Source organism: Frateuria flava (assembly GCF_017837635.1).
In the GTDB taxonomy this organism is placed as follows: Bacteria; Pseudomonadota; Gammaproteobacteria; order Xanthomonadales; family Rhodanobacteraceae; genus Frateuria_A; species Frateuria_A flava.
In genome coordinates this window covers 1-107,976 of the sequence record NZ_JAGJRS010000007.1, presented here as the reverse complement: position 1 = coordinate 107,976, position 107,976 = coordinate 1, and the positions used below count along the sequence as shown (strand labels likewise).

121 protein-coding genes, 1 tRNA gene and 1 pseudogene (1 of these 123 only partly in view) are annotated in these 107,976 nt (G+C 68.4%); 77 read left to right on the top strand and 46 right to left on the bottom strand.

Translation table 11 applies throughout. From position 1 onward, the window contains the following. From J7I44_RS03270 to J7I44_RS03240, 7 genes are all read left to right on the top strand, one after another. Positions 1-328: the final stretch of an adenosylcobalamin-dependent ribonucleoside-diphosphate reductase gene (locus J7I44_RS03270; RefSeq protein ID WP_209615689.1), read on the top strand. The gene continues 1,820 nt to the left of window position 1, outside the view; the window shows 328 of its 2,148 coding nt (coding positions 1,821-2,148); its start codon lies beyond the left edge, outside the window; its stop codon occupies positions 326-328. Positions 329-375: 47 nt separating this feature from the next. Further along, positions 376-963 carry a histone H1-like repetitive region-containing protein gene (locus J7I44_RS03265; protein WP_209615685.1) on the top strand — a complete coding sequence of 196 codons (588 nt, stop codon included), beginning with the start codon at positions 376-378 and terminating at the stop codon, positions 961-963. A gap of 256 nt (positions 964-1,219) precedes the next feature. After that, positions 1,220-1,954, top strand: a complete 735-nt coding sequence (locus J7I44_RS03260) for a TSCPD domain-containing protein (protein ID WP_209615680.1) — start codon at positions 1,220-1,222, stop codon at positions 1,952-1,954. Positions 1,955-2,014: 60 nt separating this feature from the next. Further along, on the top strand, positions 2,015-2,695 hold the full coding sequence (locus J7I44_RS03255; RefSeq protein ID WP_209615678.1) for a TIR domain-containing protein: 681 nt from the start codon (positions 2,015-2,017) through the stop codon (positions 2,693-2,695). 22 nt (positions 2,696-2,717) lie between these two features. After that, positions 2,718-3,407, top strand: a complete 690-nt coding sequence (locus J7I44_RS03250) for an FRG domain-containing protein (RefSeq protein ID WP_209615673.1) — start codon at positions 2,718-2,720, stop codon at positions 3,405-3,407. 58 nt (positions 3,408-3,465) lie between these two features. Continuing rightward, the gene (locus J7I44_RS03245; RefSeq protein WP_209615670.1) at positions 3,466-4,077 is read left to right on the top strand and encodes a hypothetical protein; all 612 of its coding nucleotides are present in this window, start codon (positions 3,466-3,468) and stop codon (positions 4,075-4,077) included. A 132-nt stretch (positions 4,078-4,209) separates the two neighbouring features. Beyond that, positions 4,210-4,614 (top strand): hypothetical protein, encoded by a 405-nt coding sequence (locus J7I44_RS03240; protein ID WP_209615667.1) that lies wholly within the window; start codon positions 4,210-4,212, stop codon positions 4,612-4,614. Between the two features lie 466 nt (positions 4,615-5,080). On the opposite strand, the gene J7I44_RS03235 is transcribed toward J7I44_RS03240, so the two are convergent. Then, entirely contained in the window at positions 5,081-5,590 is a 510-nt protein-coding gene (locus J7I44_RS03235; protein ID WP_209615664.1) for a GNAT family N-acetyltransferase, read from the bottom strand. Between the two features lie 41 nt (positions 5,591-5,631). Further along, positions 5,632-5,952, bottom strand: coding sequence for a lysozyme inhibitor LprI family protein (locus tag J7I44_RS03230; RefSeq protein WP_209615660.1), 321 nt, complete (start codon positions 5,950-5,952; stop codon positions 5,632-5,634). A gap of 418 nt (positions 5,953-6,370) precedes the next feature. Between J7I44_RS03230 and J7I44_RS03225 the strand changes: the two genes are divergently transcribed. Both J7I44_RS03225 and J7I44_RS03220 read left to right on the top strand, forming a co-directional pair. Beyond that, positions 6,371-6,676: a hypothetical protein gene (locus J7I44_RS03225; RefSeq protein WP_209615656.1), complete on the top strand. Its 306-nt coding sequence runs from the start codon at positions 6,371-6,373 to the stop codon at positions 6,674-6,676. Between the two features lie 135 nt (positions 6,677-6,811). Beyond that, entirely contained in the window at positions 6,812-7,432 is a 621-nt protein-coding gene (locus tag J7I44_RS03220) for a DUF1294 domain-containing protein (protein WP_209615653.1), read from the top strand. Positions 7,433-7,644: 212 nt separating this feature from the next. Here the strand turns inward: J7I44_RS03220 and J7I44_RS03215 are convergent, their stop codons facing one another. Next, the gene (locus J7I44_RS03215) at positions 7,645-8,148 is read right to left on the bottom strand and encodes a DUF6692 family protein (RefSeq protein ID WP_209615650.1); all 504 of its coding nucleotides are present in this window, start codon (positions 8,146-8,148) and stop codon (positions 7,645-7,647) included. Further along, positions 8,145-8,627 carry a DUF305 domain-containing protein gene (locus tag J7I44_RS03210; RefSeq protein ID WP_209615647.1) on the bottom strand — a complete coding sequence of 161 codons (483 nt, stop codon included), beginning with the start codon at positions 8,625-8,627 and terminating at the stop codon, positions 8,145-8,147. Before J7I44_RS03210 ends, J7I44_RS03215 begins: the two co-directional genes overlap by 4 nt. Positions 8,628-9,043: 416 nt before the next feature. On the opposite strand from J7I44_RS03210, the gene J7I44_RS03205 reads away from it, so the two are divergent. Further along, on the top strand, positions 9,044-9,940 hold the full coding sequence (locus J7I44_RS03205; RefSeq protein ID WP_209615645.1) for a 1-acylglycerol-3-phosphate O-acyltransferase, YihG family: 897 nt from the start codon (positions 9,044-9,046) through the stop codon (positions 9,938-9,940). Between the two features lie 164 nt (positions 9,941-10,104). Here J7I44_RS03205 and J7I44_RS03200 read toward each other — a convergent pair whose 3' ends face one another. Continuing rightward, positions 10,105-10,353 (bottom strand): hypothetical protein, encoded by a 249-nt coding sequence (locus J7I44_RS03200; RefSeq protein WP_209615643.1) that lies wholly within the window; start codon positions 10,351-10,353, stop codon positions 10,105-10,107. Between the two features lie 555 nt (positions 10,354-10,908). Here J7I44_RS03200 and J7I44_RS03195 point away from each other — a divergent pair. The 3 genes from J7I44_RS03195 to J7I44_RS03185 all read left to right on the top strand — a co-directional run bounded on the left by J7I44_RS03195 (position 10,909) and on the right by J7I44_RS03185 (position 13,399). Beyond that, positions 10,909-11,451, top strand: coding sequence for a DinB family protein (locus tag J7I44_RS03195; protein ID WP_209615641.1), 543 nt, complete (start codon positions 10,909-10,911; stop codon positions 11,449-11,451). Positions 11,452-11,613: 162 nt separating this feature from the next. Beyond that, a complete protein-coding gene (locus J7I44_RS03190) occupies positions 11,614-12,843 on the top strand; it encodes an MFS transporter (protein ID WP_209615639.1) in 1,230 nt (409 codons plus the stop codon). 139 nt (positions 12,844-12,982) lie between these two features. Beyond that, positions 12,983-13,399 carry a DUF3465 domain-containing protein gene (locus J7I44_RS03185; RefSeq protein ID WP_209615637.1) on the top strand — a complete coding sequence of 139 codons (417 nt, stop codon included), beginning with the start codon at positions 12,983-12,985 and terminating at the stop codon, positions 13,397-13,399. Positions 13,400-13,469: 70 nt separating this feature from the next. On the opposite strand, the gene J7I44_RS03180 is transcribed toward J7I44_RS03185, so the two are convergent. Together J7I44_RS03180 and J7I44_RS03175 are read right to left on the bottom strand one after the other, a co-directional pair. Continuing rightward, positions 13,470-14,366: a hypothetical protein gene (locus tag J7I44_RS03180; RefSeq protein WP_209615635.1), complete on the bottom strand. Its 897-nt coding sequence runs from the start codon at positions 14,364-14,366 to the stop codon at positions 13,470-13,472. A 99-nt stretch (positions 14,367-14,465) separates the two neighbouring features. Beyond that, positions 14,466-15,080 (bottom strand): SEC-C metal-binding domain-containing protein, encoded by a 615-nt coding sequence (locus tag J7I44_RS03175; protein WP_209615632.1) that lies wholly within the window; start codon positions 15,078-15,080, stop codon positions 14,466-14,468. Positions 15,081-15,694: 614 nt separating this feature from the next. On the opposite strand from J7I44_RS03175, the gene J7I44_RS03170 reads away from it, so the two are divergent. Next, positions 15,695-16,288 carry an OmpH/Skp family outer membrane protein gene (locus tag J7I44_RS03170; protein ID WP_209615629.1) on the top strand — a complete coding sequence of 198 codons (594 nt, stop codon included), beginning with the start codon at positions 15,695-15,697 and terminating at the stop codon, positions 16,286-16,288. A 312-nt stretch (positions 16,289-16,600) separates the two neighbouring features. Here the strand turns inward: J7I44_RS03170 and J7I44_RS03165 are convergent. Beyond that, positions 16,601-16,756 (bottom strand): annotated as a pseudogene (locus J7I44_RS03165) (HupB); the annotation flags it as partial. 188 nt (positions 16,757-16,944) lie between these two features. Here J7I44_RS03165 and J7I44_RS03160 point away from each other — a divergent pair. Continuing rightward, complete coding sequence (locus tag J7I44_RS03160) at positions 16,945-17,874, top strand: M14 family metallopeptidase (RefSeq protein WP_209615624.1); 930 nt, start codon at positions 16,945-16,947, stop codon at positions 17,872-17,874. 18 nt (positions 17,875-17,892) lie between these two features. Next, positions 17,893-18,297, top strand: coding sequence for a DUF3052 domain-containing protein (locus tag J7I44_RS03155; RefSeq protein WP_209615621.1), 405 nt, complete (start codon positions 17,893-17,895; stop codon positions 18,295-18,297). A gap of 24 nt (positions 18,298-18,321) precedes the next feature. Here the strand turns inward: J7I44_RS03155 and bla are convergent, their stop codons facing one another. Further along, positions 18,322-19,188 (bottom strand): class A beta-lactamase, encoded by an 867-nt coding sequence (gene bla, locus J7I44_RS03150; RefSeq protein ID WP_209615618.1) that lies wholly within the window; start codon positions 19,186-19,188, stop codon positions 18,322-18,324. Between the two features lie 186 nt (positions 19,189-19,374). Between bla and J7I44_RS03145 the strand changes: the two genes are divergently transcribed. Next, positions 19,375-19,854: a hypothetical protein gene (locus J7I44_RS03145; RefSeq protein ID WP_209615614.1), complete on the top strand. Its 480-nt coding sequence runs from the start codon at positions 19,375-19,377 to the stop codon at positions 19,852-19,854. Between the two features lie 50 nt (positions 19,855-19,904). On the opposite strand, the gene J7I44_RS03140 is transcribed toward J7I44_RS03145, so the two are convergent. After that, the gene (locus tag J7I44_RS03140; RefSeq protein WP_209615611.1) at positions 19,905-20,093 is read right to left on the bottom strand and encodes a hypothetical protein; all 189 of its coding nucleotides are present in this window, start codon (positions 20,091-20,093) and stop codon (positions 19,905-19,907) included. A 172-nt stretch (positions 20,094-20,265) separates the two neighbouring features. On the opposite strand from J7I44_RS03140, the gene J7I44_RS03135 reads away from it, so the two are divergent. From J7I44_RS03135 to J7I44_RS03115, 5 genes are all read left to right on the top strand, one after another. Continuing rightward, positions 20,266-20,733, top strand: a complete 468-nt coding sequence (locus J7I44_RS03135) for a DUF1203 domain-containing protein (RefSeq protein ID WP_209615609.1) — start codon at positions 20,266-20,268, stop codon at positions 20,731-20,733. Between the two features lie 153 nt (positions 20,734-20,886). After that, positions 20,887-21,156 carry a hypothetical protein gene (locus J7I44_RS03130; protein WP_209615606.1) on the top strand — a complete coding sequence of 90 codons (270 nt, stop codon included), beginning with the start codon at positions 20,887-20,889 and terminating at the stop codon, positions 21,154-21,156. 77 nt (positions 21,157-21,233) lie between these two features. Further along, positions 21,234-21,443 (top strand): hypothetical protein, encoded by a 210-nt coding sequence (locus tag J7I44_RS03125; RefSeq protein WP_209615603.1) that lies wholly within the window; start codon positions 21,234-21,236, stop codon positions 21,441-21,443. Between the two features lie 20 nt (positions 21,444-21,463). Further along, entirely contained in the window at positions 21,464-21,937 is a 474-nt protein-coding gene (locus J7I44_RS03120; protein ID WP_209615600.1) for a hypothetical protein, read from the top strand. Next, positions 21,934-22,134, top strand: coding sequence for a hypothetical protein (locus tag J7I44_RS03115; protein ID WP_209615597.1), 201 nt, complete (start codon positions 21,934-21,936; stop codon positions 22,132-22,134). Before J7I44_RS03120 ends, J7I44_RS03115 begins: the two co-directional genes overlap by 4 nt. Before the next feature lie 268 nt (positions 22,135-22,402). On the opposite strand, the gene J7I44_RS03110 is transcribed toward J7I44_RS03115, so the two are convergent. Beyond that, on the bottom strand, positions 22,403-22,576 hold the full coding sequence (locus J7I44_RS03110) for a small, acid-soluble spore protein, alpha/beta type (RefSeq protein WP_209615595.1): 174 nt from the start codon (positions 22,574-22,576) through the stop codon (positions 22,403-22,405). 147 nt (positions 22,577-22,723) lie between these two features. Then, the gene (locus J7I44_RS03105; RefSeq protein ID WP_209615557.1) at positions 22,724-25,051 is read right to left on the bottom strand and encodes a hybrid sensor histidine kinase/response regulator; all 2,328 of its coding nucleotides are present in this window, start codon (positions 25,049-25,051) and stop codon (positions 22,724-22,726) included. 254 nt (positions 25,052-25,305) lie between these two features. On the opposite strand from J7I44_RS03105, the gene J7I44_RS03100 reads away from it, so the two are divergent. Continuing rightward, a complete protein-coding gene (locus J7I44_RS03100) occupies positions 25,306-25,527 on the top strand; it encodes a hypothetical protein (RefSeq protein WP_209615553.1) in 222 nt (73 codons plus the stop codon). Positions 25,528-25,557: 30 nt separating this feature from the next. Here J7I44_RS03100 and J7I44_RS03095 read toward each other — a convergent pair whose 3' ends face one another. Beyond that, on the bottom strand, positions 25,558-25,767 hold the full coding sequence (locus J7I44_RS03095) for a hypothetical protein (RefSeq protein WP_209615550.1): 210 nt from the start codon (positions 25,765-25,767) through the stop codon (positions 25,558-25,560). Positions 25,768-25,965: 198 nt separating this feature from the next. Here J7I44_RS03095 and J7I44_RS03090 point away from each other — a divergent pair, with 198 nt between their 5' ends. Next, entirely contained in the window at positions 25,966-26,508 is a 543-nt protein-coding gene (locus J7I44_RS03090) for a hypothetical protein (protein WP_209615547.1), read from the top strand. Between the two features lie 273 nt (positions 26,509-26,781). Next, the gene (locus tag J7I44_RS03085; RefSeq protein WP_209615544.1) at positions 26,782-27,396 is read left to right on the top strand and encodes an OmpA family protein; all 615 of its coding nucleotides are present in this window, start codon (positions 26,782-26,784) and stop codon (positions 27,394-27,396) included. A gap of 79 nt (positions 27,397-27,475) precedes the next feature. Here J7I44_RS03085 and mfd read toward each other — a convergent pair whose 3' ends face one another. Further along, a complete protein-coding gene (gene mfd / locus J7I44_RS03080; protein WP_245187882.1) occupies positions 27,476-30,946 on the bottom strand; it encodes a transcription-repair coupling factor in 3,471 nt (1,156 codons plus the stop codon). Positions 30,947-31,240: 294 nt separating this feature from the next. Between mfd and J7I44_RS03075 the strand changes: the two genes are divergently transcribed. The 7 genes from J7I44_RS03075 (at position 31,241) to J7I44_RS03045 (ending at position 34,486) form a co-directional block, all read left to right on the top strand. After that, the gene (locus J7I44_RS03075; protein ID WP_209615540.1) at positions 31,241-31,432 is read left to right on the top strand and encodes a KGG domain-containing protein; all 192 of its coding nucleotides are present in this window, start codon (positions 31,241-31,243) and stop codon (positions 31,430-31,432) included. A 116-nt stretch (positions 31,433-31,548) separates the two neighbouring features. Beyond that, positions 31,549-32,100: a DUF3558 family protein gene (locus tag J7I44_RS03070; protein WP_209615538.1), complete on the top strand. Its 552-nt coding sequence runs from the start codon at positions 31,549-31,551 to the stop codon at positions 32,098-32,100. A gap of 60 nt (positions 32,101-32,160) precedes the next feature. Further along, positions 32,161-32,535, top strand: a complete 375-nt coding sequence (locus J7I44_RS03065; protein WP_209615536.1) for a YciI family protein — start codon at positions 32,161-32,163, stop codon at positions 32,533-32,535. 319 nt (positions 32,536-32,854) lie between these two features. Continuing rightward, positions 32,855-33,010: a DUF3309 family protein gene (locus tag J7I44_RS03060; RefSeq protein WP_209615534.1), complete on the top strand. Its 156-nt coding sequence runs from the start codon at positions 32,855-32,857 to the stop codon at positions 33,008-33,010. A gap of 64 nt (positions 33,011-33,074) precedes the next feature. Further along, complete coding sequence (locus tag J7I44_RS03055) at positions 33,075-33,806, top strand: HAD family hydrolase (RefSeq protein ID WP_209615532.1); 732 nt, start codon at positions 33,075-33,077, stop codon at positions 33,804-33,806. Positions 33,807-33,816: 10 nt separating this feature from the next. Next, positions 33,817-34,269, top strand: a complete 453-nt coding sequence (locus J7I44_RS03050) for a putative toxin-antitoxin system toxin component, PIN family (protein WP_209615529.1) — start codon at positions 33,817-33,819, stop codon at positions 34,267-34,269. A 28-nt stretch (positions 34,270-34,297) separates the two neighbouring features. Beyond that, on the top strand, positions 34,298-34,486 hold the full coding sequence (locus J7I44_RS03045) for a CPXCG motif-containing cysteine-rich protein (RefSeq protein ID WP_209615525.1): 189 nt from the start codon (positions 34,298-34,300) through the stop codon (positions 34,484-34,486). A 508-nt stretch (positions 34,487-34,994) separates the two neighbouring features. Here the strand turns inward: J7I44_RS03045 and pncA are convergent. Then, positions 34,995-35,636, bottom strand: a complete 642-nt coding sequence (pncA, locus tag J7I44_RS03040) for a bifunctional nicotinamidase/pyrazinamidase (RefSeq protein WP_209615522.1) — start codon at positions 35,634-35,636, stop codon at positions 34,995-34,997. A gap of 113 nt (positions 35,637-35,749) precedes the next feature. Between pncA and J7I44_RS03035 the strand changes: the two genes are divergently transcribed. Beyond that, entirely contained in the window at positions 35,750-36,118 is a 369-nt protein-coding gene (locus J7I44_RS03035) for a hypothetical protein (RefSeq protein ID WP_209615520.1), read from the top strand. 71 nt (positions 36,119-36,189) lie between these two features. On the opposite strand, the gene J7I44_RS03030 is transcribed toward J7I44_RS03035, so the two are convergent. The 3 genes from J7I44_RS03030 to J7I44_RS03020 all read right to left on the bottom strand — a co-directional run bounded on the left by J7I44_RS03030 (position 36,190) and on the right by J7I44_RS03020 (position 38,938). After that, entirely contained in the window at positions 36,190-37,593 is a 1,404-nt protein-coding gene (locus tag J7I44_RS03030; protein WP_209615517.1) for an FAD/NAD(P)-binding protein, read from the bottom strand. Between the two features lie 23 nt (positions 37,594-37,616). Then, positions 37,617-38,189, bottom strand: a complete 573-nt coding sequence (locus J7I44_RS03025) for a cupin domain-containing protein (RefSeq protein ID WP_209615514.1) — start codon at positions 38,187-38,189, stop codon at positions 37,617-37,619. Positions 38,190-38,278: 89 nt separating this feature from the next. Next, positions 38,279-38,938 carry an energy transducer TonB gene (locus J7I44_RS03020; RefSeq protein WP_209615511.1) on the bottom strand — a complete coding sequence of 220 codons (660 nt, stop codon included), beginning with the start codon at positions 38,936-38,938 and terminating at the stop codon, positions 38,279-38,281. A 191-nt stretch (positions 38,939-39,129) separates the two neighbouring features. Between J7I44_RS03020 and J7I44_RS03015 the strand changes: the two genes are divergently transcribed. Next, positions 39,130-39,564: a hypothetical protein gene (locus J7I44_RS03015; RefSeq protein WP_245187896.1), complete on the top strand. Its 435-nt coding sequence runs from the start codon at positions 39,130-39,132 to the stop codon at positions 39,562-39,564. A gap of 92 nt (positions 39,565-39,656) precedes the next feature. Next, on the top strand, positions 39,657-40,322 hold the full coding sequence (trhA, locus tag J7I44_RS03010) for a PAQR family membrane homeostasis protein TrhA (RefSeq protein WP_209615506.1): 666 nt from the start codon (positions 39,657-39,659) through the stop codon (positions 40,320-40,322). Between the two features lie 421 nt (positions 40,323-40,743). Here the strand turns inward: trhA and J7I44_RS03005 are convergent, their stop codons facing one another. From J7I44_RS03005 to J7I44_RS02980, 6 genes are all read right to left on the bottom strand, one after another. Beyond that, the gene (locus tag J7I44_RS03005) at positions 40,744-42,519 is read right to left on the bottom strand and encodes a DUF885 domain-containing protein (RefSeq protein ID WP_209615504.1); all 1,776 of its coding nucleotides are present in this window, start codon (positions 42,517-42,519) and stop codon (positions 40,744-40,746) included. 69 nt (positions 42,520-42,588) lie between these two features. Further along, the gene (locus J7I44_RS03000) at positions 42,589-43,068 is read right to left on the bottom strand and encodes a DUF456 domain-containing protein (protein WP_209615501.1); all 480 of its coding nucleotides are present in this window, start codon (positions 43,066-43,068) and stop codon (positions 42,589-42,591) included. Positions 43,069-43,133: 65 nt separating this feature from the next. Beyond that, positions 43,134-43,907, bottom strand: a complete 774-nt coding sequence (locus J7I44_RS02995) for an alpha/beta hydrolase family protein (RefSeq protein ID WP_209615498.1) — start codon at positions 43,905-43,907, stop codon at positions 43,134-43,136. Next, positions 43,894-45,036 (bottom strand): DUF3182 family protein, encoded by a 1,143-nt coding sequence (locus tag J7I44_RS02990; protein WP_209615495.1) that lies wholly within the window; start codon positions 45,034-45,036, stop codon positions 43,894-43,896. Before J7I44_RS02990 ends, J7I44_RS02995 begins: the two co-directional genes overlap by 14 nt. A 150-nt stretch (positions 45,037-45,186) precedes the next feature. Further along, positions 45,187-45,564: a DUF3182 family protein gene (locus J7I44_RS02985; RefSeq protein ID WP_209615492.1), complete on the bottom strand. Its 378-nt coding sequence runs from the start codon at positions 45,562-45,564 to the stop codon at positions 45,187-45,189. A gap of 208 nt (positions 45,565-45,772) precedes the next feature. Next, positions 45,773-46,549 (bottom strand): ferredoxin--NADP reductase, encoded by a 777-nt coding sequence (locus J7I44_RS02980; protein ID WP_209615489.1) that lies wholly within the window; start codon positions 46,547-46,549, stop codon positions 45,773-45,775. Positions 46,550-46,708: 159 nt separating this feature from the next. Here J7I44_RS02980 and J7I44_RS02975 point away from each other — a divergent pair, with 159 nt between their 5' ends. The 5 genes from J7I44_RS02975 to J7I44_RS02955 all read left to right on the top strand — a co-directional run bounded on the left by J7I44_RS02975 (position 46,709) and on the right by J7I44_RS02955 (position 50,870). Next, positions 46,709-47,341 (top strand): TMEM175 family protein, encoded by a 633-nt coding sequence (locus tag J7I44_RS02975; RefSeq protein ID WP_209615486.1) that lies wholly within the window; start codon positions 46,709-46,711, stop codon positions 47,339-47,341. Between the two features lie 17 nt (positions 47,342-47,358). Continuing rightward, complete coding sequence (gene dusA / locus J7I44_RS02970; protein WP_209615482.1) at positions 47,359-48,342, top strand: tRNA dihydrouridine(20/20a) synthase DusA; 984 nt, start codon at positions 47,359-47,361, stop codon at positions 48,340-48,342. Positions 48,343-48,416: 74 nt separating this feature from the next. Next, positions 48,417-48,722 carry a PepSY domain-containing protein gene (locus J7I44_RS02965; protein ID WP_209615477.1) on the top strand — a complete coding sequence of 102 codons (306 nt, stop codon included), beginning with the start codon at positions 48,417-48,419 and terminating at the stop codon, positions 48,720-48,722. Beyond that, positions 48,722-49,414, top strand: a complete 693-nt coding sequence (locus J7I44_RS02960; RefSeq protein WP_209615474.1) for a response regulator transcription factor — start codon at positions 48,722-48,724, stop codon at positions 49,412-49,414. The genes J7I44_RS02965 and J7I44_RS02960 overlap by 1 nt, the downstream gene beginning before the upstream one ends. A gap of 79 nt (positions 49,415-49,493) precedes the next feature. Beyond that, complete coding sequence (locus J7I44_RS02955) at positions 49,494-50,870, top strand: ATP-binding protein (RefSeq protein ID WP_209615471.1); 1,377 nt, start codon at positions 49,494-49,496, stop codon at positions 50,868-50,870. 186 nt (positions 50,871-51,056) lie between these two features. Here J7I44_RS02955 and J7I44_RS02950 read toward each other — a convergent pair whose 3' ends face one another. Further along, positions 51,057-51,368, bottom strand: a complete 312-nt coding sequence (locus J7I44_RS02950; protein WP_209615467.1) for a hypothetical protein — start codon at positions 51,366-51,368, stop codon at positions 51,057-51,059. 184 nt (positions 51,369-51,552) lie between these two features. Between J7I44_RS02950 and J7I44_RS02945 the strand changes: the two genes are divergently transcribed. From J7I44_RS02945 to J7I44_RS02910, 8 genes are all read left to right on the top strand, one after another. After that, a complete protein-coding gene (locus J7I44_RS02945; RefSeq protein WP_209615464.1) occupies positions 51,553-52,524 on the top strand; it encodes a biotin--[acetyl-CoA-carboxylase] ligase in 972 nt (323 codons plus the stop codon). Further along, a complete protein-coding gene (locus J7I44_RS02940; RefSeq protein ID WP_209615461.1) occupies positions 52,521-53,276 on the top strand; it encodes a type III pantothenate kinase in 756 nt (251 codons plus the stop codon). The genes J7I44_RS02945 and J7I44_RS02940 overlap by 4 nt, the downstream gene beginning before the upstream one ends. Positions 53,277-53,302: 26 nt before the next feature. Then, positions 53,303-53,974, top strand: a complete 672-nt coding sequence (locus J7I44_RS02935; RefSeq protein ID WP_209615458.1) for an SPOR domain-containing protein — start codon at positions 53,303-53,305, stop codon at positions 53,972-53,974. 74 nt (positions 53,975-54,048) lie between these two features. Then, positions 54,049-54,124: transfer RNA gene (locus J7I44_RS02930), tRNA-Thr, on the top strand. 46 nt (positions 54,125-54,170) lie between these two features. Beyond that, entirely contained in the window at positions 54,171-55,085 is a 915-nt protein-coding gene (gene rocF / locus J7I44_RS02925) for an arginase (RefSeq protein WP_209615455.1), read from the top strand. Positions 55,086-55,205: 120 nt separating this feature from the next. Then, positions 55,206-56,564, top strand: a complete 1,359-nt coding sequence (locus J7I44_RS02920) for a tryptophan--tRNA ligase (protein WP_209615452.1) — start codon at positions 55,206-55,208, stop codon at positions 56,562-56,564. Between the two features lie 10 nt (positions 56,565-56,574). Further along, positions 56,575-56,904, top strand: coding sequence for a hypothetical protein (locus J7I44_RS02915; RefSeq protein WP_209615449.1), 330 nt, complete (start codon positions 56,575-56,577; stop codon positions 56,902-56,904). A gap of 7 nt (positions 56,905-56,911) precedes the next feature. Continuing rightward, the gene (locus J7I44_RS02910) at positions 56,912-57,556 is read left to right on the top strand and encodes a DUF6348 family protein (RefSeq protein WP_209615447.1); all 645 of its coding nucleotides are present in this window, start codon (positions 56,912-56,914) and stop codon (positions 57,554-57,556) included. A gap of 102 nt (positions 57,557-57,658) precedes the next feature. Here J7I44_RS02910 and J7I44_RS02905 read toward each other — a convergent pair whose 3' ends face one another. The 4 genes from J7I44_RS02905 to pdhA form a co-directional block, all read right to left on the bottom strand. Further along, on the bottom strand, positions 57,659-58,042 hold the full coding sequence (locus J7I44_RS02905; RefSeq protein ID WP_209615444.1) for a VOC family protein: 384 nt from the start codon (positions 58,040-58,042) through the stop codon (positions 57,659-57,661). A 166-nt stretch (positions 58,043-58,208) separates the two neighbouring features. Then, positions 58,209-59,597: a dihydrolipoamide acetyltransferase family protein gene (locus tag J7I44_RS02900; RefSeq protein WP_209615441.1), complete on the bottom strand. Its 1,389-nt coding sequence runs from the start codon at positions 59,595-59,597 to the stop codon at positions 58,209-58,211. 114 nt (positions 59,598-59,711) lie between these two features. Further along, positions 59,712-60,692, bottom strand: coding sequence for an alpha-ketoacid dehydrogenase subunit beta (locus J7I44_RS02895; RefSeq protein WP_209615438.1), 981 nt, complete (start codon positions 60,690-60,692; stop codon positions 59,712-59,714). Positions 60,693-60,695: 3 nt separating this feature from the next. Continuing rightward, entirely contained in the window at positions 60,696-61,781 is a 1,086-nt protein-coding gene (pdhA, locus tag J7I44_RS02890) for a pyruvate dehydrogenase (acetyl-transferring) E1 component subunit alpha (protein ID WP_209615435.1), read from the bottom strand. Between the two features lie 395 nt (positions 61,782-62,176). Here pdhA and J7I44_RS02885 point away from each other — a divergent pair, with 395 nt between their 5' ends. Together J7I44_RS02885 and J7I44_RS02880 are read left to right on the top strand one after the other, a co-directional pair. After that, on the top strand, positions 62,177-63,019 hold the full coding sequence (locus J7I44_RS02885) for a tryptophan 2,3-dioxygenase (RefSeq protein WP_209615432.1): 843 nt from the start codon (positions 62,177-62,179) through the stop codon (positions 63,017-63,019). Positions 63,020-63,179: 160 nt separating this feature from the next. Then, positions 63,180-64,688, top strand: coding sequence for a peptide MFS transporter (locus J7I44_RS02880; RefSeq protein ID WP_209615428.1), 1,509 nt, complete (start codon positions 63,180-63,182; stop codon positions 64,686-64,688). Between the two features lie 125 nt (positions 64,689-64,813). On the opposite strand, the gene J7I44_RS02875 is transcribed toward J7I44_RS02880, so the two are convergent. Then, the gene (locus tag J7I44_RS02875) at positions 64,814-65,287 is read right to left on the bottom strand and encodes a MarR family winged helix-turn-helix transcriptional regulator (protein WP_209615425.1); all 474 of its coding nucleotides are present in this window, start codon (positions 65,285-65,287) and stop codon (positions 64,814-64,816) included. A 136-nt stretch (positions 65,288-65,423) separates the two neighbouring features. Between J7I44_RS02875 and hppD the strand changes: the two genes are divergently transcribed. From hppD to J7I44_RS02835, 8 genes are all read left to right on the top strand, one after another. Further along, complete coding sequence (hppD, locus tag J7I44_RS02870; protein WP_209615422.1) at positions 65,424-66,518, top strand: 4-hydroxyphenylpyruvate dioxygenase; 1,095 nt, start codon at positions 65,424-65,426, stop codon at positions 66,516-66,518. Positions 66,519-66,915: 397 nt separating this feature from the next. Beyond that, positions 66,916-67,311: a GIY-YIG nuclease family protein gene (locus J7I44_RS02865; protein ID WP_209615419.1), complete on the top strand. Its 396-nt coding sequence runs from the start codon at positions 66,916-66,918 to the stop codon at positions 67,309-67,311. Continuing rightward, positions 67,308-68,597: a homogentisate 1,2-dioxygenase gene (hmgA, locus tag J7I44_RS02860; protein WP_209615417.1), complete on the top strand. Its 1,290-nt coding sequence runs from the start codon at positions 67,308-67,310 to the stop codon at positions 68,595-68,597. Before J7I44_RS02865 ends, hmgA begins: the two co-directional genes overlap by 4 nt. Beyond that, complete coding sequence (locus J7I44_RS02855; RefSeq protein WP_209615413.1) at positions 68,597-69,184, top strand: hypothetical protein; 588 nt, start codon at positions 68,597-68,599, stop codon at positions 69,182-69,184. The genes hmgA and J7I44_RS02855 overlap by 1 nt, the downstream gene beginning before the upstream one ends. An 18-nt stretch (positions 69,185-69,202) precedes the next feature. Beyond that, the gene (locus J7I44_RS02850; protein ID WP_209615410.1) at positions 69,203-70,189 is read left to right on the top strand and encodes a fumarylacetoacetate hydrolase family protein; all 987 of its coding nucleotides are present in this window, start codon (positions 69,203-69,205) and stop codon (positions 70,187-70,189) included. Between the two features lie 74 nt (positions 70,190-70,263). Further along, the gene (locus tag J7I44_RS02845) at positions 70,264-70,506 is read left to right on the top strand and encodes a hypothetical protein (RefSeq protein WP_209615407.1); all 243 of its coding nucleotides are present in this window, start codon (positions 70,264-70,266) and stop codon (positions 70,504-70,506) included. A gap of 280 nt (positions 70,507-70,786) precedes the next feature. Then, positions 70,787-72,187: an oxygen-independent coproporphyrinogen III oxidase gene (gene hemN / locus J7I44_RS02840; RefSeq protein ID WP_209615405.1), complete on the top strand. Its 1,401-nt coding sequence runs from the start codon at positions 70,787-70,789 to the stop codon at positions 72,185-72,187. 20 nt (positions 72,188-72,207) lie between these two features. Further along, positions 72,208-72,969 (top strand): helix-turn-helix domain-containing protein, encoded by a 762-nt coding sequence (locus J7I44_RS02835; protein WP_209615402.1) that lies wholly within the window; start codon positions 72,208-72,210, stop codon positions 72,967-72,969. 278 nt (positions 72,970-73,247) lie between these two features. On the opposite strand, the gene J7I44_RS02830 is transcribed toward J7I44_RS02835, so the two are convergent. Beyond that, positions 73,248-74,639, bottom strand: coding sequence for an MBL fold metallo-hydrolase (locus J7I44_RS02830; protein WP_209615399.1), 1,392 nt, complete (start codon positions 74,637-74,639; stop codon positions 73,248-73,250). Between the two features lie 192 nt (positions 74,640-74,831). On the opposite strand from J7I44_RS02830, the gene J7I44_RS02825 reads away from it, so the two are divergent. From J7I44_RS02825 to J7I44_RS02810, 4 genes are read left to right on the top strand one after another with little or no spacing between them, the layout of a single operon-like run. Further along, positions 74,832-75,104 (top strand): PepSY domain-containing protein, encoded by a 273-nt coding sequence (locus tag J7I44_RS02825; RefSeq protein WP_209615396.1) that lies wholly within the window; start codon positions 74,832-74,834, stop codon positions 75,102-75,104. A gap of 16 nt (positions 75,105-75,120) precedes the next feature. Next, positions 75,121-75,687, top strand: coding sequence for a cytochrome b/b6 domain-containing protein (locus J7I44_RS02820; RefSeq protein ID WP_209615393.1), 567 nt, complete (start codon positions 75,121-75,123; stop codon positions 75,685-75,687). Positions 75,688-75,693: 6 nt separating this feature from the next. Next, positions 75,694-76,365: a winged helix-turn-helix domain-containing protein gene (locus tag J7I44_RS02815; protein WP_209615390.1), complete on the top strand. Its 672-nt coding sequence runs from the start codon at positions 75,694-75,696 to the stop codon at positions 76,363-76,365. Beyond that, positions 76,365-77,717 (top strand): ATP-binding protein, encoded by a 1,353-nt coding sequence (locus J7I44_RS02810; RefSeq protein ID WP_209615387.1) that lies wholly within the window; start codon positions 76,365-76,367, stop codon positions 77,715-77,717. Before J7I44_RS02815 ends, J7I44_RS02810 begins: the two co-directional genes overlap by 1 nt. A 102-nt stretch (positions 77,718-77,819) precedes the next feature. Here the strand turns inward: J7I44_RS02810 and J7I44_RS02805 are convergent, their stop codons facing one another. Genes J7I44_RS02805 through J7I44_RS02795 form a run of 3 tightly spaced genes read right to left on the bottom strand, consistent with a single transcriptional unit; the run spans position 77,820 to position 81,557 of the window. Beyond that, on the bottom strand, positions 77,820-80,336 hold the full coding sequence (locus tag J7I44_RS02805; RefSeq protein WP_209615383.1) for a cation-translocating P-type ATPase: 2,517 nt from the start codon (positions 80,334-80,336) through the stop codon (positions 77,820-77,822). Between the two features lie 4 nt (positions 80,337-80,340). Next, positions 80,341-80,778: a universal stress protein gene (locus tag J7I44_RS02800; RefSeq protein ID WP_209615379.1), complete on the bottom strand. Its 438-nt coding sequence runs from the start codon at positions 80,776-80,778 to the stop codon at positions 80,341-80,343. Positions 80,779-80,795: 17 nt separating this feature from the next. After that, positions 80,796-81,557 (bottom strand): glucose 1-dehydrogenase, encoded by a 762-nt coding sequence (locus tag J7I44_RS02795; protein ID WP_209615376.1) that lies wholly within the window; start codon positions 81,555-81,557, stop codon positions 80,796-80,798. A 169-nt stretch (positions 81,558-81,726) separates the two neighbouring features. Between J7I44_RS02795 and J7I44_RS02790 the strand changes: the two genes are divergently transcribed. The 7 genes from J7I44_RS02790 (at position 81,727) to tpx (ending at position 87,856) form a co-directional block, all read left to right on the top strand. After that, positions 81,727-82,977, top strand: coding sequence for an NnrS family protein (locus J7I44_RS02790; protein WP_245187889.1), 1,251 nt, complete (start codon positions 81,727-81,729; stop codon positions 82,975-82,977). 135 nt (positions 82,978-83,112) lie between these two features. After that, positions 83,113-84,633, top strand: coding sequence for a copper-containing nitrite reductase (nirK, locus tag J7I44_RS02785; protein WP_209615371.1), 1,521 nt, complete (start codon positions 83,113-83,115; stop codon positions 84,631-84,633). A gap of 3 nt (positions 84,634-84,636) precedes the next feature. Next, positions 84,637-85,416 carry a formylglycine-generating enzyme family protein gene (locus tag J7I44_RS02780; RefSeq protein WP_209615368.1) on the top strand — a complete coding sequence of 260 codons (780 nt, stop codon included), beginning with the start codon at positions 84,637-84,639 and terminating at the stop codon, positions 85,414-85,416. Positions 85,417-85,420: 4 nt separating this feature from the next. After that, entirely contained in the window at positions 85,421-85,978 is a 558-nt protein-coding gene (locus tag J7I44_RS02775; RefSeq protein WP_209615363.1) for an SCO family protein, read from the top strand. Positions 85,979-86,147: 169 nt separating this feature from the next. Beyond that, positions 86,148-86,540: an endonuclease domain-containing protein gene (locus J7I44_RS02770; RefSeq protein WP_209615361.1), complete on the top strand. Its 393-nt coding sequence runs from the start codon at positions 86,148-86,150 to the stop codon at positions 86,538-86,540. Between the two features lie 353 nt (positions 86,541-86,893). Further along, on the top strand, positions 86,894-87,331 hold the full coding sequence (locus tag J7I44_RS02765) for a CopD family copper resistance protein (RefSeq protein WP_209615358.1): 438 nt from the start codon (positions 86,894-86,896) through the stop codon (positions 87,329-87,331). A gap of 24 nt (positions 87,332-87,355) precedes the next feature. Continuing rightward, on the top strand, positions 87,356-87,856 hold the full coding sequence (gene tpx, locus J7I44_RS02760) for a thiol peroxidase (protein ID WP_209615356.1): 501 nt from the start codon (positions 87,356-87,358) through the stop codon (positions 87,854-87,856). 214 nt (positions 87,857-88,070) lie between these two features. Here the strand turns inward: tpx and J7I44_RS02755 are convergent, their stop codons facing one another. The 9 genes from J7I44_RS02755 to ccoN are packed head-to-tail and all read right to left on the bottom strand — an operon-like array spanning position 88,071 to position 94,952. Next, positions 88,071-88,475: a group III truncated hemoglobin gene (locus tag J7I44_RS02755; RefSeq protein WP_209615353.1), complete on the bottom strand. Its 405-nt coding sequence runs from the start codon at positions 88,473-88,475 to the stop codon at positions 88,071-88,073. A gap of 54 nt (positions 88,476-88,529) precedes the next feature. Next, positions 88,530-88,982 carry an azurin gene (azu, locus tag J7I44_RS02750; RefSeq protein WP_209615351.1) on the bottom strand — a complete coding sequence of 151 codons (453 nt, stop codon included), beginning with the start codon at positions 88,980-88,982 and terminating at the stop codon, positions 88,530-88,532. Further along, entirely contained in the window at positions 88,979-89,191 is a 213-nt protein-coding gene (gene ccoS, locus J7I44_RS02745) for a cbb3-type cytochrome oxidase assembly protein CcoS (protein ID WP_209615348.1), read from the bottom strand. The genes azu and ccoS overlap by 4 nt, the downstream gene beginning before the upstream one ends. Then, on the bottom strand, positions 89,188-91,419 hold the full coding sequence (locus J7I44_RS02740; protein ID WP_209615345.1) for a heavy metal translocating P-type ATPase: 2,232 nt from the start codon (positions 91,417-91,419) through the stop codon (positions 89,188-89,190). The genes ccoS and J7I44_RS02740 overlap by 4 nt, the downstream gene beginning before the upstream one ends. Further along, positions 91,416-91,712, bottom strand: coding sequence for a hypothetical protein (locus J7I44_RS02735; RefSeq protein ID WP_209615329.1), 297 nt, complete (start codon positions 91,710-91,712; stop codon positions 91,416-91,418). Before J7I44_RS02735 ends, J7I44_RS02740 begins: the two co-directional genes overlap by 4 nt. Then, positions 91,687-92,604 carry a cytochrome-c oxidase, cbb3-type subunit III gene (gene ccoP, locus J7I44_RS02730; protein ID WP_209615324.1) on the bottom strand — a complete coding sequence of 306 codons (918 nt, stop codon included), beginning with the start codon at positions 92,602-92,604 and terminating at the stop codon, positions 91,687-91,689. The genes J7I44_RS02735 and ccoP overlap by 26 nt, the downstream gene beginning before the upstream one ends. Continuing rightward, complete coding sequence (locus J7I44_RS02725) at positions 92,601-92,822, bottom strand: cbb3-type cytochrome oxidase subunit 3 (RefSeq protein WP_209615321.1); 222 nt, start codon at positions 92,820-92,822, stop codon at positions 92,601-92,603. Before J7I44_RS02725 ends, ccoP begins: the two co-directional genes overlap by 4 nt. Continuing rightward, the gene (gene ccoO, locus J7I44_RS02720; protein WP_209615318.1) at positions 92,819-93,472 is read right to left on the bottom strand and encodes a cytochrome-c oxidase, cbb3-type subunit II; all 654 of its coding nucleotides are present in this window, start codon (positions 93,470-93,472) and stop codon (positions 92,819-92,821) included. Before ccoO ends, J7I44_RS02725 begins: the two co-directional genes overlap by 4 nt. Before the next feature lie 13 nt (positions 93,473-93,485). Next, the gene (gene ccoN, locus J7I44_RS02715) at positions 93,486-94,952 is read right to left on the bottom strand and encodes a cytochrome-c oxidase, cbb3-type subunit I (RefSeq protein ID WP_209615315.1); all 1,467 of its coding nucleotides are present in this window, start codon (positions 94,950-94,952) and stop codon (positions 93,486-93,488) included. On the opposite strand from ccoN, the gene J7I44_RS02710 reads away from it, so the two are divergent. After that, on the top strand, positions 94,951-95,259 hold the full coding sequence (locus tag J7I44_RS02710) for a hypothetical protein (RefSeq protein WP_209615311.1): 309 nt from the start codon (positions 94,951-94,953) through the stop codon (positions 95,257-95,259). The two genes, ccoN and J7I44_RS02710, sit on opposite strands and share 2 nt — an antisense overlap. After that, on the top strand, positions 95,256-95,579 hold the full coding sequence (gene fdxA / locus J7I44_RS02705) for a ferredoxin FdxA (protein ID WP_209615308.1): 324 nt from the start codon (positions 95,256-95,258) through the stop codon (positions 95,577-95,579). The genes J7I44_RS02710 and fdxA overlap by 4 nt, the downstream gene beginning before the upstream one ends. A 448-nt stretch (positions 95,580-96,027) precedes the next feature. Here the strand turns inward: fdxA and J7I44_RS02700 are convergent, their stop codons facing one another. Together J7I44_RS02700 and gap are read right to left on the bottom strand one after the other, a co-directional pair. Then, the gene (locus tag J7I44_RS02700; protein WP_209615305.1) at positions 96,028-97,956 is read right to left on the bottom strand and encodes an FTR1 family protein; all 1,929 of its coding nucleotides are present in this window, start codon (positions 97,954-97,956) and stop codon (positions 96,028-96,030) included. A 195-nt stretch (positions 97,957-98,151) separates the two neighbouring features. After that, the gene (gene gap / locus J7I44_RS02695; protein ID WP_209615302.1) at positions 98,152-99,150 is read right to left on the bottom strand and encodes a type I glyceraldehyde-3-phosphate dehydrogenase; all 999 of its coding nucleotides are present in this window, start codon (positions 99,148-99,150) and stop codon (positions 98,152-98,154) included. A 230-nt stretch (positions 99,151-99,380) separates the two neighbouring features. Here gap and J7I44_RS02690 point away from each other — a divergent pair, with 230 nt between their 5' ends. The 5 genes from J7I44_RS02690 (at position 99,381) to J7I44_RS02670 (ending at position 104,378) form a co-directional block, all read left to right on the top strand. Next, positions 99,381-100,244, top strand: coding sequence for an MBL fold metallo-hydrolase (locus J7I44_RS02690; protein ID WP_209615299.1), 864 nt, complete (start codon positions 99,381-99,383; stop codon positions 100,242-100,244). Positions 100,245-100,292: 48 nt separating this feature from the next. Beyond that, positions 100,293-101,090 carry a S1/P1 nuclease gene (locus J7I44_RS02685; protein ID WP_209615297.1) on the top strand — a complete coding sequence of 266 codons (798 nt, stop codon included), beginning with the start codon at positions 100,293-100,295 and terminating at the stop codon, positions 101,088-101,090. A 137-nt stretch (positions 101,091-101,227) separates the two neighbouring features. Beyond that, positions 101,228-102,700: a pyruvate kinase gene (gene pyk / locus J7I44_RS02680; RefSeq protein WP_209615293.1), complete on the top strand. Its 1,473-nt coding sequence runs from the start codon at positions 101,228-101,230 to the stop codon at positions 102,698-102,700. 114 nt (positions 102,701-102,814) lie between these two features. Next, positions 102,815-103,246, top strand: coding sequence for an energy transducer TonB (locus J7I44_RS02675; protein WP_209615290.1), 432 nt, complete (start codon positions 102,815-102,817; stop codon positions 103,244-103,246). 127 nt (positions 103,247-103,373) lie between these two features. Further along, positions 103,374-104,378, top strand: coding sequence for a class I fructose-bisphosphate aldolase (locus J7I44_RS02670; RefSeq protein WP_209615287.1), 1,005 nt, complete (start codon positions 103,374-103,376; stop codon positions 104,376-104,378). A 367-nt stretch (positions 104,379-104,745) separates the two neighbouring features. Here the strand turns inward: J7I44_RS02670 and J7I44_RS02665 are convergent, their stop codons facing one another. Next, entirely contained in the window at positions 104,746-105,339 is a 594-nt protein-coding gene (locus tag J7I44_RS02665; RefSeq protein ID WP_209615284.1) for a porin family protein, read from the bottom strand. 413 nt (positions 105,340-105,752) lie between these two features. On the opposite strand from J7I44_RS02665, the gene tkt reads away from it, so the two are divergent. Next, positions 105,753-107,762, top strand: coding sequence for a transketolase (gene tkt / locus J7I44_RS02660; protein ID WP_209615281.1), 2,010 nt, complete (start codon positions 105,753-105,755; stop codon positions 107,760-107,762). Positions 107,763-107,976: the final 214 nt, after the last annotated feature.

Sequence of the window (107,976 nt, the reverse complement as noted above, 5' to 3'; positions counted from 1 at the left end):
GGCCGCCTCGCAGAAGTGGATCGACTCGTCCATTTCCAAGACCGCCAACGTCCCCACCGACTACCCCTACGAAGACTTCAAGGACATCTACTTCTACGCCTACAAGCAGGGCCTGAAGGGATGCACCACCTTCCGCTTCAACCCCGCCGCGTTCCAGGGCGTCCTGGTCAAGGAAGCCGACCTGGAGAGCACCCTCTACCGCTTCGAATTGGAAGACGGTAGCGTTATCGAACTGAAGGGCAACGAGCAGGTGGAATACGACGGCGAAATGCACACCGCCGCCAACCTGTTCGATGCCCTGAAGGAAGGCTATTACGGCAAGTTCTAGCCAACGCAGGTCTCACACAAAAACCTAAGTCGGAGGGGAAGACCACCATGTCCATCGATACCGAAAACGAAGCGCAGAACAGTTCCATGCCGTCCACGGGCGACACGCCGGCCGCTGCGCCGATGGGCGCTCCGGCTCCGCAGACGCCGGCTCCGGCGAAGAAGGCGCCGGCGAAGAAGTCCCCGGCCAAGAAGGCGGCTCCGAAGAAGGCTGCCGTCAAGAAGGCTGCGCCGAAGAAGGCCGCTGCTGCCAAGAAGGCGGCTCCGAAGAAGGCTGCCGCCAAGAAGGCTGCGCCGAAGAAGGCCGCTGCCAAGAAGGCGGCGCCGAAGAAGGCCGCTGCCAAGAAGGCGGCTCCGAAGAAGGCTGCCGCCAAGAAGGCGGCTCCGAAGAAGGCCGCCGCCAAGAAGGCAGCACCGAAGAAGGCTTCTGCCAAGAAGGCCGCGCCGAAGAAGGCCGCTGCCAAGAAGTCGCCGGCCAAGAAGGTCAGCAGCAAGAAGACGGCCGTGAAGAAGGCCGCTCCCAGGAAGGCGGCAGGGAAGAAAACCGCCAGCAAGAAGACTGTCGCCAAGGCGCCGGTCAAGCGGTCCACTGCCAGCAAGAAGGCGGCGCCGAAGAAGGCTGCCCGCCGCAAGTAAGCCGTACCGCCTCCGGCCCGGGTTTGCCCGGGCCGGAGTCTTCCGCACCACCCGCGCGCCGCGCGCATCGCCCTCCCGCCAGGGACCGCGAACCGAAAGCCACCACCGCGCGTGCTGCCTTCCCGCACAAGCGGAAATCCATTTGCTCCTGCCCTCGACGGGCCGCCCCAGATGGATTCCCCCTTCTGCGAGCTTCAACGCTTCGTCCAACCACCGGCCGCCCGTCGACGGCCCGCCAGAGAAAGAGAAAACACCCATGACGATCAAGATCGAAAAGAAGATCAAGGGCTACCAGGTCGTCAAGCCCGAAGACAAGGCCGCCCCGGTCGCCGCCGCGCCCGAGAAGAAGGCCGCGGAGCCGCGCCAGGCCGAAATCATCCAGATGCACGAGAGCGTCGAGCGCCCCGAATCGCTCGTCGGCTCCACCTTCAAGATCAAGTCGCCGCTGTTCGAGCACGCGCTGTACGTCACCATCAACGACATCGTGCTCAACCAAGGCACCCCGCACGAACAGCGCCGCCCCTTCGAGATCTTCATCAACTCGAAGAACATGGACCACTTCCAGTGGATCGTGGCGCTCACCCGCATCCTCTCCGCCGTGTTCCGCAAGGGCGGCGACGTGACGTTTATCGTCGAGGAGTTGAAGGCGGTGTTCGATCCGCGTGGTGGGTACTTCAAGGCGGGTGGCGTTTATATGCCGAGCATCGTGGCCGAGATCGGCGCGGTGATCGAGCAGCATATGAAGAACATCGGGCTCATCCATGATCCGGAGATGGATGAGGCGCAGAAGAAGCTGGTGGCCGAGAAGCGGGCGGCGTATGAGGCGGCTTCGGCGGGGAAGAAGGCGGCTGAGGTGGCGTCAAACACTGAGAGCAATGCCAGTGGGTTTCCGCCGGGGGCGACGTTGTGCGCGAAGTGCAATACGCAGGCGCTGGTGCTGATGGATGGGTGTCAGACTTGTTTGAATTGTGGGTATTCGAAGTGCGGGTGAGGGCTTAGCTGGTCTGAAAAAGACGGCGTAAAGCCGTCTTTTTTTTCAAGGATGTTATCTATGGATCTTAAGCAGGTATGTGAGTTATTGCAGCGAAATGGTTTTTTGTTGGACGAAGTCAAGGGAATCGGCTACGGGCAACAGGCCAGGTTCACCAACGGCACGACAGTCAACGTTTACGACTCTGGGAAAATCGTAGTCGGGGGTAAGGACCAAGAAGGCGCCAAGCGTCTTCTCGGTCTCTCTGTTCAGCCTCAAACGGCACCCGTGTCCATCGTCCGGGGGAACAACAAGGTATTTGTTGTCTATGGCCACGACGAACAAGCCAGAACTCAACTAGAGGCAATGCTCCGTAGGTGGGGCATGGAGCCACTAATCTTGGATCAACTCCCTTCCGAGGGGCAGACGATTATCGAAAAGCTGGAGTCCTACACAGCGGACGTCCAGTTTGCCGTGGTGCTTGCGACACCTGACGACCGTGGGCATCGTGCCGAGCATGCAGACGAATCCGCCTATCGAGCAAGGCAGAACGTGGTTTTGGAATTGGGTATGCTGCTATCCAAGTTGGGAAGGAGGCGGGTGGCGATTCTCCTAAAGCAGCAGGAGAATATGGAACGACCCTCAGACATCCAGGGTCTTATTTACATACCATTTAGAGACGACTTGGCAAAAGAGGCTGGCTTGTTGCTCGCGAAGGAAATGGCTGCTCAGGGATATAACCTTGACGTCGCACGCATTTGAACTGGAGATGTAGAGGTTATAAATGACGGAGCGCGGGTCAGTTATCAACACATTTGCCGAGTTGCACAGTTGGCTGAGTCCGTTCCGCGAAGACAAGCGTTGGCTGTTCCGGGGGCAGGCTGACATCGCATGGCCAGTTATACCGAAGGCCGGCCGACCCTCGTATGCGCATACCGACGATAGCTTTGTTTTCAAGGCTTGGAAGCGCCAGGCTGTCGAGTTTATGGTTCGGGTGCCAGTTAACGATTGGGAGTGGCTGTCCGTCGCGCAACATCACGGTTTGGCGACTAGGTTGCTGGATTGGACAACTAATCCCTTGTATGCAGCTTTTTTCGCTGTCCGCGAACTTCATGAAAAGGACTGCAAGCTACTGGCTGTTCGCTTCTCCCGAATTCACGACGCGACCAAGGGCTCGCCGTTCCTCTTGAAGGAGGTGGGGATGTTCTTCCCGAACCGGCTGGCGCCCCGGATCACCAGGCAAGGCGGCGTCTTTTCCATCCACCCCAAGCTTTCTGTTGAGCTTAATGGGAAATGCGATGCTGTGGCTGAGATAGAGGTTGCGACTATTCCAGCGGCGAAAAAGGCAAGTCTCCAGGCGGAGCTGTCCTTCTATGGCGCTAACGCGCTAGCGTTGTTTCCAGACTTGGATGGGCTAAGCCAGTTCACAAATTGGACGGTCGAGAGCAAAGAGTATTGGCGGCAGCGTGTATGAAAGCCCTGCCAATAACGGGTCGGCGCCCCTTGTTGGAATATATCAACATGAGGTTTAAATGACGCTTGCCGAGGAGCTCGCTTCGTTGGATAACTGGCTAACGCGACTGCCGTCGGTCGGCATGAAGGCCCTTGGTGGTGCGGGCTCCTCGATGTACGTGCTTGACTGGGTAATGATCGGCGCGGTCAAGCGGTCGCTCAACTTGGCCAGTGGCCTCACCTCGATGATCAGTGCGAAGAACATGGTGTGTGCTCGCGCACTGCTTCGCATGCAGCTCGATACCGTGACGCGTCTTCTCGGCTACACCTACGTTGACGATGCTGAGCTCGTCGCGAGGGCCGTCATGGGTGGCAAGCAGCTTCGTGAGTTCAAAAGCGTCGACGGAAGGAAGTTAACAGATGCGTACTTGGTAGACCGCATGTCTAGCTCTTTCCCGTGGGTACGGACGGTCTACGACTACACATCCGGGTATGTTCACTTCTCCGAGCGACAGTTCTTCGACGCTATTCACTCGCTCGGCGGCGAAGATAGGACGATGAACCTGCAGGTGAGCCACGTCGATAACAAATTCCCGGAGTCAAGTTGGGCCGAGATCGCCGCCTGCTTTAATCATCTTCTAGAAATCACAGAGGAAGTTCTGGTTCGCTACTCCGCAACTAAGGGACAGTAACGTAGGAAAAACACGGGTCAGAGTGGACTTCCTTCCACCAAAAACAGGGTTAGAGTGCACTTTTTTTGAAAGTGGACTCTGACTCGCGATTTGGTATGTATATATTTGTGAGATCGATAACAGGGGCGTAGCATGAGCGCTATTAAATCAGAAGGGAATTCGGCTTCGGCGGGCACGGCTAGCGTAATAACGCGCGCACAGGGTGCGACCATCATCATTTTGCTCTTGGTTGCTCTCCTAGGCTCATTGCTACCGGTTATCCATCCGATCGGACGCTGGGAGTATCAGACTTTAGAATTTCCCGGCACAGGCATAAGCCGGACCGGTAGTTTGGCGCTCAGCGCTAGCACAATCCAGGTCGATTCCTCGAAGCTCAAGGTTATGGGTGAACAAGGCTGGGAGCTCGTGGACAGCTATTTAGAGGTCGAAACTGCCTTTCCCAATTTTGGCAAGGAGGAATATGTGACCGGTCTTCGAGAGAACATTCGGCCGCAAAAAGTAGTTCTTCTGTTTAAGCGACGGGTTGGCCTGTTTTAGGGCCAGGGAGCAAAACCCGGGTCAGAGTGCACTTTCTTCGTAAGGTCGACTCTGACACCTGTTTCTCGGATTTGTCGGAGCTCGATCTAAGACAGCAGGCTGAAAGCCTTGCAGCCTTTATAAAGAGGGCGAACGCAGCGCGAAGTTGACGGCAAAAAAGCAAAACCGTGGTTTGCTGTGAGGAGGCGTCGTCGATGATCGATTGGGTCAACCCCGCTGCAACTCTTATTGCGTCGTTTGGCGGAGCTTGGGTTGCCTTCAAGCTTCAGTCTTGGGAAAAGGAAAAGGGTAACGGGGTCAGGTTCACTTATTTAGCGCTTGGAAGTGAACCTGACCCCGTTGTTGCCCGGTTGCAGCGCTGCCTTCTCGAGGTCATCGAAATCCATCGGTTGCCGCCTGATGTTCGGGTTCACCCGCGTGCGGAAACAGGCGAAGCGTGCCGCAGCACGTCGGGTACGACAAAGGGTTAGCCCGCACTGGCTGGCCCCTGCAAGAGAGCCATTTGCACGCCCTCGTGGAACACGCCGTCGAACCGCAGCGCACAGCGGGTGCGGGCCTCGTGCTCAAACCCCAGCTTTTCGTACAAGCGAATGGCAGCGAGGTTGTCGGCGCGAGCCTCCAGGGTGATGCGATAGATCCCTTTGTGCAGGGCATGCGCGATGGTTGCTCGCAACAAGCGCTCGCCGGCGCCTTGGCCGCGGAAATCGGCGCGTACGCCCATGCCGAGGCTTCCGACGTGGCGCAGCGCATAGGCCCAGTGGGCAAAGATGTCGCACCAGCCGACGACCTGCCCGCGGACGATTGCGACGTACTGCGCGGCGTCGTTGTCTACGGAACTCTGGACAAACCCCTGTACCTGCGCGAGCGGAGGCGCCTCGACCTGGGCAAGGAAACGGCGCTCGCGCGCAACAGAATCAAGGCATTCGCGAAAGCCTTCAGCGTCCTCGATCCGAATCTGGCGAACCGTGATATCCATGGTATGGGTCGTGCGGGTCCCGGGCCCGGCTGCGAGATGGTTCAGTCGAAAAGATGTTGTAGAACCTGGCGGCGATGATTTGCATGGTCTGTCATGCATTTCATGGTTGCCGGAATACGGATCGAGCCATCAACGTTCAAGAAAAACGCTACGTCACAGTCGGTTTTCCGGAAGTCATCCCATTTTTGCTGCGCAGATATCAGTTGCTTCTTTGCTTCAGCTGCTCCCCTGTCGCCGTCTGAGGCCATCTTGTCCAACTGCGTCAATGAGGCCGCGTAGGCTGAGTCCAGGGCGGAATCTGCGCGGTTCAATTCCTGTGACGCGCACTCTTCGATCTCTGTGTCCGTGTCCGCCGTATCCATGCAGTTATCGCCAAAACCCGGGTCAGAGTGCACTTTCTTCGGAAAACCCGGGTCAGAGGGCAAAACAGGGGTCCGCAAAACAGGGATCAGAGTGGACTTTCAAAGCCGGCGCTGACCCCTGTTTTCGTGTCCTCACGGACGCACGTGGATGACCGTCTTCCCGCCGGAAACACGGGTCAGAGTGCACTTTCTTGTAAAGTCGACTCTGACCCCTTGTTTGCAGCGACATGAGTTTTCAGAGGGAATTAAAGCAACGTGATTCCCTCCGTCCCATTTGCTGTCGGTCAGGGGTGAGCCAGACTTATCCTTCGCTCGCGTAGGGGACGGGACCAGACACGGCATGAGTCGAAGCAGAGGCGATATTGGGCGCTTGGCTACCACCATGGGCTTGGGTTTGCTATTGAACGGATGTGGCCTAATGGCGCACCGACCGTGGATTCAGCTCGCGAAGGAAGCGACGGGCGACGGGCGCACCCCGGACACTGCGGTACGCTTCAGCCCTGCGCCGCGTGATCTCATCATGTATGTCCGGTCTGAACAGGCCTGGTTGGAGCTGCACGGCTACACCCGCATCGACGGGCATCAAGCAAAGAGCGCGTTGGCGCCGACGCGGCGAGGATTCTTCTTTCTCCATACTTGGGCCGTGCGCGGACCCACTGGGCAGGTGCGCACCATCTACTTCGACCAGACACCCATGGTTGGTTCGCCGATGGATGTGAACTAGAGGGGTAGAGGCCGTTGGCCCCCTCGGCTAACTTGGCCAGGTTCACTTATAGACAAGCGGCATTGCTCGATAACGACGCACGCTTCATTCGAGGCCGCTGTCGCCCATGGGCAAGCTGGGGAACAGGGGAGCAGGATGCGTTATCAGGGTCGTATTACGCGCTGGCACCATGGCCGCGGTTTCGGTTACATCGTGCCCAACGGTGGTGGCGACGAGCTGTTCGTGCATGCCAAGGCGCTGCGTGGATGGCGAGGCCAGCCTGCGGGCGGCGAGATCGTCACCTACGGCCACGCCCGTGATGGACGTGGACGGCCTTGCGCTGAAGAGGTGCGGCGCGTGGACATGCGGCCCGCGCGGGCGACTACCGCTCCGCCGTTGGCAGCCGGGCCCGGTGGGTGGTGGTTGCCCACGGGATTCCTGGCTGCGCTCGCAGGGGCATCTGTGTTCGGGCGGCTGCCCATGGTCGTCCCGGTGGTGTGCGCGGGGATGAGTGCGCTGACGTTCCTGGTCTACGCGCTGGACAAGTCCGCGGCAAGGCAGGGGCGGTGGCGCATCCGCGAGCAGTCGCTGCACCTGCTCGCGCTGGCCGGCGGATGGCCGGGGGCCTGGGTCGCACAAGGGCTGCTGCGGCACAAGACGCGCAAGGCGTCGTTCCGCGGGCCTTTCTGGTTCACGGTGGTCGCCAATATCGCGTTCGTGCTGTGGCTGGCTTCGTCGCGCGGCCGGATGTTCCTGCATGCACTGGTTGAAGGCTGAGGAAGGGGATTCCCGTGGTGCTGCTACGGGTGGCCATGACTCACCGAACCGGATTCACCCTTGGGCGAGGGGCGACTTCGTGATCGCGATCAAATGCTTTTGGTGGGCTGCTGGTCGGATGTGAGCAAGCGGGTGCTGGACAGTAAAGCTGGCGCGATGGGTTCTGATGCCATGGCGCAGCCTGGTTCCTTTCTCCGCGGCGCCACGCGTTGTCAGCCACCTCGCCGGCACTCGGCGAACCCCTTGAACCCCAGCTCCTGGGGTACATGCGGCAGGCGGATGATCAGGTCCGCCTCGTGCTGGCCGTGGCTTGCATTGCCCTCGTCGAGCGGTCGCAGGACGACCTGGAGCCCGCTCTGGGCAAACGTGTCGTTCCCGGTGCGGGGCAGGGGAATGAGGGTTTCGTTGAGCTTGAGGACGCCATTGGCCTGCGCGCCGCCGTAGACGAAGCTGGGCCAGGCTGCCGGGGTGAGGCGAAATACGCAGCGGTCCCGCGTGCCACCGAGGCGGTCCAGGTCCGCCTGGCTCATGGTTTGCGGTTGCACGTCGTCCATGGCCACCCCGGCGAGTGCCTCGGCCGCGGGCCGGAGGGGTGCTGCCGGACGGGGTGGGTCGAGGGCCGCTTCGGTGTCGTTGCCGACGGAAGGGTTGCCATGATGGCAGCCGGCGAGCGCGAGGCAGGCGGCGACACGGGTGAGCATGCGAAGGCAGGTCATGGCGTGGCCTCCGCTTTCCCTGGCGGCCGGATGCCGTGCTGGTCGATGTCGTCGATCAGGTATTTCATCTGGGCGATTTCGCGCCGCTGCGCCTCGATGATCCCCTTGGCCAATTTGCGGGTGCGCGGATCGCGGATGTGGGCGTGTTCGCTGGTCATGATCGCGATGCTGTGGTGCGGGATCATCGCCTTCATGTAGCTCACGTCGTTCACCGTTGCCTGGCTGCGCACCAGCCAAAGCGCGGCCGCGAACACCAGCACCGAGACGCCCAGGATCACCACGTTCAGTCCGACGTTGCGGTACATCGACCACATGAAACCGATCATGACCAGCGCCATGACCGCCCCCATCACCAGCGCCATCCACAGGCGCGTCTGGCTGAAAAACACGTGGTCGAGCGAATAGGTGTTGAGATACATAAGCACGAACATCAGCACGGTCGACGTGCCGATCATGGCCAGGAACCGGCCATAGCCCATCGTGGCCATTCTTGAGGGCTCGCCTTCGGGGGCGTGCTTTTGCGCAGGCGATTCGCTTCGTGGATGCATGGAGTCTCCTCTGCTCGCCTTCCGCGGTGTGCTCGGGGCGCCGGTCCAGCGGGATCGATGAGCGAACCGTTGTAGGTCGGCCCGGGTCTCTCGGGCGTGAAAGGAAACCAGGGCGTGTGCCCATGGATCACCGGGGCTGGTCGAGTAAGCCTCTTCCGGACATCCAGAGAGCAGAGCGAGGTCGGCGCCGCGTGCTTCGGCACGATCGAAAGGCTCGGCCAGCAACTCCACTTGGTACCCGGCCGCTTCGTGTGCGGGTTGCTCGTCGCCCTGCAAGCATCCGACGTGGGTCAAGCGAACCTCGCGGCGCACGCGTTACGCTACAGCGCCCCACGATGGTTCCCTTCATGTTCGCCTCGCTACCGGCGCTGCTGCGCGTCCCGCTTGCCATCCTGTTGCTCGTCGCCAACACGGTGGCGCATGTGGTGGTGCTGTTCGGACTCACCCTGCTCAAGCTCGTGCTGCCCTGGCGTGGCGCGCGCGTGGCGCTGTCGCGCGCGTTGGTGGTGATCGCGGAGAGCTGGATCGGGGTCAACAGCGTGCTGTTCGATCTTTTCACGCGCATCCGCTGGCGGATCGAGGGGCTGGAAGGCCTGCGGCCGGACGGCAATTACCTGGTGCTTTGCAACCACCAGAGCTGGGTGGACATCCCGGTGTTGCAGAAGATCTTCAACCGCCGCATCCCGTTCCTGCGCTTTTTCCTCAAGAGCCAGCTGATCTGGGTGCCGCTGCTGGGGCCGGCGTGGTGGGCGCTGGATTTTCCCTTCATGAAACGCCATTCGCGCGAGCAACTGGCCAGGCACCCCGAGCTCGCCGGCAAGGACCGCCAGACCACCCGCCGCGCCTGCGAGAAATTCCGCCACATGCCGGTGTCGGTGATGAATTTTGTCGAGGGCACGCGCTTCACCCGCGCCAAGCACGCATCGCAGGCCTCGCCCTACCGCCATCTGCTGCGCCCCCGCGCCGGCGGCGTTGCGTTTGTGCTCGACGCGATGGGCGAGGGCCTGCACGCCATCCTGGATGTCACCGTCATTTACGCCGGCGGCGCTGGGTCGATGATGGACCTGATCGCCGGCCGCCTTCGCGACATCCGCGTACGGGTGCGCCAGCGTCCCATCGAACCGGACCTGCGCGGCGACTACGAGAACGATGCGGCCTTCCGCGAGCGCTTCCAGGCGTGGATCAACACGTTATGGGTGCAGAAGGATGCGGACGTGGAGCGCTTGCTGGAAGGCGGCAGTTGACGGTTATTGAGCGTAGGTGCGTATGACCCACGCAAGGGCAACCGACATGGCGGCAAGCAGCAGCGCGAATAGCCGTTTGCCCGGTTCGATACGCTGTCATGGTGGGGCCTGTCAGATCCGGGATCTCGTCGATGGCCTGCCCGACACCCCCATGCAGGGTTTCCTCAACTACCCATCGGGCGCATCGGCACCGGTCCGCGGGGTTGCTCCTGGATTGGCTGCGGATGGGTGCGGCCGAGCGTGATGTTCTTGCTGGCGCGGACGTCGCGATTGGAAAAGGTCCATATCTCGCCCGTGGCGGTGATGAATACCGTCCAGTAGAGATCCGATTCCGGACCATAATCGATGAGGATGTGGGCAAGGCCCTCGCCCTTGGGCGTATCGAGCGGCAAGGGCGGATTGAGCTGGAGCATGGCAAGTCCGCGGTGGTGACGATGCGCCTAGCCTGCTTCCCTGTGCAGTGAAGGGGGCGCAAAGGATCGTTCCGGGACTGCGGCTGGGCGATGCTCGGCCCGCACCTAATCACCGGCCGACCGTGGGCGTGATGGGCGTTCCTTCCTGCCGCATGCCCGACCGCGCGATGCGTGCCCATGCACGGTGCGCGCGACCAAAAGGGCCAGCAGCGGAACGGCGATGACGGCGATTCACGTCACCAACGTCGCCACGAGGATGACGATGACCCGTTTGCGTTGCGATGGCATCGAACCGTGGCGCGGCCGCGGAGGGTCGGTTGCTGGGCATGTAGCGATCCCGTCGTGGTGAAGGCAGCGCGCAACACGGTTCGAGAGTGCAGCGGGCGCTGCCCGCCGTTCAACCGAGGCCGGCTTTCCGGCGGTACGCGGCGATTCCGCCGTGTCCCAGCCGCGCCGGTGCCGGCACCCTGGAGCGGGTCGCCTGGTGTCAGCCGGCGCCGCCGGGTAAGGTCGATCCCTTTGCCCCGGGCGCCAGGCTGGGAACAGGTTTCTTGCATGTCACTTGCACGCGATTTCCAACTGATGGCCCGCTACAACCAGTGGATGAACGAGCGGCTGTACACGGCCGCGGCGTCGCTGGACGAGGCGGCGTTGCGCGCCGACCGCGGTGCTTTCTTCGGTTCGATCCTTGCCACGCTCGACCACATCCTGGCCGCGGACGCGCACTGGTTGAGCCGCTTTGCCGCGAGCTTCCCCGAGCTCGCGTCACTTCAGCCGCTCCGGCACGCACCCTTGCCGGCGCTGGTCCGTGGCATCACGTTTCCGGACTTTGCGCGACTGCGCGGCGACCGCGAGACGATGGACGGCCTGCTTGTGTCGTTCACCCAGGAAGCCACCGAGGCCACATATGCCCGGCCGATGCGTTACGTGAACAGCGCGGGCGAGTCCTTCACGCGGGAGGCGGGGCTGGTGCTGCGCCACGTCTTCAATCACCAGACGCACCACCGCGGTCAGGTCACCACGCTCTTCAGCCAGTGCGGCGTGGCCATCGGCGTCACCGACCTGTCGGCGTTGATCCCGGAGTGGTCGGCGGCCTGAGTCGGGCCGGTGAAGGAACGTGGCTGTCCATGCCCGTTGCGGCATGGTTCGCTGGGGCAGCCATCCGGTGGCCGCCGCTGACCCGGCTTGCCACGGGGTCCATCACGGAGTCCGGCCGGCCGGGGCAGTAGGATGCCTGCTCGATCCCCTTGCCGTGCACCCATGCTGACCAGCCTTCGCTCCTCGACGCCGCTGCTGTTGAGTACCGTGTTCCTGCTGATGGGCGTCGGGTTGCTCCATTCGCACATCGCGCTGGAGGGACGCACGCTCGGCTTTTCGGTGGCGATGATCGGCATCCTGACGTCGGCCTACTACGCCGGGTTCCTGGTCGGTACCTATACGGTCCCGCGGCTCACCCACCGCATCGGCCACATCCGCACGTTCGCGTTCTGCACGGCGCTGGTGACGCTGGTGGTGCTGGTGCAGGCGCTCGATCCGGCCTACCACGTGTGGCTCGTGCTGCGCGTGTTGCAGGGGCTGTTGCTGGTGGGCCTGTACGCGATCATCGAGAGCTGGTTGAACGCCTCGGCCGAGCCGGCGCATCGCAGCTCGGTCTTCGCGGTCTACATGATGGTGAACCTGGGCGCGAGCGCCGCGGCGCAGCAGCTGCTGCGCATCCAGGGCGACGGGTTCGTGCTGTTCTGCGTGGTGGCCATCCTGTTCTGTGCCGCCAGCCTGCCGGTGGTGACCAGCCGCCAGACGCAACCGCACATTCGTTCGGTGCCCCGGGTGCGGATCGTGCACCTGTTCCGGCTGGCGCCCACCGCGCTGGTCAGTGCGCTCCTGTCGGGCCTGGCGCTGGGCGCATTCTGGGGTTTGTTGCCGGTGTACGCCGCGGCCCGCGGCCTGGATCCCGGTGGCATCGGCACCTACGTGAGCGTAGGCATCGCCGGTGGCGTGGTGCTGCAATGGCCGCTGGGCCGGTTTTCCGATCGCATCGACCGGCGCCTGGCGCTCTCGCTGATCAGTGCGGTGGCCGGGCTGGCGGCGCTGACCAACCTGTTGCTGTCCAACCCCGGCGGCGCGGCGGCGATGGTCGTGATCTTCACTTTCGGCGGCATGAGCCTGACCTTGTATCCGATCGCCGTGGCGCACCTGGTCGACTACGTCCACCGTGACGAGTTGCTGACGGCGTCGAGCACGGTGTTGCTGGTCAACGGCATCGGCTCGGCGCTCGGGCCATTGCTGGCCGGCACGCTGATGAGCCTGCTCGGGCCGAAGCTGCTGTTCGTCTGGTTCGCGATCCTGGATGGAACGCTGGCCGCTTATGCGTTCTATCGCTTCGTCCACCGCAAGCGCGAAGTGACCCCGGACGACAACTTCGTGCCGATGGTGAACACCGGCGCCAGTTCACTGGACCTGCATGCGGACGAGGGTCGTGCCGAGCATTGAGGTGGCGCACCGCTGAAGTCCTAGGGCATGGCCTGCTTGAGCCCGAGCGACGCGGTACGGTCATCCGTCCTGGCGCAGGCCGGCGAGCGCACGCCCTCCCGGTAGGGCCGGTTTCAATCAACAGCGGGGAGCAGCGTCGATGAAGAAATGGCTGGGCGTGCTGGCGCTAGTGGCGGTCGCGATCGCCGGCTACGAGCGTTTCGACAGTCGGATGCCGAGCCGCGATATGCCGGTGTCCGAGGCGCGGCTGGATGCGGCGGCCGACGACACGCAGGTGCGTGGAAGCGGCATCGTCACGCGCATCCTTCCCGACGACGCGCAGGGCAGCCGGCATCAGCGCTTCATCCTGCGGCTGCCTTCGGGCCAGACGTTGCTTGTGGCGCACAACATCGATCTGGCGCCCCGGGTGACCGGGCTGGAGGTGGGCGACACGGTCGAGTATTACGGTGAATACCAGTCCAACCCCAAAGGCGGCGTGGTGCATTGGACGCATCGCGATCCGGCTGGCCGCCACGCCGCGGGGTGGCTCAAGCACGATGGCGAGACGTTCCAGTAGCGCTTTGTGCGGAGGGTTCAAAAAAAGGCGGCCAGTGGCCGCCTTCTTTCTGATTGCAGCGACCGGTGCGTCAGATCGCGGCCGTCGCCATGGCCGGCGGCGTGGCGTGGCCGCACACGTCGCGCCACAGGTGGTACATCACGCCGAACATCACCGCGTAGATCGCCAGCGCCAGCGCGATGTAGAGCGGTATCGCCAGCACGAACACCAGCCACATCCCGACAAGCTTCGCGAGCAGGGTCACCACCAGCACCAGCAGCACGATGGCGATGGTCGCCACGAGCCACACCAGCAACAGGCTCAGGGCGAACACCAGCAGCGGCAGCGCGTTCTTCAGCGCTCCCACCACGCCGTCGCCGATGGCGGCGAACACGCCGCGGTTGCCCAGCGATACCTGGCCCAGGCTGATCGCGTAGAAGCCCGTCATGAACAGCCAGAGCGCGCTGAGCAGCGCGAAGGCGGTCATGAAGCCGGCCGGCAGGCCCGGTGGCGGCACGTGGTTGGCCTGGGCGGCCACCGCCTGCATGTACCAGCCCGCAAGCCCGCCGCCGGCGGCCATCAGCACCACGGCCACCAGCGCGACGAAGATCACCGTCAGCAGCAGCGCATAGCCGATCAGTCGCCATGCCTGGCCCTGCGTGTACGGCTTGAAGATGTCGCGCGCGCGGGCACGCTGTCCGCGCTCGGCGGCATCGATCACCTGCAGGTAACCGGCATAGAGCGGTACCACCAGCAGGGCCATCAGCATCGAGACCAACATCAGGCCGCCGAACAGGGCCGGGCTGGGTTGCGCGCCGGGCTGCATGGCATGCATCTGGAACGGCAGCGTGACCAGCGAAGGCAGCAAACAGGCCACCAGCAACAGGGCGGCACCTCCCAGCATCGGTCGCGGGTGGCGTCGCGCCACGTCGATGCCGCGCGCCAGCCAGCCGAAGCCGGCCGCCGGCCCATTGGAACGAGTCGTCATGGTGATCCCCCTGAAGTCGGCGCCCCCGCGCCGTCCGCGCGAGCATAGTGGTCGCGCGGTCCGGTAAAAAGACCGGCCCTGGTCGTGGGCGAGGCGGCGTCAGGCCAGGGCCAGTTCCAGTTCGTGTCCGTGGCATTGCCGGTAGCGCAGCCCGCTGCCGCACGGGCACGGATCGTGTTCGCGCAGCTGCGCGTCGATCGCATGCCCGAGAAACTGCTGGACCCGCCGCAGCGGCGCGATCTGTTCGGCGGGAATGTGCGCCTGTGCGGCGGGTGGTCCGTTGCGCGTCATCACCTGCACGATCGCCCTGGACACACGGATGAAGTGCTGCACGAGCTGGTCCTCGTGCAGGGCAATGCGCACGTTGTCGACGACCTCGCCGCGGTAGGCGCGGCGTTCGTCGGGCACGAAGAGGATGGTGCCTTCGCCATGCGGCTTGGGGGTGATTTCCACCATCTCGCCCGCGGGCGACAGCCAGACGGCATGGAACTCCGCCTCGACCAGCACGCCCGGCCACTCCCACAGTTGCCAGCCGCACAACCGGCGGCCGCCATCGCGCGCGGCCTTGGCGCAGACATTGGAGAAGCAGCCGTTGACCGTAGCGCCGGGTTCGGGCTGCACCCGCAGGTAGCGGGCGTGCCCGCCGGGTGTGACGGTGTCGATCAACCGTCGTACCGGGGCGTCGATCCGCACGGGTGTCGTGGTCGTGTACATCGCAACCTCGCTGAGGTGGTCGCCCCGCGCGGCCCGTTGGCCGCAAATCGCCGCGCGCGTAGGCGACGGCATGGGGCAGGGTGTATGGCGTCGCGGGCGTCCGCGGATTTCCCTGGGGAGCCAGGCACGGCATCGATGCCGGCGACTCACCGCTGCAGGCTTTCGATGGCGGCCTGCCCATCGTCAGGGCTCTCATCGGCGAGCGAGGTTGCCACGGTGTTTGCGAAGAGCACATCCAAGCACGATGGCACCCGGCAATGCGGGCGACGGGCAGCGAGCCGCCCCGTGCTGCGGTCGCTGGCTGCGCGCCGCCTCCATGCAAAGGCATCGGTGTTTTCGGTGCGTGCCCCGTGTCGACCCGGCGCTGCACCGGCGTAGCGGAACGCCGAGGCAAAAGGGAATGCGATGGGCGCAGGCAGCGCATGTGTGGAAGCGGTGCGACCTGCCCGCCGAACGATGTGCGGCCCGGATGCCGCACCGATGGCACCGCGGGGGTGGCAACGCCCGGCGTTCCGGGCCGTTCGACGATTCGGGGTCGCCCGTGAGCGCTATGCTAGGGAACCGCCGTGTCCCTTGCGGGTCAACGGACCATGTACCCAACACTGGACCTCTCCATGAACCTCGCTCGTTCGTTCCTTGCCGCCTCGCTGGTCGCCGCCGCCGGCTTCTCCGTCCTTCCCGTGTCTTCCGTCCAGGCTGCCGACCTCGGCGGCAACCCCGTGCCGGGGGTGTGCATGCTTTCGCGCGAGGCGGTGTTCGCCCAGTCCAAGGTGGGCCAGGCGGCGAGCCAGCGGCTGGGCCAGTTGGCCGAACAGGCGCGTACCCAGCTGGAGAACCAGCGCAAGCCGCTCGATACCGACCTGAAGGCGTTCCAGCAGAAGGCGCCCTCGCTGAGCGAGGCTGATCGCAAGCAGCAGGGCGAAGCGCTGCAACAGCGCATGCAGACGTTCCGGGGCCAGGCGGGCGAACTCGACCAGCGCATCCAGCTCACCCGCGCCAAGGCCATGCAGCGTATCGGCCAGGAGGCCGAGCCGATCGTCGCCAGCGTCTACAAGAGCCACAAATGCGGGTTGCTGCTGGACCGCGATTCGGTGCTGGGCGGCAACACCACCAACGACCTGACCCCGGGCGTCGTGCAGGGCCTGGACGGCAAGATCACCACGATCAGCTTCAACCTGGAACCGCTGCCCGCCAACGCAGGCAAGTAAGGTTCGCCGGGGCGGCGTTTCGCGCCGCCTCGCGATCGCGCCGCTTCCGTTGCGCGGAAGCGGCGCGACGCGCGAGCCGGGAAACAGGGACGATGACGTCCGGATGGACGCTCGCAGGGGCGCGATTCCAGCGCGTGCTGGCCGCCCTCATGTTCATTTTCGGTAGCGGTAAGTGCGGGTTCTCGGCAGGCGGGTACCCGCGGCGCCGAACCTCGCGCTTACCTGCTGCGTTCCAGATGCTTTTCGTCGCCAGGCCCCGACGCCGTGAAGCGCCCTGGCAGCGCAGCCCGCGACGCTCGGGATCAGCGGTCAGGACTTCTTGCCGCCGCCATCCTGCTTGTTCACCGTGGCCCAGGCGATGCGCTCGGCGGTGTCCTGCGATTTGCCCTCCTTCTTCTCGCTTTCCTCGATGTGCTGGGCCTGACGCTTCTGCTTGTCGGTGTAGGAAGACTTGTCGCCCTGGGACATGGCGCGGCTCCGGTGGTGGGTCTGCATCCGACGCTAGCGGCTGGGCGGTTAACGGAAGGTCGCCAGCCGACCATGGGCGTGTCAAGGCAAGGTGCATTGCCACGCTGTGCAGGCACCCGGCGGCTGCCGGGCGTCTTCGCGCCCGGTGCTAGAGTGTTTGGCTTCCCGACGCCAGAGCGAGCGAGACGATGACGAACCCGGCCTCTTACCCGATCGGCACCCCCGGCAGTCCCTGGGGCCCGGCGGAAGTGGCGGCATGGCTGTCGCACCAGAGCCGCCAGCGCAGCTACGAGACCGACGTGCTGGCGGCGGTCGATCGCCTGCGTTCCCGGCTGGATGTCGAGCAGTACGGTCGCGTGGACTATGCGCCCGACAGCTATCCGCTATTTGCGATCCGGACGCGCCACTGGCGTGAGGAGCTTCCCTGCGTGCTGGTGACCGGCGGCGTGCACGGCTATGAAACCAGCGGCGTGCATGGCGCGCTGCGCTTTGCCGATCGGCATGCGGCTGACTACGAAGGCAAGGCGAATTTGCTCATCGTGCCGTGCGTGAGCCCGTGGGCCTACGAGCGCATCCATCGCTGGAACGCACACGCGATCGATCCGAACCGCTCGTTCCGTCCGGACAGCCCCGCGCAGGAATCGGCGGCCCTCATGCGCCTGGTCGAACCCTTGCGCGACCGCGTGAGGGTGCACATCGACCTGCACGAAACCACCGATTCGGACGAATCCGAGTTCCGCCCGGCGCTGGCCGCACGCGACGGTGTGGTGTTCGAGCCCGGTGAGATTCCCGATGGCTTCTACCTGGTGGGCGACACCGAAAACCCGCAGCCGGCGTTCCAGCAGGCGGTGATCGCAGCAGTGGCCGCGGTCACCCACATCGCGCCAGCCGACGCCAACGGCGAAATCATTGGCTCGGCGGTGGTGGCGCCGGGCGTCATCAACTACCCGCTGAAGAAGCTTGGTCTGTGCGCCGGCATCACCGACGCCACCTACACCACCACGACCGAGGTCTACCCGGACAGCCCGCGCGCGACGGCCGAGCAATGCAACGAGGCCCAGGTGGCCGCGGTGCGCGCGGCCATCGATTTCGCGCTGGCGCACGAAGGCCGCGGCTGACCCGGACCGATGCCGCCGGTGTTCGCCAAGCTGAACCTCAAGGACCAAGACCCGATCCTGGTAATCGACGCGCCCGCCAGCTTCGAACCGACGCTGCAGGCGCTCGAGGGCATGACCGTGCTGCGCGATCCGGCCGGGGCAGCAAGCGTGGCGTTCGCGCTGGCCTTCGTGACCACGCAGCGCGGGCTCGATGCGATCTCGGCATTGCTCGCCGACAAAACCGAGGGCGATGCGGTGCTGTGGTTCGCCTATCCGAAGGGCAGCTCGCGGCGCTACCGCTGCGAGTTCAACCGCGACAGCGGGTGGGACGTGATTCGGGCCAGGGGCTTCGACAGCGTGCGCCAGGTCGCCATCGACGAGGATTGGTCGGCGCTGCGTTTCCGCCCCACCGGACACATCGGGCGCGCGCCACCCCGCCGTTGAGCGCCGCGCAGGCGCGCCGTGCGGCTAGAGCACGCTGGCGATGCGGCCGACCTCGGCCAGCACGGCGTTGCGTTGCGCCGCGTCGATGTCGGGCGCGGCGTAGTACGCCGTAATCAGCAAGGGTGCGCGCCCGGGTGGGAAGACGATGGCGACGTCGTTGCTCTCGCCTTGCGCACCGCTGCCGGTCTTGTCGCCCGCGCTCCAGCCATCAGGCAGGCCGGCGCGCAGCCTGTCGTTGCCGGTCAGGCAGCCGCGCATCCAGCCCAGCAGACGCGTCCGCGATGGTTCCGACAGGCCCGCGCCGAGCAGCAGCCGCCGCAGGGTGGCGAGCATGGCGGCGGGCGTGGTGGTGTCCCGCAGGTCGCCGGGATGGGTGAGGTTGAGATCCGGCTCGGTGCGGTCCAGCCGGGTCACGCTGTCGCCCAGACCACGCACGAACGCGGTCACCGCCTGCGGGCCACCGAGCGCAGCAAGCAGCAGATTGGCAGCGGTGTTGTCGCTGACGGTGATCGCCGCCTCGCACAGCGCATCCACGCGCATCCCCGGCGGACCGGCGTGCAGGCGCGTGACCGGTGCATAGTCGAGCAGCGCGTCGCGACCGAAGGTGATGCGCCGTTCCGGTTGCTCCTCGCCGCGGTCGATCCGCGCCAGAACGGCTGCCGCCGCCAGCACCTTGAACGTGCTGCACATCAGGAACCGCTCGTCGCCGCGGTGTGCCACGCGACGGCCGTTGCCGGTATCGAGGATGCTGACACCCAGCCGCCCGCCGTGGCGCTGTTCCAGTGCGGCGAGGCGCGCGGCGGGGGACTCGGCGTGCGGCCTGGCGTGGGCCAGCGCCGCGGGAAGGAGGGCGCCCATCAGGCTGCCCTTGAGGAAGTCTCGACGCTTCATGGTGGTTACCTGCGGGAAAAGAGTTCCGATGCTGCGTGTGCGGTGTGCTCGTTCGCGGCCGGGCTGCGGGCATTTGGCGGGCGGCAGCGCCCGCGGGCGCCACGTACGGGTATAGGATGCGCAACGAAATTCAGGGAACTCCGACCGCCGGTCGCACCTGGCCGGCCCAACCTGGGGAGGTGGGTCATGAAGCCTGTGGTTTTGCTCATCGCATGGATCTTGGCGGCCCCGGCCGCGTTTGCACAACAGCAGTCGCAGCAGCCGGCGCAGCAAGCCCGGCCCGTGCAGAGCTTCGAGGATTTGCGCGCGCGGGAGGCGCAGAGCCGGATCAAGTCGATGACCCGGGCCCAGCAGCAGGGCTATCTGGACGCCATGGCCGACCTGGACAAGCTGCGCGGCAAGCTCGCCGAGGCATGGCAAGGCATGGGCATGTCGCCCGAGGGGGCCAGGCTGGTCGCCGACGCCTACGACCCCGACCTCGCCGCGCGCTCGCATCACACGACACTGCGCGGCAAGAGCGATCAGGAAATCGCCCAGCTGATGCAGGATGCGTTGAGGCAAAAGAAATACCTCAAGGCCAACCAGCTGCTGATCGACTACCAGCGACAGAAGCTCGCGCTCAATGAGGTGTCGACCCCGCAGACGCTAGGCAATTCAGGCCTGTGATGGGACGCCGGAGGCGCTCGGCGGTGGTCCGCTCCGGGCCACGCGTGCGCTCAGCGACGCACGTAGTCTTCCGCTGACCGCTCGCCTTTCTGGCGCTGGTTGTCTTCGCCGGTGTCGTTGGTGGCCTCGCCGCTAGCGGTGGTATCGGCCGGGCGCTTGGGAATCTCCTCGCCCGGGTCGCCGCCGGTACGGCGGTTGCGTTCGGCGTCGTCGCCCTTGCCGGGATGGGACGTGTTCATGCGCTGCTCCGATCGATGGCTTGCGGCCATTGTGGATACGCGCGCGGAAGTGCGGCGTGAGGGTGCCGTTCGACCATCGCCATCAGGCGGATGCGAAGGCTGCGCAAGAACCGGAGGGCGCGGTGGCCGGAGCAGGTCCAGTCTTGCCCCATGCCATCCACCGGAGTTCACCATGGCCTTTCGCATCCGCGGGCTTTCGCCCGAACCTTTCCGCCACCTGTTCGGCCTGGACGATGCGGCGCTGGCGGCCGCCGGCGCGCGTCGCTATGTCGTCGACCACGCACCGGGTTTTCCCGATCGCATCGAGGTGCGCGACCTCGATCCCGGCGAAACGGCGCTGTTGCTGAACTACATGCACCAGCCGGCGGATACGCCGTTCCGCGCCAGCCATGCCATCTTCGTGCGCGAGGGCGCGACCACCGCCTGCGATGTCGTCGATCGCGTTCCGCAGGTCCTGCGCATCCGGCCGATTTCGCTGCGTGCGTTCGACGCCGACGGAATGATGGCGGACGCCGAACTGGCGCAGGGTACCGACCTTGAAGCGGCGATCGGCCGCCTGTTCGCCCGGCCTGGCGTGGCTTACCTGCAGGCCCACTACGCCACGCGCGGTTGCTACGCGGCGCGCATCGACCGCGCCTGACGGCCTGTCCGCCGCCGCACGAACCGGGCGGTCCGGCGCAGAACCCTGTCCTGAGCCGGCCGTCACATTTCACCGCCTTGTCTGCCTGATTTTCATGCCGGCGTGATGTCGCGCGAGCCCACCATGGCCCTGCCGAGGCACAGGAGCAGGTCCATGGCGTACCTCGTCGGAGACATCGTGGTGGTGGGTTCGTGGATCGTGCCCGCCGAAGGTCGGGGCTTCGTGGGCCAGTTCGCGCTGCTGCGGGCGCAGCCGGGGTTGCCGCTCATCCGCACCGACACCGTTTGCGGCGAGGCGCCGTTCGCCGACCTGTTCGAAGCCGCCGAAGCGGGCTGCCAGGCCGGCATCGCAGCGGCCAAGCGCAAGCAGGGGGATGTCGCGCTGATACCGATCCCGTATCCGCCAGGTCCCTTGCCGGTCTAGCGCCACGGTCGCGCCTGCTTGCGTTGGCCGCAGCCGCCCGCAAGATGAAACTACCCACCCATCGAGGAGCCCCCTCCATGCAGCATACCCACCATGAGCGCACCTTCGAGGACAGCGGCAAGCATTTCGTGGCGATCCTCAACGAGCAGGCCGACGGGCTGCTGAGCGTCACCGTGCGCCTGCCGGACGGCACCTTGCGCGTGGTGCCCGGCGAACACTTCCGCGACGAAGACCAGGCGATGGCGGCGGCCAGTTCGTTCGCGCACGAACTGGTGGGCTCCTGCTGAGCGCGCATGCCCGCCCCGAGATGCGTCCGGCCGGATGGCTGGGGGTGGTGCTCGGCGCACTGTGGACCTCGCCCAACACGCTGCTCGGCCTGATCGCCGGCGGCATCGGGCTGATGCTCGGTGCCCGCGCACAGTGGCGCCCGCGTGAGCTGGCGCTGGTATTCGCGCGGATGCGCTGGTTCTTCCCGGGGGCGTTGACCCTCGGCAACGTCATCCTGCACACCGGCGACAGCCTGGACGTGGCCTGCCCGACCTACGCGCACCGCGCCGGGCATGCGGTCGAGCCGCCGGTGTCGCTGGCCGGTCACGAGCGTGCGCACGTCTACCAGTACATGGTGCTCGGTCCGCTGTTCCTGCCGGCCTACCTGCTGTGCGGGGGCGTCAGCGCGCACAATCGGTTCGAACGCGCGGCCGACCGCTATGCGCGCCGTGGCAAGGGCTGGTGGCCGTTTGCGCACCGCCGGAACGAAGCGACCGGAAGAGGCCGACGATGACCGACAAGCTCGATTTGCAGGATCTGGCCCACCTCGCCCGCGTAGCCGAGGGCCAGGGCGCCAGGGTGCCGGAGGCGGCGGTGGCGCGACTGATGCTGGCAGGGGTGGTGCGCCGCCCGGAGCACGTCTGCGATGGTGGTCCGTCACTGGAGCTGACGCCGGCGGGACTGGCGCTGGTGCGTTCGAGCGACCAGTGACCGGTGTGCGCATTGCTCTCTTCGCCGGGGAGCGGCTGTTGAGGCGCTGCGGCGGGTGCCCTTGCATGGCGCTCGGGTGACGGCGGCGAAGGTGCGTCGCCAAGGTGTTCGAACGTTGCAGCGGGTGCGCCACCAGGCGCGCACCTCCACGTTCTGCTCGCTCTCCCCGCCGGGGAGCGGGAGCAAATCGCCTCGGGCCGATCTTCTTCGCTATGCAAGGAAAGCCTGGCGCAAGCCAGGCTTTTCCTGTCTGCCGAACGGCGCCGGTCTAACGATCGTTGCCGCTGCGGCCGCCTTCGGAATCCTTGCCTTCCTCGACCAGTTCGCGCACGCGCTGGCCGCCTTTCTGGCCGGCTTCGCGGACGGTCATGTCACCGTTGTCGTCGCTGGCCGAACGGCCGGACTGCTGGTTGCTGCGCTCGTTGTCTCGCTGGTTTGCCATGGTGCCTCCGTGGGAGTACGCGTGATACCCGACCGGATGGCCAGGCTCCCCAGACGATGCAAGGGCGGCGCCAACGCCGCAGCCCGCGGACGGCCAAGACAATGCCGCCGGCCGCCTGAAAAAAACGCGCCTCGCCGGGAGATTTTTTCAGGACGGCTCGCCACCGAGCATGTCGCGGATGCGCGAGGCCAGCGCATCCATGGCGAACGGTTTGGTCATCACCTGCATGCCTGGCTGGAGCGGGCCGAGGGCGGCGTTTTCCGCATAGCCGGTAATGAACAATACGCGCAGTGACGGGCGCGAGGTCCGCGCGGTGTCGGCCAGCTGCCGGCCGCCGATGCCACCGGGCAGGCCGATGTCGGTCACCAGCAGGTCCACGCGCACCTGCGACTGCAGCACCCGCAATGCGGAGGCACCGTCGGCCGCTTCGATCGCGGTGTAGCCGAGCTCGCGCAGCACCTCGCCCACCAGCATGCGCACGGTCGGCTCATCGTCGACCACCAGCACGGCCTCGTTGGCGCCGGCCGGGAGTGCGTTCGCCACGTCGGTGGCGGCGGCATCGGCCTGCGGCTCGCCCTTGTGGCGGGGCAGGTAGATCGTCACGGTGGTGCCCTGTCCGGGCGTGGACTCGATGCGCACCTGCCCGCCGCTCTGGCGCGCGAAGCCGTACACCATCGACAGTCCCAGCCCGGTGCCCTGGCCCTGCGGTTTGGTGGTGTAAAACGGATCGAACGCGCGCGCGATCACTTCCGGCGGCATGCCCGTGCCGCTGTCGCACACGCGCAGCGCCACGTACGCGCCCGGCACCATGTCCAGCCCCTTGGCGGCCGCCGCGTCGAGCCGCGTGTTGGCGGTGCCGATCACCAGCCGCCCGCCGCCGTGCATGGCGTCGCGGGCGTTGATGCACAGGTTGAGCAGCGCGTTCTCCAGCTGGTTGGAATCGCATAGCGTGGTCCACAGCCCGTCGGCGGGATCGACCTCCAGTCGGATGTGCGGGCCGATCGTGCGCCGGAGCAGCTCGACCATGCCGTGCACCAGCGCGTTGAGGTTGGTCGGCCGCGGATCGAGCGTCTGCCGGCGGGAGAACGCGAGCAGGCGGTGGGTCAGTGCCGAGGCGCGATCGGCCGCACCACGCGCGGCGGCGATGTAGCGGTCCAGGTCGTTGTAGCGTCCCTGCGCCGTGCGCCGCTGCAGCAGGTCGAGGCTGCCGACGATGCCGGTCAGCAGGTTGTTGAAGTCGTGCGCGAGGCCGCCGGTGAGCTGGCCGACCGCCTCCATCTTCTGCGCCTGGCGCAGCGCCTCTTCGACCTGCACGCGGTCGACCGCTTCGGCGTGCAGCGCCTCCACCGCCTGGCGCAGCTCGGCGGTGCGCGCATCGACCTGGGCCTCGAGCGTCTCGTTGAGGTGGCGCAACGCCGCCTCGCTCTGGCGCAGCTGTTCCTCGGCCATCCAGCGTTCGGTGATGTCCTGCCCGATCTTCAGGTAGCCACGCAGCGCGCCATCGGGTCCACGCAGCGCCATCATGTGGCCCTCGATGAACACGCGAGAGCCATCCTGGCGCAGATGCCAGCGCACGTCCGGCGCCACGCCGTGCTCGCGAGCGATGGCCATTTCGCTGGCGGGTTGTCCCGACGCCTGGTCCTCCGGCGTGAAGATCATGGTCGCGGGCCGGCCGAGCACTTCTTCCTCGCGCCAGCCGAACACGGCAGCGGCGCCCGGCAGCCAGCGCGTAACGCGGCCTTCGGGGTCGGTCGCCATGATGGCGTAGTCGCGGGCGCTCTCGACGATGAGGCGCAGTTGTTCCTCGCTGTCGCGCAGGGCTTCCTCGACGTTGCGCCGCGTGGTGACATCCAGCACGACACCCAGTGTGACGTCGCCCACCTTGCGGGCGGCAAACAGGCCCCACCAGCGCGAGCCGTCCTTGCGCAGGTATTGCTTCTCGTAGGGCGTGCTTTCCCCGGTGGCCTGGAGCTGTTCGATCGCGCGCAGCGTGACCGGATGGAACTCCTCCGGCGTCAGTTGCCGCCAGCTCAGGCCCCGCGCCTCCTCGCGGCTGTAGCCGCTCATCGCCACGAAGCCGTCGTTGACCTCGGCCATGGTGAAGTCCGGGCCCCAGATCATCACGCCGAGGGTGTTCATCGCGAACAGGCCGTGGAACCGTTCCTGGCTGCGGCCCAGGGCGGCCTGGCTGGCGGCCAGCGCCTCGTTGCTGCGGCGCAGGTCGGCGTTCAGCGCCTGGGCATCGGCCAGCCTTGCACGCCCCTGTTCCATCGCTGCGGCGTGGTCGTGGGCCGCAACGACCGCCTCGTCGTGCGCCTGCCGGGTAGCCTGGCGGGCGACATCCACCTCGGTCAGGGCTTTGTCGACGTCCACGCCGGCGCGTTCGAGCGCCTTGCGCAGGCGCGCGTTCTCCTGCGCAAGTTCACGCTCCCGCGCAGAGCGGTCGTGGTCGTCGGCGGTATCGTGGGTGGACATGGCCCGGGCGACGGTCCCATGCGTGTCAGGCGTCGCTCGCGCGGACACGGGATATGCGCAAGCGACCCCAGCGTCTGACGCCCGGGGGCAAAGGGACGTGTAGGTTGCGTGGGCGCCGCCGCCCGGCGTCAGGACAATGCAGGCGGCGACGACCAATCGCGCGCGGCAGCTTCACCCGGGTGACCGTAGGCTGGCCGTGCCAGGCGAGCTCTGGCGCATGCGCCGGCACCCGATGCCGGCAGGGAGCCGATCCGTTGCATGTCGATCACATCATTCAGGCCGATGCAAAAACCGAGCGGGTTCGCTATGACGGTTTCCGCGCCTTCCTGCTCGGCCGCGACCCGACCCGCCGGTTGGCCGACGCGTTCGCCCGGCAGATCGTGGCAAGGGGCGAGCACGCGCGTTACGGGTACGCACCGGAGGCGGACGAAAAGGTGATCGCGCAGGATTTCTATTACTGGGTGTTGGGACCTTAGAAGCCGCCGCAGCGTGTCCGGTCGGGCCGATCAGCGATGACCGCGGGCCAGCTCGGCGGCGCGGCGCTGCTCGGCGCGGCGGCGGTCCTGCGCCGCCAGCAGCTGCTGGCGGCGGGTGGGCGGCACCACGGGTGCCTGCTCGGGGATCAGGCCCAGCTGGCGGCCCAGGCGCAGCGCGAGTTGGCGCCACCGGGTGGTGGGCCACACGGAGTGGTGGGGGAGCTGGGCATGGGTAGTCATATGCGCGTTCCTGAACCGTCGAGCCGGGCCGTGGCGGCGGTGATCGCTGCCCCGGATGCTGAATGTGCACCGAACCTTGTTAGATACCTGTAATGCGCAAGCTACGACGGTGGCGACGAGCCCGCTGGTGCCCTTCGACGCTGCCCTGACAGCCGTCGCGCGAGACTTTCTCACATGCAAAGCCGAGGGAAAGATGCCATGGGCAACCAACACGACGAGCGCGGCCGCGAGGCGATCGGAGGTCCGATGGCCCCCGACGCCGAGGGCAAGACCGCCGGATCCAACACGCAGAGCCAGGGTGGGATCAGCCACAAGGTGGCGCAGGCCGCGCGCGAGGAGTTCGACACCGCCGCCGGCCTGCCCGGTGGACTGCCGCGCGTGGATCCTCCCGGCCTGTCGCTGGACCAGGGCGGCCCGGCGCACAAGGGCAGCGTCGAGCAGGGTTTCAGCGGCGACGACGGCGGGCACGTCGCCAGTGACAGCACCGGCGTTCCGGCCTCGCGCAACCCGGGTGCCGCCGCCGACCTGGGTGCGCAACAGGACCAGCGCGTGCACGGCATGCCGCGCGACCCAGCCGATCGCACCACTGGCGCGGACTCGCCCAACCGCGGCGGCACCGCCGGCTCGCCCGGTGGGCCGGCGCGCATGGCGTCGGCGCACATGCCGGGGCAGGAGTCCGACGAGGGTGTCATCCAGGGCGGCCAGAGCGGCAACGACGCGCAGCGCGACCAGCAGATCTGACCTGCGGCGGGGCGCGCGTGCCCGGAGCCGGGTGCCGGGCTGAGGCCGCCAGGCAGCGCCCCTGGCAGCCGCGCTTTACCACAATCTCCACATTCCTAAACCGACGGATGTCCCCCCGCGTGCCCTCGCGCACGTTTGGGCGTCCGAGTCAGGAAACATCAAGGTAGCGGGCAACCGGGGGTGCTACGGTCCGAAGCTCTGGGCCGACACGGTTGGTGGTTGTCCGAAGGGCAGGCACCCGCCAAGGGCTCGCTCATGAAGGAGAAGGCGCACATGGTCAATTCGACATTCCGGTGGGCCGCGGGGTCGCTGATGGTTACGGCGATCGCGCTTGGCGGTTGCACCAACTACGTGAAGAAGGCCGATTACGACGCCGCGATTGCCGAACTGCGCGCCAACGACCAGAAGCAGCAACAGCAGCTCGACTCGCTGACCCAGGAGATGCAGCAGCGCTTCGCCAAGTACGACGCGCAGATCTCGCAGATGGCCGGCCGCGTGCGTCTGGACACCGCCGCGCACTTCGCCTTCAACGATGCGACCCTGCGCGACGAAGACAAGCCACTGCTGGACGATTTCGCCAAGGTCGTCGGCCAGCACTATCCGGACGCCGTGATCACCGTGGAAGGCTTCGCCGACCCGGCCGGCTCGGCCAGCTACAACCGTCGCCTCGGCGAGCGCCGTGCCAAGGCGGTGCGCGACTACCTGGTGCAGAGCGGCCTGTCCGCCGACCACCTGCGTGCGGTCAGCTACGGCGAGGCGAGCGATCGCCAGGTCGAGCGCGGCCAGACCCGTGAGGCGGGCGCCTCCAATCGCCGCGTGACGCTGGTGGTGGATTTCGCCGGGCAATCGAGCGGTGATTCGTCGATGTCCCCGGGCACGACTGGCTGATCCGGCCTGACCCGGTCTCCACGCGGGGACCGGGTCCCGCCCACCTTTTGCGCGTCCTTGCGGTGGGCCGAAACCCACCCTACGAGAGGTCCGCTTCCGGTCGACGCGCGCCCAGGCGCACCAGCAGCTCCTCCGCCGCGCGCATGACGTCCTCCGGATCGCCAAGATCCAGCGTCACGACGAGCCGGTCCTCGCCCTCGCGCGCATAGACCTCTGGCTGGCTCTCGACCAGGCGGTCGAGCGCCGCGGCATCGAGCGCGCTATCGCGGCCAACCACCAGCGCGCCGCCACCGTGGTCCATATCCATCCGTGCGATGCCCAGCGAATGGGCCATCAGGCGCAGCCGCGCCAGCGCGAACAAGCGCGCGGTAGGCTCGGGCAACAGGCCGAAACGGTCGACGAGTTCCACCTCCAGCGCGTGCAGCGCCTCCTCGTCCCCAGCACCGGCGATGCGCTTGTACGGTGCCAGGCGCGTGGGGACATCGGACACGTAGTCTTCCGCGATCAGCGCCGGGAGATGCAGTTCGATGGCGGTGTCGCCGCGGGTGAGGTCGACCTGAGGTTCCCCGCCCTCCTTCAGCGCGCGCACGGTGCGCTCGAGCAGCCGCGCGTAGACACCGAAGCCGACGGCCTGGATCTGTCCCGATTGCTCCTCGCCCAACAGCTCGCCGGCGCCGCGGATCTCCAGGTCGTGCGCGGCCAGCGCAAAGCCCGCGCCCAGCTCCTCCTCGGCCGCGAACGCGTCCAGCCGCCGACGCGCCTCGTCGGTCATCGCCTCCGGATCGCCGATCACCAGATAGGCATAGGCCCGCCGCGTGGAGCGACCCACGCGGCCGCGCAATTGCTGCAGCTGCGACAGGCCGAAATGCTCCGCGCGATCGATCACGATGGTGTTGGCGCCGGGGATGTCGATGCCGGTCTCGATGATCGTGGTGCACACCAGCACGTTGTAGCGGTGCCGCTGGAAGGCGCCCATCACCTGTTCGAGTTCGCCCGCCTTCATCTGCCCGTGTGCCACCGCCAGGCGGGCCTCGGGCACCAGCGTGCGCAGTTCGGCCGCCACGCGCTCGATGCTCTCCACTGCGTTGTGCAGGAAGTAGGCCTGCCCGCCGCGCGCCAGCTCGCGCCGAAGGGCCTCGCGGATCACCGCCGGATCCCGCGGCGTGACCGTGGTGCGCACCGCGATGCGCTCGGTCGGTGGGGTGGCGATCAGCGACAGATCGCGCAGGCCGCCCAGCGCCATGCTCAGCGTGCGCGGGATCGGCGTGGCGGTCATGGTCAGTACATCGACCTCGCTGCGCAGCTGCTTGAGGCGTTCCTTCTGGCGCACGCCGAAGCGTTGCTCCTCGTCGATGATCACCAGCCCCAGGTCGCGGAAGCGGACGTCCGGCTGCAACAGCTTGTGGGTGCCGATGAGGATGTCCAGGCGGCCCTCGGCCAGGCGCTCGAGCGTGGCATCGAGCTTCCTGCCGGAGCGGAAGCGCGAGATCGCCTCCACCGTCACCGGCCAGCCCTCCAGGCGCTCGACGAAACTGCGGCAGTGCTGCTGCGCGAGCAGGGTGGTCGGCACCAGCACGGCAACCTGCTTGCCGGCGCTGGCCACCGCGAACGCTGCGCGCAGCGCGACCTCGGTCTTGCCGAAGCCGACGTCGCCGCAGATCACCCGGTCCATCGGGCGCGGCCCGGCCAGGTCGGCGAGCACGGCGTCGATGGCGGCGCGTTGGTCGGGGGTTTCGTCGTACGGGAAATCGGCGGCGAAGTCGGCCAGCTGGCGGCGGTCGATCGCCAGCGGCGGGCGGCTGCGCGCCTGCCGCGCGGCTTGCAGCGCGAGCAGCTCGGCGGCGGCGTCGCGCACGTCCTGGGCCGCCTTGTCGCGCGCGCGCTCCCACGCGCCGCTGCCCAGTGCATGCAACGGCGCGCGGTCGGGCGAGGTGCCGGCGTAGCGACTGACCTGGCCGAGCTGGGTCACCGGGACGTACAGCTTGTCGCCGCCGGCGTACTCGATCGCCAGGAACTCGCCGCTGCTGCCGCCCGGTTCCATCACCTGCAGGCCGCGATAGCGCCCGACGCCGCTTTCCACGTGCACCACCGGCTCGCCGTCGCGCAGTCCGGCCAGTTCGCCGCGCGGCGCGAGCCGTCCAGCTTCGCCCCGGGCCCGGCGCGGGCGGCGTGCCCGCAGTCCGTAGAGCTCGCGCTCGGTCAGCACGGCGAGCGACGGCTGCGCGAGGGTGAACCCGTGCTCCAGTGGCGCGACCGTGATGGCGGGCGGCCGCTCCCTGCGCAGGGCGAGGAAGGCGGGCCAGGTGGCGACCTTCCGCGGCGCATGGCCGACGGCGGTGAGTGATTCGGCCAGTGCATCGCGACGCCCGGGCGAATCGGCGGCAATCAGTACGGACCCTTCGTATGCGTCGAGGAAGCCCGCCAGCGTGTCTTTCCCGCTGCGGGTACGCGCCACGCTGAGCTGCGGCGCCGGCGCCGTCGGGTTGTCGGCTGCATCGACATCGACATCGACATCGACATCGACATCGACATCGACGTGGACGCGCGGCAGCCTCGCCAGCCGCGCCTGAAGTTGCTCCGGGTCCAGGTACAGCGCCTGGGGCGGCAACAGCGGACGTATCCGCGCGTCGGCGCGGCGAGCGTGCCGCGCACTGGCCTCGTCCCACAGCGCGCGGGCCGACGCCAGGGTGTCCGGCAGCAGCACGAACAACGGCTGGCCGGGCAGGTAGTCGAACAGCGTGGCGGTTTGCTCGAAGAACAGCGGCAGCCAGGATTCCACACCGGCCGGTGCCGTGCCTTCGCGCATGTCGCGGTAGAGCGGGCACGCCTGCGGATCACCGTCGATGTGACCGCGCAGGTGGGCCCGGAAGCGCCGTACCGCCTCGCCATCGAGCGGGAACTCGCGTGCGGGCAGCAACGCCAGGTGCGCCACGGTCTGTTGCGATCGTTGGGTGTCGGGGTCGAGCGCCTGGATGGACGCGATCGAACCCCCCGCGAAGCGGACGCGGAACGGTTGCGCGGCGCCGGTGGGATGGACATCCAGCACGTGGCCGCGCAGCGCGACGTCGCCCGGATCGCTCACCTGCGGCACGCGCCGGTAGCCGACCGCCTGCAACCGGCGAGACGCTTCGGCCGGGCTCAGCGCGTCGCCGCTGTCCAGCGACACGCCGGTCGCCAGGTAGGACGGTGGGGCGATGCGCTGCGCCAGCGCGGTCACCGGTACCACCAGCAGGCCACGCTCGAGCGTCGGCAGTTGCCCCAGCGTGGCGATGCGTTGGGACACGATGCGCGGATGCGGGTTGAACTCGTCGTAGGGCAGTGTCTCCCAGTCCGGGAAATGCAGCACCGGCAGCGTGCCGGCGAAAAACGTCAGTTCCTCCTCCAGCGACCAGGCGCGTTGGGGATCGTCGGCGATCAGCACGACCAGGCCCTCGTGTGCCTGTGCGGCGAGCACGGTCCACAGCGCCAGTGCGCTTCCTTGCGGCAATGGCCAGCGACACGGGGCACGAGCGGATCGCGGAAGCGGTGGCGTCGGGATCGTCCGGGGCATGGCTCGTCTACTCACTCGTTCGGCACCCCCTTGCGGGAGCCCGCTTGCGGGCGATGCTCTCGCTCGTTGTGCATCGACGGTCGAAAAGCATCGCCCGCAAGGAGCGCGTGTGGGCTGGGGGACAGGAAAGGGGACGCACTGCTTATGCGGTGGCCGCCGCGCAACCAACGTGAACGCAAGGCTGTGGAGGAGCCCGTTGATTCGCAGCTAAGGGGTTCTTTATGGGCCGCTCGCTAGTGTGGACAGCGTTCGCCAGCTGGGCGGACTTTCCTTCCAAACGACAGGAGAAACGCCATGAGTGACGACAAGCGCGGTTTCGCATCGATGGACGAAGACAAGCAGCGTGCGATTGCCAGCAAGGGCGGCAAGGCCGGTGGTGGCGATCACGCCACGCACGAAGAACATGTGCGCGCCGGCAAGCAGAGCAGCGGCGGCACGCACGAGCAGCACGTCAAGGCCGGCCAGCAGAGCCACAAGAACGACTGATCCCGCTTCGGTCCATTGCCATTGCGAAGGGCGGCCCTCGGGTCGCCCTTCGCTTGTCCGGCAGGCATCCGTCTATGATCGCCCGGCCGCGACGTGCGGCTTGGGGAGAAGCACCGATGAAGCGTTTGCAGATGGTTCTGCTGGGTGGCCTGCTGCTGGCCGGTTGCTCGTCGCACGACCAGTCCACCGATACCACCGCCAGCACGTCGACGCCGTCCGCACCGGCGATGGCCGACCAGCCGCTGGACCTGTGCCAGCTGATGCCCGTGGCCGACGTGGCCGCCATCCTGCAGGCCAACGGTGCCGACACCGTGACCGAGCAGAAGGCGGGCGCGGGCGGCATGTGTTCCTACCTGCACCAGCCGGAGCCGGGTGACTACCGCGCCAAGCTGTTGATCGACTTCACCCGCATGGCCTCGCCCGAGCAGGCCGCCCAGGCGCTGGCCGCCCGCCGCGAGGACTTCACCGGCCGCGGCATCGGCGTTACGCCGGTGCCAGGGCTGGGCGACGAGGCCTTCCTTGCCGAAGCCGAAGGGGCCGCCGGTCTCAAGCTGCGTGTGGGCGCCTACCAGGGCCAGATCAACCTGCGCGTGGGCGAGCGCGATCCGGCCTCGCTGCGCCCGGCCGTGCTGGCACTGGGCAAGCAGGTGGTGGCACGCCTGCACTGAGGCTGCACCGGGTGACGGGGCCGGCCATAATCGGCCGTCCCCACTCGCCGGAAGCCGCCCATGAAATTCCTGATGATGGTGTACGTCGACGACGCCCTGCTGCAGGCCCTGCCCGAAGGCGAGTTCGACACGCTCATGCGCGGTTGCCTTACGCATGCCGACGAACTGCGCGCGGAGGGCTGCGTGCTCGACTCGCAACAGCTCGAGCCGCCCGCGACCGCCCGCTCGTTCCGTGTGCGCCAGCAGCGCACCACCGTGTTCGACGGGCCGTTCGCGGAAACCAAGGAATACCTGGCCGGCTTCAACCTGATCGAGGCGGACGATCTCGATCATGCGATGCGTATCGCGCGGGCTTTCCCGTGGGCGCGCATCGGTGCGATCGAAGTGCGTCCGGTGCGCGACATGGACGTGGTGCGCCGGCGCGTGGGCGCCTGAAACGCCGGTCAAAAAAAAGCCGCGTCCTGCACTTGGGACGCGGCCATGAAAAAACCGAGCCACTGCCAGGCAGATCGGATACCCGCGGCGGAGGACCGCAAGGCCCGGCAACGATAGGCGGTGGCTGTCTCAGGAATTCGGACGCCCCCAGCGCCGGGCCGTCATTCGCCATTGGCGCCCGTTTCACTGTTCGTCGACCTTCGCCGCCAGGGTGTGGCCGGCTGTTCAGCGTCTGCACGTTTCCCGCTCCGCCGGCTCACACACCCTGAACGGGTGTGGCGCGCACGATGCAAGCACTCTCAACGGCAAGGAGTAATACATGCTGATTACCATCCTGGTCATCCTGGTGATCCTCGCGCTGCTCGGCCTGCCGACCTGGGGCTACTCGCGCTCGTGGGGCTACGGCCCCAGCGGAGGCCTGGGCCTGATCATCGTGATCGTGATCGTGCTTTGGCTGCTGGGCGTCTTCCACTGACGTCCTGAGGCCACGTGTGCGCCGTGCGTGGGAGAATGGGCAGTTCCCACCACGGCCCGCACCCATGCTCGAACTGATCGGATTCGACGGCGACGACACCCTCTGGCACAGCGAGGGCTACTACCAGGCCGCCGGCGCCGAGTTCCAGCGGATCCTCGCCCGCTATATCGACGTTGCCGACAGCCAGGTCCAGGCGGGCATGCTGGCGACCGAACGGCGCAACCTCGCACTGTTCGGCTACGGCGCCAAGGGCATGACGCTGTCAATGGTCGAAACCGCCATCGCCATGACCGACGCGCGCATCGAGGCGCGCGACATCCACCGCATCGTGCAGCTGGGCAAGACGGTGCTCGAACACCCGGTGGAGTTGCTGCCCGGCATCCGCCAGGCGGTCGAGGCGGTGGCCGCGCGGCACGCGATCGTGCTGATCACCAAGGGCGACCTGTTCCACCAGGAGAAGAAGGTTGCCGAGTCGGGCCTGTCGGACCTGTTCCGCCGCATCGAGATCGTGTCGGAAAAGAACGAGCGCACTTACCGCCGCGTGCTGGGCGAGTTCGACCTTTCGCCGGCGCAGTTCGCGATGGTCGGCAACTCGCTGCGTTCGGACATCGAGCCGGTGCTGGCGCTGGGTGGCTGGGGCGTGCACATGCCCTACCACGTGACCTGGGCGCACGAGCTGGAGACGGGCTTGAGCGGCGAGGAGGAGCGCATGGTCAGCGTGGACGGGCCTGCCGGCATCCCGGCAGCAGTCGCCCGCCTGGGCGAACATGCCGCCGCGCCGCTCGCGGCCCCCTGAGGACAGCGCCATGCCGCCGCGCGTGGTGCTGGACACCAACGTCTGCCTGGACCTGTTCGTATTCGATGACCCGCGCTGCGAGCTGTTGGCCGCCGCCCTCGCCAGCGACGCCGTCGAGGCGGTCACCGCCGCGGACTGTCGCGACGAATGGCTGGCCGTGCTGGGCTATCCGCAACTGGCGCTGGATGCAGCCGGGCGCGAGCGCGCCGTGCTGGCGTTCGACCGACGGGTGCGCGCGCTGCCGACCGTCCCGTGCGATGTCCGGCTGCCGCGTTGCGCCGACCGCGATGACCAGAAATTCCTGACCCTGGCCGCTGCTGCCGGCGCTCGCTGGCTGCTAAGCCGCGACAGTGCCTTGCTCGAGCTCGGGCGCCGCACGCTGCGCGATGCCGGCTTTGCGATCCTCACGCCGGAACAATGGTCACTGCAGCACGCTTGCCCCGCGCGCCGCGTCCGCTTGTAGAAGCGCGGCCATCGGCTCAGAGGTGCCCATGCTGACCCCCGCTGACGTGTCCTGCCCCTACTGCGGCGAGCGGATCGAGCTGCTGCTCGATGGCTCGGCGGGCGAACAGGCCTACATCGAGGACTGCCCGGTGTGCTGCCGGCCCATCGGTGTGCACGTCAACGTGGACCCGGAGGGTGAGCCGCGGGCGACGGTGTCGGGCGAGAACGAGGCTTGAGCGTCAAGCGAAGCACGCGCGTCAGCGCTCTCTTGCTTGCCGGACCGGATTAACGTCGCGTCTCAGGGGGAGGAAGCCTCGCTTCCATCGACGCCATTCCCGCGGTCGGATCGACGCCTGGAAAATCGAGGGCTCCGGGTGCGTGCGCTGCAGCTGGGTCGCTTGCTCTCGGAGGAGCTGCCGCCGCTTTACCGCGGGCGCTCGGTAGCTGAGGCAAGGGAGGCACCCGGCGGGTCTGCCGGTGCCGGCACGACCGCCGCACCTGGCTCCCTCTCCCCTCCGGGGAGAGGGTTGGGGTGAGGGGCCGGGGCTCGCGGGGATGCTTCCCGCATGGGGCTCTGGTTCTGGCTCTTGCACGGCTCTGCGCGACCTGGCTCGCCTGCCGCGGGTTTCCGAGCACCACAGGCGCTCGGAAGCTCTCGCACTCAGCCAACAAAGTCACGAAGAGACAACGCAAGAACGACAAGCAAAGCCCACGCCGCAGAGGGCAGCTTGCGGCAAGCGCGACTTACTCCAACTGCTCCTGCGGGGGACTGGGCAAGCCAAGTGTCGCGCGGGTGGCGTCGTCGCTCGCGGGCGTCACCGGTCGCGTCAGCTCCCACAGCATGTGTGCGCGGAAGCCCAGCGCCAGCGCATCCTGTACCGTCCACAGCACGCATACGTCGCGCGCCAGCCCACACACGTGCACCTCGGCCACACCGCGCTCGCGCAGCCAGCCGGCCAGGCCGGTCGGTGGGCGGGTGCCGCCGGGTCCGTGGTTTTCGCGGAACGCGCTGTAGGAGTCGACCGCCGGGTCGGTGCCCTTGCGCACGATCAGGTCCAGCGATGTCCAGTCGATCGACGGGTGCAGCGCCGCGCCTGGCGTTCCGGCCACGCAATGCACCGGCCACAGGGTCTGTGGTTGGCCGTGCAGGGTGATCTGCGCGAACGGCGTCCGATCTGCATGGTTGGCGGCGAAGGAGACGTGCTCGCGCGGATGCCAGTCCTGCGTGGCGACCACGTGGCGATAGCGGCGCGCGCGCAGCAGGGCGTCGATGCCGGGCACGATGGCGTCGCCTTCGTGGCAGGCCAGCGGCCCGCCCGGCATGAAGTCCGGCTGCACGTCGACGACGATCAGGGCGGTATCGGACGGATGGTTCGCGTGGCTCATCAGGAAAGTGTAGTGGGTCACTGTCGGCGCGCACGCTGGAAAGAGGATGCGTGGCCACGGGCAGCGGCAGGAGCGCACCCGGCATAATGCGCGTCCACCAATGGCGGACGACGATGCATTACGACCAATCCTGGATGGGCTACGGCTGGATCGGCGGGCTGCAGGCGGGCCTGATCGCGGCAGTGGTCGGTGCGTTGCTGTTCCTGCTGTTCCGCTGGCGTACGCGCGAGGCCTGGAGCCATGGCGCGCAGATGGGATGGGCCTACGTGCTGGGTGTCGCGCTGGCCGGCAGCGGCGATCTGGCCGACCTTTTCTACTTCAACTACGCGCGCCTGCAATCGGTGCAGTTGCTGCGCGCAAAGCTGGCCGAAGTGCACGACCCCGATGGCCTGGGCACGCGCGTGCTGTGCGAGTTGGCCGGCGTGGCGGTCGGCATCGCGCTCGCCTGGATGGCCAGCCAGTGGACCACGCGACGCAAGTGAGCAGGGCGGGCCTCAGCTCACCGCCCTGGGTGGTGGGTGGCATGGTGGGCTGAAGCCCATCCTGTGCCGCTTCAACCGGCCTGCGAAGCAAGCCGCCGCCGTGCAGGCGCGGCGGCCGGTTCCAGCATCTGCGAGGCCAGCACGCGCGCCTGCAGCTGGATCTCCGGCATCGCGATCGATTCCCAGCGCGCGCCGCGCATGAGGCTGCCGATGCCGAACAACCGTGGCCACGGCGTGCCGTCGTGACACAGGCGGCCGTCCGGCGTGGCCTGGCAGCCCAGGCCCAGCGGGTCGGGCGTGACGTGGCCGTTGGTGACCATCTGGCGCATCAGCGGATGGAGCGTGTTGCGCACGTCGGTGTCCAGCCCGATGGTCTGGATCGCCAGGTCGGCGAGCAGCGACGAACGAACGCCGGCGTGCCATGCCTCAAGCTCGACGTGCCCGCCCCGTGACCGCGCGGCGGTGACGCGGCCGCGGACCCGCCTGAGCCGGCCTTCGCGTTCGAGCGCCAGCACCTGCCGTTCGACCTGTGGCGGCATGCGGTGGCGCGCGCGTTCCCACGCCCAGCGGGCGTGTCGAAGGAAGCGCGCGCGTTCGGCCAGCGGCAGCGCCTCCCACAGTTGATGGGTGGACGGGCGCAGGCTGTCGATGACCACGCGCCAGTCGTCGCCGGCGGCGATCGCCTCACGCAACAGGTGCAGCCAGCGGCGGATCTCGGGGGCGTCGTGCATGGCCTCGACCAGCGCGCCACCGTCATCGTCCGGCACGGTCGATACCGGCAGGTGCGCCGCCGGCAGACGGCCGTGGCGGGAGACCGCGGTGAAGTGCGTATCGGGCCAGCGATCGGCCAGATCCAGCAACACATCGATGGCGGTCAGGCCGAGGCCGACCAGCGCGACCTCGCGCGGCGCCGTGTGTGGGCCGCTCGAGGCCAGAAACGACCAGGGGTCGACAACGTAGCGACCTTCAGCCAGCAGCGCCGTTTCCACGCCATCGAGCGGCCGCACCGGCAATGCGCCGATGGCCAGCACCGCCGCATCGACGCGACTGGCGCGCTCGCCCTGGACCACGGTCACGCCGTCGATCTCGGGAACCAGCGCATCGGCCGCGAACGGCACCACGCGCACGTCGACGCCACGGCTGCGCGACTGGGCCAGGGCGTTGGCCGCTTGATCTTCCAGGTAGTCGCCGTACCACCGCCGCGGCAGGAAATCGGTGCCCGCGACCTGCGTATCGGCGCGCTGGGCGAAGTCCAGGAAGCCACGCGGGCGGCGCGAAAACATGCCCATGGTGGCGGCGCGCACGTTGAGCAGATGGCGCGGCGAGGTCGTTCCGTAGGCGATGCCGCGACCGGGCTGCGCCGCGCCGCCGGTGTACCAGTCCAGGTGCAGCGGAGCACTGGCGCGATCCACCAGTTCGGTGAGAAGGGCGACGGCGGCGGCACCGCCGCCAACGATGGCGACCCGTCGGAACATGGCGGCTCTCCGGTGGCCGGCGCTCAGCCCGGCAGCGGTCCGGCGATGGCCGGTCGCGAGGGGGGCATCCGCTGCCGGGTGGAAGGGGGCGGGGCATAGGCCAGGCCGGCGCCGGGGGCGCCCCCGAAAAGATGCAGGCTGAGCGCAGCTTCGCGCCCGGAAAGATTGCGGCAACGATGCAGGCGCGACTGGTCGGCGTCGAACCACAGTGCGTCGCCGGGCCCGAGCCAGTGGCGCCCGTGCGCCAGCGGTTCGCCGCCGTCGCTCTGGCGCCGCCAGGCTTCGACTTCCAGCGCGCCGTGCAGCGGAATCTCCAGGCCCCAGCGCGCGCCATGGTCGTGCAGCGAGGAAACGTGGTTGGCCGGCCAGGCGATCAACAGCAATTGCAGTGGCGCACTACCGGTTCGCAGCGGGCGGATGCGCGGGCCGCCGGGGCCCGTCCGCACGCGGCTGGCCAGGGTGGTGAAAGCTTCCGTATGAAGACGGACCACGCTGCCCAGTTCGCGGGCGAGGGCGGCCAGGTCGGGGTGCTCCCCTCGGCAGTGCGCCAGCGCGATGTGGCGCAGCGCCTTCAAGGTTTGCCTGTGGTTTGCCATGGCAGGACCGTACGAAGAACGGCGCCCAGTGGAGCATGGGCGCCGTTAAGCAGTCGTAACCCTTCAGTGCGCGATGCTGGGCGGCTTTTCTACAGTTTGCGCAGCTCGAAACTCACCGGCACGCGCGCCCAGGCGCGCACCGCGTGGCCCTCCACGCTGGCCGGCTGGAAACGCCAGCCCGCCAGCACTTGCGCGCGGGCGCTGCGGTCGAGCAAGGGGTAGCCGCTGCTCCGCTCGACGATCACATCCACCGGCTTGCCCGCTTCATCCACCAGCACCCGCAGCAGCACGGTGCCGTGCATGTGCTGGCGGATCGCCTGGGCAGGAAAGACCAGCGGCGCGCTGCGGTAGGCCAGGCTGGCTTCGACAGGCTCGCCCGGTACGGCAAATGGCGTCGAGCCCACCGCAGGTGGCGCGATGGTGGGCACGTGGATCGGCGGTGCTGCGACCGAACCTTCGTCGCTGATGTGCAGCGTGGTGGCGATCGGCGGCGCCACGTGCACGGGCGTGTGCCGCGTGACCGGCACAATGGCCGGCAGCGGCGGTGTCTCTACCGGCTTGGGTTTGGGCGGGATGAAACGCGCGCTCAACGATGGTGCCTCCAGGCGCGGCAGGGCCAGTGGCGGCAACGGCCGGGTGGCGGCGATGAATACGGTGAGGTTGATGGCCATCGCCGCGCTCAACGCGGTGATGCGGACCAGATCGGGCTGGGCGTGCGTGCGGGATGAAGCCAGGACTGCGGACGACATGGGCGATCCTCCTGTGCTCGTGGCGCAGGCACGCTGCCTGGGGTCGAGGGACTGGGGCAGAGGGAATCGTGCCGACGCGATACCAGCCTAGGCCTGCTTCTCGCCCCTGCGCAAGCATTCCCGCCGCCGCGCGCTTTGCCGCACAATCGACCGGCGCGGCCGCGGGGGCCGAAAGGGAGGCAATCATGACGATGTGGAAGCAACTGGGCGCACTGGCGCTACTGGTGGCCGGATTGACGCTCATGCCGGGTCCTGCCCATGCGGGTGAGATCTCCTGCAAGATGACCTTCTCGCTGTCGGGTTGGTCGGTGTTCTACAAGACCGCCAAGGGGACCGGCACCGTCCGCTGCAGTAATGGGCAGACCATGCAGGTGAAGCTTCGTACCAAGGGCGGCGGGCTGACCTTCGGCAAGACGCATATCGAGGACGGCATCGGCAAGTTCACCGGGGTATACGACATCCACGAGGTGCTGGGTCATTACGCCAATGCCGAGGCGCACGCCGGCGCCGGTGAGTCGGCCGGTGCGCAGGCGCTCACCAAGGGCAACGTCGGCCTGGCGCTCAGCGGCAAGGGCGAGGGCTGGAACCTGGGCGTGTCGTTCGGTGCGTTCATCATCGAGCAGTAAAAAAAAGGCTTGGACGTCCAGACGTCCGTCGCAAGACAGTACGCGCGGGTATGGTAAGGTCGCCGTCCGGCCTTTCCGTCCAGGAGCCTGCCATGCCCGCGCCTTCCGCCGTCAGCCCGCCGCGCTACCGTTTCGGTGACGAACTGGCCAGCACGCTGATCCACGGCGTCGGCATCCTGCTCAGCATCGGCGGACTGGCGACCCTGGTGGCGTTCGCCGCGCTGCGCGGCGATGCGCGGGCGGTGGTGGCATGCGCGGTGTTTGGTACCACGCTGATCCTGCTCTATACCGCCTCGACCCTTTACCACGCGATCCCCGGAGAGTTGCCGCGGCGGGTACTGCGTACGCTCGACCACATCGCGATCTTCCTGCTGATCGCCGGTACCTATACGCCATTCACGCTGATCGTGTTGCCAGGGGCGTGGGCCTGGGGATTGTTCGGCTCGATCTGGGCGCTGGCGCTGGTCGGCAGTGCGTTGGAGCTTGGGCTGTTGCGACGCATCCAGACGCGTTGGCTGGCGGTGTCGATTTATGTGGCGATGGGTTGGGTTGCGCTGGTGGCGTTCGAGCCGTTGCGCACGCATCTGGCGCCGGGTGGGCTGGTGTTGCTGATCGCCGGCGGGGCGACCTACACGCTGGGCGTGCCGTTTTATCTGTGCAAGCGGTTGCCGTTCCATCACGCGGTGTGGCACGGGTTCGTGCTGGCCGGCAGCGTGCTGCATTACCTGGCGGTTTTGTTGTACGTCATTCCCGACTGAGCGCTCCGCTTTTCCTGCTCCCTCTCTCTCCTCCAGGAGAAAGAGCGGCGCAACTTCGCACGCTCCAGCCTCAATCCCAGGTGTGGCAGGCGATCGGAAGCCCGCGGCGGGCGCGCCAGGTTGCGCGGAGGCCACGCAAGGACGACAGAAACGAATCGCCCAGGCCGGGACATTCCCGCGAGCCCCGGCCCCTCACCCGACCCTCTCCGCGGAGGGGAGAGGGAGCGGAGCAACTTCGCACGTGGGGACATTCCCGCGAGCCAGCCTTCACCCGACCCGCCCCCCGGCAACCCGAAGGTGACCCTCGATTACAACGCGCCCCTGCGGACCGTTGGGTCAAGCAGTGCGATCCTTGCGCCCGAGTTGCAGGCGACCCTCCCATTCCACCCCGCGGTGCCAGGGAGGGCGCTCTGTCGCGCCGTCAGTGCTTCTGCTTCTGTTGCGGAACGAACTGGGTCTTGACCGCTTCGGCCAGTTGCGCCGGTGGCAGCAGGCCCTGGCCGATCACGAAGTCGTTGAAGGCCTTGCGGTCGAATTTGTCGCCGAGCGCCAGCTCGGTCTCCAGTCGCAGCTGCTGCAGGCGCAGGTAGCCGTAGAAATACGCCGTGGCCTGGCCGGGGCTGTTGAAGGTGTAGCGATCCAGTTCCTGGCGGGCCATGGCCTCGGAGAGGCCGACGTCGTGGGTGAGCACGTCGTGTGCGCGCTCGCGGGTGATCAGCCCCAGGTTGAGCATGGGATCGAGGTAGGCGCGGGCGGCGCGCATCAGGCGGGCCTGCAGGGCGGCGAACTGGCCGGCCGGCGGCTCGTAGGGGAGCATCTCGGACTCGGCATATAGCGCCCAGCCTTCCACGTTGACGCTGTTGAAGGCGAACAGGCTGCGCGCCAGCGAGACGCCGCGCTCGACCATCGCGGCGAACTGCAGTTCGTGGCCGGGGCGGCCTTCGTGCGCGGTCAGCGTCCAGGCGGCCGCCTTGAAGGTGAAGTCGTCGTAGGCCTGGCTGTTGTCCTTGCCGTTGCCGGGGTTGCCCATGGTCAGCACGAAGGTGCCGCGCTCGCCGTGGTTGTTCAGGAACGGCGGCGGGTCCATGTGCGGTGCCGGCACCTGCGCGGCTTCGGCCTCGGAGGCCAGGCGCATCTGCATCTGCCGCTTGGGCAGCGTGACGATGGCCTGGTCGCGGATGGTGTCTTCGATGTGGCCGAGCACCTGGTGGTACCAGGGCTCGACCTGGTCGCGGGTGAGCTGCTGCTTCTTCAGCGCCTTGAGCACGTCGCGGTAGTCGGTCGCGTCGATGCCTTCGGCCTTGGCGACCACCGGCGCCAACGCCTGCATCATGCCGCGCAGCTCCATGAACTCGAGCTCGGCCTGCTTCATTAGTTGCTCGGGCGGGATATCGATGCCGACCTGCTTGAGGCTGTACGCGTACAGCGGTTCGGGCAGGCGGAAGTCGGTGCGTGCGCGCGGCAGCACGGTGCTGCGCACCCAGGCGTCGTACTCCTTCAGTTGCTTGTCGAGCGCGTCCAGTGCGGCCTTGCCCTCGGGCGTGTCGAGCTTGTACTTGGCGAACAGCTGGCGGATACCTTCGACGTAGCGCGGGGTGTTGGCGAGCTTCTGCTCGATCTCGCCCTTGTACGGTCCCAGCAGCGATGTCTCGCTAAGTCGCGCCGTGGTCAGCGCCTTGGCCTGCTCGGTGATCGGCGTGCAGCCGGGGGCCTTGCCGACGTAGCACTGAAGACGCGCGAGCGCGGCCGGGTGGCGCGTGGCGTCGACGTCGTCCTTCAGCAGCGCGAACTCGCCGCTGAAGATCAATGAGCCGATGTCGTTGTAGGGCAGCAGGTATTTGTGGTTGAGGTCGATGCCTTCGATCTGCTGGGCGGTGGCCTCGATCATGATGTCGAGGTCCTCGCGCACGTTCGGATCTTTCTCCACCGCGAGCAGTTTTTCGAGTTTGCCCTTGGCCTCCACCAGCGCCGCCCGTGAGCGTTCGTCGACACCGGGCCTGAGGTCCGCAACTTTGGTGTCGTAGCCGGGTACGCCGACCTGGGTGGCGAATTCGGGGCTGAAGCGGGCGATCGTGTCCAGCAATACCTTGGCGTCGGCGTTGCTGCGCTGGACCCAGGTGTCGGGTGCGGCCTGCGCGTGGAGCGATCCGGCGGTGGCCAGCGTGGCGGCGAGGGCGAGGGCGAGGCTCTTGCGCATGGGGCGCTCCTTCTTGGGTGATGGCGCAGCGTACGCGGGCGTGGTTGAGGCGTGCCTGTGCCTTAAGGTCTAGAGCAGCATGGCCAGGCCGAACAGGCCGACCATCAGGAACGAAATCACCAGTTTGACCAGCGTGCCGGCGAGCAACCCTATCCAGGTGCCCGCGCCGACGTGGGCCGAGCGCAACACGCTGGTGCCGGCCGAAAGCTCGCCCACCAGCGCGCCGACGAACGGGCCGAAGATCAACCCGGGAATGCCCAGGAACATGCCCACCACGGTGCCGATGGTGGCGCCCCATAGCGCACGCGCACTGGCGCCGACCCGCCTGGCCCCCATCGCGCCGGCGACGAAGTCCACCAGCACGCCGAGCGCGCCGAGCGCGCCGATCACCAGCAACCAGGCCAGGCCCAGGTGGCGGTAGCCATCGACCGCGGCGACCAGCCAGATGCCGCCGAAGATCATCGGGATGCCCGGCAGGATCGGCAGCACGGTGCCGGCGAGGCCACCGAGGATCAGCAATGCGGCGAGCAGGTAGAGCGCGATTTCCATCAGGCGGGTTCCAGAGGGGGCGGACCCAATGTGCAGGCGTTCATCCGTGTGGACAAGCGCCGGCCCTATGCAGGGCGAGGCGGGGCCTGGCCGGGAGCGCCGCCGGCGCGGGCGCCGAACACCATTTCGGTGGTCCAGCCAAGCAGCATCGAGGTATAGGCGCGCTGGCAATCGGGACTGGAGAGCGCATGGTCGGCCTCGTCGATGATCCGGTAGGTCACCGAATGGCTGCGCCGGAATGCGTTGCGGTAGCTGACGATGGCTGGATGGGGGACCAGATGGTCGTGGCCCGATTCGACGATGAGCACGTCACCGCGGAAATCGCTGCAGGCGCGCAGCGCGCGGTTGTCGTCCGGTTCGAGCACGCGGCTGCGGTAAGCGTCCAGTTGTGCGCGTGGCAGCGAGCGCTTGGGTTTGTCCCAGTCGTCGTCCGCGTAAAGCGCCGGCACCCGCAGGGCGAGCCACTTGACCGGGCGCAGCGAGGTGAGGATCGAGGCGAGATAGCCTCCGTAGCTGGCGCCGACGACCAGGATCGCATCGGGATCGACGTGCGGCTGCAAGCGCAGGTGGTCGTAGGCGGCGACGACGTCGGCGAGGTTCTGCTCGCGGGTGACGGTCTGGCGCAGGGCCTCGGTACGCACGTGGCCGCGCATGTCGAAGGTCAGGCAGATGCAGCCCAGTGCGGCGATCTGCTGGGCGCGGCCCAGGTCGCGTGCGCGGCAGCCGCCCCAGCCATGCACGAACAGCACGCCGGGGATGGTCGAGCCGGGGGCGAGCACGGTGCCGGCGATGCGCGTGCCGTCGACGGCGATGTCGGTGTCTTCGCTACGTGTCGTCATCGTCCTCCACCACGGTGAACTTCAGCAGCGGACCGACCGCGGGGTCGGTGCCGTGGAACAGCACGGTGGCGCCGGGCGGCGGTTCGGTATCGCTCCCGTAGCGTTCCTCGGTGCGCACGCCGAGCCAGCGGCGGCCCGGTTCGTCGCGCAAGCGCAACAGCGCGGCGGCCTCCGCGCCGCTGGCGCCGCCGATACGCCAGGACGACTCCAGTACGCCGGCGTGCGCGTGGCCGCGGTGGTCCTTGCCTTGCACCACGTCGTAGTTGCGGCGCGAGGCGAACATGCGCGGGAAGCACTGCCGCGCGGCCTCGTCGTAGAGCTGTGCCTGCGCGGCCGCCTCGCGGACCGGCGGCGGCAGCGGTTCGCGCAGCAACGCGTCGAAGCCACCGCGATGCACGCGCAGGCTGGAGCCGCCGTAGGCCACCTCGCCGGCGTTGTCGCGGGTCAGCCACTGGGTGCCGTAGTAGGCGATGGTGTGGTGATCCACGCGCACCTGGCCCACGCTCCAGGTGGTCAGGTCGAGCAGGTCGGTTTCCAGCACCAGGCCGTCGCTGGCGAACGCGTCCTCGTCGACGTCGGCGACGATCGCGTCCAGCTCGCCGATGTCGCGGGCCACCCGCTGGCCACGACCGGCGTTGCCGTGCGCCGGCTTGATGCGTACCGGGCCCAGGTGCAGCAGCGCGCGCCCCGCGCGGCGCGCATCGGCGGGGGCGTAGGCGCTGTAGCCGGGCAGTACCACGGCGCGTACCCGCTCGGCGAACGTCGCGGACCAGCCCTGCGGCACGCGCGTGGGAGCGTCGACCAATGGATGGGTGATCGCCTTGGAGGCCACCACGCGATCGGGCACCACACCGCCGAACAGGTCCGAGGCACTGCGGATGCCACAGGCTGCGGCCGAATCCAGCCCGGTCAACACGTCGCCTGGCACGAAGTAGAGCGGGCCGGAATAAGGCTGGCCCGGCACATAGGCACCGGCGAAGTCGTAATGCAGCAGGTCGGCCAGTTGCTGCGCGATGGCTGTGTGCGCGGCCGCCTCGTGGCTGGAATGCGCCGCGTCGCGGCCCACGCCCAACACGACGCTGCCGCGTGCCTGGCCTGGCTGCACTGGGGGCGGGGTGCTGAATGCCACCGGAGTCTCCGCAACGGATCGCCTGCGCGCCGAAGGGTCGGAAGCCTAGTGGTGTCCGTGTGGATGGGCTGTTGAAGCTGTCGGCGGGCTGCCCTGTTCGCCTGTGCGCCGTCACCGCGGACGGGAATGGTTCCGGCGCGGACCCACACCTTAACCGTCCGTCGCGGACCAGCCCTGCGGCACGCGCGTGGGAGCGTCGACCAATGGATGGGTGATCGCCTTGGAGGCCACCACGCGATCGGGCACCACACCGCCGAACAGGTCCGAGGCGCTGCGGATGCCACAGGCCGCGGCCGAATCCAGCCCGGTCAACACGTCGCCTGGCACGAAGTAGAGCGGGCCGGAATAAGGCTGGCCCGGCACATAGGCACCGGCGAAGTCGTAATGCAGCAGGTCGGCCAGTTGCTGCGCGATGGCTGTGTGCGCGGCCGCCTCGTGGCTGGAATGCGCCGCGTCGCGGCCCACGCCCAACACGACGCTGCCGCGTGCCTGGCCTGGTTGCACTGGGGGCGGGGTGCTGAATGCCACCGGAGTCTCCGCAACGGATCGCCTGCGCGCCGAAGGGTCGGAAGCCTAGTGGTGTCCGTGTGGATGGGCTGTTGAAGCTGTCGGCGGGCTGCCCTGTTCGCCTGTGCGCCGTCACCGCGGACGGGAATGGTTCCGGCGCGGACCCACACCTTAACCGTCCCCGTTGCGGAGACGTGCCGTAGGGGGAAGAGGGCGGCCCTGCCGGTGCCTACTTCTCGACGAACGCCCGCTCGATCACGTAGTCGCCCGGTTCGCGCGTGCGCGGCGAGGCCTGGAAGCCGCGCCCGTCGAGCAAGGCGCAGAGGTCGTCGAGCATCGCCGGGCTGCCGCACAGCATCACGCGGTCGGTGCTGGGGTTGAGCGGCGGCAGGCCGGTGGCCTGGCTCATCACGCCATCGACGATGGCATCGGTGATGCGCCCGCGGTGGCGGAACGGCTCGCGGGTGACCGTCGGGTAGTAGATCAGCTTCTCGCGCACCAGTTCGCCGAGGTACTCGTGCTGCTGCAGCTCGCGCTCGAGGTAGTCGGCATAGGCCAGGTCGCTGACCTGGCGCACGCCGTGGGCCAGCACGATCTTCTCGTAGCGCTCGTACGTGGCCGGGTCGCGGATGACACTCATGAACGGCGCCAGCCCGGTGCCGGTGCCGAACAGATAAAGGTTCCTGCCGGGCTTGAGGTCGTCCAGCACCAGCGTGCCGGTGGGCTTGCGGCTGACCACCAGGGGGTCGCCGGGCTTCAGATGTTGCAGGCGCGAGGTCAGTGGGCCGTTGGGCACCTTGATCGAGAAGAACTCCAGGTGTTCCTCCCAGCTCGCACTGGCGATGGAGTAGGCGCGCATCAGCGGACGGCCGTCCACTTCCAGCCCGATCATCACGAACTGCCCGCTCTCGAAGCGGAAGCCGGGATCGCGCGTGGCGCGGAAGCTGAAAAGGCTGTCGTTCCAGTGCCGCACGTCGATCACGTGCTCGGTCGCCAGTGCCACCATGGTCGTTGCGTTCTCTGTCGGGGATGGGGCCCTGGACGAGGCAGGCGCGAGGACCGCGCGCGGGGCAGGGCAACGTCATAGCATAGCGCGGGCACGGCAGGCGTTCGAGCGCGCAAGCGCGGGGGCCGCCGATCACATCGACCAATCCCGGGGGAGACCATGGCCAAGCGCGGCGAACTGCCGGTCGAAGAACATCATGTGGGGCAGCGTCACCTGGACCGGGTGATCATGCTCTCCGACGGCGTGTTCGCCATAGCGATCACGCTCTCGGCCATCGAGCTCAAGCCGACGCTGGTCGCGGGGCACGGCCTGTGGGATGCATGGGCGCGCCCGCTGGTGTTGTACCTGATCAGCTTCGTGCTGACCGGGGGTGTCTGGTTGAACCACCGGCGCATGTTCGCGCACCTGCGCGACATCGACCTGCCGGGTACGGCGCTGAACCTGTTGCTGCTGGCCTTCGTGGCGCTGCTGCCCGTGGCGATCCGCTTCTCGCTGGAGCACATGCAAGAGGATCCGCAGGCGATGCAGGTCTATTTCGTGGGGACCGCCGCGACTTATGTGAGCGCGGCGCTGTTGTGGGCCTACCTCGCGTTTGTGGCGAGGCTGGCGCCTGACTTGGAGCGCCGCGTCGCGCTGGTCTGGCTGCTGCGCCTGCTGATGGCTCCCGCGCTGATCGCCGCCGCCGGTCTGCTGCAGGCCGGGTCGATCATCGCCGCGGCGATTGCAGCGGCCGTGGGCGTGGGCCTGGCGGCGTCGCGGCGCTGGCTCGGGCGCGGGGCCGCCACGGAGTGACCGGCTAGAATACGCGCATGACCGCGCGTCCCGATCCCGTCGATTTCCGCCTGACCGTCGCCCCGATGATGGACTGGACGGACCGGCATTGCCGCTACTTCCACCGGCTGCTGTCGCCCCATGCGCGGCTGTACACCGAAATGGTGACCAGCGCCGCGCTGGTGCGTGGCGGCCAGCTGCGCCTGCTCGAGCACAGCCAGCAGGAGCATCCGGTGGCCCTGCAACTGGGCGGCAGCGATCCGCTCGAGCTCGCGCAGGCGGCGCGGCTGGGCGCGCGGGCCGGCTATGACGAGATCAACCTCAACGTCGGCTGCCCGTCCGACCGCGTGCAGTCCGGCCGCTTCGGCGCCTGTCTGATGCGCGAGCCGGCACTGGTCGGCGATTGCGTGCGGGCGATGCGTGAGGCCGTGGACGTGCCGGTGACGGTCAAGTGCCGCATCGGCGTGGACGACCAGGATGATTACGCCGACCTGCAGCATTTCACCGAAACGATGGTGTCGGCGGGCGTCGAAGTGCTGGTGGTGCACGCGCGCAAGGCCTGGCTCAAAGGCCTGAGCCCGAAAGAAAACCGTGAGGTTCCGCCGCTGGACTACGAGCGGGTGTATCGCCTCAAGCGCGAGTTCCCGCAGCTGGTGGTGGTCATCAACGGCGGTATCACCACGGTGGAAGCGGTGCAGGCCCACCTGACGCAGGTCGACGGCGTGATGCTGGGCCGCGCGGCCTACCACGATCCCTACCTGCTGGCGCAGCTGGAGGCGGCGCTGTACGGCGAGCCGATGCCCTCGCGCGAAGAGGTGCTCGGGCACCTGCGTCCTTACGTGGAGGCGGAGCTCAGGCGCGGTACCGCGCTCAAGCACATCAGCCGGCACCTGCTCGGGCTATACCAGGGCGAGCCCGGCGCGCGCACGTTCCGGCGCGTGCTGAGCGAGGGCGCGCACCTGCCTGGTGCGGGCTGGAGCCTGCTCGAACGGGCCGCCAGCGGCCGCCGGGACGCGGCATGACCCGGCCGGCCAATGTTCAGCCCCGCCCGCCTAGGCTGGTATGCATTTGAATCCGGGCCACCGACTTGCCGACCATGTTTCGCCGACGCCTCCTCGCCTGCCTGCCGGCCCTGCTGCTGCCGGTGCTGGCGCATGCCGCCACACCGCAGGAAAAGACGCCGATGACGCTGGAAGAGGCGGTGGCGAAGGTGCAACAGGACACCGGCGGTAAGATATTGTCGGCTGATCCGCGCAAGTTCGGCCGGCGGACCGAGTACCGCATCAAGGTACTCACCCCGGAAGGCCACGTGCGGACCATCTCGATTTCGTCCGACGCCCCGCGTACGGGCGCGGGCAAACCACCGGCCGGCAACGGCGCAGGCAAGAAGGAGAAACACTGATGCGCATCCTTTTGGTCGAGGACGAGGCGCCCTTGCGCGAGACCCTCGCCGCGCGGCTGAAGCGCGACGGCTTTGCGGTCGACGCCGCGCAGGACGGCGAGGAGGGCATCTACCTGGGCCGCGAGGTCCCATTCGACCTGGCGATCATCGACCTGGGGTTGCCCAAGATGTCCGGCATGGAGCTGGTCAAGGCGCTGCGCGAGGCCGGCCAGCGCTATCCGATCCTGATCCTCACCGCCCGCGGCTCCTGGCAGGACAAGGTCGAGGGTCTCAAGCACGGCGCCGACGACTACCTGGTCAAACCGTTCCACGTCGAGGAACTGCTGGCGCGCATCAATGCGTTGGTCCGCCGCGCCAGCGGCTGGTCCAAGCCGGTGCTCGCCTGCGGGCCGATCAAGCTGGACACCACCGCGCAGACGGTGACGGTCGAGGGCAAGCCGGTCGACCTGACCAGCTACGAGTACAAGGTGCTGGAGTACCTGATGCTGCATGCCGGCGAACTGGTCTCCAAGGCCGACCTCACCGAGCACATCTACCAGCAGGACTTCGACCGCGACTCGAACGTGCTGGAGGTGTTCATCGGCCGCCTGCGCCGCAAGCTCGACCCGGAAAGCGCGCTCAAGCCGATCGAGACGGTGCGCGGCCGCGGCTACCGCTTCGCCATTCCGCGCAGCGACGGCGACGACGACTGAGCCCCGGTCCATGGCCCTGCGGCGGCTCCCGAGCATGCACGCCTTGCGCCGCCCGCAGCCCACGGGCGGTCGCTGATCGATGTTCGCGCCCCGTCCGTTCTCACTGGCGGCGCGCGCGGCCATCGCCACCGGCCTGGTGCTGGCCGGCTTCCTCGGGCTGGTCGGGCTGACGCTCTCGCGGGCCAACCACGAGACCGCGCTCAACAACCTGCACGACCGCCTGCAGAACTACGTGATCGCCTACCTGGCCGGCAGCGAGGTGTCGCGCTACGGCAAGGTGCTGCTGCCCGACGCGCCCCCTGATCCGAGCTTTTCACAGCCCGGATCCGGCCTTTACGCGGTGGTGCTGGGCGACAAGGGTTTTCGCTGGGAGTCGTCCTCGGCGATCGGTCGCGACTTCGCCTTCCTCAAGACGCTGGACCCGGGCGAGAACCGTTTCGCCGGTCCGATCGACACGCGCATGGGCCGGCTCTACTACTACGCGCTGGGCGTGGCCTGGGACGTGCCCGACAAGAAGCCGTTGCGGCTGACCTTCATGGTCGCGCAGACCGAGAGCCAGTTCGAAGGCGAGAACGCGGTGTACAGGCGCACCCTGGTCGGCATGCTGTCGATCCTCGGCGTGATGCTGATCGTGCTGCAGTTGCTGCTGCTGCGCTGGAGCCTGACCCCGCTGCGCAAGGTCGCCACCGACATGGCGCGGGTGGAGCGCGGCAAGAGCGACCATCTGGACAGTCAGTACCCGCTGGAACTGATCCCGCTGACCGACCGCATCAACGCCTTCATCGATTCGGAGCGCGAGCAGCGCACGCGCACCCGCAACACCCTGGCCGATCTGGCGCACAGCCTGAAGACGCCACTGGCGGTGATCCGCTCGCGGCTGGAATCGGTCGGCGACCAGCCCGGCCTGCGCGGCGACGTGCTCGACCAGGTGCGGCGGATGGACGAACTGGTCGCCTACCAGCTCGCCCGCGCTGCCACCTCGGGCCGGCAAACCTTCGCCAGCGCGGTGCCGATCGCCGGCCACGCCGAGGATCTGGTGCGCAGCCTGGAGAAGGTCTACGCGGCCAAGAACGTGCTGTGCGAGTTCGAAATGGACGAGGGCGCGGCGTTCTACGGCGAGCAGGGCGACCTGCTGGAGCTGATGGGCAACCTGCTGGAGAACGCCTTCAAGTGGGCCGGCCACCGTGTGTTGCTGGTGGTCAAGGCGCAGCCGCAGGCCGCTCGCCAGCGTCCCGGATTGTGGCTGAGCGTCGAGGATGACGGCCCCGGCATCGCCGAGGACCAGATCGAGAAGGTGCTCCAACGCGGCGTGCGTGGCGATGAGCGTGTCCAGGGCCATGGCATCGGCCTATCGATCGTGCAGGACATCATCAAGGCCTACCGCGGCGAACTGGTGGTCGACCGCTCGCCCGAACTGGGTGGCGCGCGCTTCAGCGTGAACCTGCCGGCGAGCTAGCGGTGTCCGGCTCCCTTCCGGCGAGCCTGATTGGCGCCGGGTTTTGCGCAGTGAAAACTTTGTTCCGCCATTTTCCGTCCGTCATTCCCGCATGCGCCGGAATGGCGTGGTGTTGAGGCAGCCGAAGCTCTCCTCTGGGACTCGACGCTGATCAGACTGTCCGAAAGGCGACGGAGCAGACCCGGGTTACTGGATCGAACCGGGCAACAGCGACTGCCAGCCCAGGCTGCTGCGGCGGCTGGCACGCGGATGGGGCGTCATGGCGCCGCCACCGCCGCCGGTGCTGCTGTCGTCGGCACTGTCGCCGGCAGCGTCGGGCAGGATGCAATCGTGGTTGGCGCCCGAGCTGTCGCTGCCCGCGCCGCCACCGTCGTGGCTGCCGCTGTCGATGGTCGCGTGCGGGGCGGTGGGATCCTGGGTGGACACGCCCATCGCCGACGCGGTGCCGATGCTGGCAAGCGCGAGTAGGCATCCGAACAGGCTGCGTTTCAGTTCCATGGCGATCAACCCCTTGATCCACCGGCCAAGGCTCCGGATCGTCGCAGAAACCCGAGGGGGTTGCCAGTGCCCGGCGCGAGCGGTGCCGCGGCGTGACCGGGCGCCGGAACGGCTAGAATCTCCCGATGCGCGAGACCCCTTTCCCCGCCCGCGTTGCCGGGTCCGACCCTGGAGCATGCGGCTGATGCAGGCCCAACAACTGCTGGCCGCCCTGGCCTCCGGCGAAGCCGTCTCCGGCGCCCAGCTCGCCGACCGCGCGGGTGTCACCCGCGCGGCGATCTGGAAGCAGGTCGAGACGTTGCGCGCGCGTGGCTTGCCGGTCGAAGCGCGCGGCGCGGCCGGCTACCGCCTGCCGTGGCCGGTGCAGTTGCTCGATCCGGCGCGAATCCGCGCCGCGCTGCCACGTGCCTGCGCCTCGCGCCTGGGGGCGCTGGAGGTGCATTGGGAACTGGATTCGACCTCCAGCGAACTGCAGCGTCGGCTGGTCGATGCGGCTGACCTGTCCATGGTGCTCGCCGAAACGCAGACCGCCGGTCGCGGCCGTCGCGGGCGCAGTTGGCTGTCGCCGCCGGGACTCAATCTGTATCTCTCCTGCCTCAAGCGTTTCGATCGCGGTTTCGCCGCGCTCTCGGGGCTGTCGCTGGCGGTCGGCACCATGGTGCTGCGCGCGATCGACTCGCTCGGCATCGAGGGTGCGGGCCTCAAGTGGCCGAACGACGTGCTGGCCGGCGGCGGCAAACTCGCCGGCGTGCTGGTGGAACTCAGCGGCGAGTATCAAGGGCCGTGCGCGGCGGTGATCGGCGTGGGTCTCAACCTGCGCCTGACCGAGGCGCTGCGGGAACAGGCCGGGCAGCCGGCTTGCGACCTGGCCACGCTGGCCACCGAGATGCCCGAGCGCAACCTGGTGGCCGCCCGGCTGATCGCCGCGCTGGTGGAGGGTTTGCGCGAATTCGAGCGGCACGGCTTCGCGCCTTTCGCCCAGGACTACGCCCGGCACGACCTGCTCGCCGGGCGCCAGCTCAAGCTCAGCGGCGCGCAGGGCCATGTCGAGGGCGTGGGTGCCGGCGTCGACGCGCGCGGCGCGCTGCAGGTTCGCCTGGCCAACGGCGAGTTGCGCTCGATCGACAGCGCGGACGTCACGGTCCGCCGCGCATGAGGCTGCTGCTGGACCTGGGCAACACGCGCCTGAAATGGGCGCTGGAGGACCACGTTCGCTGGCACGCCCAGGGCGCGGCGGCCTGGAACGAGGACCTGGCACTGCTCGCCGCCACCTGGCAGACCCTGCCGGCGCCGACGGCGGCTTTCGGCGCGTCGGTGGTCGATACCGAACGCGAGCGCGCGGTGGCGGCACAGGTACACGCGCTGTTCGGGTGCGAGGTCACCTGGTTGCGCACCCCGGCGACGGCCTGCGGCGTGCGCAATGCCTACCCCGAGCCGGGACGGCTCGGTGTCGACCGCTTCCTGGCGATGGTCGCGGCCCGCGCCGCGGGCGCGGGCGACTGCGTGCTGGTCGGCGTCGGTACCGCGCTCACGCTCGATGCACTGGCCGCGGATGGCCGGCACCTGGGCGGCCTGATCGCCCCCGGCCCACGGCTTATGCAACAAGCGCTGCTCGGTGCCACCGCACAAGTGCGCCCGCGTGGCGATGGCGTACTGGTCGACGCGGCCGACAATACGGCCGACGCGGTCGTTTCCGGCTGTTGGCAGGCGGCCGCCGCACTGGTCGAACGCTTCGTCGCGCGCATGACGCCACGCTTGGGCGCTGTTCCGACGGTGCGCCTCGATGGCGGTGACGCCGCCGGCCTGGTGGCGCTGCTCGGCCTGCACACGACGATGGTCGAGCATGGCGTGTTGCACGGCCTGGCCGTGTGGGCGCAGGCACAGTCAGGTACCGCCACGACGCCCTAAGATAGGCGTCCACCCGGGGGAGTCCGATGTTCCTGCGCCTGCTGTTCGTCCTGCTGATCGCGCTCAATATCGCGGTGGGTGCCTGGCTGGTGCTCGGCCAGGACGACTCGCACGGGCGCAGCGTGACCGATCCGGGCGTGCCGATGCTGCACCTGTTGTCCGAGCAGACGCCACCGTCGCGGCCGGCCATCCCATCACCGGCCACCGTCCCGGCGCCCGCTGCAAGTACGGCGGCAGCGCTGGAAACGCGCTGCCTGGCGATCGGCCCGTTCGATACCCCGCAAGACCTGCGCAACGCCCGTACCGCACTGACCGGGCCGGGCGTGCGCATGCGCTCGCGCCAGGAGCAGACCACCGAGACGCGCGCCTGGTGGGTCTACCTGCCCGCGCCCGGTGCCCGCGCCCAGGCACTCGCGCTGGCGCGACGGCTGGAAGCGGCGAACGTCGGCGACTACTTCGTCATGAGCTCGGGCGACCAGTCCAACGCCATCTCGCTGGGTCTGTTCAAGGACCCGGCCAACGCGCGCAAGCGCCGTGACGAGGTCACCACGGCCGGCTTTCCCGCGCAGATCCAGGAACGCACCGAGCAGGTGCCCGAATACTGGCTCGACCTGGTCGTCGCCGACGGTGCCCGCTTCGACTGGCAGGGCCGGGTCCGCACCGCGGGGATCGGGTCGCACAGCACGACCTGCTTCTAGGCGCGTCCGGCAGCGGCCCGTCCGCCAGTGGGGCGCGTCGGCGCCCTGCCTGCTAGACTTCATGCCTTCTCAAGGCCGGCATAGCTCAGTTGGTAGAGCAACTGATTTGTAATCAGTAGGTCGCGGGTTCGACTCCTGCTGCCGGCACCACCGCGCGCCAGCGCGCGCGGGCATCCCACCGGACGGACGAGGCCTTATGACCCAGCAGACAGTCAGCCTGATTGGCGTACCCACGGATATCGGCGCGGGCCATCGCGGCGCCTCGATGGGGCCGGAGGCGCTGCGTGTGGCCGGGCTGGGTGAGCGGCTGGTCGCGCGGGGCCTGAAGGTGGTCGATCGCGGCAACCTGCAGGGGCCGCTCAATCCCTGGCTGCCGCCGGACAACGGCTATCGGCACCTGGACGAGGTGGCGACCTGGAACATGGCCGTCCATACCGCGGTGCGCCAGGAGCTGCAGGCCGGCCGCATCCCGGTGATGCTCGGTGGCGACCATTGCCTGGCGATCGGCTCGATTTCCGCCGTCGCGGACTACTGCCGCGACCAGGGCAAGAAACTGCGCGTGCTGTGGCTGGACGCCCATGCCGACTTCAACACCTCCAACGCGACACCCTCGGGCAATATCCACGGCATGCCGGTCGCCTGCCTGTGCGGTAACGGTCCGGCCGAGCTCGTCGGCATCGGCAACCACACGCCCTCCACCACCCCGGACGTGTTCCGCCAGATCGGCATCCGCTCGGTCGACGATGGCGAGAAGAAGCTGGTGCGCGAGTACGGCATGAAGGTCTTCGACATGCGCCATATCGACGAGGTCGGCATGAAGCGCACGATGGAGGAGGCTCTGGCCGGCCTCGACGAGGACACCCACCTGCACGTCAGCTTCGACGTCGACTTCCTCGATCCGCCGATCGCCCCGGGTGTGGGCACCACCGTGAGCGGCGGTCCGACCTACCGCGAGGCGCAGTTGTGCATGGAGATGATCGCCGACACCGGCCGGCTGGCCTCGCTGGACATCGTCGAGCTCAACCCCGCCTATGACGTGCACAACCAGACCGGCGAACTGGCGGTGGAACTGGTCGAGTCGCTGTTCGGCAAATCCACGCTGATCCGCTGAGCGTCTTGGCGTCACTGCGGCAGAACCGCGCATACCGGCGCGATCCCTGAGCGCCTATCATCTCCCGGCTGGCGGCATGACATCGCCCAGCCCGCGTCCCCGCATCCTTTGAATCGAGCCATGAACCGAACCCGCGTCCTCACCGGCATCACCACCACCGGTACTCCGCATCTCGGCAATTACGCCGGCGCGATCCGCCCGGCGATCGCCGCGAGCCGGCGCGAGGACGTCGATGCGTTTTTCTTCATGGCCGACTACCACGCGCTGATCAAGAGCGACGATCCGGCACGCGTGGCGCGCTCCCGCCTGGAAATCGCGGCGAGCTGGCTGGCCTGCGGCCTCGATCCGGAGCGGGTGACCTTCTATCGCCAGTCGGACATCCCCGAGATTCCCGAGCTCACCTGGCTGCTGACCTGCGTCACCGCCAAGGGCCTGCTCAACCGCGCGCACGCCTATAAGGCGGCGGTCGACCGCAACGTCGAGACCGGCGAGGACCCGGACGCAGGCGTGACCGCGGGCCTGTACATGTACCCGGTGCTGATGGCCGCCGACATCCTCGCTTTCGACGCGCACAAGGTGCCGGTGGGCCGCGACCAGATCCAGCACCTGGAGATGGCGCGCGACATCGCGCAGCGCTTCAACCACATCTACGGCGAGGACTTCTTCGTGCTGCCGGAAGTGCAGATCGAGGAACAGGTCGCGACGCTGCCGGGCCTGGACGGGCGCAAGATGTCCAAGAGCTACGACAACACGATTCCGCTGTTCGCCGGCGGCGCCAGGGCGCTGCGCGAGGCGGTGATGCGCATCGTCACCGACTCGCGCCTGCCGGGCGAGCCGAAGGATCCGGAGAGCTCCTCGCTGTACACGCTCTACCGCGCCTTCGCCAGCGATACCGACGCCGCCGCGTTCCGCAGTGCGCTCGAATCAGGCCTGTCCTGGGGCGAGGCCAAGCAGGCGCTGTTCGATCTGCTCGAAGGCCAGATCGCGCCGATGCGCGAGCGCTACGACGCACTGATCGCGCAGCCGGCGCACATCGAGGCGATCCTGCAGGACGGCGCACGCAAGGCGCGCGCGATCGCCACGCCGAAGATGGCGCGCCTGCGCGATGCGGTGGGGCTGGGCAGCCACGTGGTGTCCGCCAGCGCCGCCGACGCATCCAGGCCGCGGGCAGAGAAGCCGCCGCGCCTGGCCAGCTTCCGCGACGAGGACGGCCGCTTCCGCTTCCGCCTGTTCGCCGGCGATGGCGAAGAGCTGTTGCTATCGCGCGCCTTCGACGATCCCAAGGCGGCCGGCGTGGCGCAGAAGCAGCTCAGACAGGCCGGCGGCGCCGTTGCCCTGCGGCCCACGGCTACCGGCGTCGTGCTCGAACTCGATGGCAGCGAAGTCGGCAGCACGCCCGCCTATGCCGACGAGGCGGCGCGCGACCAGGCGCTGGGCCGGCTGCGCGAGGCGATCGCGCAGCTCGCCGGCGCCGCCTGAGGGCCTGAAGATGCTTCGTTATCTCGCGCTGCTTTTGCTTGCGCCCTGGCTGCTTGTGCTCGGGTGGGCTTACTTCACTTACCCCAAGAGCCTGCCGCGCACCGCCGCGCGTCGCGCGTTCGACTGGCTCGCCCTGGTGCTGGCGGCCATCGCGGCAGTGGTGAGCGCCGGCTGGGGGTTCGAGGCCGCGCCGCCGCCGCAGGTCGACGCGTTCGGCCGCGCCAGCGGCGCGATCTGGCAGCAGGTGTTGCCGGCCCTGCTCGGCTACGGCGCCTGCGTGGCCGTGCTGGTGCTGGCGATGCTGCTCCGCTTTCTGCTGTGGCGCCCGGCGCGCCGATGAGGCTGCGATGACATCCGAAAAGCTGCACGCCCAACTGGCCCGCCTGTTCGAGCGGCATGAGGTGGAGCTGGAGCCGGACGAGGACTGGTTGCTGACCGACGGCGACTACCCCGCGTTGCGTGCGCACTGGCAGGACGCGTCCGCACCGGATCAGCCCGGCCGCCTGGACCTCGACCTGGTGCTGGAAGAGGACCGCCAGATCGAGCTCAGCTACGCCGGCAACGGCCAGGGCGAGGCGGGCTGGCGCGATGCGCTGGAGCGGTTCGCGCGCAGCGACCTGCCGGTGCTGCTGGCCGCCTGCTGGTACGTCACCGACGAGCGCAAGCTCGACCTGGCGCAATGGGCGATCGGCCTGCGTCAATGGGACGCCTTCATCGGTCGCCTGGCGGTGGAGGGCGCCGACATCGCCGTGCCGCCCGGCGTCGTGGCCAGCGTGGCCAATGCGCTGAAGGGCGAATCGCTCGCTCCCCACTTGCACTGTATCCGCTTGTTCCTGCGCCGTGCCGCCGACGGCACCGTGTCCACCGAGGTGCTGCTCGACAACGCGCCCTGGCCGGCCGCCGACCGCGCACTGGCGGGGCTGGCATGGCCCGCCAGTGCGCAGGCCTACGACGTGCGTAGCCTTATCGCGCTCGACGTGCACGACTACTGACCTCAGGCACCTCGCATGACCGCGTTCGCGGATGGGGCGGTCCTATTGCAGGACGCTGGCCGGGGCCGGCACTGGACGACCGCCAACGGCCAGGCTACCGGCTCACTCCCAACGATTGAGATGCGGGCCGAAGCGCTCGCGCTGCTTCTGGATCACGCAGAAGCGGTGCCCGGTCGGCGCCTGCATCACCCACCAGCGCTCCCGGACGAAGGCGATGGCGCGCGCGCCGAGCGCTTCCAGGCGTGCCACCTCCGCGTCTAGGTCATCGGTTTCGATGTCCAGGTGTACGCGGCTTTCGTGGGCAACCTTCTGTAGCAGGATGATCGGCTCGTCGTCGGCCGTGGCGAGCGCGGCATAGCGCCCGTCGCCGTCCTGGTCGGCATCCTCGACGGGCTTGCCCAGCGCGGCGCTCCAGAAGCGGGTGGCCGGCGCCAGGTCGTCGAGCTGGCAATCGAGCACGATGGTGCTGAGGCGGCTGTGGTGCATGGAAGGCCTCCGTTGAATTGGAGGCAGAGCGTGCGCCCGGTGGTGTGAAAAGGAAACGGAGCGCCGGGCGCTCCGTTTCCTTTTTCCTGATGATGGGCGTTCGCCGCCCATCGACCTGCGCAAGCCTCGCTCCGGCCCGGCCGGAGTGGTTGCGAGGTTCTTGTCGTTACTGCGGCAGCGCCAGATCGTCCAGCAACGCCTTGAGGAAGCGCGCCGCTTCGCCACCGGTGGCGGCGCGGTGATCGAAGGTCAGGCTGATCGGCATGCGGCGGTGCACTTCGATGCCGCCCATCACCGCGACCACGTCGTGGCTGAGCTTGCCGGCGCCCACGATCGCCACGCAAGGCGGCACCACCACGGGGGTGGCGTAGCGGCCGGCGAACATGCCGAAGTTGGACAGGCTGATGGTGTAGCCGGACAGCTCCGACGACGGGATCGTGCGGTCCTCGACCTGGCTGCGCAGGCGCTTGATCGCGGCGCGCACGCCGGCGCCGTCGAGCACGTCGGCGTTGCGCAGGGCCGGCACGAACAGGCCGTCGTCGGTGTCCACCGCGATGCCGATGTCGACGTGGCGGTGCATCGTGCGGGTGAGGTTCTTGCCGTCGAACCAGGCGTTGAGCGCCGGCACCGCCTTGCAGGCGGCCACGATGGAGCGGATCAGGCGCGCGGTGATGTCCTGCTTGCCGATCCAGGCGTGCAGGTCGGCGTCGTCGACCAGCGTGGTCGGCACGACCTGGGCGTGGGCCTCGGCCATCACGCGGGCCATGTTGCGACGCACACCCTTCAACTGCTCGGGCTGGCCGGTGGCCGGCTGCGACGGCGGCGCGGTGCGCACCGGCTTGCCGGCCAGCGACACCGGGCCGCGCTGCGGGGTGGGGCCGGGCTCGGGCAGTTCCGGTGCCAGGTGGCGGCCGGCCGAGGCTGGCACCGCACGCGCCGGAGTGCCGCCGAGCGGGGCGCTGCCGTTGGCGGCGGCGTCCTTGACGTCCTTCATGGTGACCACGCCGTCGGCGCCGGTGGGCTTGACGCGGGTGAGGTCGACCTTGAGTTTCTTCGCCAGCGCGCGCACGGCCGGCACGGCCTTGACGCCACCGATGCTGGCGGCCTGCTCGACGTGCACGGTGTTGCCGCTGACCATGGCGCCGACCACGGTGCCTTCGTCCTCGCGGTCCTTGCCGCCGGTCTCGACCTCGCCACCCTCGTCGGAGGCGACGACCTTGTGGCCGTCATCCGGCGCGGGGCTGCCGACGCTCTTCTTCGGGCCGTGATGGTGGCCGGTGGACTCGGCCTCGGCGCGCTGCTTGGCGTTCGGATCCGGCTCGAAGTCGGCCAGCGCGGCGCCGGTCTCGATCACGTCGCCCGCGGCGCCGTACAGCTTGGTCACCTTGCCGGTGTAGGGCGAGGGCACCTCGACCACCGCCTTGGCGGTTTCCATCGAGGCCAGCGGGGCGTCGAGCTTGATCGTGTCGCCGACCTTCACGTGCCATTCGACGATGGTCGCGTCGGGCAGGCCTTCGCCGAGGTCGGGGAGGTGGAACGTCTTGATGTCAGCCATGGGAGATCCGGGAATGGGAAATGGGGAATGGGGAATCGTAAGAGCGAGGTCGGGAAGGGCGCGCTTTGGCTCCTGCCATTCCCGATTTCCTATTGACGATTCCCGGCCGTCAATTCAGCTTGCCGCCAACGTGCGCTTGGCCGCTTCCACCACGCGCTCGGTGCTGGGCAGGTACTTCATTTCCAGGCGGAACAGCGGGATGTGCGTGTCGAAGCCGGTCACGCGCTCGACCGGCGCGAGCAGGTCGTACATGCATTCCTCGGCCAGGCGCGCGGCGATCTCGGCGCCGAAGCCGGCGGTCTTGGGCGCCTCGTGCACGATCACGCAGCGGCCGGTCTTGGCCACCGACTCGGCAATCGTGTCGAAGTCCAGCGGGGTCAGCGTGGCGACGTCGATCACTTCGGCGCTGATGCCCTCGGCGGCCAGCGCGTCGGCCGCTTCCAGGGTCTCCTTCACCTGCGCGCCCCAGGTCACCAGGGTCACGTCGGTGCCGTCGCGCAGCACGAAGCACACGTCCAGCGGCAGCGCCTCGCCGTCGTCCGGTACCTCTTCCTTGTACTGGCGGTAGATGCGCTTGGGCTCGAAGAACATCACCGGATCCGGATCGCGGATCGCCGCCAGCAGCAGGCCGTAGGCGCGCGCCGGCGAGGAGGGCAGCACCACGCGCAGGCCCGGGATGTTGGTGAACAGGTGCTCGTTCGCCTCGGAATGATGCTCCGGCGCGCGGATGCCGCCGCCCCACGGGGCGCGCCACACCGCCGGCACGGTGATGCGGCCGCGGGTGCGGTTGCGCAGGCGCGCGGCGTGGCAGGCGATCTGCTCCATCATCGGGTAGATGAAGCCCTCGAACTGCGCCTCGGCGACCGGCTTCATGCCTTGGGCGGCCATGCCGACGGTGACGCCGGCGATGGTGGTTTCGTCCAGCGGCGTGTCGAGCACGCGCAGCTCGCCGAACTTCTCCTGCAGGCCCTGGGTGGCGCGGAATACGCCGCCGTTGACGCCCACGTCCTCACCCAGCACCACGACCGATTCGTCGTGCGCCATCTCGTAGGCGAGTGCCTGGGTGACTGCTTCGATAAGGGTGATCTGTGCCATGACTTAGTGCGCCTTGTTTTCCAGCGAGAGCGCGAGGTCGCGCTGCTTTTCCAGGTCGGCGGGAATTTCCGCGAAGGTGTAGTCGAACATCGCGCTGACCGGCTGGGTCTTGGTCTCGAGGTAGGCATTGACCTCGTTGTCCATCCAGTCGTCGCACTCGGCCTTCCAGGCCTCTTCCTTCTTGTCGTCCCACACCTTCCTGGCCACCAGCCAGTTCTTCAGGCGCTTGACCGGGTCCTTCGCCCAGGCGTCCTTGACCTCCTGCTCGCCGCGGTAGCGGCGCGCGTCGTCGGCGGTGGTGTGGTCGCCCAGGCGGTAGGTGACCGCCTCGATGACGCTGCCGCCTTCGCCGTTGCGGGCGCGCTCGAGCGCGTCCTCCATCGCCTTGCGCACCGCGATGATGTCGTTGCCGTCGACCTGGATGCAGTACAGGCCCGCGGCGATGCCCTTCTGCGCGAGCGTCGGCGCGCCGGACTGGATCTTGCGCGGCACCGAGATCGCCCACTGGTTATTCACGATGACGGCGACCATCGGCAGGTTCTGCGCGCCGGCGATGTTGATCGCGCCGTAGAAGTCGCCCTTGGACGAACCGCCGTCGCCGATGGTGCACACCGCCACCCGCTTCTCGCCGCGGATCTTGAAGGCGAGCGCGGAACCGGCCGCATGCAGGCACTGCGTGGCGATCGGCACCGACCAGGCGAAATCGTGGCGCGCCGGCTCGTTCTGGTAGTCGTTGCCGCGCTCGTCGCCGCCCCAGTACATGTAGACCTCGCGCGGCTGCACGCCGCGGTAGAGCTGCGCGCCGTATTCGCGGTAGCTCGGCGCCAGCACGTCCTCGGGCTTCATGGCACTGCCGATGCCCACGTGCGCGGCCTCGTGGCCCAGGCAGGAGGCGTAGGTGCCGAGCTTGCCGGTGCGCTGCAGCGCGATCGACTTGGCGTCGAACACGCGGGTGGAGAGCATCAGCTTGTACAGCTCGACCATCTGGTCGAGGTCCTGCGCGAACGCAGGCAGATCGTCACGCACCTGCTTGCCCTCGGCGTCGAGGTATTGCAGATACTCGATTTCAAACTTGGCGGCGATGGACACGACTCGCTCCCGTGAAGGTGGAGTGGAGATGGGATACGTTGGGGGAGGCGGCGGCCCATCCAGTGGGGCCAGGCACGCGCAAACGGCCCGAAAAGACCGCCTTTGATAGCAGGCGCGCGTGTTGCGCTGCAAGGTACGGTGCAACATGCGCGGGCGTGTGGAAGGTCCGGCGAGGCGCCGCGCAAGGGCCTGGATCGCCCACTCCTGCAGCGTTCCCGCAGGGAGTGCCCTTGGGCGCGACCTGAGGCCCGCGGTCGCGCCCAAGGGCGCTCCTACGGCAGACAGCTGCTGTCGCATCCGTGGGGACCGCCGCTGCGCTTGTCCTGGATCAGGAGCGCCTGCGAAACACCCCCGTTACCATGGCCGCCTGGATCGGAAGGGACGAAAAGCACTCCATGGGCGACAACCAGCGCGATCTCGAAACCGGCATCGAGACGGACCTCAACGGCAAGATGACCTACGGCGGCTACCTGCAGCTGGGCACGCTGCTGTCCGCGCAGCGGCCACTCACCAGCCACCACGATGAAATGTTGTTCATCGTGCAGCATCATGTCTCGGAGCTGTGGATGAAGTTGATCATCCACGAGCTGAAGGCGGCGATCGACGACCTGCGCCGGGACGACGTGGACGCCTGCCTGAAGGTGCTGGCCCGCGTGAAGCAGGTGCAACGCCAGTTGTTCGAGCAGTGGGCGGTGCTGGAGACGCTCACGCCCGCCGAATACCTGGAATTCCGCGACATGCTGGGGCCCTCCTCGGGCTTCCAGTCGCTGCAGTACCGCCTGATCGAGTTCGCGCTGGGCAACAAGCACGCCGACATGCTGGCGGTGTTCGCCTACGACCCGGCCGCGCAGGCGCAACTGCGCGAAGTGCTGGAGGCGCCCAGCCTGTACGACGAGTTCCTGCGCTACCTGGCCCGGCGTGGCCACGCGATACCGGCTGGCGTGGTCGAGCGCGACTGGAGCCGGCCCTACCAGCGCAACGAGGCGCTGCTGCCGGTGCTCAAGCGGATCTACGAGCAGCGCGGCGAGTTCTGGCCGGAGTACCACCTGTGCGAGCAACTGGTGGACGTGGAGGAAAGCTTCCAGCTCTGGCGATTCCGCCATATGAAGACCGTGGAGCGGATCATCGGGCACCGGCGGGGCACCGGTGGCTCCTCGGGTGTGTCGTTCCTGAAGAAGGCGCTGGAGCTGGAGTTCTTCCCGGAGCTGCTGGACGTGCGCACGGTTCTGGGTACGTGAGATACCTGTAGGAGCGCACCCTGTGCGCGACCGTGATGCGTGGCGGTCGCGCACGGGTGCGCTCCTACCGTAAAGCCGCCATTGACGTGGCGCCCTCGCGCCGGTTACACGTCACCGGTTGGCGCGCGCCTGGCGCGTCCCTCCACGCCAAGGGGAATCCATGACCCAGACCGCCGAAACCACGCCGGCCGCGGCGCCCGACTATCCGCAGTTGCTCGGCCATCCGCGTCCGCTGTGGATGCTCTTCATGACCGAGTTCTGGGAGCGCTTCGCCTACTACAGCGTGAGCTGGGCGCTGGTGCTCTACATCGTGGCGCAGTTCTTCAACGGCGATCCGTCGGGGCAGGGCTGGGCCGCCGGCATCTATGGCGCCTACACCGCGCTGATCTACGCGGCCTCGATCTTCGGCGGCTACGTGGCCGACCGCGTGATCGGCTACCAGCGCTCGATCCTGCTGGGCGCGGCGGTGATGGCCGCCGGCCTGTTCACGCTGCTGGTGCCGAGCAAGCCGCTGATGATGCTCGGCCTGGCGTTGGTGATCGCCGGCGACGGGCTGTTCAAACCGAACATCTCGACCATGGTGGGCCAGCTTTATGGCCGCGACGATCCGCGACGCGACCGCGGCTTCACCCTGTTCTACATGGGTATCAACGCCGGCGCCTTCGTCGCGCCGCTGCTGACCGGCTGGATGGCGGCCCATTTCACCGACACACCGATGCAGCAGAACTACCGCATCGTGTTCGGTGCCGCCGGCGTGGGCATGCTGCTGAGCTTCCTGTGGTTCTGGTTCGGCCGCCGTGGCCTCAAGGGCGTGGGCCGTCCCCTGGCGGGCATGGAAAACCGCCTGCGTGTGCTGTGGGTGCTGATTGGCACCGCGGTGGCCGTACCGCTGATCTACGCACTGCTGGCCTACGTCGGCGCCGAGGGTCTGCAGTGGCTGCTGGGCGTGCTGTTCATCGGCGTGGCGGCCGCGTTGATCGTCGAGGCGATGCGCCATGACCGGGTGCAGTTGCACCGGGTGATCGCCATGCTGATCGTGTTCGTCTTCAGCGTGGTGTTCTGGACGTTCTACTTCCAGTTCGGTACCTCGCTCAACTTCCTGGCCGAGAACTGGGTCGATCGCGAGATGTTCGGTGGTTGGGTGTTCCCGGTCGGCTGGTTCCAGTCGGTGACGCCGCTGGCGATCCTCACCTTCGCGCCGCTGCTGACGGTGGTGTGGGCGCTGCTGTCGCGTCGCAACGCCGAGCCGTCGATCCCGCGCAAGTTCAGCTTCGGCCTGATCTTCAACGGGCTGGGCTTCGTCGTGCTGGTGTACGCGCTCAAGGAGCTGCTCGGGCCGACCGGCCTGATCCCGTTCTGGCCGCTGGTGCTGTGCTACGTGATGCAGACGCTGGGCGAGCTGTGCCTGTCGCCGATCGGCCTGTCGATGGTGACCAAGCTCGCGCCGCCGCGGTTCGTCGGCCTGGCGATGGGCGGCTGGTTCCTGTCGCTGGCGGCCGGTGGCGATTTTTCCGGTCTGGTGGCCCGCTCGATCAGCGGCGAAAGCGGCATGACCGTCGCCTCCGCGCTGTCCGGCTTTACCTTCTGCTTCTGGGTGCTGGTCGGCTCGGGCGTGCTGCTGCTGCTGATCTCGCCGCCGATCAACAGGCTGATGCACGGCATCAAGTAACCACCCAACCGAGCCTTCCCCCGTCCCACGGGGGAAGGTGCCGACAGGCGGATGGGGGAAGCCTTGCCGGGTACCTCGGTAAAAATACGCACTCCGGGCACCTTCCCCCGCGAGCGGGGGAAGGATCAGCGACTTTCCGGCGGCATCAATTTGTCCAGGATGCGCTCGAGCCAGCTCTGTTCCTCGGCATCGAGTTTCTCCAGCAGCTCACGCTCGCGCGCCCGCGCCATCGGCGCCACCTGGTCGTGGATCGCCCAGCCGGCCTCGCTGAGATTCAGCACCGAGCGGCGCTTGTCGCCGTCATGGGTGGCCCGGTCCACGCGCCCGGCCTCGACCAGCCGCGCCAGCGCGCGACTTACCGCCACCTTGTCCATCGCCGTGCGCTCGGCCACCTCGCGCGCCGACAAGCCGTCGAAGCGCGCCAGCACGGCCATCACCCGCCACTCGGTGACCCCCAGGTCGAACCGCCGCTGGTAATCGTCGGCGATCGCCTGGCTGACCGTGTTGGACACGATCGACAGCTGGTAGGGCAGGAAGCGCTCCAGTTCGAGCGGTGCGTGCTCGGCCGGCGGGCGGACGGGTTGGCGCTTGGCTGGCACGGCAGCGCGGCTCCTTGCAAATGGTTTCATATGTAACTATAACGAAGATCTAGCCGGTTTCTTCGTGGCCCCCGCGCAAGCTCGTGGGCGTGGCCGCACCGCCCACTTTACGTCTTCGCCATTTGAGGAGAGCGCCATGAACGCCCAACCGAACCTCGGCATGCAGGTCACCACCTTCGAGAACCCGATGGGCATCGACGGCTTCGAGTTCGTCGAGTTCGCCGCGCCGGCCGGCCACGGCGGCGAGCTGCACGAGCTGTTCCGCAAGATGGGCTTCACCGCGGTGCTCAAGCACAAGACCCGCGCGATCACCGTGTACCGCCAGAACGGCGTGAACTTCCTGGTCAACGAGGATCCGGACTCCTTCGCCGCCGACTTCGCTGCCAAGCACGGCCCCTGCGCCTGCGGCTTCGCCATCCGCTTCAAGATGCCCGCCGACGAGGTGTGCCAGAAGGTGCTTGGCAACGGTGGCGAGGCGGTCGATCACAAGGCCGCCAGCAAGGCGGTGAACGCGCCGGTGGTCAAGGGCATCGGCGACTGCATGCTGTACCTGGTCGACCGCTACGGCGCCAAGGGCGACGTCTACGATGGCGACTACGAAGCCGTGCCGGGCGCCGAGCAGAATCCGAAGGGCTTTGGCCTGACCTTCATCGACCACCTCACGCACAACCTCTACTTCGGCAACATGCAGAAGTGGTCGGACTACTACGAGCGGCTTTTCAACTTCCGCGAGATCCGCTACTTCGACATCAAGGGCGCCAAGACGGGGCTGGTGTCGAAGGCGATGACCGCGCCGGACGGCATCGTGCGCATCCCGCTCAACGAGTCGAACGATCCGAAGAGCCAGATCAACGAATACCTGGACGCCTACCACGGCGAGGGCATCCAGCACATCGCCTGCTTCACCGACGACATCTACGAGACGGTGGAGAAGATGCGCGAGCAGGGCGTGGAATTCCTCGACACGCCCGACACCTATTTCGACGTGATCGACATGCGCATCCCCAACCACGGCGAGGACGTGCCGCGGCTGGCGAAGAACAAGATCCTGATCGACGCCGATCCGGAAACCAAGCAGCGCAAGCTGCTGCAGATCTTCACGCAGAACAACATCGGGCCGATCTTCTTCGAGATCATCCAGCGCAAGGGCAACGAAGGCTTCGGCGAGGGCAACTTCCAGGCGCTGTTCGAGAGCATCGAGCGGGATCAGATGAAGCGCGGCGTGCTTTGAGCATCGCGGCCCTCCGACTCCGCCGCTGCGCGGCTACGCTCAGGGCGAACGGCTGAAAAAAACGGGACTTTACGAAACACACAGGACCCTACAAAAAAACACCGGCCGCACTGAGCGTAGGCCCGAAGGGCCGAAGTCGAAGGGCAGTTCCCAAACGGAAAAGTGCTTCAAAAAAGCCGTTCGCCCTGAGCGTAGGCCTGAAGGGCCGGAGTCGAAGGGCAGTTCTCAAGCGGAAAAAGTGCTTCAAAAAATTCGTTCGCACTGAGCGTAGGCCCGAAGGGCCGAAGTCGAAGGGCGGTTCCCAAACGGAAAAGTGCTTCAAAAAAACCGTTCGCCCTGAGCGTAGGCCTGAAGGGCCGGGGTCGAAGGGCAGTCCACAAGAAAACGAGGTGGGGAAATGGATTTCACCCTCTACATCCTCCAATGTGCCGACGGCAGCCTGTACATCGGCCACACCGACGATCTGGACCGGCGCATGGAACAGCACGACCAGGGCGTAGGTTGCCGGTACACCGCCTCCCGCCGCCCGGTGAAGCCGGTCCACACGGAAGCCTTCGAAACACGCTACGAAGCCCTGACCATGGAGCGCAAGCTCAAGGGTTGGAGCCACGCAAAGAAGTTGGCGTACATCGCCAGTGACTGGAGCGCGGTTGGCGCTTTGGCCAAAGGCAAGCACGAGCATCAACGTGTGCGGGAGGGCGCTTCGACTCCGCTCGCTGCGCGAGCTACGCTCAGCGCGAACGGTGAGGGGGAAGCCATCACGCGTCAGACCAGACAGGAAAGCGACGCATGAACTACCAATCCGGCTTCGGCAACGAATTCGCCACCGAGGCGATTCCCGGCACCCTTCCCGAGGGGCAGAACTCGCCCCAGCGCGTGGCCCATGGCCTCTACGCCGAGCAGCTCTCCGGCACCGCCTTCACTGCCCCGCGCCACGCCAACCGCCGCAGCTGGCTCTATCGCATCCGCCCGGCGGCGGTGCATGAGCCGTTCGAGCCGCTGGCGCACGAGCGCTTCCACAACCGCTTCGACGAGGCCCCGGCCACACCCAACCAGTTGCGCTGGGATCCGCTGCCGATGCCGTCGCAGCCCGCCGACTTCATCGGCGGCCTGGTCACCATCGCCGGCAACGGGGGGGCCGCCGAGCAGGCGGGCATTGGCATCCACCTGTACGCGGCCAACCGCTCGATGGAGGGTCGCTTCTTCTACGACGCCGACGGCGAGCTGCTGATCGTGCCGCAGCAGGGCCGCCTGCGCCTGGCCACCGAGCTGGGCGTCATCGACCTGGAGCCGCAGGAGATCGCGGTGATCCCGCGCGGCGTGCGTTTCCGCGTGGAGTTGCCCGACGGCGAAGCGCGCGGTTACGTCTGCGAGAACTTCGGCGCATTCCTGCGCTTGCCGGATCTGGGTCCGATCGGCTCCAACGGCCTGGCCAACGCGCGCGATTTCCTCACCCCCTGCGCCGCCTACGAAGACGTCGAGGGCGACTTCCGCCTCATCGCCAAGTTTCAGGGCGCGCTGTGGCAGGCGAAGATCGGCCACTCGCCGCTGGATGTGGTCGGCTGGCACGGCAACTACGCGCCCTACAAGTACGACCTGCGCCGCTTCAACACGATCGGCTCGATCAGCTACGACCATCCGGACCCGTCGATCTTCACCGTGCTGACCTCCGCCAGCGACACGCCCGGCACGGCCAACATGGATTTCGCGATCTTCCCGCCGCGCTGGCTGGTCGCGCAGCACACCTTCCGTCCGCCGTGGTTCCACCGCAACGTGGCGAGCGAGTTCATGGGCCTGATCACCGGCGTGTACGACGCCAAGGCCGAGGGCTTCGTCCCCGGCGGCGCCAGCCTGCACAACTGCATGAGCGGCCACGGCCCGGACGCGGCGACGTTCGAGAAGGCGTCCAACGCCGACCTGTCCAAGCCCGACGTCATCAGCGGCACCATGGCTTTCATGTTCGAGACCCGCAAGGTGATCCGCCCGACACGCCAGGCGCTGGAATCGCCGCAGTTGCAGAAGAACTACTACGAGTGCTGGCAGGGCATTGCGAAGCACTTCGAGCCGGAAGGCCGTTGATGCGCCGGCTCGCGGCGCCAGCCTGCGCGCTGCTGCTTGCCGCCTGCGGCAGCGGCGAGCAGGCCAGCGCCCCGGCGCCCGCGACCGTGGCCAGCGTGCCCGCCGCGCCCGCGACCGTTGGACTGGCAGAAACCGACCCCGACGGCCTGGCCCGCTACGACGGCTACGGCGATCTCCGCTTCGGCATGGACGAAAGCGCCTTCGCTGCCGCCTGGCAGGGTGAACTCGAGCGCCTCGGCCCGCCGGACGCGGCGTGCTACTACCAGACGCCGAAGTGGGTGAAGACACCCTCCGAGTTCGCCTTCATGTTCGAAGGCGGCCACTTCGTGCGCTACGACGTGGGCACCGCGAAAGAGACCGCGCCCGGTGGCGGCAAGGTCGGCATGCGCGCGGAACAGATCCAGGCGCTGTACGGTGCGCGGGCCGGCGAGTCACCGCACAAGTACGTGGCCGGCGCCAGGGTCTGGCGCGTGACCGCGCCGCAGGGCGAGGGCGTGCTGGTCTTCGAGACCGACGCGCAGGGCAGGGTGACCCGCTGGCGCGCCGGCGTGCCGCCGCAGATCGATTACGTGGAAGGCTGTGGTTAATTTCAATCCGGAGTTCTCATGAAACTGGCAAGTCTCAAGGAAGGCGGCCGCGACGGCACGCTGATCGTGGTCAGCCGTGATCTCACGCAGGCGGTCACCGCCACCCACATCGCGCCGACGCTGCAGGCGGCGCTGGACGACTGGTCGAATGCGGCGCCACGCCTGAACACGCTGGCGGAGTCGTTGAACGCCGGCCAGGTCGTCGGCGCGTTCGCCCTGGACATGGCCGACCTGGCCGCGCCGCTGCCGCGCGCCTACGAATTCGTCGATGGTTCGGCCTACCTGCCGCACGTCGAGCGCGTGCGCCGCGCGCGCGGCGCCGAGGTGCCGGCGAGCTTCTACACCGACCCGCTGATGTACCAGGCCACCAGCGCCGGCTTCCTCGGTCCGCGCGACCCGGTCGTGGTGCCGAGCGAGGAGTTCGGCATCGACCTGGAGGCCGAGGTGATCGTGGTCACCGACGACGTGCCGATGGGCACCACGCCCGCGCAGGCATCCGAACACATCCAGCTGGTCGGCCTGATCAACGACGTATCGCTGCGCGGGCTGATCCCCGGCGAGCTGGCCAAGGGTTTCGGCTTCCTGCAGAGCAAGCCGCGCTCGGCGCTTTCCCCCGTGCTGGTCACGCCCGACGAGCTGGGCGAGGCATGGAAGGACGACAAGCTGCACCTGCCCATGCGCACCTGGCTCAACGGCCAGTGGTTCGGTGAGGCCGAGTGCGGCGTGGACATGCAGTTCAGCTTCTCCCAGCTGGTCGCCCACGTGGCCAAAACCCGCCCGCTGACCGCCGGCACGATCGTCGGTTCGGGCACCATCGCCAACCAGGACACCAGCAAGGGGGCCTCGTGCCTGGCCGAGCAGCGCACCGTCGAAACCCTGCGCGACGGCAAGCCGAGCACGCCGTTCATGAAGTTCGGCGACACCCTGCGCATCGAGATCACCGATGCGCAGGGCACCTCGATCTTCGGCGCCATCGAACAAACCATCACGCCGCTGAAGGCATGATCGGTTCCGCCCTGGCGCACAGGCGCCTGGGCGGTCCTGGCCTGCCGGCCGTCGTTCACAGAAGGAGCCTGCCGATGCCGCACCCATTGCCTGCCCTTGCCGCTGTCGTGGCCGCGCCGCTGCTCGGCCTGGCGGTACACGCCGCCTCGACGCACGCCTCCGGCCATGCGCCGGCCGCCCGCGCGGCGAACCTGCCGAACAACCTGTGCGCCTCCTGCCATGGCGGCGGGAGGGTGGCGTCGCTTGGTGGCGATGCGATCGAGGTGCGCGACCTGATGGCTGCACGCACCTACCTGCAGCGCGCGCCGCAGGGTTAGGCGCCCCGCAAGGCGTCCCCCATCCGCCCTCCGGGCACCTTCCCCCGCAGGCGGGGGAAGGAACGTTGTCGCGCCGGGCCTTCTCCCCGTTCCACGTGTCGGGCGGGTTCCTGGCTGATGCTGCGGTTAGCAGCCTTCCCCCGTCCCACGGGGCAAGGTGCCGACAGGCGGACGAGGGAGGCCTTGCGTGTCACCCGCCCGCGACCTTCTGTCCCACCCGCCCCGCGCGCGCCTTGACCCGGATCAAGAGCCCTCCGCACCACCCCGGCACACTGGCCCCATGAACCACGCCATTGCCGCTCCCGCCTTCGATCCGGCGCTGATCGCCCGCTACGACACCGCCGGCCCCCGCTACACCAGCTACCCGACCGCGCCGCAGTTCCACACGCGCTTCGGTGAGGCAGCGCTGCGCGAGGCGATCCGCCAGTCCAACGAGGAACCGATCCCGCGCCCGCTGTCGCTGTACGTGCACGTGCCCTTCTGCATGAGCCCGTGTTTCTACTGCGGCTGCAACCGCGTGATCACCCGCGAGATCGCCAAGGCCGACCGCTACCTCGAACGCCTCTACCGCGAGGTCGAGTTGACCGCGCCGCTGTTCGACCGCGACCGCCCGGTCCGCCAGCTGCACTTCGGCGGCGGCACGCCCAACTTCCTCGACCTGCCGCGCATGCGCGAGCTGATGGAATCGCTGGCGCGCCACTTCAGCTTCAGCAGCGAGCGCTCGCGCGAGTTCGGCATCGAGATCGACCCGCGCTTCGCCGACGGCGGCTACATGCGCGGCCTGGGCGAGATGGGCTTCAACCGTCTCTCGGTCGGCATCCAGGACTTCGATCCGGCCGTGCAGCAGGCGGTCAACCGCATCCAGAGCGTGGAACAGACGCGCGAGGTGATCGAGGTCGCCCGCGCATCGGGCTTCGTCTCGGCCAGCGTCGACCTGATCTACGGGCTGCCCAAACAGAACCTGGACGGCTTCGACCGCACGCTCACCGAAGTGATCGCGCTGGAGCCCGACCGCGTCGCGGTCTACGGCTACGCGCACCTGCCGGACCTGTTCAAGGCGCAGAAGCACATCGACGCCGACGATCTGCCCGACCCGGCCACGCGCCTGGCGTTGTTCGGCCGCGCGCTGGAGCGGCTCTCCGCCGCCGGCTACGTCTATGTCGGCATGGACCACTTCGCCCGCTACGACGACGAACTGGCGCGCGCCCAGCGCGAAGGCAGCCTGCAGCGCAACTTCCAGGGCTATTCCACCCATGGCGACTGCGACATCGTCGGCCTCGGCGTGAGCGCCATCGGTCGCGTGGGCGACACCTACAGCCAGAACGCGCGCGACCTGACCGGCTATTACGCCGCGCTGGACGCCGGCCGCCTGCCGATCGCCCGCGGCCTGCAACTGGATGAGGACGACGTCATCCGCCGCGCGCTGATCGGCGAGCTGATGTGCCACGGCGAGGTCGACATGCGTCTGTTCGGCGCGCGCCACCGGCTGCTGTTCGACGAATACTTCGCCGCCGAGCTGGCGCGCCTGCGCGTGCTGGCCGACGACGGTCTGGTGACGCTGGAAGGGTGCATGATCCGGGTGACCGCACGAGGGCGGCTGTTGCTGCGTAGCATCGCGATGTGTTTCGATGCCTACCTGCATGCCGAGGAAGCGCCGCGCCGCTTCTCGCGCACGATCTGACCGGCCACAAGGCGTTGCTGATGCGTTTGGAAAACCAGGCGGGCCGCCTGCCTGAACCACCCAGCCCGATCGCCGACGACGGCGACGAGGCCCACTTCTGCCGTACCTGCGCGTTCGCCGGCGCCTGCCAGGCGGTGGGCTACGGCAAGCTCGAGCTTCGCGAACTGCATTGCCTGGTCGAGCACGTCGGGCCGTTCCGCGCGGGCGAGTACGTGTTCCGCACCGGCAACCCGTTCCGCGCGATCTTCGCGGTGCGCTCGGGCACGGTGAAGACCAGCATGGTCGACAAGGAAGGCCGCGAGCAGGTGCTCGGCTTCTACCTGCCCGGCGAAGTGATCGGCCTGAACGCGATCTACCCCGAGCACTTCCCGTGCGACGCGATCGCGCTGGAGACCTCCTACTTCTGCCGCTTCTCGTTCCCGGCGATGAGCGCGCTGGCCGCGCGCATGCCGGCGGTGCAGAGCCACCTGTTCCGGCTGCTCAGCAAGGAGCTGGGCTCGGCCAGCCTGCTGGCCGGCGACCACAGCGCCGACGAGCGCATGGCCGCGTTCCTCACCGACCTGGGCCAGCGTTACGCCGCGCGTGGTTTCTCCGGCACGCAGTTCCAGCTCAGCATGTCGCGCGGCGACATCGCCAACTACCTGCGGCTGGCCGCCGAGACGGTCAGCCGCGTGCTGAGCCGCTTCCGCGCGCAGAACCTGATCCAGGTGGAAGGGCGCCAGCTGCTGATCCTGGACCCGGCCGGCCTGCACCATATCGGCCGCAGCCTGCTGCCGGACTGACCCGCTGGCTTGCCCGCCGCCGGCGGTGCTGCCGGGCCTGTGGCTGGTCGCCAGCCTGCGCGCTCGCGGGCGCGATCCGGGGAAGGTGGATTTAGTGCCGTGTGGGGTCCGAGCTTCCCCGCAAGGTATCCCCCATCCGCCCTTCGGGCACCTTCCCCCGTGGAACGGGGGAAGGATCAAGATGCCGCCGCCCGGATATCACCTGCCGAGCCTTCCCCCGCGCGCGGGGGAAGGTGCCCGAAGGGCGGATCGGGGAAGCCCTGCGGGGAAACCCGGCCTCAGTCCAGCCGGATGGGCTCGCCCATCCCCGGCATCTGCCAATCCACGCCCAGCCCCGTCAGCGCCTCGCCCATGCCGCGCATGCCCCGGTCGTACTCGCCGTGCACCAGGAACACCCGCCGCCGTGGCGCGCGCCCCAGCCAGTCCAGCAGGTCGGGGCGGCCGGCGTGGGCGGAGAAGCCGTTGATCGTCCACACCTGCGCGCGTACCGGGATCTCCTGGTTGAGCACCCGCACGCTGGCGGCGCCGTCGATGATCCGCCGCGCCAGCGTGCCCTGTGCGGCGTAGCCGACGAACACCACGCTGCTGCGCTCGCGCCACAGGTTGTGCTTCAGGTGATGGCGCACGCGCCCGCCGGTGCACATGCCCGAGCCGGCCAGGATGATCGCGCCGCCGTCGATCGCGTTGATCGCCATCGATTCCTGCGTGCTGCGGGTGAAATGCAGGCCGGGCATCGCGAACGGGTCGCCGTGCTGCAACACCTGAAGGAACTGCGCGTCGAAACATTCCGGGTGGCGTCGGTAGATCTCGGTGGCGGAGATCGCCATCGGCGAATCGAGGAACACCCGCACGTGCGGTGGAACCTGACCGTCGCGCAGGCCCAGGTGCAGGTAATAGAGGATCTCCTGCGTGCGCTCCAGCGCGAAGGTGGGAATCACCACGTTGCCCCGCCGCCCCACCGTCTCGCGGATCGCCTGGTACAGCTCGACCACCGAGTCGGGCACCGAGCGGTGCGGACGGTCGCCATAGGTGCATTCCATCGCCACGTAGTCCGCCGCCGGCGCGGGGACCGGGTCGCGCAGCAGTGGCCGGCCCGGGTTGCCCAGGTCGCCGGAGAACAGCATCGTGCGCTGCCCGGCACCCTCGCCCAGGGTCAGCAGCACTTGCGCCGACCCCAGGATGTGCCCGGCGTCGAAGAAGCGCGCGCGGATCCCGGGAGCCACGTCGATGTCATGCCCGTAGCCCAGCCCCGGTTCGAAGAAGTCGATCGCGTGCAGCGCGTCGTCGATGGTGTACAGCGGCTCTACCGCCTCCTCGCCGCGGCGGTCGCTGCGTGCCGCGCGGCGGGCGTCCTCCTCCTGCAGGCCGGCGGCGTCAAGCAGGACCAGCCGCGCCAGCTCGCGGGTGGCCGAGGTGGCCAGGATGCGCCCGCGGAAACCTTGCCGCACCAGCCGCGGGATGCGCCCGCAGTGATCCAGGTGCGCATGGGTGAGCAGCAAGGCGTCGATGGTGGCCGGATCGAAGCCGAATGGCTCGGCGTTGGCCTGTTCGGCCGCGCGGTCGCCCTGGAACATGCCGCAATCGACCAGCACGCGGCGGCCGTTGCATTCGATCAGGTGGCACGAACCGGTGACCTGCTTGGCGGCACCGTGGCAGCTGTAGACGAGCATCGCATCGCTCCGTGGCAGTGGGGAAACTCTCGCACGGTGCGCGCGGGCGCGCTTGACCGCCGTCAAGACGGTGCGCGCCACGCGCCGCACACTGGCGCGGTCGTAAAACCGGCCAGTCGCCGTAAGTTCCCCGTAAGCCGCCGCCGTTTCCATAGCCATCGACGGCACTCCCGCCGCCGACGGAGCCAAGCCATGAACCGCAAGACCCTCCTCCCCCTGATCGCCTCCCTCGCCGTGCTGCCCGGCGTTCTGCTCGCCTCGCCCAAGTGCACCGACGCCCCGCGCGCGAAGTGGATGACCGAGGCGGCCATGAAACAGAAGATTCTCGACCAGGGCTATGCCATCGACATCTTCAAGGTCTCGGGCAACTGCTACGAGATCTACGGCAAGACGCGCGAGGGCAAGAAGGTCGAGATCTACTTCGACCCCACCGACGGCCGCATCGTCAAGCAGCGCGGCGGCTGAGCCGCGGAGGAAAGCCATGAACGCCATCGCCAAGACCGGCGCCGCCGGGCGCGACACGAAGGACATCGACACCGTCAAGGTCTGGGACCCGCTGGTACGCGTGTTCCACTGGTCGCTGGCGGCGCTGTTCCTGGGCAACTTCCTCACCGAGGAGGGCGACGCACTGCATCGCTGGATGGGCTACGCGGTGCTCGCCCTGATCGGCATCCGCCTGGTGTGGGGCTTCGTCGGCACCCGCCACGCGCGCTTCGCCGACTGGGTGCCGCGGCCAGGCCAGGTGCGCACCTACCTGCGCGAGCGCCTGGCCGGGCGCTCGCGGCGGCGGCTGGGGCACAACCCCGCTGCCGCGGTGATGATCCTGGCCTTGCTCGCTGGCGTGTCCCTGGTCGGGCTCACCGGCTGGCTGCAGACCACCGACGCGTTCTTCGGCGCCGAGTGGCTGGAGGAAGTGCACGAAGCACTTGCCTACGGCGTGCTCGCACTGGTCGGCCTGCATGTGCTGGCGGCCATCGGCGAGAGCATCCACTACCGCGAGAACCTGGTGCGCGCGATGGTCACCGGGCGCAAGCGCAGGCTGGACTAAAGGCGCGTGCGCATCCTGCTGGCCGAGGACGACCTGGCGCTGGGCCGCGCGCTCGCCGACGGCCTGCGCCAGCTCGGCTACGCGGTCGACTGGATCACCGACGGCGCGCAGGCGGCCGCGGCGCTGGCGGACACCGCCTACGCCGCGGCCGTGCTGGACTGGAACCTGCCGCGCAGCAGCGGCCCGGCGATCATCGCCGCGCTGCGCCGACGCAAGGACGCCACGCCGGTGCTGCTGCTCACCGCCCGCGACGCGCTGGCCGACCGCGTCGCCGGGCTGGATGCCGGCGCCGACGACTACGTGGTCAAGCCGGTGCACCTGGACGAGCTGGCCGCCCGCCTGCGCGCGCTGCTGCGCCGCGCCGATGGGCAGCCCGAGCCGGTGATCCGCGTCGGCGCGCTGGAGCTGGACCCCGCCGCGCACCGCGCCACCTTGGCCGGCGTGCCGCTGGAACTGACCGCGCGCGAGTTCGCCATGCTCGAGCTGCTCGCCCGCCACCCCGGCCGCGCCTACTCCCGCGCGCAACTGGAAGAGGCGCTCTACGACTGGGGCCGCGAGGTCGCCAGCAACGCGGTGGAAGTGCACGTCCACCGCCTGCGGCACAAGCTCGGCGCCGACTGGATCCGCACCCTGCGCGGCATCGGCTACGCGCTCGCCTCCCCGGTGGACGCGCCCTGATGCGCCCTTCGCTCAACCGTCGCCTGGTCGCGCGGCTGGCCGCCGGCGTGCTCGCCGTATGGCTGGCCGCGGCCGGCTGGATGGGCTGGCGCGCGCTGCACGAGATCGACGAGATCTTCGACCAGATGCTGGTGCGCACGGCTGCCGCAGTACTCGCCACGGTGCCGGCCGAACCGGCGTCGCTCCGCGGCGCGCGCCTGCCGGAACGGTTGATCGATTCCGACCGCCAGGCGCACCGCCCGACGATCGTGCTGCGCGACGCGGGCGGCCGCGTGCTGGTCGACAGCGACGCCTTTCCCGCAATGGCACCCGATCCCGCGCGGCCGCTGCGTACCGTCGATTACCACGGCCGCCGCTGGCGCGTGCTCGAACGTGCTGACGCCGATGGTCGCTACACCATCCAGGTCGCCGCGCCGCTGGACGAGCGCGACGAGATGCTGCGCCGGATCGCGGCGCCGGCGCTGTTCGCACTGCTCGGGCTGTTGCTGCTGCTGCCGCCTATCGTCTACGCCGGCCTGCGCGGCGGACTGTCGCCGCTGCGTCAGTTGAGCCGGCGCCTGGACGTCGCCGACGCGCTGCAGGTGCCCATCCTCACCGACGCGCGCGTGCCGCTCGAACTGGCGCCCTTCACCGAAGCGGTGGACCGGCTGGTCGAGCGTCTGCGCCACGCGCTGGAACGCGAGCGCCGCTTCACCGCCGATGCCGCGCACGAACTGCGCCACCCACTGGCCGCGCTGCGGCTGGAACTGGACCTGGCCGCCCGTGCCGATGCCGACCCGCGCGGGCACCATCTGGATCGCGCGCAGGCGGCGCTGGAGCGCATGCAGCGGCTGGTTGGGCAACTGTTGCTGTTGGCCCGCGTCGAGCAGGCCAGTGAACTGGACGACGCCGGGCCACTGGACCTGGCCGAGCTGGCCGGTGACGCCCTGCGCGAGGCGAGCGAGCGGGCCGCCGTGCGGCAGCTCGAGCTTTCCCTCGACAGCGAGGGCGACACCCGCCTGCGCGCCAGCGCCGGACTGCTCGGCATCGCGCTGGCCAACCTGCTCGACAACGCGCTGCGCCACGCGCCCGTTCGTGGCCGCATCGCGGTGCGCGTGAGCGGTACGGCCGCCGGCGTGCGGCTGGTCGTGGACGACAGCGGCAGCGGCTTTGCCGATCCCTCGCGGCTGGGCGAACGCTTCCATCGCCCGGCCGGCAGCCTCGGCGAGGGCAGCGGCCTGGGACTGTCGATCGTGCAGGCGATCACCACGCTGCACCACGGCCATCTCGCCTTCGACCGCGCTCCGCTGGGCGGTGCACGGGTGACGCTCGATCTCCCGCGTGCCCATGCCGCCGCGCCTGCGCGCCGGTAGGAGCCAATCGGTGCGCGACCGTGCGCTGCGGCCGGCTGCGCCGTCCCCCTGGCCCGATGCGATGGCGGTTGACCGCGCGCGGGTGCGCTTGCGCGGGCGGGCTCACGCGTGCGGAGGCCTCCGCGACATCCAGCGCAACGCCTCCAGCCAGGCGAGGATCCCGACGAGCATCGCCAGCAGGGCGCCGAGCGCGGCCGGGCCGGGCAGGGCGATGTCCATCACGGCGCGCAGGAACGGCACGCCGAAGGCGGCTGCCAGCATCAGCGCCAGCGCGCCGGCCATGCGGACGATCCAGCGATTGCCCCGCGCCGGCCGCGCCAGCACCGCGCGGGTCGGATGCCGGTTGGCCAGGATCAGCAGGAACAACCCGCTCAGCAGCGACGCGAACACCACGCCGCGTGCCTGGGCAGCGTCCACGCCGTAGTGCAGCATCAGGCCGAAGCCGGGCAGCAGCACCGCCGCCACGCCCAGCCCCTGCACGACCGCGCGACCCAGCGCGCGGGCGGCGAACGGCGATTCGCCCGCCCCGCGGGGGGGGCGCGTCATCACGTCGCCCGCTTCCGGTTCGGCTTCGAACACGATCGAGCACGCCGGGTCGATCAGCAGTTCCAGCAGCACGATGTGCACCGGCATCAGCAGCACCGGCCAGTGCAGCAGGGTGGGCACCAGCGCCAGCGCGATGATCGGCATGTGCACGGCGAACACGAAGCCGGTCGCCTTGGCGATGTTGTCGTAGATGCGCCGGCCCTGGCGGATCGCCGCCACGATGCTGGCGAAGCTGTCGTCCAGCAGAACCAGCGCGGCCGCCTCGCGCGCCACGTCGGTGCCGCGTTCGCCCATGGCGATGCCGACGTCGGCGGCCTTCAGCGCCGGCGCGTCGTTGACGCCGTCGCCGGTCATCGCCACCACGTCGCCGTCCGCGCGCAGCAACTGCACCAGGCGCAGCTTCTGCTCGGGCTTGAGCCGGGCGCACAGGTCGACGTGGCGCAGGCGCTCGCGCAGCGTGGCGTCGTCCAGCACGGCCAGGTCGGCGCCGGTGAGCACCTCGGTGCGCTCGCCGAAACCGACCTGGCGCGCGATCGCGCGCGCGGTGGTCGGGTGGTCGCCGGTCATCATCAGGATGCGCACGCCGGCGGCGCGGCATTCGGCGATCGCCGCCGGCACGTCCGGCCGCGGCGGATCGGCCAGGCCGACCAGGCCGAGGAACTCGAAGTCGAAGTCGTGCTGGCTGGCCGGCCAGGCCTCGCCGGTCCAGTGGCCGCGGGCCACGGCGAGCACGCGCAGGCCGCGCGCGCCCATCGCCTCGACCTCGGCGAGTATCGACCTGGCCCGGTCGACGGCCAGGTGGCACAGGTCGATCACCGCTTCGGGTGCGCCCTTGGTGGCGAGCAGGTGGCGCGTGCAGGTGTCGCAGGGGAACACCCGCGTCATCGCCAGGATCTGCGGCGAGAGCGCGTATTCGGTCTCGGCTGACCAGTCCGCGTGCACGTGCTCGGTGTGCACCAGCCAGTGCAGGCCGAAATGCTGGATGGCCTTCTCCATCGGATCGAACGGGTCGCTGGGCGTGGCCAGCATCGCGAACTCGACCAGCCGGTGGAACGTCTCGGCCAGCTCGGTGGCGCCGGCGTCCACGAAGCGCTGTCCGTCGACCGCCAGTTCGGCCACCTGCATGCGGTTCTGGGTGAGCGTGCCGGTCTTGTCCACCGCCAGCACCGAGATGGCGCCCAGCGCCTCCACCGCCGGTACGCGCCGGGTAAGCACCTTGCGCCGCGAGATGCGCCAGGCGCCCAGCGCGAGGAACACGGTGAGGATCACCGGGATCTCCTCGGGCAGGATCGCCATCGCCAGCGCGATGCCGCCGAGCAGGCTTTCCAGCGGGCCGCGGCCGTCCCACAGCCAGGACAGCAGCGCGTACAGCGCAGCCAGCGCCAGGCCGCCGATGGCGAGCTGGCGGATCAGCCGGCGCGAGGCGCGTTGCAGGCCGCTGGGTGCTTCCTGCGTCGTGGCCAGGGCTTCGCCGATGCGGCCGACCGCGGTCGCGCCGCCGGTCGCGCCGACGCGGGCGATGCCGACTCCGCGCGTCACCACGGTGCTGGCATGTACCGCGGCCTCACCCCCGGGTTCGCGCGCCACCGGCACCGATTCGCCGGTCAGCAGCGATTCGTCCACTTCGAGCCGGCCTTCCAGCAGAGTGGCGTCGGCCGCGATGCGATCGCCCTCGCGCAGCAACAGCAGGTCACCCGGTACCACCTCGGCACCGGCCACGCGCAGCTCTTCGCCACCGCGGATCACCAGCGCACGCGGCGCGGAGAGCTCGCGCAGGGATTCGAGCGCCCGCTGGGTCTTGCGCTCCTGCAGCAGGGTGATGCCGATCACCACGAACACGGCCGAGAGCAGGAACGCCGCCTCGGCGCGGTCGCCCAGCGCCAGGTACAGGCCGCCGGCGCACAGCAGCATCAGGAACATCGGCTCGGACAACACCCCCAGCACGATCGCGCCGAAGCTCTTGGGCGTGCTGCCGGGCAACAGGTTGGGACCGTGCGCGGCCAGGCGGCGCGCCGCTTCGGCCGGGTCCAGGCCTTCGCGGACGGCGGCCTGCGCGCGCTCGGTGGTGACCATGCCGCTAGCGGTGCACCAGCACGGGCACGTCCGATTCCAGGATCACCCGCTGCGCCTCGCTGCCCAGCAGCAGGCGATCCAGTCCGCGCCAGCCGTGGCTGCCCATCACGATCAGGTCGCAGCCTTCGCGGCGAGCTACCTCGAGGATGGCGCGGTGCGGACGCGGGTTCGTTTCCAGGCTGCACTGGCAGGCGACCCCGGCGGGATCAGCGCGCTCGCGCACGGCGGCAAGGTAACGCGCGCCCGCCTCCTCGGCGCTGTCGGCGTACTCCGCATCGCTGGTGGCGATGATCTCGTTGAGGAACGGCACCGCCGGCAGCGGCACCACCACGTGCACGGCGTGCACGCGCGCACCGAGCTGGCGCGCCAGCGCGATGCCGGCGTCGGCGGCGCGCAGCGAGAGGTCCGAGCCGTCGACGGGTAGCAGGATGTGCGTGTACATGAAGCTCTCCAGGGAGGTCAGCGACAGGTGTAGCCGCCGTCGATCACCAGCTCGCTGCCGGTGACGAAGCGCGATTCGTCCGAAGCCAGGTAGACCACGCCCCAGGCGATGTCATCCGGCTCGCCCAGGTGGCCCAGCGGATGCAGCGCGGCGGTGTCGCGCCGGTGCTGTCCGACGTCGCCGCCCATCGCGGCGATGTGCTGCTCGACCATCGGCGTCCAGATGAAGCCGGGATGGATCGAGTTCACGCGGATGCGGTCGGCGGCGTAGAGCAGCGCGTCGGTCTTGCTCATCAGCCGTACCGCGCCCTTGGAGGCATGGTAGGGCGGCACGTCGGGCGCGCCGACCAGGCCGTAGATCGATGACAGGTTGATGATGCTGCCGCCGCCGGCCGCGCGCATCGGCGCGATCGCGTGCTTGGTGCCGAAGAACACGCCCTTGACGTTGACCGCCTGTACACGGTCCCACTCGGCCTCGGTCAGCTCGTGCGTGGGCTTGTTGGGGCCGGCGATGCCGGCATTGTTGACCAGCACGTCCAGGCGGCCGAATGCGGCCACGGTGGCGGCGATGGCCGCGGCCACTTCCGCCTCGACCGACACGTCCGCGTGCAGGTAGCGGGCACGCTCGCCCAGCTCCACGGCTAGCGCCTGGCCGGTGTCGTCGTGCACGTCCACGATCGCCACGCGCGCGCCCGCGTCCACCATGCGCCGCGCGCAGGCCGCGCCGATGCCCACGGCGCCGCCGGTGACCAGTGCGATCTTGCCATCGAGCCTGCCCATGACCGGATCCTCCTCGTAGCGGGTGAAGCGAGCATGGAGCGCCTGCGCGCGGGCGATGCTGACCTGCGTCAACCACCTGCGGGGCTTATTGACGCAGGACTGATGCAGATCACGGCCCCTCACGCGCGCCGGTCGGAGAATGGCTCGCATGTCCAGCCGCGAGCCCCGCATGCGCGAGTCCCCTTCCTCCAGCCAGACCGTCCCACCCGCCGTTGCACCCATCGCCGCGCTGCTCGCCGCCGCACCGCACCGTCCGCTGTTCCTGGCCGGCGCACTGGCGGTGCTGACCAGCATGGCCTGGTGGGCGCTGGAGCTGGCCTCGATGCGCTTCGGCTGGCATCGCTGGCCGCAACCGCCGGTGCCGCCGGGCTGGGCGCACGCGATGCTGACCCAGTACGGCATGCTGCCGATGTTCATGTTCGGCTTCCTGCTGACGACGTTTCCCAAATGGCTGGCCCGGCCGTCCATACCGCCACGCCGTTACGTGGTGGTGGCCGGTTCCGTGTTCGCCGGCTACCTGCTCTCGCACGTGGGGCTGCTGGACATGCGGTGGGTGCTGCGTGCCGGCATCGCGCTGATGCTCTTCGGCTACCTGGTCGGGGTGGCCACGCTGGCCGGGGTGCTGCGCGCGTCCGGGCACCGCAACCAGCACGCCTGGTCGTGCCTGGCGGGGTTGGGCCTGGGTACCCTGGGACTGGCCGCGTTCCTCGGCTTCCTGTTCGGCGCGCCGGCGCACTGCGCGCGCTTCGCCATCAAGCTGGGTACGTTCGGACTGCTGGTGCCGGTGTACTTCACCGTGGCGCACCGCATGGTGGCCTTCTTCAGCGGCAACGTGGTCAAGGGCTACGTGGTGCGCCGGCCGGACTGGAGCCTGCCGCTGATGTGGCCGCTGCTGCTGGCCCACCTGGCGCTGGACCTGGCCCACGCGCAGGCCTGGCTGTGGCTGGTGGACGCGCCACTGGCGCTGCTGTTCGGCTGGCATGCGATCGCCTGGCAGCCGTGGAAGGCGATGCGTCCGGGCATCCTGGCGGTGCTGCACCTGGCCTTCGCCTGGCTGCCGATCGCGTTCGTGCTGTACGCAGTGCAGAGCCTGTGCCTGTTTGCCGGGCACGGCCCGATCCTCGGGCTGGCGCCGCTGCACGTGCTGACCATCGGCTACTTCGGCTCGATGCTGGTGGCGATGGTGACCCGTGTGACCCAGGGCCACTCCGGCCGCCCGCTGCAGATGGGCGCGGTGCCGTGGGCCTGCTTCGCCCTGCTGCAGGGCGTGGTGCTGCTGCGCGTGTGGGCGGAGCTGGCCCGCGACAGCTATCTGTGGCTGATCGTGGCCGCCTGCGGCTGGCTGGTAGCGTTCCTGCCCTGGGTGATCCGCTCGGCCTGGATCTACCTGACCCCGCGCGTGGACGGCAAACCCGGCTAGGTTAGGCATCACAGCAACATCGTTCTGTGGCAGGGTGACGCATCAGGCCGGTTCCGGCAGTGGGCGTGACGCAGGTCAAGCGCGTCAACGGTCCGGAATCTAGCCTGATCCCCGGGAACCACAGGAGATCTCCCCATGTCACGACGGTTGTCCCTCGTGCTCGCGGCCGCCAGCATGCTGGCCCTGGCCGGCTGCGCGGACAAGAAGCCCGCCGATGCTACCCCCGCGGCCACCGCAAAGGCGGCACCCACGTCGGTGTCGGCGCCGATCGACTTCGGCCCGCCGCAGGGCGAGCCGATCCGCGCGGTGCTCACCAGCCCGCCGAACGTGCCGCCGCCGATCCATCGCGACTATCCGGCCAAGGTGATCGTCGAGCTGGAAGTGATCGAGAAGGAGATGCCCATTTCCGAGGGCGTCACCTACACCTACTGGACCTTCGGCGGCACGGTGCCCGGCAGCTTCATCCGCGTGCGCCAGGGCGACACGGTCGAGTTCCACCTGAAGAACGCGCCCGACAGCAAGATGCCGCACAACATCGACCTGCACGGCGTGACCGGCCCCGGTGGCGGCGCGGCCTCCAGCTTCACTGCGCCGGGACATGAATCGCAGTTCACCTTCAAGGCCCTGAACCAGGGCATCTACGTCTACCACTGCGCCACCGCGCCGGTGGGCATGCACGTGGCCAATGGCATGTACGGCCTGATCCTGGTCGAGCCGCCGGAAGGCCTGCCCAAGGTCGACCACGAGTTCTACGTGATGCAGGGTGATTTCTACACCACCGGCAAGTACCGCGAGAAAGGCCACCAGCCCTTCGACATGGACAAGGCCATCGACGAAAACCCCACCTACGTGCTGTTCAACGGCCACGAAGGTGCGCTCACCGGCGACAAGGCACTGACCGCGAAGGTGGGTGAATCGGTGCGCCTGTTCATCGGCAACGGTGGCCCGAATCTGGTCTCCAGCTTCCATGTCATCGGCGAGATCTTCGACCGCGTACAGCAGGAAGGCGGCACCCATCCGCAGGAGAATGTGCAGACCACGCTGATCCCCGCCGGCGGCGCGGCGATCGTCGAGTTCCACACCGACGTGCCCGGCAGCTACGTGATGGTCGATCACTCGATCTTCCGCGCCTTCAACAAGGGCGCGATGGCGATCCTCAAGGTCGATGGCCCGGAGAACAAGGCGATCTACTCGGGCAAGGAGGTCGACTCGGTCTATCTGGGCGATCGCGCCGAACCGAACCTCAAGGCGGTCACCGTCGCGGCGAAGGCGCATGCGGCCGGCCACCTGAGCAAGGAGGAGCAGATCGCCGCGGGCAAGCAGCTGTTCACCGGCACCTGCTCGGTCTGCCACCAGGCCAACGGCGAAGGCCTGCCCGGCGTGTTCCCGCCGCTGGCCAAATCCGACTACCTGTCCAAGCAGGACAAGAACCACCTGATTTCGATCCCGCTGCATGGCCTGACCGGCAAAATCACCGTCAACGGCAAGGATTACGACTCGGTGATGCCGCCGATGTCGCAGCTGACCGACGATGAGGTGGCGAACCTGCTGACCTACGTGCTCAACAGCTGGGGCAACCCGGGCGGCCAGGTGAGCAAGGAAGAGGTGGCCAAGGTGCGCGCGCAGCCGGCCCCGGCCCAGACCATGGAGCATTGACCGATGCGCCGGCGCTCTTCCTTTGCCAGGTCCGCACTGGTGCTGCTCGGGCTGATGCTGGCCGTGCCGACTCTGGCGGCGGACTACAAGGTGCTGCCGGGCGGCCGCTTCGAAAGCGTGCTGCCGGCCGACGGCAAGACGGCGCCGGCCGTCCTCAAACCGTTCCGCCTGCGTGCCGAGCCGGTGACCAACGCCGAGTTCCTGGCCTTCGTCAAAGCGCATCCGGAATGGCGGCGCGACCGCGTGCCGTCGGTGTTCGCCGACGGCCGCTACCTGTCGCAGTGGGCCGCGCCGGACCAGCTCGGCCCTGGTGCCCTGCCGCGCCAGCCGGTGACGCAGGTGAGCTGGTTCGCCGCGCAGGCGTTCTGCGAAAGCGAGCACGCCCGCCTGCCGACCTGGTACGAGTGGGAATACGCCGCCGCGGCGGACGCCACCCGCGCCGACGCGCGCAGCGACCCGGCCTGGCGCGAGCGCGTGCTCTCCTGGTATTCGCGCCCGTCCCGCCAGGCACTGCCGCCGGTCGGCGGCAAGCCGGACATCCACGGTGTGCGCGATCTCAACGGCCTGGTGTGGGAGTGGGTGGAGGACTTCAACGCCATGATGACCAGCGCCGACAGCCGCGAGCAGGACGGCGCCGACAAGCTCAAGTTCTGTGGCGCCGGCGCCATCACCATGGAGCAGAAAGAGAACTACGCCACGCTGATGCGCGTGGCCATGCTCTCCTCGCTCAAGGCCACCGACACCACCGCCAACCTGGGCTTCCGCTGCGCCCGCCCGGAGTGAACCCGTGAAACGATTGCTGCTTCTCCTGCTCATCCTTTTCGCCAGCGCCGCCGCCCACGCGGCTTCGCCGCTGCCGTCGGATTCGCTCTACCAGCTGTCGGTGCCGCTGACCGACCAGGACGGCCACGCTGCGCCTTTCGCCGCACGTCGCGGCACGCCGCAGATCGTGAGCATGTTCTATACGACCTGCACGATGGTCTGCCCGATGATCATCGACACGATGAAGGCGACCCGCCGCGCCGCCGGCGAGCCGACGGACCTGCGTTTGCTGGCGGTGAGCTTCGATCCCGGGCGCGACGATGTGGATGCGCTGCGCCGCTACGCCGCCGCGCACAAGCTCGACCTGCGCTGGTGGACGCTGGCGCGCACCGCGCCGCAGGACACCCGCTCGCTCGCCGCGCTGCTGGGCGTGCAATACCGCAAGCTGCCCGACGGCGAATTCAACCATTCCAGCGCCTTGCTGCTGCTGGATGCGGACGGGCGCATCGTGGCGCGCACCAACATCATCGGCCGCACCGATCCGGAATTCGTCGCCGCGGTGCGCAAGGCCACGGGCGGTTGACACGCCGCCGGGGGAGCGCGGTCCGCCTGAGGGTGAGCCCGTGCTCCGCCGCCGCCGTTCGCTTACGCAGGGTTACGGACTTCTCTACCGGCAGCCGGCGCAGCCGACTGGCTGCTTCGTGCGACGGGGCGGCCCAAACTTCGACGACACGGTCAGCCATGGAAGGCTCATGCGTCAGCACGCGAAACGATCGGTCGCAAGAGCACTGCGCCGGAACATGACGGACGCCGAACAGCGGCTCTGGTTCCATCTGCGCCGGCGGCAATGGGGTGGATTCCGGTTCAGGCGGCAGCATCCGGTCGGGCCGTTCGTCGTGGATTTCCTCTGCGTCGAGCGGCGCTTGGTTGTCGAGGTGGATGGCTCGCAACATCTGGAGTCAGCCACCGACCGGGCGCGTGATGCCTGGCTGCGCGGGCGTGACCTGCGCGTGCTCCGGTTCTGGAACGATGACGTGCTTGAGCGTACGGAGCAGGTGCTTTGCGCAATTCCTCAAGCGCTCGGCGAGGCTTCCCCCATCCGCCCTTCGGGCACCTTCCCCCGCGCGCGGGGGAAGTATCGGTAGGGTCTCTCTGGAGGGCCGGCAGGGCGCGGCGTATGGATCCGGCTTCGGTGCTGGGACATGGCGTGCTTGAGCGTAGGGGGCAGGTGCTTTCGGCAAGTCTTCAGGCGCTCGGCGAGGCTTCCCCCATCCGCCCTTCGGGCACCTTCCCCTGCGCGGGGGAAGGGTCGGTGGGGTTTCTCGCGAATGGCCGGCATTGCGTGGCAGCTGGGTCCTTCCCCCGTTGCACGGGGGAAGGTGCCCGAAGGGCGGATGGGGGAGGCCTTGCGAGGGACCCGCACTGACACAGGTCATGGCCTTGTCCACCTGCCCGGCGCAAGCTGCAGCCTCCGCCGCAACATGCGAGGGCCTCGCGCGTGGCCATCTGGTATCCCTGGATCCTGCTGCTGCACCTGTCGTGCGCGATCGTGTTCGTTGGCGCCGCCGCGTTCGAAGTGCTGGTGCTGGAAGGCCTGCACAAGCGCTTTGACGTGACCACGATGGCCGCCATCGAGCAGGCGGTGATGGCGCGCGTGCGCCGCTTCATGCCCATCGTGGTGCTGCTGCTTTTCCTCAGCGGCGGCATGCTGTTCGACATCCGCTGCGACGGCATTGCGTGCGTCGGCACGCGCTTCGGCGGGTTCCTGCTGCTCAAGGTCGCGCTGGCGTTCGGCGTGCTGGGCGTGTTCGTCAACGCCGTGTGGGCCGGCGCGCGCGGGCGCATGAACGTGTGCCGCTTCCGGCATACCCACCGGGTGGTGCTGGCCTTGATGGTCGGCATCGTGTTCCTGGCCAAGACCATGTTCTACTTGTAGGTCTCACCATCAGGAGAACGCGTCATGTCGCAAGTGAAGTTCAAGGGCGAGCCGGTCGAGGTCAACGGGAGTTTCCCGGCCAAGGGCGCGCAGGCGCCGGCATTCACGCTGGTCGGCAAGAGCCTGGCCGACGTGGCGCTGTCCAGCTACGCGGGCCAGCGCAAGGTGCTCAACATCTTCCCCAGCATCGACACCGGCGTCTGCGCCACCTCGGTGCGCCGCTTCAACGAGCTGGCGGCGAAGCTGTCCGACACGGTGGTGCTGTGCATCTCGGCCGACCTGCCGTTCGCGCAGGCGCGCTTCTGCGGCGCCGAGGGGCTGGAGCGGGTGGTGACGCTCTCGACCATGCGTGGCCGCGAGTTCCTTACCGACTATGGCGTGGCGCTCACCACCGGGCCGCTGGCCGGGGTGGCGGCGCGCGCGGTGGTGGTGCTGGATGCGGACAACCGCGTGCTGCACGCGCAGCTGGTCGATGAGCTCACCCACGAGCCGGACTACGACGCGGCGCTCGCGGCGCTGGGCTGACCGAGCCCGGCAGCTTTTCGCAAGACCTCCCCATCCGCCCGTCGGGCACCTTCCCGCCGCAAAGCGGGGGAAGGATCCGTCGCGCACTCTCACGAACGAACCGCCCCCGTTTACCGGGGAAGGTGCCGACAGGCGGATGGGGAGAGCGGAGCGCGGCTCCGCGTTTCTGAAAGTAGCAACCTGCGATGGGTGCAGGCGCACGCCTTCAGGCAGATCAGCGGCGGACGGAAATCAACGGCACGCCGATGCCGCGGGCGTCGGGATTCAAGCCCAGACCGTATTTCAGGCTGCGGCCGATGCGTTCGGCGTACTCCGCCATCTGTGCCGCGCCGGCCTCGTCCAGTTCCTCGGCGCAGGTGGCGCGCCACAGCGCCAGCCAGTGGTCGAAATGTTCGGCGCGGATCGGCAGCGGCCGATGCACCGCCATCGGGTTGCCGCGGTAGCTGGCTGCACCCAGTGCCACCGAACACCAGAAGCGGGTCAGCAGGCGCTTGTGTTCGGGCCAGTCGTGCACGACGGCGTTGAACACCGGGCCGATCACCGCATCGGCGGTGACCTTGTCGTAGAAGCGGTCGACCAGCCGGGCGATCGCGGATTCGGTAAGCGTGGTTTCGCGCATGTCTTTGCCGGTGGGCCGCGCCGCGGAACGTCCGCGGCGCGGCGTTTCTTCATCCTACTTGGCGCGGCTGATCGTGCCCTTCATCAGCGCGGCATGGCCGGGGAACGAGCAGAAGAACTCATAGTCCTGGCCGGGCTTGAGCGCGTCGACCTTGAACGTGGTCGAGGCACTCTCGCCACCGCCGATGATCCTGGTGTGCGCGATGACGCGGCTGTCGCCGGGCTTGAGGTAGTTGTTGTCGATGCCGGCCTTGGCGCCGTCGGCCACCACGCCCGGCTCGTCGGCGGTGCTCGATACCACGAAGTTGTGGCCCATCGCGGCCTTGGGCAGTTTGCCGACGTGCGTGAGCGTCACGGTGAACTGCTTGCAGGTGTTGGGCACCACGATCGACTTCTGGTCGAACTGCATGGCGTCGTTGCCCTGGATGGTGGTCGAGCAGTTGGAGGCGGCCCAGGTCGGCGCGGCGACCAGGCCAAGCAGGGCGAAAGCGAACAGACGACGTTTCACGGAGTGTCTCCTTTGCTATCGGGGGAAAGGGAAGGTGCAGGTGCCGTGTCGGCCGCCGGCCCTGGGACGGTTTCGTCCTCCATCAGCGGCAGCACGGCGGGGCTGTCCAGGTCGTCGAACTGCTGGTGGTTGGCAGCCCAGAAGAACAGCGCCACCGCGATCAGTACGACCAGGCCGGTGACCGGGATCAGCACCAGCAGGACGTTCATGCGCGCAGCGCCGGGCGGACGGGTACGCGGCCCACGCGCAGGCCATTGAGCACGACCACCAGCGAGCTGACCGACATGCCGATCGCCGCCAGCCAAGGCGGCACCAGTCCGGCGGCAGCGAACGGCACCGCCAGCAGGTTGTAGGCCAGCGACCAGCGACGGCCCTGCGTTACCACGTGGGCGAGCTGGCGGGCGACGTGACGGGCCTGCACCAGGCCGTCCAGGCGTCCGCGCGCGAGCAGCAGGTCGGCATGCGCCTGCGCCAGATCGGTGCCGGAGGCGAGCACGGCGGACACATCCGCCCCGGCGAGCGCCGGGGCGTCGTTGCTGCCGTCGCCGACCGCGAGCGTGACGTGGCCCTGCGCGCGCGCCACCTGCAGCAGCGCGAGCTTGTCGGCGGGCGACTGGCGTCCCGACCAGCGCTTGACGCCCAGCGCGTCGGCGACCGGCGACACGCGGGCGCGGGTGTCGCCGCTGGCGAGCACGGTAACGATGCCCTCGCTACGCAGCGCCTGCAGCGTGTCCACCGCATCGCTACGCGGTGCCTCGCTCACGTGAAACGCCGCCAGCGGGCCGCGGCGATCGGCAAGCAGCAGGGCACCGGCGACGCTGGTCGGGGCGGCGCAACCACTGGGTGCCAGGGCGAAATCCGGACGGCCCAGGCGCAGGGAGCGACCCTCCACCTCGGCATCGATTCCCGCGGCGGCGGTGACCATGAGATCGCGTGCTGCCGGCGTGTCGCCCGTCCACGCGGCGGCCAGTGCCAGCGCCAACGGATGGGTGCTTTCGCGCGCCAGCGCGGCGGCCAGGCGCAGCGCCTGTTCCGGTGCCAGCCCGTCGCGCAGCGGCTCGACCGCATCGGGTTCGAGCCAGGGCGTGGTCAGCGTGCCGGTCTTGTCGAACAGGGCGTAGTTGACCCGGGCGAGCCGGTCGAGCGCAGCCGGTTCGGTGACCAGCACGCCGCGCCTGGCGAGCACCGCGAGCGCGCGGGTGACGGCGGCGGGGCGGGTCAGCGCGAAGGCACAGGGGCAGGCGACCACCAGCACCGCCACGGCCGCATCGAAGGCACGCACGGGGTCGATCCACAGCCAGGCAAGCGCGGTGAGCACCGTCAGCACCAGCACGCGCAGCACAAAGCGGGTGGCATCCCGGTCGGCGCCCTCGTCGCCGGGCCGGGCCTGACGCGCACGGCCGGCCAGCTGACCCAGGCGCGCGGCGGTGGTGTCCTCGCCGCTGTGCTCCACGCGCAGTTCGGCCGGGCTGCCCAGCACGACCGAGCCGGCGACCAGGCGCTCGCCGCGCTGGCGCCGGCGCGGGCGCGATTCGCCCGAGAGCAACGCCTCGTCGACCTCGACGGCGTAGCTTTCCAGCACGCCGTCGGCCGGGACGGTGCCGCCTTCGGCGATGCGCACGCGGTCGCCCGGAACCAGTTCCAGCGCAGCCACGGTTTCCAGGCTGCCGTCGGCGCGGCGACGCTCGGCCAGCAGCGGGGTGGCGTCCTGCGCGGCCTCGCCCAATGCGCCGCTGGCGTGCCGCGCGCGCAGTTCGACATGGCGCGCGGCCAGCAGCAGGAAGACGAACATGCTGACCGAATCGAAGTAGATCTCGCCGTGCCCGCGCACGGTGCTCCACACGCTGGTGCCGAAGGTCAGCAGCACGGCCAGCGACACGGTGAGGTTCACGCCGAGCCGGCGCGTGCGTACTTCGCGCCAGGCGCCAAGCAGGAACGGTTGCGCCGAATAGGCGATCACCGGCGCGGTGGTGAGCAGGCTGAGCCAGCGGAACAGCCCGCGCGTGGTGAAGTCGACGAAGTCGACCACGCCGATGTACATGACGAAGGCGTAGGTCATCACCTGCATCGCGCACATGCCGGCGACGAGCAGGCGCTTGAGCGCGTCGTTGGCCTCGCTGCTGCGCGTATCGTCGATGTGTTCGCGGCGCAGCGGCCGCGCGCTGCACTGCTCGGCACCGAACGCGTCGAGCAGTTGCGGCAGGCCCAGGCGGTCAGGGTTCCACACGACGCGCGCGCGCTGCGCGCGGGCATCGATCGCCACGCGGGCGACGCCGGGCAGGGCATGCAGGCGCTCGTCCAGGCGCAGCACCTGGCGTGGGTCGGTGAGCCCTTCCACGCGCAGCGCGATTTCCGCCCGACCGTCGCGGCGCGGCCGGATCACCTGCGCGGCGAGGCGCGGATGCAGCCACGCCGCGTGCGCGCCGGCAGCGTTCATGGCCGTTGCCCGGGGGTAGCGGTCGCGTCCCGCGACGACGGGGCCTTGGCGCCGGCCTGCTGGCCGGTCCCCTGCGTTTCCCGTGCGGGCGCATGCATCGGCATGTCCAGCAACGTATGCGGGCGCTCGGTCATGTCCAGCGGCAGGTCCGCGTGGCGCGCGCCGAGCACGATCGTCCAGATGCAACCGGCCAGGGAGGCGGCGAAGATCACCGCCCCGAGCCACAGCACGGGCTGCCGGTACCAGGCGTCGGCCGCGGCGGACGTCTCAGCGGGAGGCTTGTGCTGCTGCATCGCCCTGGTGCGAGAGATGGTAGACGTAGGCGGCGAGCACGCGGGTCTGGTCGTCGTTCAGGCGCTTGCTCCACGCGGGCATCTGCCCTTGGCGGCCACCGCCGATGGTGCGCACGATGTCCTCGAACTTGCCGCCGTGCAGCCAGATCCTGTCGGTGAGATTGGGTGCGCCCAGCGCCGGGTTGCCCTTGCCTTGCGGGCCGTGGCAGGCGGCGCAGGTGGTGAACAGGGCCTGGCCGGCGTGCGCGCGGCCCTCGTCGTGCGACGAGCCGGAAAGGCTCAGCACGTAGTTGGCCAGGTTCTTGACGTTGTCCTCGCCCAGGCTGGACCACGGCGGCATCATGCCGGCGCGGCCCTCGCGGATCGAGGTGAGGATGTCCTGGCCGCTGCCGCCGTAGAGCCAGTCGTCGTCGATCAGGCTGGGCGCGCCCAGCTTGACGTTGCCGTAGCCGCCGCGACCGTGGCAGGCGGCGCAGTTGTCCACGAACAGGCGCTCGCCCATTTGCTGCGCGGCCGGGTCCTCGGCCAGCTGCTCGACCGGGTACTTGCGGAAGCGCTCGATCAGGTCGTCCAGCTTGGCGTTGTTGGCGGCCTCGTCACGCGCCAGCTCGCCGTGCGCGGTCCAGCCGAGCGTGCCCTTGTGGTTGCCGAAGCCGGGGTAGAACACCAGGTAGAGCGCGCCGGCCACGAACATCGAGCCGGACAGCAGCAGCCACCACAGCGGCAGGTTGCGCACGCCTTCGCGGATCGTGCCGTGCGCCCACACATGGCCGCTGGTGTCGTCCGGCAGCGTCGGGATCTTCGCCCGCGGCGCCCACAGGAACAGCAGGAACGTGATGCCGAAATTCAGCACCACCAGGAACATCACCCACAACGACCAACCCGCGCTCACGGCTGCCCACCTTTGTCGTTCTTGTCTGCGCCCGTGCGGTTGCCCGGCACCGGACCCTCTGGTTTGTCTTCCATGGGAAGCTCGCTCATCCGCTTGAAGGTCGAGCGGTGACGCTTGCGCCACGCCCAGATCCAGATGCCGATGAACACCAGCATCAGCACCACCGTGACGATGCCGGTCAGGTGGCCCCAGAACGGATTCATCATGGGATGGTTCATGGCGTGGCTCCGTGGCCGACGGGCACCGGCACGGTGGCCGCCGGCTCGTTCTGGATGCCCAGGCCCTGCAGGTAGGCGATCAGTGCGTCCATCTCGGTCTTGCCGGCCACCGCCTTGGGGGCGCTGGCGATGTCGGCGTCGGTGTACGGATCGCCCAGCTTGCGCAGCACGCGCATGCGCGCCTGGATGTCCTCGGCATTGATGGTGTTGTGCTCGAGCCAGTCGTATTGCGGCATGTTCGACTGCGGCACGACCTGGCGCGGGTTCTCCAGGTGCAGGCGCTGCCACTCGTCGGTGTACTTGCCGCCCACGCGCGCCAGGTCCGGCCCGGTACGCTTGGAGCCCCACTGGAACGGCCGGTCATAGACCGACTCCTGCGCGGTGGAGAAGTGCCCGTAGCGCTGGGTTTCGGCGCGCAGCGCGCGGATCATCTGCGAGTGGCACAGATAGCAGCCTTCGCGCACGTAGATGTCCTTGCCGGCCAGGCGCAGCGGATCGTACGGTTTGACCCCCACCGGCGCCTTCACCGCATGGGCTTCCATGAACAGCGGGGTGATCTCGGCCAGGCCGCCGATCGACACCATGATCGCGGTGAGGATGCCCAGCAGCGCGGCATTCTTCTCGATGATTTCAAAATGCTTGTAAGCCATCTGGTCGTGTTCCTCAGCCCACACTCGGCAGCGGTTCGGGTACCTGGTGCGGGTCGGGTTCGGGGATCGGCACCGGGATCGGCTTGATCAGCCGCGCGCGCGCATCGGCCGCGGTGTGCCACAGGTTCCACGCCATCAGCACCATGCCCACGAGGATCACCACGCCGGCGAACCAGCGCGTCCAGTACGCCGGCTGGATCGCCAGCAGGCTGTCGATGAACGGGTAGGTGAGCGAACCGTCGGGCAGCGTGGCGCGCCACATCAGGCCTTCGGTGACACCGGCGACCCACATCGAGCCGACGTACAGCACCACGCCGAAGCAGTGCAGCCAGAAGTGCCACTCCATCGCCTTCTGCGAATACATCTTCGGCTGCCCGAGCGCGCGTGGCGCCATGGCGTAGAGCGAGCCGATGGTGATCATCGCCACCCAGCCGAGCGCGCCGTTGTGCACGTGCGCCACGGTCCAGTCGGTGTAGTGCGAGAGCTGGTTGACGGTCTTGACCGCCATCATCGAGCCCTCGAACGTGCTGCCCGCGTAGAACACCAGCGCCAGCACCATGAACTTGGCGGCGGGGTCCACCTTGAGCTTCGGCCAGGAGCCGTTGAAGGTCATCAGGCCGTTGGCGGCCGAGCCCCAGCTGGGCATCAGCAGCACCAGCGAGAAGGCCATGCCGACCGACTGCACCCAGTCCGGCAGCGCGGTGTACATCAGGTGGTGCGCGCCGGCCCACATGTATACCGAGATCAGTGCCCAGAAGTTCACGATCGAGAAGCGGTAACTCCACAAGGGCTGCTGCGCCTGGCGCGGCACGAAGTAGTACATCATCCCGAGGAAGCCGGCGGTCAGGAAGAACGCCACCGCGTTGTGGCCGTACCACCACTGCACCATCGCATCGACCACGCCGGAGTAGATCGGGTAGGACTTCGACAGCGAGACCGGGATCACCAGGTTGTTGACGATGTGCAGCAGGCCGACCGCGATGATCCACGCGCCGTAGTACCAGTTGGCCACGTAGATGTGGCGGATGCGCCGGCGCGCCAGCGTGCCGAAGAACACCACGCCGAGGCTCACCCACACCACCGCGATGATGATGTCGACCCACCATTCCGGCTCGGCGTACTCTTTGCTCTGGGTCAGGCCCAGCGGCATGGTGATCATTGCTGCCAGACAGGCGACCTGCCAGCCCCAGAAGGTGAATGCGGCCAGCTTCGGATAGGCCAGCCGCGTGTGGCCGGTGCGCTGGACCACGTAGTAGCAGGTACCGATCAGCGCCGAGCCGCCGAAGGCGAAGATCACGCCAAAGGTGTGGTCGGGGCGGATGTGGCTGAAGGTCAGCCAGGAGGTGTCGAAGTTGAACAGGGGCCACGCCAGCTGCGCGGCGGCGAGCACGCCGACCGACATGCCGACGATGCCCCACACGGCCGCCGCCAAGAGGAACTGACGCACGACCTTGTCGTTGTAATACTCGGTGTTGGGCATGGATGTTTCCCGGGAAATGCCGCCTATTTTCCGGGCGCGGCCGTTCACTTCGCTTGACCTGAGTCAAAGCGCCGCGGCAAACGGACGCGCCAGCGATGCGGTCGGTTGTCGCACAGGCCATTCGCACGTGGTGGCCGGGTCTGGGCTGGCGTCTGCAGAAGCCTCGTGCCGCATGTTCCGGCTGGCGCGTCGCCGCACGGTGAACCTGTGGATGATCCGGCTGCATCCGGCAGGCCTGATCTGGGTCAGGGCGAGCGCCGGTGCGCGCGGCCATGCTTGCGGCAAGGAAAGCCGCGCACGCCCATGACCCACGTTGTCACCGAGAACTGCATCAACTGCAAGCACACCGACTGCGTGGAAGTGTGCCCGGTCGATGCCTTTCACGAGGGGCCGAATTTCCTGGTCATCAACCCGGACGAATGCATCGATTGCACGCTCTGCGTGGAGGAGTGCCCGGTGGGCGCGATCTATCCCGAACTGGACATCCCGGCCGGCCAGGAGGGCTTTCTGGCGATCAATGCCGAACTGGCGCTCGAGTGGCCGGTGATCACCACCAAGGTTCCCGCGATGGAAGAGGCCGAGCGCTGGGACGGCGTCCCGGACAAGCTGCCGCTGCTCAAGCGCTGATGCCACTGCCGCCGGTGCCCTCGCCCTCGGGGACCTGATGGGCATCGAGCCTCGATAGACGAACGTCGCCCCCATTTCACCCGCGTCATTACCGCGAAAGCGGGAATCCATTTCGCCTTGGTGAGCTGCCGCTTTACCGCGGACGCTCGGGAGCTGAGGCAGCGGCCTTGCGGGCTTGTGTGCACGAGCGCCGCACCTGGGCTCCCTCCCCGTCGGGGAGAGGGTTGGGTTGAAGGGGACGGGCTCGCGGAAATGCTTCCCGCAGGCGCGGGCTGTATTTGTCGCTCTTGCGTGGCCTCTGCGCGCCCTGCCTCGCCTGCGACGCGCCTCCGATCGCCTGTCGGCGCTCATGCCTTGCCTTCCCTTTCTTGCGGGGAGGAGTGGCCAGGGCACGCGAGGAGGCTCCTGCGTCGGGACCACGGCGACGCCCTGATCAAGACAGGGAGCTTCAACCCTGCTGCGGCACCCGTCGCAGGTTCAGCGCGTAGCCGATCGCCAGCACCAACGCGACGACCGCCTGCGCCGCGATCGACTGCCAGGTCGGATAGATCCCCAGCAACTCGATACGCGGAAGCGGCGCCACGTGCACGCCGATCCAGCCGGCTTCCTGCAGTGCGGCGATGCCTTTGCCGGTCAGTACCACCGCCAGCAGCGCGATCAGTGCGGAACTGGCCGAGAAGAACTTGCCCAGCGGCAGTCGTCGGCTGGTGCGCAACAACAACCAGGCGATCGCGGCGAGGGTCAGCGCGCCGGTGCCGATGCCGCCGAGCAGCCAGGCACGCGGGCCTTCGTTCCACATCGCGACATAGAACAGGATCGTTTCGAAGACTTCGCGGTAGACCGAGATGAAGGCCAGGCCGAACAGGAACCAGGCCGAGCGGTCCAGCGTGGCGGCCATCTTGGCCTTCAGATACGCCTGCCAGCGGCCGCCCACGCTCTTGCGGTGCATCCACAGGCCCACGCATAGCAGCACGGCCGCCGCGAACAGCGACGACAACCCTTCGGTCAGTTCGCGTCCCGCGCCGCTGATCGCCACCGCGTAGCTCGCCACCGCCCAGGTGGCCAGGCCGGCCAGCAGCGCCAGGCTCCAGCCGGCGTGGACGTAACGCAGCATCTTCGGACGCTCGGCCTTGCGCAGGAAGGCGAGCAGGGCGACTACTACCAGCAGCGCTTCGAGCCCCTCGCGCACCAGGATGGTCCAGGCACCGAGGAACGCGGACGCAGCGTCCGCCGAACCGCCGGCGAGGGTCGCCTGGGCGCGCTGCAGCAGGGCGTCGGCCGCCTTCGCGCGGGCCTCTACGTCGGCCTGGCCGCTGCTGACCGCGGTGCGGTAGGCGCCCATCGCCGTTTCCAGTTGCGAGCGCAGCGCATCGTCGCGCGCGTTCAGTTGCGGCTCGACCGGCTCCACGCCGTCCAGGTAGGCCGAGAGCGCCAGCCGCTGGGCCTCGCCACGGTCGCCCTGGCGCCACGCGGCGAGACTGGCATCCAGTTTCTCGCGCGCCAGCGCCAGGCCGGCGCGCGACTGCGGCAGTGCGTTTGGATAGGCGCGCAGGTAACCCAGGATCGCGCGGGCCTGCTGCTCGCCCAGCGCGGGAGCCAGATCGGCGACGCGGGCGCGCGAGAGCTCCTCCAGGTTGCCCAGGCGCTGCTGGGCGAGGGTGTTGTCCTGCCACGCGTGCACGCCTTCGCCGGCGCGGTGCGCGTAGGCCAGCGAACCGACGTAGTAGGCCAGCGACCAGCGATCGTCGACCGACAGCTGGTCGGCGTAGCTCCTCATCGCGGTGCCGTTCACGCCATGGCTGATCGCCTCGTACAGCGACAGCACGCTGCGCTGGTCGGCGCGCGTGCGGTCGGTGAAATCGATCGGCGGCGGGTCGAGCGTCGCCGCGGCCGGGCCGTTGCCCTGGCCGTTGGCGCCGTGGCAGGCGGCGCAGGTCTGCTGGTACAGCGTCGCACCGCGCGCCAGGTTGGGCAGGTGGGAAGGCGCGGTGGGGACCGGGTAGGCGGCGAGCAAGGCGTCGGCCAGCGCGTGGGCCTGGCGCGCGACATCGGCGGTGGGGGCTTTGGCGTCGATCGATTGCACCAGTTCCCCGGCCTGCGCCTGCAGCGCCGGTGACGTCGGTCTCGCCGGCAGCTGGGCCAGGCGCTGGCGCGCGGTGGCGGCGAACTCGCGCATCTCGGCGTACTCGGACGCGCTGACCACGTGGCCGTCGTGCACTGCGCCGGCGTAATCGGTGGCCAGGTAGTCGAGCATCTGCCAGGTCTGGCTGACCGTGGCCGGCGCCGGCTGGGCGGTCGTGGCGGCTGCGGCGGGGTTCGCGGGCAGGGCCTGGGCGAAGGCAGGGCACCCGGCCGCCAGCAGGGTGCAGGCCAGCATCCATGCCGTCGCCTTGTTGAGAATGCCTATCATTGCGTAAGTATAGGCTGGAACCGCACCGCCGGAGCGAGGCGTGTCCGCATGCCGCAGCGGCGGAAAATCCATCACCGTTTCTTCCGCAACAAAAAAGGCCGGAACCCGACAGTCCCGGCCTTCGCTGCGTGCCGGCTTCGGAGGGAAGCCGGCCGGAGCCTGTTACCTGGCCACCACGCGCACCATTTCCAGGCACTTGTTCGAGTAGCCCCACTCGTTGTCGTACCAGCTGACCAGCTTGACGAAGGTGGGATCGAGCGCGATGCCGGCGTCGGCGTCGAAGATCGAGGTGCGGGCGTCGCCGCGGAAATCGGTGGCCACCACCTTGTCCTCGGTGTAGCCCAGGATGCCCTTGAGCGCGCCTTCGGACTGCGCCTTCATCTCCGCGCAGATCTCGGCGTAGGTCGCCGGCTTTTCCAGCTCGACGGTGAGGTCGACCACGGACACGTCCGAGGTCGGCACCCGGAAGGACATGCCGGTGAGCTTCTTGTTGAGCTCGGGGATCACCACGCCCACCGCCTTGGCTGCGCCGGTGGAGGAGGGAATGATGTTCTCCAGGATGCCGCGGCCGCCGCGCCAGTCCTTGTTGCTCGGGCCGTCGACCGTCTTCTGCGTGGCGGTGGCGGCATGCACGGTGGTCATCAGGCCGCGCTTGATGCCCCACTTGTCGTTGAGCACCTTGGCCACCGGCGCCAGGCAGTTGGTGGTGCACGAGGCATTGGAGATGATCGCCTCGCCCTTGTAGGTCTTGTCGTTGACGCCGAAGACGAACATCGGCGTGTCGTCCTTGGACGGGGCCGACAGGATCACCTTCTTCGCGCCGGCGTCCAGGTGCTTCTGCGCCGCTTCCTTGGTCAGGAACAGGCCGGTGGACTCGATCACCACGTCCGCCTGCACTTCGTTCCACTTCAGGTTGGCCGGGTCGCGCTCCTGGGTGAGGCGAATGCGCTTGCCGTTGACCACCAGGTGGCCGCCCTCGACGGCGACCTCGCCCTTGAAGCGGCCATGCACCGAGTCATAGCGCAGCATGTACGCCAGGTAGTCGGGCTCCAGCAGATCGTTGATGGCGACGATTTCGATATCCGCGAAATTCTGCACGGCGGCGCGCAGCACGTTGCGGCCGATGCGGCCGAAGCCGTTGATCGCGACCTTGATGGCCATGGGCAAGCATCCTCTTGGGTTCGGTGAAGCGGTGGAGCGGCGACCTCGTGGGCCACCTGAAACGTCCATTTTAGCGCCGAATGCGGTCACGGGACCGTATACCGCCCGGTCCGCTTCGCGTTGCAGCTGCCTGTCTGGGCAGCTATGGACATGGCCGGCGCGTCGCGGCTGCTTGTGCGGCGCCGTCCACGCCATACTTGCCAACGAGCACGACTCCAAGGAGCGCCGCCATGCACGTACAGATCAGCCCCTTCTTCCACGCGGCCACCTCGACCTGGAGCTATCTGCTGTGCGACCCGGCCACGGGCGAGGCGGCCATCATCGATGCGGCGCTGGACTTCGATGCGGCCAGTGGCGAGATCGGCCACGCCAGCGCGGCAGCGATGCTCGAGGCGGCCGCACGCGCCGGTGCGCAGGTGCGCTGGATCCTGGAGACGCACGCCCACGCCGATCATCTTTCCGCCGCCGCATGGCTGAAGGAGCGCACCGGCGCACACACGGCGATCGGTGCCGGCATCACGCAGGTGCAGGAAACCTTCCGCCAGCGCCTGGGCCTGGCGGCCGACGAGCCGGATCTGGACGGCAGCGCCTTCGACCGGCTGCTGCACGACGGCGATGCGCTGCCGCTGGGCGAGCTGGCAATCCGCGTGGTTGCGACCCCGGGCCATACCGCGGACAGCGTGAGCTATCTGGTCAGTGATGCGGTATTCGTTGGTGACACGTTGTTCTCGCCCGCCGCCGGCTCGGCACGCTGCGATTTCCCCGGCGGCGATGCGGACGTGTTGTTCCGATCGGTGTGGCGGATCTACGGTCTGCCCGCCACGCGCATGTTCCTGGCGCACGACTATCCGCCGGCGGGCGAGGCGGCGCGGGCGGAGGTGCCGGTCGCCGAGCAGCGCCAATCCAACAAGCACATCCGCGAGGGCGTGGACGAGGCCACCTTCGTCGCCATGCGCCAGCAACGCGATGCCGGTCTGCCACCGCCGCGGCTGCTGTGGCCGGCGCTGCAGGTGAACATCCGCGGCGGCCGGCTGCCCCCGCCCGACGCCAATGGCCAACGCTACTTCAAGCTGCCGGTGCAACTGCGCGACTGAGGCGCTGTGGCACACTCGCCAGCCCTCCCAAGTCCGCACCTGCCGTCGATGACCGCCCTGCGCCGTAACGCCGTTTTCCTGCTCGCCTGTCTCCTGCTGGTTCCCAAGGCCTACGCCTGGGGGCCGGATGGCCATCGCATCGTGGCCGAACTGGCCCAGCGCCACCTGAGTCCCGCCGCCGAGGCACAGGTCGAGCGGCTGCTGGCGCCCGAGCACACCGGGCGGCTGGCCGACGTGGCCACCTGGGCGGACGACGTTCAGGACGACCCTTCGCAGCAGGCGTTGTGGAAGGCCACGCGCGCGATGCACTACATCAACTTCGCCAATCGCGACTGCGACTACCAACCTCCGCGCGATTGCCGGCAGGGGCGCTGCGTCGTCGCAGGCCTCCAGCACTACGTGGCGGTGCTTGGCGACCGCAACCAGAGCGACGCGGCGCGCCGGGAGGCGCTGAAATTCGTCGTGCACCTCGTCGGTGACGTGCACCAGCCGCTGCACGCCGGCTACCGTCCCGACAAGGGCGGCAACACTTACCAGGTGCAGTTCCAGGGCAAGGGCAGCAACCTCCACCGCGTGTGGGATTCGGGGATGCTGCGCACGCGCGGGCTGGACTGGCAGCACTACGCGCAAAAGCTCGATGCGCGCCCCATGGTTGCCTTGCCGCCCGATGGCGGCACGCCGTTCGTGGCCTGGGCGGAGGAATCGTGCCGGATGACCCGCGACCTTTATCCGGACGGCCATACGGTTGGCGCCTCCTACCTGGAGGCCGAGCTGCCGCTGGCCGAGCAGCGCCTGCGGCAGGCGGGGCGGCGGCTGGCGCAGTTGCTCAATCGCACGCTGGGGTAAGTGTCGCGCCCGTCTCATCGAGAAGGGCGCATGAGGGCGGAGCGACCGGGCCGGGCAGGGCGGGGTTGGGTTTCCCGTCACACTGCATACGATTGCACCCGGTCCGTCCCCTCACCGGCATCTGCTAGCCTCGCCGCATGAATGCCGAAAACCCCCTGCGCCGCACCAAGATCGTCGCCACCTTAGGCCCCGCCACCGACGCGCCGGGCATGCTCGCGCGGCTGATTGCCGAGGGTGTGGACGTGGTTCGCCTCAACCTCTCCCATGGACAGCCGCAGGATCACCGCGCGCGCGCCATGGCGGTACGCGAGGCGGCGCAGGCGGCGGGGCGCGAAGTCGGCATCCTGGCCGACCTTCAGGGCCCGAAGATCCGCATCGAGAAATTCGCGCACGGCCCGATCGAGCTGCACCCGGGTGATCCCTTCGTGCTCGACTGCTCGCCTGACGCGCCGGCCGGTGACAGCACCCGCGTCGGGGTCAGCTACCACCAGCTTCCGCAGGACGTGGCCGCCGGCGACGTCCTGTTGCTGGACGACGGCCTGGTGGCACTGCGCGTGGTTGCCGTCGAGGGCGCGCAGGTACGCTGCGAGGTGCTGATCGGCGGCAAGCTGTCCGACCGCAAGGGCCTCAACCGGCAGGGTGGCGGTTTGTCGGTGTCCGCGCTGTCGGACAAGGACCGCGCGGACATCCAGTTAGCCGCCGAAATCGGTGCCGACTTCCTCGCCGTCTCGTTTGTGCGTTCGGCCGCCGACATGGAACAGGCCCGCCGCCTCCTGCGCGAGGCCGATGGCCAGGGCGCACTGGTTGCCAAGATCGAACGCGCCGATGCGATTCCCGTTCTGGGCGAGATCATCGACGCTTCCGACGCGGTGATGGTGGCGCGCGGCGACCTGGGCGTGGAAATCGGCGATGCCGAACTGCCCGGCCTGCAGAAGAAGATCATCCGCGAGGCGGTCGCCCGCAACCGCGCGGTGATCACCGCCACGCAGATGCTGCAATCGATGGTCACTGCGCCCATCCCCACCCGCGCCGAGGTGCTCGACGTCGCCAACGCGGTGATCGACGGCACCGACGCGGTGATGCTTTCGCAGGAAACCGCCGCCGGCGCGCACCCGGACGTGGCGGTGGCCGCCATGCGCCGCATCTGTCTGGGCGCCGAACGCCAGTTCGAGCCGAAGGAAGACCTCTCCACCGCAGTGCACCGGCTCGACCGCGCCGACCAGGCGATCGCGCTGGCCGCGATGGTGCTGGCCGGGCAGCTCGGGGTGCGCGCGCTGATCGCGCTGACCGAATCCGGTGCTACCGCGCAATGGCTTTCGCGCTATCGCAGTGCGGTGCCGATCTATGCCCTCTCGCCGGCCGCCGATGCGCGCCGGCGCATGCTGCTGTTGCGCGACGTGCAGCCGGTCGCCTTCACCGAGGTCAGCCAGAGTTCGGCCGCCAACGCGCGCGAAGCGGTGCGCCAGCTGTTCGCGCTGGGCAAGCTGGCCGAAGGCGACCGCGTAGTGCTGACCCAGGGCGACCGCGTCGGCGCCGGCGGCGGCACCAACACGCTCAAGCTGCTGCTGGTGGGCGCCGAGGGCATCGTCGAGAGCCTGCGCGACCTTTAAACATGGCTCTTTGCGTTCGTCTCCCCTCCCCGCCGGGGAGAGGGAGCCGTAGCGTCACGGGTCGTACCGTCCCCGCGGCGCTACACTGGCCAGCCCCCACGCCAGGAGGTTGCCATGAACCCGACCGTCCGCCGTCTCCTCTTTGCGACGCTGCTGGCCGCCGGCTTGCCGGCAGCGGCGCAATCGCAGCACCGAGTCGACCCGCAGCACCTGTACGACTACTGGATCCTCCTGAACCAGAACGTCGCCGTCGACGTGCCCAACAGCGCACGCAACGTCAACCAGCCCGGCTGCGCCGCGGTGAGCTACATGATCGGTTCCGACGGCGTGCCGCGTAACCTGAAGGTCGAGAAGGTGGCGCCCGAGGGCGACTTCGGCCAGATCGCGATGAGCGCCGTGTCCAACTTCCGTTACGGCCCGGCGCTGTCCAACGGCAACCACGATCCGGTGAACACCTATTACGTGGTGCCGTTCAACGCCCCCTCCGATGCCGCCGGCCAGAAAAAGGTCATGGCACCGTGCCACCTGCCGGGCTACGAAAACTAGCCTTGCCGCGCCGTCACCACGGCGTTGACACCAAGTCGTTATAATCGGCGGTTCTTTGACCTGCCGTCCCGTCCGGGGCGGCGTTAATCCATTGCGGTGACCCCGCCCGTCTGTACGGAGTCGTTTCATGAGCATCGAAGATCTCGAAAGCATCGCCCAGGCGATGGTCGCGCCCGGAAAGGGCATCATCGCCATCGACGAATCGACCAACACGATCAAGAAGCGCTTCGAGGCGGTCGGCATCGAGAACACCGAAGAAAACCGCCGCGCCTACCGCGAGCTGCTGCTCACCGCGCCGGGCCTTTCCGAGCACATCTCCGGTGCGATCCTGTTCGACGAGACGATCCGCCAGAAGACCAGGGACGGCGTGCCGTTCACCGAGCTGATGAAGAAGAACGGCATCATCCCCGGCATCAAGGTCGACAAGGGCCCGGTGCCGCTGGCCGGCTTCCCGGGCGACGTGGTCACCGAAGGCCTGGACGGCCTGCGTGACCGCCTGGCCGAGTACGTCAAGCTGGGGGCGCAGTTCGCCAAGTGGCGCGCGGTGATCAACATCTCCGACGAAAACCCCAGCTCGACCGCGATCGAAGCGAACGTGCACGCGCTCGCCCGTTACGCGGCGCTGTGTCAGGAAGCTGGCCTGGTGCCGATGGTCGAGCCGGAAGTCATCATGGACGGCGACCACACGATCGAGGTCAGCTACGAAGTGCACGAGGCGGTGCTGCGCAGCCTGTTCAACGCGCTGTACGAGCAGAACGTGATGCTCGAGGGCACCATCCTGAAGGTCAGCATGGTCATCCCCGGCAAGAACTGCGACGAGCAGGCCGAAGTGGAAGAAGTGGCCGAGGCGACCGTGCGCGTGCTCAAGAGCACCGTGCCGGCCTCGCTGCCGGGCATCGTGTTCCTCTCCGGCGGCCAGACCGACGAGCAGTCGACCGCGCACCTGAACGCCATGAACCACATCGGCCCGCACCCGTGGCCGCTGTCGTTCTCCTACGGCCGTGCCATGCAGCAGGCCGCGCTCAAGCTGTGGTCCAAGGACATGAAGGCCAACTACGCCGAGGCACAGAAGACCGTCGCCGCGCGCGCCAAGGAGAATGGCCTGGCCGCGCTGGGGCAGTGGAACGGCTGAGTCTCCAGCCCGCGTTTGTGAGAAAGGGCGCCGCAAGGCGCCCTTTTTTTGCTCTGCTCCCTCTCCCCTCCGGGGAGAGGGCTGGGGTGAGGGGCCGGAGCTCGCCGGGATGCCTGCTAGAGCAGTGCCTTGGTTGCCCTTTCTTGCGAGGGCTCCCCGCGATTGGGCTCGCATGCGGCGGCGTTGATCACCTGTCGGCGCGCGGTCACTTCTTCGCCTTCCCTAAAGCCCTCGGGAGTTGACTTGAGAAAACCGCGCGGACGTCAGCTTGCGGTGTACCTGCTTCCTTTCCGGGCAAGAGCCAAAAAAAGGGCGCCTGAGGGCGCCCTTTCGTTTTCACTGACGGCGCATCCCTGCGCCAGTGCGATCAGAACCGGTATTCGGCGCTGACCGACACCATGTTGGTGTCGAGGTTGACGTTGTCCTTCGACGCATCGTAGTGGTCGTAGTTCAGGCCGATGCTGGCGTTGTTGCTGAAGTCGTAGCCCACGCCCGCGCCGGCGTACCAGCTGGTGTCGTCCAGGCTCTTGCGGACCGGGTCGATGTCGTTGCTCAGGCCATGGCCCTTCCAGCTGTACAGACCCGTGCGCGCGCTGACGTACCAGTTCTGGCCGACGTTGAAGTGGCCGTTGACGCCGGCGGTCCAGCCATGCAGCTGCGAGCGGCCCTGTTCGACCACGTCGTTGCTGTTGAAGATGTTCTTGACGTGGATGTTGCCAAGGTCGTTGTAACCGACCTCCACGCCGATCGCCACGAACGGATCGAACGACCAGCGGTAGCCACCACCGATTGCATAACCGGTGTCATGGTTGTCGTAGGGGCCCTTGTCGATCGAGGTGCGGCCCACGTTGCCGTTGACGAACCAGCCGTCGGTATGGGTCGGCGCACTCTGCGCGAACGCGGCGGGAACGGCCAGCAGGCCGGCGGAAGCAAAGGCAAGGGCAAGCAGCGTCTTTTTCATGGGAGATTCTCCTGTTGTTGTAGCGATCGCGGGGATCGATCGCTTGCGTGCACCAGATAAGGGGATGGCGACACGCGGTTCCTTGGATGCGGCCGGTGCGCGAAAGATTCAATGCGCATGAGAAACCCGGTAATTTGCGGTTAAGTTCCGCGTCCAGTTCATGAACGCCTGGACGTCCTTCTCGTTGGAGGGGCCGCAGGCGCGCTCAGAGAAAAACAGCGGCCTCCAGGTGTCGCGCATGAACTGTGCGCAGCACTATTGGAGCGGGCGTTACCTGAAGATCCGCGTTATCGCGGGAGTTCCGGTTAAGGCGAAATTAATCGCCGCGGCAAGGCCCGGTGTGCGCCAACGCGACAGCCGTCCCCCCGATCGGCGACAATTGGCGCTTTGCCGCTTGCCCGGAGATCCGACCGATGACCACCCGCCGCGAACTCGCCAACGCCGTGCGCGCCCTCGCCATGGACGCCGTCGAGGCGGCCAAGTCCGGCCACCCGGGCATGCCCATGGGCATGGCCGACATCGCCGAAGTGCTGTGGAACGACTTCCTCAGGCACAACCCGGCCGATCCGAAGTGGCCCAACCGCGACCGCTTCGTGCTCTCCAACGGCCACGGTTCGATGCTGCAGTACGCGCTGTTGCATCTGGCCGGGTACGACCTGCCGATGGCCGAGCTCAAGCGCTTCCGCCAACTGCACTCGAAGACGGCCGGCCATCCCGAATACGGCCACACCCCGGGCGTGGAAACCACCACCGGCCCGCTGGGCCAGGGCCTGGCCAATGCGGTCGGTTTCGCGCTCGCCGAGAAGGTGCTGGCGGCGCACTTCAACCGCCCGGGCCACACCGTGGTCGACCACCACACCTACGTGTTCCTCGGTGACGGTTGCCTGATGGAAGGCATCTCGCACGAGGCCTGCTCGCTGGCCGGCACCTGGGGCCTTGGCAAGCTGGTGGCGATTTACGACGACAACGGCATCTCCATCGACGGCGAAGTCCATGGCTGGTTCACCGACGACACCGCCAAGCGCTTCGAGGCCTACGGCTGGAACGTGATCCGTGGCGTCGACGGCCATGATGCCGAGGCGATCAAGCGCGCGATCACGCAGGCGACCGCGCAGTCCGAGAAACCCACGCTGATCTGCGCCAGGACCATCATCGGCTTCGGCGCGCCGCACAAGCAGGGCAAGGAAGAAAGCCACGGTGCGCCGCTGGGCAAGGACGAGATCGCCGCCGCGCGCGAACAGCTCGGCTGGACCCACCCGCCGTTCGAGATCCCGGCCGAGATCTATGCCGGCTGGGACGCCAAGGCCAAGGGCGCCGAGCGCGAGCAGGAGTGGAACGCTACGCTGGACGCCTACGCCAAGGCGCATCCGGAACTGGCCGCCGAGTTCAAGCGCCGCCTCGCCGGCGAGCTGCCGGCCGACTGGGCCGACAAGGCGCAGGCCTACATCGCGAAAATGCAGGCCGAGGGCCCCGAAGTGGCCTCGCGCAAGGCCTCGCAGATGGCACTGGACGCCTTCGGCCCGCTGCTGCCGGAACTGATCGGCGGCTCGGCGGACCTCGCCGGCTCCAACCTCACCAAGTGGAAGGGCAGCAAGGACGCCGGCAACGGTAACGCCAGCGACGGCCAGGGCAACTACGTCTACTACGGTGTGCGCGAGTTCGGCATGACCGCGATCGCCAATGGCCTGGCGCTGCACGGCGGCTTCATTCCCTACGACGCCACTTTCCTGGTGTTCTCCGACTACGCCCGCAACGCCGTGCGCATGAGCGCGCTGATCCCGGCGCACGCCATCCACGTCTACACCCACGACTCCATCGGCCTGGGCGAGGACGGCCCGACGCACCAGCCGGTCGAGCACCTGGCCAGCCTGCGCTACATCCCGAACAACCAGGTGTGGCGCCCGTGCGACGCGGTCGAATCGGCCGTGTCCTGGAAGGCTGCCATCGAGCGCAAGGGCAACCCCGCGTGCCTGGTGTTCTCGCGCCAGAACCTCAAGCACCAGCAGCGCAGCGAGCAGCAGGTGCGTGACATCGCGCGCGGGGCGTATGTCCTTTCCGATCCGGCCGATACCAAATTCAAGGCGATCATCATCGCTACCGGTTCGGAAGTGGAACTGGCGATGGAAGCGGCCCGCACCCTGGGCCAGCAGGGCGTGCCGGTGCGCGTGGTGTCGATGCCCTGCACCGAGGTGTTCGACGAGCAGCCGCTGGAATACCGCGAAGGCATCCTGCCGTCCTGGTGCCGCGCGCGCGTGGCAGTCGAGGCGGCCACGGCCGACTACTGGCGCAAGTACGTGGGCCTGGATGGCGAAGTCATCGGCATGACCGGATTCGGCGCATCGGCGCCGGCACCGCAGCTGTTCGAGCACTTCGGCTTCACCGTCACCCACGTGGTGGACGCGGTCAAGCGCTCAATCGGCTGATTCACGCGTCCACGGCGCGACCTCGCACCCAAGGGCGCTCCTACGGGACGTACGCCCTGCAGGAGCGCCCTTGGGTGCGACCGCGCAGTACGGTCGCGCCGAGTGCGCTCTGACGGTACGTGCGCTCCTACAGCAGCCATGGGTGCAGGCGTCGAGGCCGGGCAGCCTGCCGGTGCGTCAGGAAGGGTGACAATTTTGTAGGAGCGCCCTTGGG

Coding starts and splice junctions, on each gene's coding strand:
- J7I44_RS03265 (WP_209615685.1), top strand. CDS start 376: ATGTCCATCGATACCGAAAACGAAGCGCAGAACAGTTCCATGCCGTCC.
- J7I44_RS03260 (WP_209615680.1), top strand. CDS start 1,220: ATGACGATCAAGATCGAAAAGAAGATCAAGGGCTACCAGGTCGTCAAG.
- J7I44_RS03255 (WP_209615678.1), top strand. CDS start 2,015: ATGGATCTTAAGCAGGTATGTGAGTTATTGCAGCGAAATGGTTTTTTG.
- J7I44_RS03250 (WP_209615673.1), top strand. CDS start 2,718: ATGACGGAGCGCGGGTCAGTTATCAACACATTTGCCGAGTTGCACAGT.
- J7I44_RS03245 (WP_209615670.1), top strand. CDS start 3,466: ATGACGCTTGCCGAGGAGCTCGCTTCGTTGGATAACTGGCTAACGCGA.
- J7I44_RS03240 (WP_209615667.1), top strand. CDS start 4,210: ATGAGCGCTATTAAATCAGAAGGGAATTCGGCTTCGGCGGGCACGGCT.
- J7I44_RS03235 (WP_209615664.1), bottom strand. CDS start 5,590: ATGGATATCACGGTTCGCCAGATTCGGATCGAGGACGCTGAAGGCTTT.
- J7I44_RS03230 (WP_209615660.1), bottom strand. CDS start 5,952: ATGGATACGGCGGACACGGACACAGAGATCGAAGAGTGCGCGTCACAG.
- J7I44_RS03225 (WP_209615656.1), top strand. CDS start 6,371: ATGGCGCACCGACCGTGGATTCAGCTCGCGAAGGAAGCGACGGGCGAC.
- J7I44_RS03220 (WP_209615653.1), top strand. CDS start 6,812: ATGCGTTATCAGGGTCGTATTACGCGCTGGCACCATGGCCGCGGTTTC.
- J7I44_RS03215 (WP_209615650.1), bottom strand. CDS start 8,148: ATGACCTGCCTTCGCATGCTCACCCGTGTCGCCGCCTGCCTCGCGCTC.
- J7I44_RS03210 (WP_209615647.1), bottom strand. CDS start 8,627: ATGGGCTATGGCCGGTTCCTGGCCATGATCGGCACGTCGACCGTGCTG.
- J7I44_RS03205 (WP_209615645.1), top strand. CDS start 9,044: ATGTTCGCCTCGCTACCGGCGCTGCTGCGCGTCCCGCTTGCCATCCTG.
- J7I44_RS03200 (WP_209615643.1), bottom strand. CDS start 10,353: ATGCTCCAGCTCAATCCGCCCTTGCCGCTCGATACGCCCAAGGGCGAG.
- J7I44_RS03195 (WP_209615641.1), top strand. CDS start 10,909: ATGTCACTTGCACGCGATTTCCAACTGATGGCCCGCTACAACCAGTGG.
- J7I44_RS03190 (WP_209615639.1), top strand. CDS start 11,614: ATGCTGACCAGCCTTCGCTCCTCGACGCCGCTGCTGTTGAGTACCGTG.
- J7I44_RS03185 (WP_209615637.1), top strand. CDS start 12,983: ATGAAGAAATGGCTGGGCGTGCTGGCGCTAGTGGCGGTCGCGATCGCC.
- J7I44_RS03180 (WP_209615635.1), bottom strand. CDS start 14,366: ATGACGACTCGTTCCAATGGGCCGGCGGCCGGCTTCGGCTGGCTGGCG.
- J7I44_RS03175 (WP_209615632.1), bottom strand. CDS start 15,080: ATGTACACGACCACGACACCCGTGCGGATCGACGCCCCGGTACGACGG.
- J7I44_RS03170 (WP_209615629.1), top strand. CDS start 15,695: ATGAACCTCGCTCGTTCGTTCCTTGCCGCCTCGCTGGTCGCCGCCGCC.
- J7I44_RS03160 (WP_209615624.1), top strand. CDS start 16,945: ATGACGAACCCGGCCTCTTACCCGATCGGCACCCCCGGCAGTCCCTGG.
- bla (WP_209615618.1), bottom strand. CDS start 19,188: ATGAAGCGTCGAGACTTCCTCAAGGGCAGCCTGATGGGCGCCCTCCTT.
- J7I44_RS03145 (WP_209615614.1), top strand. CDS start 19,375: ATGAAGCCTGTGGTTTTGCTCATCGCATGGATCTTGGCGGCCCCGGCC.
- J7I44_RS03140 (WP_209615611.1), bottom strand. CDS start 20,093: ATGAACACGTCCCATCCCGGCAAGGGCGACGACGCCGAACGCAACCGC.
- J7I44_RS03135 (WP_209615609.1), top strand. CDS start 20,266: ATGGCCTTTCGCATCCGCGGGCTTTCGCCCGAACCTTTCCGCCACCTG.
- J7I44_RS03130 (WP_209615606.1), top strand. CDS start 20,887: ATGGCGTACCTCGTCGGAGACATCGTGGTGGTGGGTTCGTGGATCGTG.
- J7I44_RS03125 (WP_209615603.1), top strand. CDS start 21,234: ATGCAGCATACCCACCATGAGCGCACCTTCGAGGACAGCGGCAAGCAT.
- J7I44_RS03120 (WP_209615600.1), top strand. CDS start 21,464: ATGCGTCCGGCCGGATGGCTGGGGGTGGTGCTCGGCGCACTGTGGACC.
- J7I44_RS03115 (WP_209615597.1), top strand. CDS start 21,934: ATGACCGACAAGCTCGATTTGCAGGATCTGGCCCACCTCGCCCGCGTA.
- J7I44_RS03110 (WP_209615595.1), bottom strand. CDS start 22,576: ATGGCAAACCAGCGAGACAACGAGCGCAGCAACCAGCAGTCCGGCCGT.
- J7I44_RS03105 (WP_209615557.1), bottom strand. CDS start 25,051: ATGTCCACCCACGATACCGCCGACGACCACGACCGCTCTGCGCGGGAG.
- J7I44_RS03095 (WP_209615550.1), bottom strand. CDS start 25,767: ATGACTACCCATGCCCAGCTCCCCCACCACTCCGTGTGGCCCACCACC.
- J7I44_RS03090 (WP_209615547.1), top strand. CDS start 25,966: ATGGGCAACCAACACGACGAGCGCGGCCGCGAGGCGATCGGAGGTCCG.
- J7I44_RS03085 (WP_209615544.1), top strand. CDS start 26,782: ATGGTCAATTCGACATTCCGGTGGGCCGCGGGGTCGCTGATGGTTACG.
- mfd (WP_245187882.1), bottom strand. CDS start 30,946: ATGCCCCGGACGATCCCGACGCCACCGCTTCCGCGATCCGCTCGTGCC.
- J7I44_RS03075 (WP_209615540.1), top strand. CDS start 31,241: ATGAGTGACGACAAGCGCGGTTTCGCATCGATGGACGAAGACAAGCAG.
- J7I44_RS03070 (WP_209615538.1), top strand. CDS start 31,549: ATGAAGCGTTTGCAGATGGTTCTGCTGGGTGGCCTGCTGCTGGCCGGT.
- J7I44_RS03065 (WP_209615536.1), top strand. CDS start 32,161: ATGAAATTCCTGATGATGGTGTACGTCGACGACGCCCTGCTGCAGGCC.
- J7I44_RS03060 (WP_209615534.1), top strand. CDS start 32,855: ATGCTGATTACCATCCTGGTCATCCTGGTGATCCTCGCGCTGCTCGGC.
- J7I44_RS03055 (WP_209615532.1), top strand. CDS start 33,075: ATGCTCGAACTGATCGGATTCGACGGCGACGACACCCTCTGGCACAGC.
- J7I44_RS03050 (WP_209615529.1), top strand. CDS start 33,817: ATGCCGCCGCGCGTGGTGCTGGACACCAACGTCTGCCTGGACCTGTTC.
- J7I44_RS03045 (WP_209615525.1), top strand. CDS start 34,298: ATGCTGACCCCCGCTGACGTGTCCTGCCCCTACTGCGGCGAGCGGATC.
- pncA (WP_209615522.1), bottom strand. CDS start 35,636: ATGAGCCACGCGAACCATCCGTCCGATACCGCCCTGATCGTCGTCGAC.
- J7I44_RS03035 (WP_209615520.1), top strand. CDS start 35,750: ATGCATTACGACCAATCCTGGATGGGCTACGGCTGGATCGGCGGGCTG.
- J7I44_RS03030 (WP_209615517.1), bottom strand. CDS start 37,593: ATGTTCCGACGGGTCGCCATCGTTGGCGGCGGTGCCGCCGCCGTCGCC.
- J7I44_RS03025 (WP_209615514.1), bottom strand. CDS start 38,189: ATGGCAAACCACAGGCAAACCTTGAAGGCGCTGCGCCACATCGCGCTG.
- J7I44_RS03020 (WP_209615511.1), bottom strand. CDS start 38,938: ATGTCGTCCGCAGTCCTGGCTTCATCCCGCACGCACGCCCAGCCCGAT.
- J7I44_RS03015 (WP_245187896.1), top strand. CDS start 39,130: ATGTGGAAGCAACTGGGCGCACTGGCGCTACTGGTGGCCGGATTGACG.
- trhA (WP_209615506.1), top strand. CDS start 39,657: ATGCCCGCGCCTTCCGCCGTCAGCCCGCCGCGCTACCGTTTCGGTGAC.
- J7I44_RS03005 (WP_209615504.1), bottom strand. CDS start 42,519: ATGCGCAAGAGCCTCGCCCTCGCCCTCGCCGCCACGCTGGCCACCGCC.
- J7I44_RS03000 (WP_209615501.1), bottom strand. CDS start 43,068: ATGGAAATCGCGCTCTACCTGCTCGCCGCATTGCTGATCCTCGGTGGC.
- J7I44_RS02995 (WP_209615498.1), bottom strand. CDS start 43,907: ATGACGACACGTAGCGAAGACACCGACATCGCCGTCGACGGCACGCGC.
- J7I44_RS02980 (WP_209615489.1), bottom strand. CDS start 46,549: ATGGTGGCACTGGCGACCGAGCACGTGATCGACGTGCGGCACTGGAAC.
- J7I44_RS02975 (WP_209615486.1), top strand. CDS start 46,709: ATGGCCAAGCGCGGCGAACTGCCGGTCGAAGAACATCATGTGGGGCAG.
- dusA (WP_209615482.1), top strand. CDS start 47,359: ATGACCGCGCGTCCCGATCCCGTCGATTTCCGCCTGACCGTCGCCCCG.
- J7I44_RS02965 (WP_209615477.1), top strand. CDS start 48,417: ATGTTTCGCCGACGCCTCCTCGCCTGCCTGCCGGCCCTGCTGCTGCCG.
- J7I44_RS02960 (WP_209615474.1), top strand. CDS start 48,722: ATGCGCATCCTTTTGGTCGAGGACGAGGCGCCCTTGCGCGAGACCCTC.
- J7I44_RS02955 (WP_209615471.1), top strand. CDS start 49,494: ATGTTCGCGCCCCGTCCGTTCTCACTGGCGGCGCGCGCGGCCATCGCC.
- J7I44_RS02950 (WP_209615467.1), bottom strand. CDS start 51,368: ATGGAACTGAAACGCAGCCTGTTCGGATGCCTACTCGCGCTTGCCAGC.
- J7I44_RS02945 (WP_209615464.1), top strand. CDS start 51,553: ATGCAGGCCCAACAACTGCTGGCCGCCCTGGCCTCCGGCGAAGCCGTC.
- J7I44_RS02940 (WP_209615461.1), top strand. CDS start 52,521: ATGAGGCTGCTGCTGGACCTGGGCAACACGCGCCTGAAATGGGCGCTG.
- J7I44_RS02935 (WP_209615458.1), top strand. CDS start 53,303: ATGTTCCTGCGCCTGCTGTTCGTCCTGCTGATCGCGCTCAATATCGCG.
- rocF (WP_209615455.1), top strand. CDS start 54,171: ATGACCCAGCAGACAGTCAGCCTGATTGGCGTACCCACGGATATCGGC.
- J7I44_RS02920 (WP_209615452.1), top strand. CDS start 55,206: ATGAACCGAACCCGCGTCCTCACCGGCATCACCACCACCGGTACTCCG.
- J7I44_RS02915 (WP_209615449.1), top strand. CDS start 56,575: ATGCTTCGTTATCTCGCGCTGCTTTTGCTTGCGCCCTGGCTGCTTGTG.
- J7I44_RS02910 (WP_209615447.1), top strand. CDS start 56,912: ATGACATCCGAAAAGCTGCACGCCCAACTGGCCCGCCTGTTCGAGCGG.
- J7I44_RS02905 (WP_209615444.1), bottom strand. CDS start 58,042: ATGCACCACAGCCGCCTCAGCACCATCGTGCTCGATTGCCAGCTCGAC.
- J7I44_RS02900 (WP_209615441.1), bottom strand. CDS start 59,597: ATGGCTGACATCAAGACGTTCCACCTCCCCGACCTCGGCGAAGGCCTG.
- J7I44_RS02895 (WP_209615438.1), bottom strand. CDS start 60,692: ATGGCACAGATCACCCTTATCGAAGCAGTCACCCAGGCACTCGCCTAC.
- J7I44_RS02885 (WP_209615432.1), top strand. CDS start 62,177: ATGGGCGACAACCAGCGCGATCTCGAAACCGGCATCGAGACGGACCTC.
- J7I44_RS02880 (WP_209615428.1), top strand. CDS start 63,180: ATGACCCAGACCGCCGAAACCACGCCGGCCGCGGCGCCCGACTATCCG.
- hppD (WP_209615422.1), top strand. CDS start 65,424: ATGAACGCCCAACCGAACCTCGGCATGCAGGTCACCACCTTCGAGAAC.
- J7I44_RS02865 (WP_209615419.1), top strand. CDS start 66,916: ATGGATTTCACCCTCTACATCCTCCAATGTGCCGACGGCAGCCTGTAC.
- hmgA (WP_209615417.1), top strand. CDS start 67,308: ATGAACTACCAATCCGGCTTCGGCAACGAATTCGCCACCGAGGCGATT.
- J7I44_RS02855 (WP_209615413.1), top strand. CDS start 68,597: ATGCGCCGGCTCGCGGCGCCAGCCTGCGCGCTGCTGCTTGCCGCCTGC.
- J7I44_RS02850 (WP_209615410.1), top strand. CDS start 69,203: ATGAAACTGGCAAGTCTCAAGGAAGGCGGCCGCGACGGCACGCTGATC.
- J7I44_RS02845 (WP_209615407.1), top strand. CDS start 70,264: ATGCCGCACCCATTGCCTGCCCTTGCCGCTGTCGTGGCCGCGCCGCTG.
- hemN (WP_209615405.1), top strand. CDS start 70,787: ATGAACCACGCCATTGCCGCTCCCGCCTTCGATCCGGCGCTGATCGCC.
- J7I44_RS02835 (WP_209615402.1), top strand. CDS start 72,208: ATGCGTTTGGAAAACCAGGCGGGCCGCCTGCCTGAACCACCCAGCCCG.
- J7I44_RS02830 (WP_209615399.1), bottom strand. CDS start 74,639: ATGCTCGTCTACAGCTGCCACGGTGCCGCCAAGCAGGTCACCGGTTCG.
- J7I44_RS02825 (WP_209615396.1), top strand. CDS start 74,832: ATGAACCGCAAGACCCTCCTCCCCCTGATCGCCTCCCTCGCCGTGCTG.
- J7I44_RS02820 (WP_209615393.1), top strand. CDS start 75,121: ATGAACGCCATCGCCAAGACCGGCGCCGCCGGGCGCGACACGAAGGAC.
- J7I44_RS02810 (WP_209615387.1), top strand. CDS start 76,365: ATGCGCCCTTCGCTCAACCGTCGCCTGGTCGCGCGGCTGGCCGCCGGC.
- J7I44_RS02805 (WP_209615383.1), bottom strand. CDS start 80,336: ATGGTCACCACCGAGCGCGCGCAGGCCGCCGTCCGCGAAGGCCTGGAC.
- J7I44_RS02800 (WP_209615379.1), bottom strand. CDS start 80,778: ATGTACACGCACATCCTGCTACCCGTCGACGGCTCGGACCTCTCGCTG.
- J7I44_RS02795 (WP_209615376.1), bottom strand. CDS start 81,557: ATGGGCAGGCTCGATGGCAAGATCGCACTGGTCACCGGCGGCGCCGTG.
- J7I44_RS02790 (WP_245187889.1), top strand. CDS start 81,727: ATGCGCGAGTCCCCTTCCTCCAGCCAGACCGTCCCACCCGCCGTTGCA.
- nirK (WP_209615371.1), top strand. CDS start 83,113: ATGTCACGACGGTTGTCCCTCGTGCTCGCGGCCGCCAGCATGCTGGCC.
- J7I44_RS02780 (WP_209615368.1), top strand. CDS start 84,637: ATGCGCCGGCGCTCTTCCTTTGCCAGGTCCGCACTGGTGCTGCTCGGG.
- J7I44_RS02770 (WP_209615361.1), top strand. CDS start 86,148: ATGCGTCAGCACGCGAAACGATCGGTCGCAAGAGCACTGCGCCGGAAC.
- tpx (WP_209615356.1), top strand. CDS start 87,356: ATGTCGCAAGTGAAGTTCAAGGGCGAGCCGGTCGAGGTCAACGGGAGT.
- J7I44_RS02755 (WP_209615353.1), bottom strand. CDS start 88,475: ATGCGCGAAACCACGCTTACCGAATCCGCGATCGCCCGGCTGGTCGAC.
- ccoS (WP_209615348.1), bottom strand. CDS start 89,191: ATGAACGTCCTGCTGGTGCTGATCCCGGTCACCGGCCTGGTCGTACTG.
- J7I44_RS02740 (WP_209615345.1), bottom strand. CDS start 91,419: ATGAACGCTGCCGGCGCGCACGCGGCGTGGCTGCATCCGCGCCTCGCC.
- J7I44_RS02735 (WP_209615329.1), bottom strand. CDS start 91,712: ATGCAGCAGCACAAGCCTCCCGCTGAGACGTCCGCCGCGGCCGACGCC.
- J7I44_RS02725 (WP_209615321.1), bottom strand. CDS start 92,822: ATGAACCATCCCATGATGAATCCGTTCTGGGGCCACCTGACCGGCATC.
- ccoO (WP_209615318.1), bottom strand. CDS start 93,472: ATGGCTTACAAGCATTTTGAAATCATCGAGAAGAATGCCGCGCTGCTG.
- J7I44_RS02710 (WP_209615311.1), top strand. CDS start 94,951: ATGGATGTTTCCCGGGAAATGCCGCCTATTTTCCGGGCGCGGCCGTTC.
- ccoN (WP_209615315.1), bottom strand. CDS start 94,952: ATGCCCAACACCGAGTATTACAACGACAAGGTCGTGCGTCAGTTCCTC.
- fdxA (WP_209615308.1), top strand. CDS start 95,256: ATGACCCACGTTGTCACCGAGAACTGCATCAACTGCAAGCACACCGAC.
- J7I44_RS02700 (WP_209615305.1), bottom strand. CDS start 97,956: ATGCTGGCCTGCACCCTGCTGGCGGCCGGGTGCCCTGCCTTCGCCCAG.
- gap (WP_209615302.1), bottom strand. CDS start 99,150: ATGGCCATCAAGGTCGCGATCAACGGCTTCGGCCGCATCGGCCGCAAC.
- J7I44_RS02690 (WP_209615299.1), top strand. CDS start 99,381: ATGCACGTACAGATCAGCCCCTTCTTCCACGCGGCCACCTCGACCTGG.
- J7I44_RS02685 (WP_209615297.1), top strand. CDS start 100,293: ATGACCGCCCTGCGCCGTAACGCCGTTTTCCTGCTCGCCTGTCTCCTG.
- pyk (WP_209615293.1), top strand. CDS start 101,228: ATGAATGCCGAAAACCCCCTGCGCCGCACCAAGATCGTCGCCACCTTA.
- J7I44_RS02675 (WP_209615290.1), top strand. CDS start 102,815: ATGAACCCGACCGTCCGCCGTCTCCTCTTTGCGACGCTGCTGGCCGCC.
- J7I44_RS02670 (WP_209615287.1), top strand. CDS start 103,374: ATGAGCATCGAAGATCTCGAAAGCATCGCCCAGGCGATGGTCGCGCCC.
- J7I44_RS02665 (WP_209615284.1), bottom strand. CDS start 105,339: ATGAAAAAGACGCTGCTTGCCCTTGCCTTTGCTTCCGCCGGCCTGCTG.
- tkt (WP_209615281.1), top strand. CDS start 105,753: ATGACCACCCGCCGCGAACTCGCCAACGCCGTGCGCGCCCTCGCCATG.